The 113,669-nt window shown below is 63.1% G+C and carries 99 protein-coding genes, 4 tRNA genes, 2 pseudogenes and 1 riboswitch (1 of these 106 only partly in view); of the genes and pseudogenes, 44 read left to right on the top strand and 61 right to left on the bottom strand.

Translation table 11 applies throughout. The features are described from left to right. The 3 genes from ASD63_RS16035 to ASD63_RS16025 all read left to right on the top strand — a co-directional run. On the top strand, positions 1-314 hold the 3' portion of the coding sequence (locus tag ASD63_RS16035; protein ID WP_034796972.1) for a YbaK/EbsC family protein. It extends 148 nt beyond the left edge of the window; only the last 314 of its 462 coding nucleotides appear in the window; its start codon lies off the left edge, out of view; the stop codon is at positions 312-314. A gap of 120 nt (positions 315-434) precedes the next feature. Continuing rightward, on the top strand, positions 435-821 hold the full coding sequence (locus ASD63_RS16030; RefSeq protein ID WP_034796975.1) for a DUF930 domain-containing protein: 387 nt from the start codon (positions 435-437) through the stop codon (positions 819-821). Between the two features lie 470 nt (positions 822-1,291). Next, complete coding sequence (locus ASD63_RS16025) at positions 1,292-2,539, top strand: glycosyltransferase family 2 protein (protein ID WP_034797586.1); 1,248 nt, start codon at positions 1,292-1,294, stop codon at positions 2,537-2,539. 104 nt (positions 2,540-2,643) lie between these two features. Here the strand turns inward: ASD63_RS16025 and ASD63_RS16020 are convergent, their stop codons facing one another. The 8 genes and pseudogenes from ASD63_RS16020 to ASD63_RS15990 all read right to left on the bottom strand — a co-directional run bounded on the left by ASD63_RS16020 (position 2,644) and on the right by ASD63_RS15990 (position 10,440). Then, the gene (locus tag ASD63_RS16020) at positions 2,644-2,865 is read right to left on the bottom strand and encodes a hypothetical protein (RefSeq protein ID WP_034796981.1); all 222 of its coding nucleotides are present in this window, start codon (positions 2,863-2,865) and stop codon (positions 2,644-2,646) included. 255 nt (positions 2,866-3,120) lie between these two features. Further along, positions 3,121-3,375 (bottom strand): annotated as a pseudogene (locus tag ASD63_RS36790) (flagellin); the annotation flags it as partial. Positions 3,376-4,488: 1,113 nt separating this feature from the next. Then, a pseudogene (locus ASD63_RS36785) lies at positions 4,489-4,884 on the bottom strand (flagellin); the annotation flags it as partial. Between the two features lie 177 nt (positions 4,885-5,061). Further along, positions 5,062-6,108: an acyltransferase gene (locus ASD63_RS16010; RefSeq protein ID WP_034796993.1), complete on the bottom strand. Its 1,047-nt coding sequence runs from the start codon at positions 6,106-6,108 to the stop codon at positions 5,062-5,064. Positions 6,109-6,304: 196 nt separating this feature from the next. After that, positions 6,305-7,810 carry a tripartite tricarboxylate transporter permease gene (locus ASD63_RS16005; RefSeq protein ID WP_034796995.1) on the bottom strand — a complete coding sequence of 502 codons (1,506 nt, stop codon included), beginning with the start codon at positions 7,808-7,810 and terminating at the stop codon, positions 6,305-6,307. Between the two features lies 1 nt (position 7,811). Then, positions 7,812-8,333, bottom strand: coding sequence for a tripartite tricarboxylate transporter TctB family protein (locus ASD63_RS16000; RefSeq protein WP_082566601.1), 522 nt, complete (start codon positions 8,331-8,333; stop codon positions 7,812-7,814). A 1-nt stretch (position 8,334) separates the two neighbouring features. Continuing rightward, positions 8,335-9,315, bottom strand: coding sequence for a tripartite tricarboxylate transporter substrate binding protein (locus ASD63_RS15995; RefSeq protein WP_234798726.1), 981 nt, complete (start codon positions 9,313-9,315; stop codon positions 8,335-8,337). Positions 9,316-9,369: 54 nt separating this feature from the next. After that, entirely contained in the window at positions 9,370-10,440 is a 1,071-nt protein-coding gene (locus ASD63_RS15990) for a 4-oxalomesaconate tautomerase (protein WP_034796997.1), read from the bottom strand. Positions 10,441-10,538: 98 nt separating this feature from the next. On the opposite strand from ASD63_RS15990, the gene ASD63_RS15985 reads away from it, so the two are divergent. Then, positions 10,539-11,438, top strand: a complete 900-nt coding sequence (locus ASD63_RS15985; RefSeq protein WP_034796999.1) for a LysR family transcriptional regulator — start codon at positions 10,539-10,541, stop codon at positions 11,436-11,438. 77 nt (positions 11,439-11,515) lie between these two features. Here ASD63_RS15985 and ASD63_RS15980 read toward each other — a convergent pair. The 10 genes from ASD63_RS15980 to ASD63_RS15935 form a co-directional block, all read right to left on the bottom strand. Next, positions 11,516-11,591: transfer RNA gene (locus ASD63_RS15980), tRNA-Phe, on the bottom strand. 341 nt (positions 11,592-11,932) lie between these two features. Continuing rightward, complete coding sequence (gene yacG / locus ASD63_RS15975; RefSeq protein ID WP_051659366.1) at positions 11,933-12,181, bottom strand: DNA gyrase inhibitor YacG; 249 nt, start codon at positions 12,179-12,181, stop codon at positions 11,933-11,935. After that, positions 12,150-12,770, bottom strand: coding sequence for a Maf-like protein (locus tag ASD63_RS15970; protein ID WP_034797002.1), 621 nt, complete (start codon positions 12,768-12,770; stop codon positions 12,150-12,152). The genes yacG and ASD63_RS15970 overlap by 32 nt, the downstream gene beginning before the upstream one ends. 147 nt (positions 12,771-12,917) lie before the next feature. After that, entirely contained in the window at positions 12,918-13,136 is a 219-nt protein-coding gene (infA, locus tag ASD63_RS15965) for a translation initiation factor IF-1 (RefSeq protein ID WP_004435948.1), read from the bottom strand. A 271-nt stretch (positions 13,137-13,407) separates the two neighbouring features. Further along, the gene (locus ASD63_RS15960) at positions 13,408-13,875 is read right to left on the bottom strand and encodes a low molecular weight phosphatase family protein (RefSeq protein WP_034797006.1); all 468 of its coding nucleotides are present in this window, start codon (positions 13,873-13,875) and stop codon (positions 13,408-13,410) included. 14 nt (positions 13,876-13,889) lie between these two features. Continuing rightward, positions 13,890-14,366, bottom strand: coding sequence for a UPF0262 family protein (locus tag ASD63_RS15955; protein WP_034797007.1), 477 nt, complete (start codon positions 14,364-14,366; stop codon positions 13,890-13,892). After that, complete coding sequence (gene hisD / locus ASD63_RS15950; protein ID WP_034797008.1) at positions 14,363-15,667, bottom strand: histidinol dehydrogenase; 1,305 nt, start codon at positions 15,665-15,667, stop codon at positions 14,363-14,365. The genes ASD63_RS15955 and hisD overlap by 4 nt, the downstream gene beginning before the upstream one ends. Positions 15,668-15,710: 43 nt before the next feature. Then, the gene (locus ASD63_RS15945; RefSeq protein WP_034797590.1) at positions 15,711-16,151 is read right to left on the bottom strand and encodes a DUF2948 family protein; all 441 of its coding nucleotides are present in this window, start codon (positions 16,149-16,151) and stop codon (positions 15,711-15,713) included. 106 nt (positions 16,152-16,257) lie between these two features. After that, on the bottom strand, positions 16,258-17,550 hold the full coding sequence (gene murA / locus ASD63_RS15940; RefSeq protein WP_034797010.1) for a UDP-N-acetylglucosamine 1-carboxyvinyltransferase: 1,293 nt from the start codon (positions 17,548-17,550) through the stop codon (positions 16,258-16,260). 259 nt (positions 17,551-17,809) lie between these two features. Beyond that, positions 17,810-18,055, bottom strand: coding sequence for a hypothetical protein (locus tag ASD63_RS15935; RefSeq protein WP_210333152.1), 246 nt, complete (start codon positions 18,053-18,055; stop codon positions 17,810-17,812). A 157-nt stretch (positions 18,056-18,212) separates the two neighbouring features. Between ASD63_RS15935 and ASD63_RS15930 the strand changes: the two genes are divergently transcribed. Then, a tRNA-Thr gene (locus ASD63_RS15930) sits at positions 18,213-18,287 on the top strand. A gap of 324 nt (positions 18,288-18,611) precedes the next feature. After that, a complete protein-coding gene (locus tag ASD63_RS15925; RefSeq protein WP_034797013.1) occupies positions 18,612-19,325 on the top strand; it encodes a DNA helicase in 714 nt (237 codons plus the stop codon). A gap of 346 nt (positions 19,326-19,671) precedes the next feature. Here the strand turns inward: ASD63_RS15925 and pncB are convergent, their stop codons facing one another. From pncB to ASD63_RS15910, 3 genes are all read right to left on the bottom strand, one after another. Continuing rightward, on the bottom strand, positions 19,672-20,976 hold the full coding sequence (gene pncB, locus ASD63_RS15920; protein ID WP_034797014.1) for a nicotinate phosphoribosyltransferase: 1,305 nt from the start codon (positions 20,974-20,976) through the stop codon (positions 19,672-19,674). A gap of 45 nt (positions 20,977-21,021) precedes the next feature. After that, a complete protein-coding gene (gene pncA, locus ASD63_RS15915; protein WP_034797595.1) occupies positions 21,022-21,621 on the bottom strand; it encodes a bifunctional nicotinamidase/pyrazinamidase in 600 nt (199 codons plus the stop codon). A 179-nt stretch (positions 21,622-21,800) separates the two neighbouring features. Further along, the gene (locus ASD63_RS15910; protein WP_034797015.1) at positions 21,801-22,988 is read right to left on the bottom strand and encodes a polysaccharide biosynthesis/export family protein; all 1,188 of its coding nucleotides are present in this window, start codon (positions 22,986-22,988) and stop codon (positions 21,801-21,803) included. A gap of 408 nt (positions 22,989-23,396) precedes the next feature. Here ASD63_RS15910 and ASD63_RS15905 point away from each other — a divergent pair, with 408 nt between their 5' ends. From ASD63_RS15905 to ASD63_RS15885, 5 genes are all read left to right on the top strand, one after another. Continuing rightward, entirely contained in the window at positions 23,397-30,908 is a 7,512-nt protein-coding gene (locus ASD63_RS15905) for a type I polyketide synthase (RefSeq protein ID WP_060529515.1), read from the top strand. Beyond that, a complete protein-coding gene (locus ASD63_RS15900) occupies positions 30,905-32,320 on the top strand; it encodes an aminotransferase class I/II-fold pyridoxal phosphate-dependent enzyme (protein ID WP_034797019.1) in 1,416 nt (471 codons plus the stop codon). Before ASD63_RS15905 ends, ASD63_RS15900 begins: the two co-directional genes overlap by 4 nt. 84 nt (positions 32,321-32,404) lie before the next feature. After that, positions 32,405-33,244: an SDR family oxidoreductase gene (locus ASD63_RS15895; RefSeq protein ID WP_051659368.1), complete on the top strand. Its 840-nt coding sequence runs from the start codon at positions 32,405-32,407 to the stop codon at positions 33,242-33,244. Between the two features lie 97 nt (positions 33,245-33,341). Continuing rightward, complete coding sequence (locus ASD63_RS15890) at positions 33,342-34,934, top strand: LTA synthase family protein (RefSeq protein WP_034797021.1); 1,593 nt, start codon at positions 33,342-33,344, stop codon at positions 34,932-34,934. A gap of 13 nt (positions 34,935-34,947) precedes the next feature. After that, positions 34,948-36,276, top strand: a complete 1,329-nt coding sequence (locus ASD63_RS15885) for a capsule biosynthesis protein (RefSeq protein WP_034797028.1) — start codon at positions 34,948-34,950, stop codon at positions 36,274-36,276. Positions 36,277-36,297: 21 nt separating this feature from the next. Here ASD63_RS15885 and ASD63_RS15880 read toward each other — a convergent pair whose 3' ends face one another. After that, a complete protein-coding gene (locus tag ASD63_RS15880) occupies positions 36,298-37,485 on the bottom strand; it encodes an MFS transporter (RefSeq protein WP_034797030.1) in 1,188 nt (395 codons plus the stop codon). A gap of 48 nt (positions 37,486-37,533) precedes the next feature. On the opposite strand from ASD63_RS15880, the gene ASD63_RS15875 reads away from it, so the two are divergent. Beyond that, a complete protein-coding gene (locus tag ASD63_RS15875) occupies positions 37,534-38,058 on the top strand; it encodes an Lrp/AsnC family transcriptional regulator (protein ID WP_034797032.1) in 525 nt (174 codons plus the stop codon). Positions 38,059-38,094: 36 nt separating this feature from the next. On the opposite strand, the gene ASD63_RS15870 is transcribed toward ASD63_RS15875, so the two are convergent. From ASD63_RS15870 to ASD63_RS15835, 8 genes are all read right to left on the bottom strand, one after another. Beyond that, positions 38,095-39,105 (bottom strand): KpsF/GutQ family sugar-phosphate isomerase, encoded by a 1,011-nt coding sequence (locus ASD63_RS15870; protein ID WP_034797034.1) that lies wholly within the window; start codon positions 39,103-39,105, stop codon positions 38,095-38,097. Between the two features lie 144 nt (positions 39,106-39,249). Further along, on the bottom strand, positions 39,250-39,702 hold the full coding sequence (locus ASD63_RS15865) for an Rrf2 family transcriptional regulator (protein ID WP_034797035.1): 453 nt from the start codon (positions 39,700-39,702) through the stop codon (positions 39,250-39,252). A gap of 233 nt (positions 39,703-39,935) precedes the next feature. Further along, positions 39,936-40,148 carry a hypothetical protein gene (locus tag ASD63_RS15860; RefSeq protein WP_034797039.1) on the bottom strand — a complete coding sequence of 71 codons (213 nt, stop codon included), beginning with the start codon at positions 40,146-40,148 and terminating at the stop codon, positions 39,936-39,938. A 513-nt stretch (positions 40,149-40,661) separates the two neighbouring features. Beyond that, a complete protein-coding gene (gene secD, locus ASD63_RS15855; RefSeq protein WP_034797042.1) occupies positions 40,662-43,202 on the bottom strand; it encodes a protein translocase subunit SecD in 2,541 nt (846 codons plus the stop codon). Positions 43,203-43,313: 111 nt separating this feature from the next. Continuing rightward, positions 43,314-43,721, bottom strand: coding sequence for a hypothetical protein (locus ASD63_RS36160; protein ID WP_034797046.1), 408 nt, complete (start codon positions 43,719-43,721; stop codon positions 43,314-43,316). Between the two features lie 165 nt (positions 43,722-43,886). After that, positions 43,887-45,494, bottom strand: a complete 1,608-nt coding sequence (locus ASD63_RS15845; protein WP_034797049.1) for a 5-guanidino-2-oxopentanoate decarboxylase — start codon at positions 45,492-45,494, stop codon at positions 43,887-43,889. Next, the gene (locus ASD63_RS15840) at positions 45,491-46,681 is read right to left on the bottom strand and encodes a pyridoxal phosphate-dependent aminotransferase (protein ID WP_034797053.1); all 1,191 of its coding nucleotides are present in this window, start codon (positions 46,679-46,681) and stop codon (positions 45,491-45,493) included. The genes ASD63_RS15845 and ASD63_RS15840 overlap by 4 nt, the downstream gene beginning before the upstream one ends. Positions 46,682-46,698: 17 nt before the next feature. Beyond that, the gene (locus ASD63_RS15835) at positions 46,699-47,322 is read right to left on the bottom strand and encodes a TetR family transcriptional regulator C-terminal domain-containing protein (protein WP_034797056.1); all 624 of its coding nucleotides are present in this window, start codon (positions 47,320-47,322) and stop codon (positions 46,699-46,701) included. Between the two features lie 285 nt (positions 47,323-47,607). Here ASD63_RS15835 and ASD63_RS15830 point away from each other — a divergent pair, with 285 nt between their 5' ends. The 8 genes from ASD63_RS15830 (at position 47,608) to ASD63_RS15795 (ending at position 55,475) form a co-directional block, all read left to right on the top strand. Beyond that, positions 47,608-48,381, top strand: coding sequence for an ABC transporter ATP-binding protein (locus tag ASD63_RS15830; RefSeq protein WP_034797059.1), 774 nt, complete (start codon positions 47,608-47,610; stop codon positions 48,379-48,381). A 36-nt stretch (positions 48,382-48,417) separates the two neighbouring features. Further along, a complete protein-coding gene (locus tag ASD63_RS15825) occupies positions 48,418-49,200 on the top strand; it encodes a transporter substrate-binding domain-containing protein (RefSeq protein ID WP_034797062.1) in 783 nt (260 codons plus the stop codon). Between the two features lie 104 nt (positions 49,201-49,304). Continuing rightward, on the top strand, positions 49,305-50,030 hold the full coding sequence (locus ASD63_RS15820; protein WP_034797065.1) for an ABC transporter permease: 726 nt from the start codon (positions 49,305-49,307) through the stop codon (positions 50,028-50,030). Continuing rightward, positions 50,027-50,851, top strand: a complete 825-nt coding sequence (locus ASD63_RS15815) for an ABC transporter permease (protein ID WP_034797068.1) — start codon at positions 50,027-50,029, stop codon at positions 50,849-50,851. The genes ASD63_RS15820 and ASD63_RS15815 overlap by 4 nt, the downstream gene beginning before the upstream one ends. 1 nt (position 50,852) lies before the next feature. Continuing rightward, positions 50,853-52,022 (top strand): M20 aminoacylase family protein, encoded by a 1,170-nt coding sequence (locus ASD63_RS15810; protein WP_060529514.1) that lies wholly within the window; start codon positions 50,853-50,855, stop codon positions 52,020-52,022. Between the two features lie 271 nt (positions 52,023-52,293). After that, positions 52,294-53,721: a cytochrome ubiquinol oxidase subunit I gene (locus ASD63_RS15805; protein WP_051659369.1), complete on the top strand. Its 1,428-nt coding sequence runs from the start codon at positions 52,294-52,296 to the stop codon at positions 53,719-53,721. After that, positions 53,711-54,715, top strand: a complete 1,005-nt coding sequence (gene cydB / locus ASD63_RS15800) for a cytochrome d ubiquinol oxidase subunit II (protein ID WP_034797073.1) — start codon at positions 53,711-53,713, stop codon at positions 54,713-54,715. The genes ASD63_RS15805 and cydB overlap by 11 nt, the downstream gene beginning before the upstream one ends. 451 nt (positions 54,716-55,166) lie before the next feature. Beyond that, on the top strand, positions 55,167-55,475 hold the full coding sequence (locus ASD63_RS15795; RefSeq protein WP_034797078.1) for a chorismate mutase family protein: 309 nt from the start codon (positions 55,167-55,169) through the stop codon (positions 55,473-55,475). A gap of 32 nt (positions 55,476-55,507) precedes the next feature. Here ASD63_RS15795 and ASD63_RS15790 read toward each other — a convergent pair whose 3' ends face one another. Then, positions 55,508-56,674: a pyridoxal phosphate-dependent aminotransferase gene (locus ASD63_RS15790; protein WP_034797080.1), complete on the bottom strand. Its 1,167-nt coding sequence runs from the start codon at positions 56,672-56,674 to the stop codon at positions 55,508-55,510. A 205-nt stretch (positions 56,675-56,879) separates the two neighbouring features. Beyond that, entirely contained in the window at positions 56,880-57,308 is a 429-nt protein-coding gene (mscL, locus tag ASD63_RS15785; RefSeq protein ID WP_034797082.1) for a large conductance mechanosensitive channel protein MscL, read from the bottom strand. A gap of 261 nt (positions 57,309-57,569) precedes the next feature. Between mscL and ASD63_RS15780 the strand changes: the two genes are divergently transcribed. Further along, a complete protein-coding gene (locus tag ASD63_RS15780; RefSeq protein ID WP_034797084.1) occupies positions 57,570-61,073 on the top strand; it encodes a PAS domain-containing hybrid sensor histidine kinase/response regulator in 3,504 nt (1,167 codons plus the stop codon). Positions 61,074-61,135: 62 nt separating this feature from the next. Here the strand turns inward: ASD63_RS15780 and ASD63_RS15775 are convergent, their stop codons facing one another. Further along, a complete protein-coding gene (locus tag ASD63_RS15775) occupies positions 61,136-61,786 on the bottom strand; it encodes a response regulator transcription factor (RefSeq protein ID WP_034797087.1) in 651 nt (216 codons plus the stop codon). Positions 61,787-61,867: 81 nt separating this feature from the next. Beyond that, on the bottom strand, positions 61,868-62,287 hold the full coding sequence (locus tag ASD63_RS15770; protein ID WP_034797089.1) for a hypothetical protein: 420 nt from the start codon (positions 62,285-62,287) through the stop codon (positions 61,868-61,870). 169 nt (positions 62,288-62,456) lie between these two features. Between ASD63_RS15770 and ASD63_RS15765 the strand changes: the two genes are divergently transcribed. Both ASD63_RS15765 and ASD63_RS15760 read left to right on the top strand, forming a co-directional pair. Continuing rightward, entirely contained in the window at positions 62,457-62,804 is a 348-nt protein-coding gene (locus tag ASD63_RS15765) for a DUF952 domain-containing protein (protein WP_034797103.1), read from the top strand. Next, complete coding sequence (locus ASD63_RS15760; RefSeq protein WP_034797105.1) at positions 62,801-63,886, top strand: quinone-dependent dihydroorotate dehydrogenase; 1,086 nt, start codon at positions 62,801-62,803, stop codon at positions 63,884-63,886. The genes ASD63_RS15765 and ASD63_RS15760 overlap by 4 nt, the downstream gene beginning before the upstream one ends. On the opposite strand, the gene ASD63_RS15755 is transcribed toward ASD63_RS15760, so the two are convergent. The 3 genes from ASD63_RS15755 to ASD63_RS15745 form a co-directional block, all read right to left on the bottom strand. After that, complete coding sequence (locus ASD63_RS15755; RefSeq protein ID WP_034797107.1) at positions 63,862-65,217, bottom strand: MATE family efflux transporter; 1,356 nt, start codon at positions 65,215-65,217, stop codon at positions 63,862-63,864. The genes ASD63_RS15760 and ASD63_RS15755 overlap by 25 nt on opposite strands. Before the next feature lie 309 nt (positions 65,218-65,526). Then, a complete protein-coding gene (locus ASD63_RS15750) occupies positions 65,527-66,030 on the bottom strand; it encodes a CAP domain-containing protein (RefSeq protein WP_034797109.1) in 504 nt (167 codons plus the stop codon). Positions 66,031-66,032: 2 nt separating this feature from the next. Next, positions 66,033-66,299 carry a DUF6460 domain-containing protein gene (locus ASD63_RS15745; protein ID WP_034797119.1) on the bottom strand — a complete coding sequence of 89 codons (267 nt, stop codon included), beginning with the start codon at positions 66,297-66,299 and terminating at the stop codon, positions 66,033-66,035. Between the two features lie 162 nt (positions 66,300-66,461). Here ASD63_RS15745 and ASD63_RS15740 point away from each other — a divergent pair, with 162 nt between their 5' ends. Further along, entirely contained in the window at positions 66,462-67,415 is a 954-nt protein-coding gene (locus tag ASD63_RS15740; RefSeq protein WP_060529513.1) for a methyltransferase, read from the top strand. Positions 67,416-67,521: 106 nt separating this feature from the next. After that, a complete protein-coding gene (locus tag ASD63_RS15735) occupies positions 67,522-68,157 on the top strand; it encodes a YitT family protein (RefSeq protein WP_034797123.1) in 636 nt (211 codons plus the stop codon). A 96-nt stretch (positions 68,158-68,253) separates the two neighbouring features. Here ASD63_RS15735 and ASD63_RS15730 read toward each other — a convergent pair whose 3' ends face one another. Both ASD63_RS15730 and ASD63_RS15725 read right to left on the bottom strand, forming a co-directional pair. Next, positions 68,254-68,718 carry a carboxymuconolactone decarboxylase family protein gene (locus tag ASD63_RS15730; protein WP_034797125.1) on the bottom strand — a complete coding sequence of 155 codons (465 nt, stop codon included), beginning with the start codon at positions 68,716-68,718 and terminating at the stop codon, positions 68,254-68,256. Between the two features lie 34 nt (positions 68,719-68,752). After that, positions 68,753-69,256 carry an Rrf2 family transcriptional regulator gene (locus ASD63_RS15725; RefSeq protein WP_034797127.1) on the bottom strand — a complete coding sequence of 168 codons (504 nt, stop codon included), beginning with the start codon at positions 69,254-69,256 and terminating at the stop codon, positions 68,753-68,755. Between the two features lie 108 nt (positions 69,257-69,364). Between ASD63_RS15725 and ASD63_RS15720 the strand changes: the two genes are divergently transcribed. Together ASD63_RS15720 and pdeM are read left to right on the top strand one after the other, a co-directional pair. Further along, the gene (locus ASD63_RS15720; RefSeq protein ID WP_034797128.1) at positions 69,365-71,911 is read left to right on the top strand and encodes a ligase-associated DNA damage response DEXH box helicase; all 2,547 of its coding nucleotides are present in this window, start codon (positions 69,365-69,367) and stop codon (positions 71,909-71,911) included. A gap of 114 nt (positions 71,912-72,025) precedes the next feature. Then, positions 72,026-72,751, top strand: a complete 726-nt coding sequence (pdeM, locus tag ASD63_RS15715; RefSeq protein WP_034797601.1) for a ligase-associated DNA damage response endonuclease PdeM — start codon at positions 72,026-72,028, stop codon at positions 72,749-72,751. Between the two features lie 51 nt (positions 72,752-72,802). Here pdeM and ASD63_RS15710 read toward each other — a convergent pair whose 3' ends face one another. The 4 genes from ASD63_RS15710 to ASD63_RS15695 form a co-directional block, all read right to left on the bottom strand. Beyond that, a complete protein-coding gene (locus tag ASD63_RS15710) occupies positions 72,803-73,039 on the bottom strand; it encodes an Lrp/AsnC ligand binding domain-containing protein (RefSeq protein ID WP_034797129.1) in 237 nt (78 codons plus the stop codon). Positions 73,040-73,152: 113 nt separating this feature from the next. Continuing rightward, the gene (locus ASD63_RS15705; RefSeq protein ID WP_060522335.1) at positions 73,153-73,953 is read right to left on the bottom strand and encodes a TIGR02186 family protein; all 801 of its coding nucleotides are present in this window, start codon (positions 73,951-73,953) and stop codon (positions 73,153-73,155) included. Continuing rightward, entirely contained in the window at positions 73,953-74,879 is a 927-nt protein-coding gene (locus ASD63_RS15700) for a sulfite exporter TauE/SafE family protein (protein WP_034797131.1), read from the bottom strand. The genes ASD63_RS15705 and ASD63_RS15700 overlap by 1 nt, the downstream gene beginning before the upstream one ends. Before the next feature lie 340 nt (positions 74,880-75,219). Continuing rightward, a complete protein-coding gene (locus ASD63_RS15695; protein WP_034797132.1) occupies positions 75,220-79,035 on the bottom strand; it encodes a peptidoglycan-binding protein in 3,816 nt (1,271 codons plus the stop codon). A gap of 481 nt (positions 79,036-79,516) precedes the next feature. Between ASD63_RS15695 and ASD63_RS15690 the strand changes: the two genes are divergently transcribed. From ASD63_RS15690 to ASD63_RS15665, 6 genes are all read left to right on the top strand, one after another. After that, entirely contained in the window at positions 79,517-81,313 is a 1,797-nt protein-coding gene (locus ASD63_RS15690) for an acyl-CoA dehydrogenase C-terminal domain-containing protein (protein ID WP_034797133.1), read from the top strand. Positions 81,314-81,385: 72 nt separating this feature from the next. Next, positions 81,386-82,594 (top strand): acetyl-CoA C-acetyltransferase, encoded by a 1,209-nt coding sequence (locus tag ASD63_RS15685; RefSeq protein WP_034797134.1) that lies wholly within the window; start codon positions 81,386-81,388, stop codon positions 82,592-82,594. Between the two features lie 2 nt (positions 82,595-82,596). After that, positions 82,597-83,010 carry a YbaY family lipoprotein gene (locus ASD63_RS15680; RefSeq protein WP_034797135.1) on the top strand — a complete coding sequence of 138 codons (414 nt, stop codon included), beginning with the start codon at positions 82,597-82,599 and terminating at the stop codon, positions 83,008-83,010. 11 nt (positions 83,011-83,021) lie between these two features. Continuing rightward, entirely contained in the window at positions 83,022-85,238 is a 2,217-nt protein-coding gene (locus ASD63_RS15675) for an FAD-dependent oxidoreductase (RefSeq protein WP_060529512.1), read from the top strand. A 165-nt stretch (positions 85,239-85,403) separates the two neighbouring features. Further along, complete coding sequence (locus ASD63_RS15670) at positions 85,404-85,832, top strand: GNAT family N-acetyltransferase (protein WP_034797137.1); 429 nt, start codon at positions 85,404-85,406, stop codon at positions 85,830-85,832. A gap of 73 nt (positions 85,833-85,905) precedes the next feature. Further along, positions 85,906-86,739, top strand: a complete 834-nt coding sequence (locus ASD63_RS15665; protein ID WP_034797138.1) for a methyltransferase domain-containing protein — start codon at positions 85,906-85,908, stop codon at positions 86,737-86,739. A gap of 26 nt (positions 86,740-86,765) precedes the next feature. Here ASD63_RS15665 and ASD63_RS15660 read toward each other — a convergent pair whose 3' ends face one another. After that, the gene (locus ASD63_RS15660) at positions 86,766-87,650 is read right to left on the bottom strand and encodes a DMT family transporter (protein WP_034797139.1); all 885 of its coding nucleotides are present in this window, start codon (positions 87,648-87,650) and stop codon (positions 86,766-86,768) included. Positions 87,651-87,870: 220 nt separating this feature from the next. On the opposite strand from ASD63_RS15660, the gene ASD63_RS15655 reads away from it, so the two are divergent. Next, entirely contained in the window at positions 87,871-88,452 is a 582-nt protein-coding gene (locus ASD63_RS15655; protein WP_034797140.1) for a threonine transporter RhtB, read from the top strand. A 70-nt stretch (positions 88,453-88,522) separates the two neighbouring features. On the opposite strand, the gene ASD63_RS15650 is transcribed toward ASD63_RS15655, so the two are convergent. Next, a complete protein-coding gene (locus ASD63_RS15650) occupies positions 88,523-88,987 on the bottom strand; it encodes an SRPBCC family protein (RefSeq protein ID WP_034797141.1) in 465 nt (154 codons plus the stop codon). A 133-nt stretch (positions 88,988-89,120) separates the two neighbouring features. On the opposite strand from ASD63_RS15650, the gene ASD63_RS15645 reads away from it, so the two are divergent. Continuing rightward, complete coding sequence (locus ASD63_RS15645) at positions 89,121-89,630, top strand: helix-turn-helix domain-containing protein (protein ID WP_034797143.1); 510 nt, start codon at positions 89,121-89,123, stop codon at positions 89,628-89,630. Between the two features lie 19 nt (positions 89,631-89,649). Here ASD63_RS15645 and ASD63_RS15640 read toward each other — a convergent pair whose 3' ends face one another. Further along, on the bottom strand, positions 89,650-90,732 hold the full coding sequence (locus ASD63_RS15640; RefSeq protein ID WP_034797145.1) for a calcium:proton antiporter: 1,083 nt from the start codon (positions 90,730-90,732) through the stop codon (positions 89,650-89,652). A gap of 187 nt (positions 90,733-90,919) precedes the next feature. Between ASD63_RS15640 and ASD63_RS15635 the strand changes: the two genes are divergently transcribed. The 3 genes from ASD63_RS15635 to ASD63_RS15625 all read left to right on the top strand — a co-directional run bounded on the left by ASD63_RS15635 (position 90,920) and on the right by ASD63_RS15625 (position 92,937). Further along, positions 90,920-91,573 carry a helix-turn-helix transcriptional regulator gene (locus tag ASD63_RS15635; RefSeq protein WP_034797146.1) on the top strand — a complete coding sequence of 218 codons (654 nt, stop codon included), beginning with the start codon at positions 90,920-90,922 and terminating at the stop codon, positions 91,571-91,573. Between the two features lie 13 nt (positions 91,574-91,586). Further along, complete coding sequence (locus ASD63_RS15630) at positions 91,587-92,399, top strand: thermonuclease family protein (RefSeq protein WP_034797148.1); 813 nt, start codon at positions 91,587-91,589, stop codon at positions 92,397-92,399. Between the two features lie 127 nt (positions 92,400-92,526). Then, entirely contained in the window at positions 92,527-92,937 is a 411-nt protein-coding gene (locus ASD63_RS15625; protein WP_034797150.1) for a tellurite resistance TerB family protein, read from the top strand. Between the two features lie 34 nt (positions 92,938-92,971). Here the strand turns inward: ASD63_RS15625 and ASD63_RS15620 are convergent, their stop codons facing one another. The 3 genes from ASD63_RS15620 to ASD63_RS15610 form a co-directional block, all read right to left on the bottom strand. Then, positions 92,972-93,805, bottom strand: a complete 834-nt coding sequence (locus tag ASD63_RS15620) for a transporter substrate-binding domain-containing protein (RefSeq protein WP_034797152.1) — start codon at positions 93,803-93,805, stop codon at positions 92,972-92,974. 144 nt (positions 93,806-93,949) lie between these two features. Beyond that, positions 93,950-94,024 (bottom strand) — tRNA-Gly (locus tag ASD63_RS15615). An 81-nt stretch (positions 94,025-94,105) separates the two neighbouring features. Beyond that, positions 94,106-95,203: a 2'-deoxycytidine 5'-triphosphate deaminase gene (locus ASD63_RS15610; protein WP_034797155.1), complete on the bottom strand. Its 1,098-nt coding sequence runs from the start codon at positions 95,201-95,203 to the stop codon at positions 94,106-94,108. Between the two features lie 74 nt (positions 95,204-95,277). Next, a riboswitch (SAM riboswitch) is annotated at positions 95,278-95,356 on the top strand. A gap of 44 nt (positions 95,357-95,400) precedes the next feature. Between ASD63_RS15610 and ASD63_RS15605 the strand changes: the two genes are divergently transcribed. Continuing rightward, positions 95,401-96,585, top strand: a complete 1,185-nt coding sequence (locus tag ASD63_RS15605) for an O-succinylhomoserine sulfhydrylase (protein WP_034797156.1) — start codon at positions 95,401-95,403, stop codon at positions 96,583-96,585. A gap of 55 nt (positions 96,586-96,640) precedes the next feature. Here the strand turns inward: ASD63_RS15605 and ASD63_RS35100 are convergent, their stop codons facing one another. After that, positions 96,641-96,814, bottom strand: coding sequence for a hypothetical protein (locus ASD63_RS35100; protein WP_156552925.1), 174 nt, complete (start codon positions 96,812-96,814; stop codon positions 96,641-96,643). Between ASD63_RS35100 and apaG the strand changes: the two genes are divergently transcribed. Next, on the top strand, positions 96,813-97,205 hold the full coding sequence (gene apaG / locus ASD63_RS15600; RefSeq protein ID WP_034797159.1) for a Co2+/Mg2+ efflux protein ApaG: 393 nt from the start codon (positions 96,813-96,815) through the stop codon (positions 97,203-97,205). The two genes, ASD63_RS35100 and apaG, sit on opposite strands and share 2 nt — an antisense overlap. Positions 97,206-97,263: 58 nt before the next feature. Here apaG and ASD63_RS15595 read toward each other — a convergent pair whose 3' ends face one another. The 3 genes from ASD63_RS15595 to ASD63_RS15585 all read right to left on the bottom strand — a co-directional run bounded on the left by ASD63_RS15595 (position 97,264) and on the right by ASD63_RS15585 (position 100,775). Continuing rightward, positions 97,264-98,253 carry an Hsp33 family molecular chaperone gene (locus ASD63_RS15595; protein ID WP_034797161.1) on the bottom strand — a complete coding sequence of 330 codons (990 nt, stop codon included), beginning with the start codon at positions 98,251-98,253 and terminating at the stop codon, positions 97,264-97,266. 300 nt (positions 98,254-98,553) lie between these two features. Then, positions 98,554-99,471: an ornithine carbamoyltransferase gene (gene argF / locus ASD63_RS15590; RefSeq protein WP_034797163.1), complete on the bottom strand. Its 918-nt coding sequence runs from the start codon at positions 99,469-99,471 to the stop codon at positions 98,554-98,556. A 104-nt stretch (positions 99,472-99,575) separates the two neighbouring features. Continuing rightward, positions 99,576-100,775 (bottom strand): aspartate aminotransferase family protein, encoded by a 1,200-nt coding sequence (locus tag ASD63_RS15585; RefSeq protein WP_034797165.1) that lies wholly within the window; start codon positions 100,773-100,775, stop codon positions 99,576-99,578. Positions 100,776-101,196: 421 nt separating this feature from the next. Here ASD63_RS15585 and ASD63_RS15580 point away from each other — a divergent pair, with 421 nt between their 5' ends. After that, complete coding sequence (locus tag ASD63_RS15580; RefSeq protein ID WP_034797167.1) at positions 101,197-101,718, top strand: GcrA family cell cycle regulator; 522 nt, start codon at positions 101,197-101,199, stop codon at positions 101,716-101,718. A 69-nt stretch (positions 101,719-101,787) separates the two neighbouring features. On the opposite strand, the gene phoB is transcribed toward ASD63_RS15580, so the two are convergent. The 7 genes from phoB to phoR form a co-directional block, all read right to left on the bottom strand. Further along, positions 101,788-102,471, bottom strand: a complete 684-nt coding sequence (phoB, locus tag ASD63_RS15575; protein ID WP_034797168.1) for a phosphate regulon transcriptional regulator PhoB — start codon at positions 102,469-102,471, stop codon at positions 101,788-101,790. A gap of 202 nt (positions 102,472-102,673) precedes the next feature. Further along, positions 102,674-103,387 carry a phosphate signaling complex protein PhoU gene (gene phoU, locus ASD63_RS15570; protein ID WP_089043230.1) on the bottom strand — a complete coding sequence of 238 codons (714 nt, stop codon included), beginning with the start codon at positions 103,385-103,387 and terminating at the stop codon, positions 102,674-102,676. A gap of 50 nt (positions 103,388-103,437) precedes the next feature. Beyond that, on the bottom strand, positions 103,438-104,253 hold the full coding sequence (pstB, locus tag ASD63_RS15565) for a phosphate ABC transporter ATP-binding protein PstB (protein WP_034797173.1): 816 nt from the start codon (positions 104,251-104,253) through the stop codon (positions 103,438-103,440). A gap of 13 nt (positions 104,254-104,266) precedes the next feature. After that, positions 104,267-105,589, bottom strand: a complete 1,323-nt coding sequence (gene pstA / locus ASD63_RS15560; RefSeq protein WP_034797174.1) for a phosphate ABC transporter permease PstA — start codon at positions 105,587-105,589, stop codon at positions 104,267-104,269. Beyond that, positions 105,586-107,070, bottom strand: a complete 1,485-nt coding sequence (gene pstC / locus ASD63_RS15555; RefSeq protein WP_034797175.1) for a phosphate ABC transporter permease subunit PstC — start codon at positions 107,068-107,070, stop codon at positions 105,586-105,588. The genes pstA and pstC overlap by 4 nt, the downstream gene beginning before the upstream one ends. Positions 107,071-107,164: 94 nt before the next feature. Beyond that, positions 107,165-108,199 carry a substrate-binding domain-containing protein gene (locus ASD63_RS15550; RefSeq protein ID WP_034797176.1) on the bottom strand — a complete coding sequence of 345 codons (1,035 nt, stop codon included), beginning with the start codon at positions 108,197-108,199 and terminating at the stop codon, positions 107,165-107,167. A 195-nt stretch (positions 108,200-108,394) separates the two neighbouring features. Continuing rightward, complete coding sequence (gene phoR / locus ASD63_RS15545) at positions 108,395-109,660, bottom strand: phosphate regulon sensor histidine kinase PhoR (RefSeq protein ID WP_034797603.1); 1,266 nt, start codon at positions 109,658-109,660, stop codon at positions 108,395-108,397. A 232-nt stretch (positions 109,661-109,892) separates the two neighbouring features. Here phoR and ppk2 point away from each other — a divergent pair, with 232 nt between their 5' ends. Further along, complete coding sequence (ppk2, locus tag ASD63_RS15540; protein ID WP_034797604.1) at positions 109,893-110,789, top strand: polyphosphate kinase 2; 897 nt, start codon at positions 109,893-109,895, stop codon at positions 110,787-110,789. A gap of 85 nt (positions 110,790-110,874) precedes the next feature. Here ppk2 and ASD63_RS15535 read toward each other — a convergent pair whose 3' ends face one another. Beyond that, positions 110,875-112,101, bottom strand: coding sequence for a hypothetical protein (locus ASD63_RS15535; RefSeq protein ID WP_034797177.1), 1,227 nt, complete (start codon positions 112,099-112,101; stop codon positions 110,875-110,877). Between the two features lie 342 nt (positions 112,102-112,443). Here ASD63_RS15535 and ASD63_RS15530 point away from each other — a divergent pair, with 342 nt between their 5' ends. Beyond that, positions 112,444-113,454, top strand: a complete 1,011-nt coding sequence (locus ASD63_RS15530; RefSeq protein ID WP_034797180.1) for a nitronate monooxygenase family protein — start codon at positions 112,444-112,446, stop codon at positions 113,452-113,454. A 76-nt stretch (positions 113,455-113,530) separates the two neighbouring features. Continuing rightward, positions 113,531-113,606, top strand: a tRNA-Thr gene (locus ASD63_RS15525). Positions 113,607-113,669 lie beyond the last annotated feature (63 nt).

Here is a 113,669-nt window from a genome sequence, read left to right as displayed (position 1 = left end):
GCGTCGGCGACGACGTGATCCTGATCGTCACGCGTGGCGACGCCCGCCTCGACAACAAGAAGTACAAGGCCCGCTTCGGCACAAAGGCCCGCATGCTTGGGTTCGACGAGGTGGAAGCCGAGACCGGCCACCCGGTCGGCGGCGTCTGCCCCTTCGGTCTCGCCAAGCCGCACAGCATCTATTGCGACCTGTCGCTCAAGGCCTACGACATCGTCGTGCCGGCCGCCGGTGCCACCAATGCGGCTGTGCACATCAGCCCGACCCGCATCGCCGAGCTGACCGGCGCCGAGTGGATCGACGTATCGGAAGCGTAGTTTGCCGTTGCGGATACGGGGCCTGCCTTGGAATGGCCACAAAGCTTAACTGAAACCGCAGGCGCGCCCCGGCAGTGATTTGCCGGGTTGGTCCTTTCCGTTCCTAGGAGTCCGTCAAGCATGAAGCTACTCGCGTACCCGCTCGTCTTCACCGCCACATTCTCCCCGGCGCTGGCGATGGATCAGTCCCTGGTACGTCAGTTCGAGAAGCTCGACCCGCAGACCCGCCTGGAGCAGCGCTGCGACACCGAAGCGATGGAGCGCATCAACGCCGACAAGTCGAGCTTCAAACCGGACAAGGTGATTGCCTATACTTTCGCCGAACCGGTCGTGAAGGAAGACAAGATGAAGGCGCCGGGCGCCGTGTTCCGCAGCAAGGGCGAATGGTACAAGCTGAAGTTCAAGTGCCGCACCGACGCCGAGCACCTGGATGTCCTGTCCTTCGAATACAAGATCGGCGAGCTTGTGCCGCACGAGAGCTGGGACGAATTCTACCTTTATCCCTGACAGGCGTCGAAGGACGCGGTGGCCTTGAGGGCAGAGAGCCCTAGAGGATGGCCACGAGAAAGAGCAGGGAGCCGAACGAGAGCGCGGCCATGATGCTCATCAGCATTTTCATCATGTGCTCTGCCATATCGTACACCCTTACCTCGGCTCCATCGGAACGAACGCGACGGCGTATCCCGTCCGGCAGCTCCGGTCCGTCGCACAAGGGGCGGCGTGAGCCTGATCCGAGAGTGCGCCAGCATGGTTAACAAAGCGTTAACTGCGCTCGACCGGCGCCGAGAGGGGGCCGACATCGCCTATCCAAGACAAGGCTCACACAAGATCGAAGCGGAATAAGGAATGTGCAGGGGGCGTTCCCTGTATGCGCGGAACACCTGCGCCGTGCGGGCAGCGCCAAGGCTGGCGATGCGGGCAACGGCAACGTCCGAAGAGACTGGAAACCGCGCGAGAAAAGCACCATGGAGAGGCGCGTGAGCCAGGTTAAGCTGAGCATTTGCATTCCAACCTACAATCGCGCAGCCTTTCTCGAGAAGTCGCTCGCCTACTTCGTCGACCTTTACCAATTCTCCTATAAGTACGAGATCATCATCTCCGACAACGCGTCTACGGACGACACGCGCGACGTGGCCGAGCGTTTCATCGCCAAGGGCCTGCCGATCCGCTACCTCAGGCAGGCGGAGAACTACGGTTCCGGCGCCAACGTCGTCAGCGCCTTCAGCCGCGCGACCGGCGAATATGTGCTCTATCTCGCCGACGACGACATCCTGATCAACGAAGGCATGCGCGAGGCGATCCGCTACCTGGATCTCAATCCGGAAGTCACCGCTTGCTACGCGCCCTGGTACACGCATGACGAAGTCGAGGAGCGCGACGATCCGCCGTTCTACATCGTCGACAAGGACACGAAGTTCAAGAAGCGCGCTTCCGAGGAAGTGTTCGACTTCCTCTGCGAGCGACACGTGTTTCCGGAAATCGGCATCTACCGGGCGTCGGCGCTACGGTCGGCCTGGGTGCCCAGGAACTTCGCCTACTGGGCCTTCGCCTATCTCGCCCATTTTCTGGAGCAGGGCGCCGTCGCCTTCCTGAGAAAGCCGTTCTACCGACAGGTCACCCGTTCGAAGATCGCCCGCGACCGACCGCAAGCCGGCCATGCCGACGTGCTCACCGCCTGGGACAGCTACCGCGGCGGCCTTGAATATTTTCTCTATTCCGGTGCCAAGCGCGGCGCCGTGCGGCTAACACCGGAGCGCCGGGCCTATCTCGATGCGCAGGTGAGGGATTTCACCATGCTGCGCATGACGGTCGCCCTGCGCATGTGGCTCGCGAAGAAGGACTACATCCGCGCCTATGAGCTTTATACTCGCCTGATGCTCGGCGGCTTCGAACACCATCCCGAACTGCAGCGATCAAAGGGCGTTCTGCCGCTCATGGTCGCCCTGCAGACGGTGATGTGGCACACGAACGCGGTCGCCGAGATCGATCGTCTGGTGCTGCACGGCGTCGAAGACCATGGTGCGATCGAAGAGCTGTTGCGTGACCTTGGCCTGCGCTCCCATATCGCCGTCGTTCCCGGTACAACGGAACTCACGCCGGACGAAATTGGCCGCACCGCCGTCTTCGTCACGGCCGACAGCGATCGCAAGCACTATCTTCGCAAGGGGCACCTGCCGAACCTAGTGGTCAGCGAAAGCGACATCCTCAACCACGTTCTGCTTTAAAATATAAAGGGCGCCGCTGGCGCCCTCGTTTGTTTCGCAGGTTATACCGGGTAGCGCGACGGGCAAAAAGGCCGCTTGACCACGCACGCCCCACGGATACCGCATTACTTGCGCATGATGCCCTTGTAATAGGCGCCGTTGCGCGGCGGCGGGCGGTTCACGACCTTGGCCTCAGGGTTGTACTTCTCGCTCTTGTGGCCTTCGTTGATGGGCGTTGTCGATACGCCCTTGTAGTAGCTTCCGCCGGCAAATGCCGGAGCAACGCCGCCCACGGCGACCGTCGCAGTCACCAAAGCTGCCAGAGAGAGTGTCGCAAGTTTACGCATGTCTAATCCTCGTTGACCCGGCCGCGCCCCCGTTTTTTCCGGACGTCGCGGCCTAAATTGTGCGGCGACGAACTGCGCCGCTCAGGTCCTCCCGGGCGCCAGAATAGGCAGAAGCTGCGACACGCCTGTAACGCAGGTGACAGCCGAGGAGTCTCGGCTGGGTTAAGTTCCCGGGTCAGTCGAAGCCAGGTCGGCAGAGCCGACGATATTTTCCCCTCTTAATCGCGCCCTCCAAATCCACCTCTGCGGCTTGTCTCAGCGGAAGAGCTGCAGGATGTTCTGAGCGTCGGAGTTGGCGATCTGCAAAGCCTGAATGCCGAGCTGCTCCTGCGACTGCAAGGCCTTCAGCCGCGTCGATGTCTCGTTCATGTCGGCATCCACCAGGCGCCCGACCCCCTTGTCGATCGTCGCCATCAGCGTTTGAGCGAAGGTCGTTTGCATGTCGATGCGCGACAGCAGCGAACCGAGCGCCGCTGCACCGTCGATGGTCCGCTGCAGGACGACTTCGATGTAGTGGAGATAGGAATCGACCGATTGCGGGTTGGCCGCGATATCGACGTCAAGGAAGTTTCTGCGGGCGATCGGTTCGATGTTCACGTCAATGTTGGTGAAGCCGATAAAGGTTCCGGCACCGGATTTCCGATCGACGGCCGGATCGGACTTTATCAGGATGCCGCCTGAGCCGTTGTTCTGAATGATGGTGTTCGGCCGGGTGATGAGCGACTGAAGCACCGTCACCATCTCGTCGACCGTTTCGATCTTGCCGGTATCCTTGCCCAGCAGCGCGTTCACCTGATTGCGGTCGAAGGAATGGGTGCTGGGAGCTTCGCCGTTCACCGAAAAATTGAAGGATACGACGACGTCCTTGTAGACCTCGAATTGCTCGAACGTCAGCGTCATCTCCGATCCGCGCTCGCCGAAATCCGAGTTTTCAACGAGACCAGCTCCGCCGCCGCTCGACGTGCTGACGACCAGATTGGCGACCTCGACATAGGACCCGTCGAGGCCGGAGTTCTGCTGTGTCATGAAGCCGATTTGATTGATAATGGGGGCGTAAGGCTCATAGGGGTGTCTATATGTCTTGACCGTGGCGCCGGCCCCCGCCTGCTTGACCGCGTGGTCGAGCACTGCTGCATATTGCGTGTAGTCCGATATCACGCCGTTGGCAGTGGCGCCGAGCACCGTGTCGACGGTGGTGCGATCGACGGTGACCGAGGTCGTCTTTCCGGCGTGTAGCGGCAGCGAGAGACCTTGAGAGCTGCTGTCCTTGTCGACGATGACGTCAAACGTGATCTTGTCGCCCGCGTTCGAAAAACTGAGCGGCCCCGTGAAATGGAACACGAATTCGCCAGCCTGGCCCGCCCGGTTGTTGTAGTTGCTGTTGGTGGTGTAGCCGTCGACATCGACCGAGGTCACGAAGCGGATCCCGCCGACGGTCCTCAGATCCCGCGTGTCGGCCTGCAGGATGCCGCCGCCGGTGCTGTTGAACAGCGAGGAGTCCCGCAGGAAAAAGTCGGCCGTGTTCAGCGACACGCCGTTTCGGGCGTCTCTCGAAAACGAGGAGGCGACGGACGTGCGATTCAGATCGCTGTCATAGATGTCGGAGACATTGGTTCTCAGCCAGTTCTGTCCGCTGAAGCTCGCCGAATCCACGATGCTCAGGATCTGCTGCTTGAGCTGGTCGAGCTCCTTCTGGAGCTTGCCCTTGTCGACGCCGGGCTCCCTCGCCGTCACCAGCCTGGCCTTGAACTCGCTGAGAATACCGGTAACGGCATCCATCGCCGCATAGGCCGTCTCGACCTTGGCCGCTCCCAGCCCGAGCGCGTCCTGGACCGCAGACACGGCCTTGGCGTCGGAGCGCATGGTTGTCGAGATCGACCAATAGGCGGCGTTGTCGGCCGCCGTCTGAATTCTCAGGCCCGAGTTCAGTTGCCCGCGGACCTGAGCCATGTCGGAGTTAATCGTACGCAGAGTCTGGAGCGCAGAAATCGCTCCAGCGTTCGTGAGAATGCTGACCATATTAGTGACATCTTAAAATTGAAAAATGCCCTTCATGGGCCGCTGTGATTGTGGCGATACAACCAAATACGTGGTTAACACCGACTTAAGAAACCTCGCCTCGGGGCGCAAATATTGCGTCAGCCCTTCCGATGGTTGGCAATAATTGCGCCCTTGCTCCTCGCCCTGCAGGCGGGGTCAGGCACGCTCGGCCGCCAGCGGCACCGGTTGGGTTACGGGGAACAGGGCTTTCAGGGCGTCGAAGTGCTTTTCCACCAGATGCCAGGAAATCGTCGCGACGATGACCGTGATGGTGCTCATGATAAGGAACGTCATCGGCCCCGCCCTGTAGAGCGCCGGCCACTGTTCTGCGACCAGCCACCAGAGCGCCATGTGGTACACATAGGTCGCGTAACTGACGCGGCTGAGGAAGCGCGTGACGGGGTTTGCCAGGAGATAGGCCGACACGCCCTTGTATCCGATGTAGGAACTCAGAACGATCGAGGCCAGCGCGTAGATGCAAAGCAACTTATAGGTTTCCGAATGGCCGAACTTGAAACCGACGAAGAGAGGCGACGCGATGATCGCGACAGATGCGAGGTTGTTGAGCTTGCTCGTCAGAACCGCCCGCACATCGGCATTGTCCTTGACCAGCGCCAGGATCGCCCCTGCCGCCACCGGGTCAAAGGCAAGAACGATGTTTGACCAGGCGAGAAGACCGAGCTCGTCGCTATAGGTTCGGGCGATCACCGACATCGTGAAGATGAGGACATAGGCCACGAATATGTGCCGCCGGCTCAGGAAGATGATGATCAGCGGAGCGGTAAGGTAGAACTGCTCGACGATGTTGAGGCTCCAGAGATGCGCGGCAACCCAGGGCTCCCAGTCCTGAGTGATGGCGAAATACAGGCTCGACATCTGAAACGTGTGCCACGCCAGGCTGTTGCGTATGCCATCCATGTTGAACAGTGCCGCCACGAACAGCATCAGGAACAGCGCCGGAAGCAGGCGTAGCGAGCGGCGAATGTAGAAATTGGTGACGTTGATCGTTGCCTGGGTGTCTTTTGCCGACAGCAGGATCACCCCGATCAAGAAGCCGCTGATGATGAAGAAGAGTGAAACTCGAACAGATTCAAGTGTGGGATGCTCGTTCCAGTAATGAACGTACAATACCCCCGTCATGGCGATCACGCGAAGCCCGTCAATTTGCTCCCGCCTGTCGCCGCGCGCTCCCGTCGCAGCCATTCCTTTGTCCCCGCAGGATCTATTACTTAAATTATTTCTACTTAAGAATATCCTTGGAGATTACGCCGCTTCCGCGCACTTGTGAAGAGAGCGATGTTCTTGACCGATCGGCGACGATACCTCGCGCGCCTGCCCGAAAACAGGAAGGCCACGGGCGCGGCGTGCCCGTGGCCTTCCCAACGTTTAGAAGCAAACCTTAGGCTTCCTTGAAGACCTCGTCGCGGTTTCGCCGCATCGACGGCGAGATGGCGATCACAAGCGCCATGACGGCGATCGCCAGCAGAATTGCCGACAGCGGCGATTGCAGGAAGGTCAGCGGGCTGCCGCCGGAGATGATCAGCGACTGGCGCAGCTTCTCCTCGAGCAAGCGGCCTAGCACGAAGCCGAGCGCCAGCGGCGCAGGCTCGAATTCGAGCTTGTAGAGGGCGTAGCCGATGATCCCGAACAGGGCGGCCATCATTACCTGGGCCGCATCGTTGGCGATCGAGTAGAGGCCGATGCAGCAGAAGCAGACGATGGCCGGAAACAGGAGGCGATAGGGCACGCGCAGCAGCTTCACCCACAGACCGATCAGCGGCAGGTTGATGATGACCAGCATGAGGTTGCCGATCCACATCGAGGCGATGAGCCCCCAGAACAGTTCCGGATTGCGCTCGATCACCTGTGGCCCGGGCACGATGCCCTGGATCATCATCGCGCCCACCATCAGCGCCATCACCGCATTCGGCGGCAGGCCGAGGGTGAGAAGCGGGATGAACGAGGTCTGCGCGCCGGCATTGTTGGCGCTTTCCGGGCCGGCGACGGCCGCCGGTGCGCCATGGCCGAAGTCCTGCGGCCGCTTCGACATACGCTTTTCCACCGCATAGCTGGCAAAGGGGCCGAGGATCGCGCCGTTGCCCGGCAGAACGCCAAGGACAGAGCCGAGGAAGGTGCCGCGCAGGATCGGCGGGAAGTTATCCTTCAGCTCCTTCAGCGTCGGCCACAGGCGGCCGATGCGGCTGCGCACGACATCGCGGGATTCCGGATCGGCAAGGTTCTTGAAGATCTCGCCGAAGCCGAAGATGCCCATGGCCAGCACGACGAATTCGATGCCGTCCTGGAGCATTTCAAGGCCGAAGGTCATGCGCTCGCGACCCGTTTCCATATCGGCGCCGACACAGGAGAGCAGCACGCCGATGAGGATCATCGAAACCGCCTTCAGAAGCGAGCCGTGCGCCAGCACGACGGCAAAAACGAGGCCCATGATCATCAGCGAAAAATACTCGGTCGGGCCGAAGAGAAGGCCCATGCGCGTCATCGGAACGCCGAGAGCGGCAATCACGATGGTGGCAACCGTGCCGGCAAAGAACGAACCGATCGCCGCCAGGCCGAGCGCAAGCCCCGCCTGGCCCTTCTGGGCCATCTTGTGGCCGTCGATGGCGGTGACGACCGCGGTTGCCTCACCGGGAATGTTGACGAGGATCGCCGTGGTCGAGCCGCCGTACTGGGCGCCGTAATAGATGCCGGCGAGCATGATCAACGAGCCGGTCGGATCGAGCGAGAGGGTGACCGGCAGCAGGATCGCGATGGTGGCAACCGGGCCGACGCCCGGCAACACGCCCACCAGCGTGCCGATGAGACAGCCGATGAAGCAGAGCGCGATGTTCTGCAGGGTGAACGCCACGGTCATGCCGAGGCCGAGATTGATAAAGACGTCCAGCATCTCAGTATCCTAGAAGCCAGGGCGCAACGGGAACCGAAAGCCCGAGCGCATAGCGAAAGAGGCCGATGCAGAAGGCTGTTAGCACGGCGGCAAAGACAAGAAGTTCGCCAAGGCGGGCATCGCGCGCGGCCAGGCCGGAAGCGACGACCGCCAGCGGACAGGCGATCGAGAGGCCGAGACCGGGAATGGTAACCGGACCGAGATGATAGCCACGCACCGTAACGGCAAAGAGAACGACGCCGAGGATGACGGGGATCGTCTCGCGGATCGCCCAGCGGCCGGTCGAAGGCCCCGGATCCTTTCGGCTCAGCACCAGTTGCAGGAGCCCGAGCCCCAGGATGACGAGGGAAAGCAGCCGCGGCATCAGCCCCGAGCCGACGCCTTCCGAGGTCATGAAGGGCAGATCGGAGCCGGCCCACAGGCCAAGCCCGCCGAGGCCGACCAGCACGATGCCGGCAAGCCTCTCCCGGCCGAGCCCTCCCGCAGAGGGCTCGGTTTCAGTGTTCGTGGACGTGGCTTCCATCTTACTCGACCTTGATGTCGGCCGCTTTCACCACGTCGCCCCAGCGCGCGCGCTCCTTGGCCATGAAATCGGCAAAGGCCTGGGGGCCCATGGAGGACGGCACGGCGCCGTCGTTCTTCAGCTTGTCGAGCACGTCGGCATCGCTGAGCGTCTCGGTCGTCGCCGCCTCGAGCTTCGACTTTACGTCCGCCGGCATGCCTTTCGGACCGACGAGGCCATACCAGGCCGAGGCCGTGTAGCCCGGAACGCCGGCTTCAATGGCGGTCGGCACATCCGGCAGGCTCGCAAAGCGCTTGTCGCCGGTGACGGCAAGCGCCTTCAGCGTGCCGCTCTCGATCAGCCCGATCGCCGAGGGAATGGTGGTGACCATGAAGTCAATGTGGCCGCCGACGAGATCGTTCACCGCCGGGCCTGCGCCCTTGTAAGGAACGTGCCTGACCTTGATGCCGGCGGTCTGGCCGAGCAGCAGCGCGCCGAGATGGCTGGCCGAGGCGTTGCCGGCCGAACCATAGACCAGCTCGCCGGACTTGGCCGCCTCGACCAGTTCGCCGAGCGTGTTGACCTTGAGCGATGGTCCGACAACGACGACGAGGGACGCATCCGCGATCATCGCGATCGGATCGAGGTCCGTGCCCGGATCGGCCTTCAGCTTGAAGATATGCGGGTTGACGACCATCGGGCCCTGATTGCCGATCAGCAGGGTGTAGCCGTCGGGATCAGCCGCAGCGGCGACTTCGGTTCCAAGGTTGGCGGCGGCACCCGGCCGGTTTTCGACGATGACGCGACCGCCGAGCGCCTTTTCAAGCCGCGCGGCAAAGACGCGGGCGATGGCATCTGTGCCGCCGCCGGCGGCATAGGAAACCACCAGCGTGATCGGCTTGGACGGATACGCATCCTGCGCCATCATAGGGGCTGCGACCGACATGGTCATGGCGGCCCCGCACAGGGCCAGGGCGACGCGACGGGTAAATTTCATGGGCATTTTGTTCTCCTCCCAGTTCGTTAATGCATTCGCGACACGTTGCTCTGCAAGACCCTAAGCGTCTTTGCGAACAAGAGCCGCACCTTCAAACAGCCGACGCGTGGTGCGCATCACAGACACAGTCGGGCTATTGTCTCCTATTGCCTTCTCGACCCTCACCCGCAGTTCACCGGTCGGGTGCTCGAAGGCGAGCGTCGCCGGCAGCGAAAGCTCCGGAAAACGCCGACCCACGAGGCCGGTCGGGATCGTTGCCGCCAAACCGAGGCTCACGGCACCGGTCGTTGCAAGCGCGGTGTGGCAATTGGCGGGCGTGAAATAGCGCACGGCCAGATCGCCGCCGCTCGCGGGCGCCCCGATCAGCACCGGCTTCGGCAGAACCGACTGGCTGACATCCCCCATCCCCATCAGCCTTCCGGCCTCCCGCCGGATTTCCTCGAGCCGGGCCATGAAAGCCGCATCGGCGTCGAAAGCTGCAGCGGGCTCCGAGCCGCTGTAGCCCATATCCTCGGCGGTGATGATCACCACCGGCGTTGCGCCGTCCAGCAGCGTTACTTCAAGACCGAGAATGACATCGGTCGCCTTGCCGCTCGGCAGCAGTCGGCCGGTCTTGGCGCCGATCGCATCGCGAAAGGCCAGATAGACAGGGGCGGCCTTGCCCGGCACGCCGTCGATGGCGGCCTCTCCCTGATAGGCGATCGCGCCGCCGGGGGTCTGAATGCGGGCGTCGATGATCTTGCCGGTGTTGACGTTGTGAACCTTGATGACCGTTTCGTCGCCGGTCGGCAGAACCAGGCCGGCCTCGATGGCGAACGGGCCGACGGCCGAGAGCATGTTGCCGCAGTTCGGCGCCGTATCGACGCTGCGCTCCAGCACCTTCACCTGGGCGAAGAGATAATCGACATCAGCTTCCGGACGGCTCGACGGACCGACGATCGCGACCTTGCTCGTCAGCGAGTTGCCACCGCCGAGACCGTCGATCTGCAGCGGGTGGCCGGAGCCCATGATTTCGATCAGCAGGCGGTCGCGCTCGACGGGATCAGCCGGAAGATCGCGAGACAGAAAAAACGGTCCCTTCGACGTTCCGCCGCGCATCATCACGCAGGGTATCCTGATCAAGTCATCCATTCCGCATGCTCCTTCGAACCGGCCGCAACCGGCTGATCGGAGGGATCTCACGGATCAAATCTGTTGTGAAATGCAAAGAATGGCGTAATTATTCCGATATGCGCAATAATTTCGAATTCCTCGACCTCAAGGCTTTTCTCGCCGTACTCGACCTCGGCTCGTTCAACGAAGCTGCCCGCCAGCTCAATCTTTCACAACCTGCGCTTTCACGGCGGATCAAGGGCTTTGAAGCCTCCGTCGGCGCGCAGTTGATCGAACGCACGACCCGGCACGTGGCGCCGACGCAGGTCGGGCGGGAGCTTCTGCCACTGGTCAGGCGTCTGGTCGACGAATTCGAGGAATCGATCCTCTCGATCAGCGACCTCGGTGGGCGACACCGCGCCCAGGTCACCATCGCCTCGGTCCCGACCGCGGCCTTCTATTTTCTTCCCAGGGTTGTGCAATCCTTCAACGAGAAATTCCCGGGTATCCGCTTCCGAATCCTCGATCTCTCGGCCAATGAGGGGCTTGATGCGGTCGCCAACGGCGAGGTCGAATTCGGCATCAACATCACTGGGGCGGCGCGCCCTGATCTCAGCTTCACGCCGCTCGTCGACGACCCGTTCGTGCTCGCCTGCCGCCGCGATCATCCGCTGGCGACCTCGAAGCAACTGACCTGGGCGGATCTGACCGGCCACCCGCTGATCGGGGTCAGCAAGACCAGCGGCAACCGTGCCGTGCTCGACCGGGCGCTTACAACGGCCCAGGTGCAGCTCAACTGGTTCTACGAGGTCAACCACCTGTCGACCTCGCTCGGCCTCGTCGAGGCGGGCCTCGGCATCTCCGTGATGCCGCGGCTGGCCACACCCCAGGTCGAACACCCAGTGATCGCCACCGTGCCGCTGACCGCCCCCACCGTCAGCCGCACCATCGGCCTCGTCGAACGCCGCGGCGGCAGACTATCACCGGCCGCCATCCGCTTTCGCGAGATGCTGGTGCAGGAGTGGACGACGTATTGAGGGAGCGCAGCCGCATAGTGGACGCAAGGAAACGACACGCCAGCGCTTGAAGGAACCAAGATCTTCGAGAAGAAAGATGGTGCCCGGAGGCGGATTTGAACCACCGACACGCGGATTTTCAATCCGCTGCTCTACCAACTGAGCTATCCGGGCATCCTGCCGTTTCGGGCATCGGCTCCTTTCGGAACCATCGGGGCGCTTGTGTTTGCCCTGGGAACGAGCGGGGTTATAGCATCTTGTTCGGCGGTGTCCAGCGCCAAATGAAAGTTTTTTGACCGAAATCCTGTGGACAATCGAAACGCCGAAAAAGCGAGGAGTTTCAGAGAGATCGCATTCTCTCCCTGGTCCATTTTTCGTGGAAAGTGGCCGTTGGAAGCCGAAAAAGATGATTGCACGCACCCGGTGACGCGCGAGGATCTTCGAGGCGTCGTTCGCGGCAAAGAGGATGTGGGGAAGGAAAAGCCGGACCGGCGGGTCCGGCCGCAGCGGTACGCCTAGCGGTCGTCGCCGTCGTCGGCCTTCGCCTCGTCGTCGGCGACCGGAATAGCGTAGGAGCCGGAGAGCCAGCGATTGAGGTCGACGTTGCGGCAGCGGTCGGAGCAGAAGGGATAGTGTTCCCGATGCGACGGCCGGCCACATTCCGGACACGGGCGCGGTGCGCGCAGGGGCGCAACGTTCGAAGCGCTTTTCTTCGTTTCGTCGGTCACTCGTTCAGCCTTCCAGCCAACGATTGTGCACGTCATAGCCTTCGCCGACAAGCAGGCTGACGGTTTCGTAAAGCGGCAGGCCAACGACGTTGCTGTAGGAGCCGACGAGCTTGACCACGAAGCTGCCGGCGATGCCCTGGATGCCGTAGCCGCCCGCCTTGCCGCGCCATTGGCCCGAGGCGAGATAGCTTTCGATATCGAAACCGGACAGGCGCTTGAAGCGCACCTTGGTGTCGACGACCTTCTGGCGCACGGTCTTGTCCGGGGTGATCAGGCAGACGCCGGTGTAGACGCGATGACTGCGGCCGGAAAGAAGATGCAGCGCGCTCGAGGCTTCGCTGACGAGTTCCGGTTTCGGCAGGATGCGGCGGCCAACGCAAACGACCGTATCGGCTGCCAGAATGTAGCTTCCGTCCCAGCCGGCCTCGCCCTTGACTGCAGCAAGCGCCGCTCGCGCCTTTTCTGCCGACAGGCGCCTTGCGAGCGAACGCGGATGTTCGGCACGCTTCGGCGTCTCATCGAGATCCATCGGCATCAGGCGCGCGGGCTCGATGCCGGCTTGCGCCAGAAGCTCGACGCGACGCGGCGAACCGGACGCAAGTATCAGTTTCTTGGCCACTGTCATCGGAACGAGCCGTCACTCCAGAGCAATTCCAGCAAAATGCGATAGGCGGTTTACGTCTGGAATTGCAATCCAACCAAAGGTTAGAGCGTTTTCGCGATTCGAAGAAGAAGCGGAAATGCTCCAGGAATTGCTAAGAGCCGGAGCGGCTTACTTGAAGCGGTAGGTGATACGGCCCTTGGTAAGGTCGTACGGGGTCATTTCAACGAGAACCTTGTCGCCGGCAAGCACGCGAATGCGGTTCTTGCGCATACGACCAGCAGTGTGAGCGATGATCTCATGCTCGTTTTCGAGCTTCACGCGGAAGGTCGCATTCGGAAGCAATTCGGTGACCACGCCCGGAAATTCAAGGACTTCTTCTTTCGCCATGTAGGACTGTTCTTTCTATCTTTGTTTAGGGAACCGTCAGGTATCCCGAAAAATTCGCCGGAAACTACACAATCGACGAGGATTTGTGAACCATCTAAGACCGGCTTTTGCGCTTTTGTGACGGGCTACTGTGCCGCGCGTCGGATCAGAAGCGCGAAGCCGCTATAGCACTTCGTACCGCTCCATGTCTCTAGTCTTAAATCGATCGAGATTTACGCCGGCATGGAAGCGACGGAGACTGCAGACCGCGCCGGGATTTTTCGCAACACTCTCAAGCGTCTTCCGACTTCCTGGAGCCGATCAACCGATGATTGATCAGCGTCGATAGGTGATCGCGCACGGCGCGGTAGGCATCGACGATCTGCTCGCGCGTGCCGGCAGCCACCGTCGGATCCGGCGTCGGCCAGTAGACCACGTCGACGGCCATGGAGCGCGTCAATTCGAGCGCCTTGTGATGCGCCTCCGGCGCCAGCGTGACGATAAGGTCGAAATAGTCATCCTCGAGTTCATCGAGCGTATGCGGCTGGTGGCGACCGAGGCTCAGGCCCACTTCGGCCATGACCACGTCGACGAAGGGGTCGCGTTCGCCATGCCGCACGCCGGCGGAGGCGACATAGGTTCCGGCCGGCAGCGCCGCCTTGGCGAGCGCTTCGGCCATCGGCGAGCGAATAGCGTTCATGCCGCACATGAAGAGGACCGAGCGGGGCATTTTCAAGCGCTGAGCCTCGGTTCCCGCCATGCCGGTCGCCGCCCTCACCCGCGCCAGTAGAGCACGCAGACGAGCGTGAACAGGCGGCGGGCGGTATCGAAGTCCAGCCGGATCTTGCCGGAGAGGCGATCCATCAGCGTCTGCGAACCCTCGTTGTGAATGCCGCGGCGCCCCATGTCGATCGCCTCGATCTGGCTCGGCGTCGCCGAGCGGATCGCTTCGTAGTAACTTTCGCAGATCATGAAGTAGTCCTTCACGATCCGGCGGAACGGCGTCAGCGACAGAATATGGGTGGCGACGTCGCTGCCCTTGTCGGTCGAGATCGCAAAGACGAGCTTGGCGTCGACGAGCGAGAGATTGAGCTTATAGGGGCCGCCTGGATGGCCGACCGGCTCGAACAGGTTTTCTTCGAGCAGGTCGAAGATCGCAACCGCGCGCTCATGCTCCACGTCAGGGGTCGAGCGGCCGATGGTCTCGTCCAGAACGACATCGCAGAGACGCTGGTTGCGGTCCGCCTTCATCCAGCGTCCCCGAGATTGAGGCGAATGGCGACGGAGCGCGCATGGGCCTCAAGGCCTTCGGATTTTGCCAGCACGATGGCCGCCGGTCCGAGGATCCGCAATTGTTCGGCATCAAGCCGCAGGATCGACGTGCGCTTCATGTAATCCAGCACCCCAAGGCCGGAGGAGAAGCGCGCGGAACGAGCGGTCGGCAGCACGTGGTTGGAGCCGCCGACATAGTCGCCGATGACCTCGGGCGTGTGGCGACCGACGAAGATCGCGCCGGCATTGCGGATCTTGGCCACCATCGGCTCGGGGTCGGCAAGCGCCAGCTCCAAGTGTTCGGCAGCGATGCGGTTCGCGAGCGGCACGGCCTTCTCAAGATCGGGCACGAGGATGACGGCGCCGAAATCGCGCCAGCTTGCCGACGCCGTTTCGGCGCGTGGCAGAGTTTTCAGCTGCCGCTCGACTGCGCTCTCGACCGCCTGGCCGAAATCCGCATCGTCGGTGATCAGGATCGACTGGGCGCCGACATCGTGCTCGGCCTGGGCGAGAAGATCGGCAGCGATCCAGTCCGGATCGTTGTGCTTGTCGGCAATAACAAGCACTTCGGAGGGGCCGGCGATCATGTCGATGCCGACCGTGCCGAAGACCTGGCGCTTGGCCGCAGCCACATAGGCATTGCCCGGGCCGACGATCTTGGCAACCGGTGCAATCGTCTCGGTGCCATAGGCAAGGGCGGCCACAGCCTGCGCGCCGCCGATGCGGTAGATTTCCTCGACGCCGGCAAGGCGTGCAGCAGCCAGCACCGCCGGGTTGACCTTGCCGCCGGTTGCCGGCACTACCATGACGATGCGGGACACGCCGGCAACCTTTGCCGGCAGCGCGTTCATCAGCACCGAGCTCGGATAGCTCGCGGTGCCGCCGGGCACATAGAGGCCGACGGCATCGACCGCCGTCCAGCGCGAGCCGAGGCCGACGCCCATGGCGTCCTGGTAGATATCGTCCTTCGGGCGCTGGCGGGCATGGTGCGCCTCGATGCGGGTGGCGGCGACCTTTAGCGCGCCGAGAACTTCCGGCTCGACCGCCTGGATCGCTGCATCGATCTCGACGGCGCTGACCGCCATCGGCGTCGTCTGGAAATCGACGCCATCAAAACGCTTGGAGTATTCGGCGAGCGCCGCGTCACCGTGTGCCCGCACGTCGTCGATGATCGCCTTGACCACCGCATTGACGTCCTCGGACACCTCTCGCTTGGTCGTCAGGAATGCCGCGAACTTTTGTTCGAAGTCACCGTCGAGAAAATTGAGCCTGATTGCCAAAGGGGACGTCCTTGTATGCCAGTGTCGGTCGGGTCGATCAGCGTCAAGCGCCTTCGGGATGCTTGGGCTTGAAAGCGGTTTCCCACGCCCCGCCGGTATCCGCAAGCTGCGTTTCGATGCATTCGACGTCAAGCGCGATCGAGGCGTCGCCAGCCAGAACCAACTCCAGCGTGCCTTCCGGCCCCTCGCCCTGCAGCGCGAACTTCAGCGTCAGCAGATCGAGCACCGCCTCGCCGTCACGCCGGTCGAAGCCGACGGAGCGCACTGCATTCACACGTTTGAAGAGGAGAGCCGCACGCCGGCGCTCAAAGGAGCGGCGCTTGCCATCGGCCGTCTCCCAGACGAAGCGGTTGACGATGAGAGAAAACTGCTTGCGACGCGCGTCGTATTCCAGGCCCGAAACCTTGAACACGGCATCCTGGACGTGGGCGGAGACGACAGCGAGATCCTCCTCGTCGAGCGCCAGCAGCTTCAATCCGGTCATGCCATCCATTCCTTTCGTTTCGCCGCACATCTTGCCGTGCCACAATTGAAATGGACATAGGATGTTGCGCCTGAAACCGCAACGGTATCAGGCGCAACCGTTCAAATCAGTCGCTGACGCGCTCGACGTGCGCGCCGCACCGGGTAAGCTTCTCTTCGAGCCGCTCGAAGCCGCGGTCGAGATGATAGACGCGCGAGACCATGGTCTCGCCTTCGGCGGCTAGGCCGGCGATGACGAGCGAGACCGAGGCGCGAAGGTCGGTCGCCATGACAGGCGCGCCCTTCAGGCGGCCGACGCCCTCGATTTTCGCCGTCTGGCCGGAAAGCGAGATCTTGGCGCCGAGACGGGCGAGTTCCTGCACGTGCATGAAGCGGTTCTCGAAGATCGTCTCGGTGATGTGCGAGGTGCCCTTCGCCATGGTCATCAGACCCATGAACTGCGCCTGCAGGTCGGTCGGGAAGCCCGGGAAGGGATCAGTGACGATATCGACCGGCTTAATGCCGGCGCCGTTGCGCACGACGCGGATGCCGCTGTTGGTCTCGGTGATCTCGGCGCCGGCGCGGCGGATCGCTTCCAGCGCCGTGTCGAGCAGCGCCATGTCGGTGTCTTCGAGAATGACGTCGCCGCCGGTCATGGCAACGGCCATGGCGTAGGTGCCGGTCTCGATGCGATCAGGAAGAACGCGGTGACGGGCGCCGGAGAGCGAGCGAACGCCCTCGATGGTGATCGTCGAGGTGCCCTGGCCGGTAATCTTGGCGCCCATGGCGTTCAGGCAGTTGGCGAGGTCGACGACTTCAGGCTCGCGCGCGGCGTTGCCGAGCACCGTGGTGCCGTTGGCAAGCGTCGCTGCCATCATCAGCACATGGGTGGCGCCGACCGACACCTTCGGGAAGGTGTAGCGCGCGCCGATCAGGCCGCCAGCCGGCGCCGTCGCGTTGACGTAACCGCTGTCGATCTCGATGTTGGCGGAAAGCGCCTGCAGGCCTTCGATGAAGAGATCGACCGGACGCGTGCCGATGGCGCAACCGCCCGGCAGCGATACCCGCGCCTTGCCTTCACGGGCAAGCAACGGGCCGATAACCCAGAAGCTCGCGCGCATCTTCGAGACCAACTCGTAAGGGGCGGTCGTGTCGACGATGTTGCGGCAGGTGAAATGGATGGTGCGGGCGTAGCTCTCGCCCTGGCGCTCGCGGCGACCGTTGACGGAGATATCCGCGCCATGGTTGCCGAGGATACGGATCAGTTGCTCGACGTCGGCCAGATGCGGCACGTTTTCGAGCGTCAGCGTGTCGTCGGTCAGAAGCGACGCAATCATCAGCGGCAGGGCCGCATTCTTGGCGCCCGAAATCGGGATGACGCCGTTGAGCTTGTTGCCGCCTACAATCCTGATGCGATCCATGAGGCCTCTCGAACGGGCTTGGCCCGCCTTTCCAAAATAATCCGATGTTGTCTGAAGGCGCCTCTTTAGTGGAGACGCCGCGAAATTAGAAGTGCCTTGAACGCCGCGCATCCCTTCGGACGCCTGGCGCTGTAACATTTAGGTCGCTGCACGGCTTCCCCCGCGATCGGTCCCGATTTACGAACCTGTGCAATCGAACGCCGATGGAGATGCCACCGGCAAATTGAGAACGAAGCGGCGATGCCGCTTCCTGCCCGTACTAATCTTGGGATTCGTCCGTTTTTGCGGCAGGAAGACCGCTGACGTCATCGGCAGCGCCAGATCGGCGCGCCCGCATCTGCTGCTTGCGGCGCATGAGGTTGTCGCGCAAGTTCCTGGCAAGACGCGCCTTTTTCAGGTCCGCCTCGGTCGTATCCTTTATCTTTTTCTGGCGCACCTTGCCATCCGCCTGCCGTTCGTCAGGCGGAGGCACCGCTTTGCCGCCTTCTTCGTCGTCTGTTTGCATGCCCATGCCATAGCGCAAAACCAGGGTCTTCGGAAGCGCCGGTGACTTTTCTCACAGCTCTTCGCGAAAAACTTCGAATTGCGGCTTGCACTCGCCGCTGAGCTATGGCAATAGCCCCCTCGCTTGATGCGGCTGACACACGAACCGGCCGCGAGATGCTGCTATAGCTCAGGGGTAGAGCACTCCCTTGGTAAGGGAGAGGCCGAGAGTTCAAATCTCTCTAGCAGCACCAGTTTTCTCTTAAAGAAATCAAATTGATACTCGCTCGTAGCACCGCGTGCTTTTGCGGTCTGCGAATGTTTTCGCCTGTCCTATCGCCCCAAACGAGCAGGATCTAGGGCGCCGCGAAAGACGCGCGCCAGGCCGCAGAATTTCTCATCGGATGCAATTTTCGCCTGCTGCCATCTGCGTTATGCTGCGATTCGGGCGCGCCCACGCCTCCCCCCTCCGATCGGGAAAGTAGATTCCATACCGGGCACTCTCATCATCGAACCGACTGTTGGGGCAATGCGCACAAGGAGGGACTGCGACGATCGCTCGTACCAGGAGGTTGCCGATGAAACTGACTGCACCGATCTACCATTTGAAACGCAGGGCGAAACGCCTGTGCCGTGAAGAAGCCATCCCGCTCCATGAAGCACTTGATCGCATTGCCGTTCAGGAGGGCTACTCCACTTGGAGCCTGCTTGCGGCACGACAAACGACTGCCGGCACCGCGGCGAGTATGCTTGCCCAGCTCGCTCCCGGAGATCTCGTGGTCCTCGGCGCACGCCCCGGCCAGGGCAAGACGCTGAAGAGCCTCGAGCTTGCCGTAGAGGCGATGAGGGCCGGCCATCGCGCCTACTTCTTCACACTGGAATATACCGTGACGGACGTCATCGAGCGTTTTGCGGCCATCGGGGCCGACCATGGCCGGTTTGCCCCGCTGTTCGAGATCGATTGCTCCGACACGATCAGCGCCGACCATATCGTCGGCAAGCTGTCCAAGGCCGATCCCGGCACGCTGGTGGTCGTCGATTACCTCCAGCTTCTCGATCAGCGACGTGACAATCCCGCTCTTGGCGATCAGGTGCGCAAATTGAGGGCATTCGCGCGGCAACGCGGGCTGATCATCATCTTCATCTCGCAGATCGATCGATCCTTCGAAGCCGCCGTGAAACCACTTCCGGACCTGGACGATATCCGGATGCCGAACCCCGTCGATCTCCGGCTTTTCGACAAGGCCTACTTCTTGAACAAGGGCGAAGCGAGGCTACTGGCGATAAACTGAAACAAGAGCCTGCCTCGCTGACACCCGGAACGTATTTCCCGATGCTGCGTTATCGTTTCAAAGGCAGCAACGCGGAGGCTTCTCAATGAAAGGTATCGTTCTCTGGCTTATGGGCGTGCCGCTCATCGTCATCATCCTTCTCTACATGTTCGTATTCTAGAGAAGCAAAATGCAACGGCAGGTTGGCAGATTAACGCAACCTTAAGATTCCACTGCCAGATTTGATATTGCGATGATGGACAATCGCAACATCTTTGATCCCCTTTTGAAACCGGCTCCTGCCGGTTTCTTTTTTTGCAAGATCGCTGAGCACGCGGCGTCGTTTGACTTAGGCGTTACTTGGCGGTCAGACCTTAACCGCCTGCTCAACGAAATCCTGCGAGCCAAAGAACTTGAGGTAGCGCTCGACCTCGGCCGGGTCACCGGTCGCCTTGCGCGGATTGTCGGAGAGTTTTACAGCCGGCCGGCCATCCGCCTCGCTGACCTTGCAGACGATCGAGATCGGACTGAGGCCGCTGATTTCCGTCGGCGCGCAACCGGCAAAATCATTGGTGAGGTTGGTGCCCCAGCCGAAGCTCATGCGCACGCGCCCCTCGAAGTGGCGGTACGTCTCGATGATCGTGTCGACGTCGAGACCATCGGAGAAGATCAGCAGCTTTTCCCGGGGATCCCGTCCCATCTTCTTCCACCAGGCGACGATTTTTTCGCCACCTTCGATCGGCGGCGCGCTGTCCGGCCGAAAGCCCGTCCAGTCCGCCACCCATTTCGGCGCGTCGCGCAGGAACGCCGCTGTGCCGAAGGCATCGGGCAGCACGATCAGGAGATTGCCGCCATAGAGTTGGTTCCAGTCCTGCAGCACCTTGTAGGGGGCGGCGGCCAGTTCCTTGTCGTTGCGGGCAAGGGCCGCGGCCACCATCGGCAATTCGTGTGCGTTGGTACCAAGCGCCTCCAGATCGTTGTCCATCGCGAGCAAGACATTGCTGGTCCCGGAGAACGAACTGCCAATCCCTTCCTTCAACGCCTCGACGCACCAGCGCTGCCAAAGGAAGCTGTGGCGGCGGCGCGTGCCGAAATCGGAGATCCTGAGGTTAGGGTACTGCCGCAGCCGCTCGACTTTGGACCACATCTTGGCCTTGGCGCGGGCATAGAGCACATCGAGGGTAAAGGGACCGAGGCCCTTCATCGCCGAGCGCGAGCGCAGCTCGTTGATGATCGCCAGCGCCGGGATCTCCCACATGGTGGTCTCCGCCCAGCGGCCGCGGAAGGTCAGCTCGAACTGGCCATCGCTGCGTTTCAGCTCATAATCCGGCAGGCGGAACTTGGCGAGCCAGGCGAGAAACTCCGGCGAGAAGATCTGCTTGCGGCCATAGAAGGTATTACCCGCAAGCCAGATCATTTCCTTCTTGGAGAAACGCAGTTCGCGTGCGTGATCGAGCTGCTCGCGCAGTTCCTGCTCGTCGATCTCGTCGGCGAGCCGCACCGTCTTCGTGCGGTTGATCAGCGAGAAGGTCGCATCGACATCCGGATAGAGCTGCCAGATCATCTGCAGCATCAGGAGCTTGTAGAAATCCGTGTCCAGCAGGCTGCGTACGATCGGGTCGAGTTTCCAGGCATGATTGTAGACGCGCCTGGCGATATCGGTCTTCGTCATCGGTGAAATTGCTCCTTCCTCTTGGGCGAGGCTAGATCATCTCGGCTAGTTCAGCTCGACGCCGGCATCACGCATACGCGTCACCATGGCATGAAGCGAGCCGTTGAGGTCGATGCCCCGACAGGCATCGAGAACGACCGTGGTCGAGAATCCCTGCGCCACCGCGTCGAGCGCGGAGAAGGCGACGCAGAAATCGGTCGCGAGCCCGCAGAGCGTCACCTTTTTGATACCGCGGTCCCTGAGATAGCCGGAAAGGCCGGTCGGCGTCCGGCGGTCGTTTTCAAAGAAGGCGGAATAGCTGTCGATTTGCGCGCGGAAACCCTTGCGGATCAAAAGTTCGGCGCGGGTCCATTCGAGCGCCGGATGGAAATCGGCGCCGGCGCTGCCCTGCACGCAATGATCCGGCCAGAGCGTCTGCGCGCCATAGGGCATGGCGATCATTTCGAAGGGATTTTTGCCGGGATGGCTGGAGGCAAAGCTGGAGTGGCCGGCCGGATGCCAATCCTGGGTCAGAACCACATGCTCGAAGCGGCCGATCAGCCCGTTAATCATCGGCACGATCTCGTCGCCGCCCGCAACACCAAGCGCTCCGCCCGGGCAGAAATCGTTCTGCACATCCACGACGATCAACGCTTTATCCGCCATCATTCACCTCTGGACGATCAACTGCTTATCGATCACCAAAATCGATTTAAGTCCAAGATCAATCACAGAATTTGAGCGACGACAAGCCAGTTCCGCAGGCTTCCGAGATCGGAAGGGCAGATAAGCAAAAAGGGCGTCGGCCATGGCCGACGCCCTCGAACAAATGCGATCGAAAACGATCAGTTTCCGAGATTGTTGATGTTATCTGCGATCGAGAAGCCGGAATTGGCGATGCCGACCGGCTGGGCGACGAAGTTCAGGAACTTCGAGAAATCGACCGACGGGTGACGCGAGGCATAGATGACGTCGCGGTTCTTGACCGGGAAGGTCTGGCCGACAATCAGGCTGTCCGGCTTGCTCATGTCAAAGCGGTAGACGATCGGGTAGCGCCCCACGCTGTCGGTCTTCATGCCCTTACGCAGCATTTCGTTGAAACGCTGCTGACCGAGCAGGCTCATGACCACATCAGGCTCTTCGTAACGGAAGATGAAATAGCCCTTCATGTCGAGCGTGTAGTCCGAGCCACCGCCCGCAAGGCCCATCGCCTCGAGCAGATTGAGATCGTTGGCGCCGAATTCGACGCGCTGGTTGGCCTTGACCGCACCGAGGATCGTGAAGCGGCGCGGATCGCGCGTCACGAAGATCTGGTCGCCCGGCTTGACGTGGATATTTTCCGACGGGTTCTCGATGATCGACTTCAGGAGAACCGTTCCGGTCTTCTTGCCGCGCACCAATGTGACGAAGGTCTCGTAGGGCTGCGCGACCGGGCCGCCGGCCTTGGCGATCACCTCGTTGATCGTTTCGTCGACGAGGCTCAGCGGCACCACCGACGATTTGCCGACGGCACCCGAAACCGTAACGTTACGCGAGGCGGTGCTCATGCTCGTGACGATGACGTCGGGCTCAACCGCCTTCTGCTTCAGCGCTTCCAGAATTTCCTGGCGCGCCTGCTCCAGTGTCAGGCCGGCAAACTTGACCGGGCCGACATAGGGGATGGCAGCCTTGCCATCCGGCTGAACGACGAGATCGATGCTCGTCTGCTTGGAGTCCTGCGTCGAGAACAAGCCGTCGCTGCCGGCTTCGAAGATCGAGACCTTAAGCTGGTCGCCAACGCCGATGACGACGCGGCCAACACCGCCGCCAATGCCGAAACGGCGATTAAGCGTCGAGGAGACATAATCGGAAACGAGACGCGCGGAGCGTCCGTCCACATCGACGATGTCGAAAACCGTTGCATTCTGGCGGCCGATCTCGGCGCCTGACTGGCCGGCGTCCTTGACGATCGCTCCGGCCAGCGGCCCTTCACCAGGCACAGCCTGGCACCCGACGAGGGCGGAACAAAGCAGAAGGGCACTGACTCGTTTCAACTACGACACTCCACATTCGGCACAGCCATGATTTTGCTCATGGTTCCGCGCCGCATCATCCCCCGGCAGGGAATTTCGCCGGTCTCTGAAAAGCACAATCGCCGTCCCACAACAAGTCACCTCAAGACCAAGACGGGCAATTTATTTGAGCCCGCGTCTTTCTGGTCATACCTTCGATACCTTGAGCGTGGTTTGTCGCCCAATCCGACTTGGACTGGCGTTGACAGCGTGTATATCTTCAGTCTTTGGGGTTGAAAGCTAGGGACTTTAAGTTAAAAGCTGACTAATGAGGCGGAACGAATATAGCTGGGGATAGCCCGCAAGCATGACGATTGGCGATTGCATTTCAACTTCCGCCGCGCAATCGCAGGTGCAACTTTAACGGCATTTTAGAGCGTTCGATCATACATGGCTGTTGAGATTATTGGGCGTGCATGCCTCGCCCCTGGAGCAGAATCGCCCTCGGCGTTGTTCAAACTTCTACGTCAGGGCAAGTGCACCGTCACCAGCATTCCATCGGATCGCTGGGACGTGGCGCGATTCTGGCATCCCGTCATGGGCACGCAGGGGAAGACCTATTCCTTCGCGGCCGGCGTGCTGGATCAACTCTATGATTTCGATCCGGCCGTCTTCGGCATGTCGCAGCGCGAGGCCATGTATATGGACCCGCAGCAGCGCGTGCTGCTCCAGCTCGCCTGGCGGGCGCTTGAAGACGCCAACATCTCGGCGACGTCGCTGCACGGCGAAAACGTCGGTGTCTATATCGGCGCATCGAGCCTCGACCACGCCAACCTGACGGTCGAGGATCCGGCCGCGGCTGGCCCGTACTTCATGACCGGCAACACCCTGTCGATCGTCTCCAACCGCATCTCGCACATCTTCGGCCTCAGCGGCCCGAGCATGACGGTCGACACCGCCTGTTCCTCCTCGCTGGTCGCCCTCGACCAGGCGATGCGGGCGCTCAACGCCGGGGAGATCGACACGGCGATCGTCGGCGGCGTCAACATCCTTGCCCACCCCCTGCCCTTCGTCGGCTTCGCCCAGGCACGCATGCTGTCGCCGGAAGGCCTCTGCCGCGCCTATGACAACGACGGCGCCGGCTACGTGCGCGCCGAAGGCGGCGTGGTCTTCGTGCTGCGCCGTTCCGACCGGGCGCGCCGCGAGAAAGACCGCAGCTATGCGCGCATCGTCGCGACCGGCGTGAATTCGGCCGGCCGCACCAACGGCATTTCGCTGCCGTCGCGCGAAGCCCAGGCCAACCTGCTGAGAGCGATCTACGAAGGAAACGGCATCGACGCCAATCAGGTGGCCTTCGTCGAAGGCCACGGTACCGGCACCAAGGTCGGCGACCCGGCGGAAGTCTGGTCGATCGGAACGGTCATCGGCGCCAAGCGCCGGGCGCCTGTGCCGATCGGCTCGATCAAGTCGAACATCGGCCATACGGAACCCGCCTCCGGCCTCTTCGGCATGCTGAAGGCCATGATGGCGCTTGAGAACAACTACCTGCCGGCTTCGCTGCATTTCGACACGCCAAACGAGCATATCGACTTCGATGGTCTGAACGTCCGCGTCACGGCAAACCCGATCGAGCTTCTGCGCGGCAAGCGCGCGCGCCTTGCCGGCATCAACTCGTTCGGCTTCGGCGGCGCCAATGCGCACGTCGTTATCAGCGACCCGGAACCGGCCGCCGATGAAAAGGCCGCAAACCCGTCGTCTTCGGGACATGTGTTCCTCGCAAGCGCTCATACGCAGTCGAGCCTGGAAGCCCTTCTCAAGGATTACAAGACCGCTTTCGCGCATGCTTCCAAGAGTGAAGCCCGTGCGATGATCGCCGCATCGGGTGCCAACCGCACCCATATGCGCCATCGGTTTGCCGCTCGCAGCGACCAGCCCGAAGATATCGTCCGTGCGATCGCCAGCCACCTGGAAAAGCCCGGCTCGGATATCGGTGAGGTGGGCGAGGCCGTCGTTCGCGACGCCAAGGTCGCGTTCGTGTTCTCCGGCAACGGCTCGCAATGGGCCGGCATGGGTGTGGAAGCCTTCCGCGAAAACCTGCATTTCCGCCAGTGTTTCACCTCGGTCAGCGCGCTGTTCAAGTTCCATTCGGATATCGCGCTCACCGATCTCCTGACCGATCCTGATCTCGACAAGAAGCTTGCCGACACCAAGATCGCCCAGCCGCTGCTGTTTGCGGTGCAGGCCGCCCTGTCGGATTCGCTGGTTGCCATGGGCATCAAGCCGGTCGCCGTCTTCGGTCACTCTGTCGGCGAAATCGCCGCCGCCTACGCGGCCGGCGCGCTGTCGCTCGTCGATGCCGTTTCGATCGTTGCGAAACGTTCGCTGCATCAGGACCTGCTTGCCGGCCACGGCACGATGGCGGCCGTCATGCTCGGTGAAGAGGCTGCTCGCGCCTTTGCCGAGGCTCGCGGTCTTGACGAACTCTGCGTTGCTGCGGTCAACGCGCATAATTCCGTGACGATCTCGGGCCCGGCCGACCAGATCTCGGCCTTCCGCGATGCCGCCCGCAAGGCGAAGATCCCGGTCCAGATCCTCGACATCAACTATCCGTTCCATCATCCGATCATCGATCGGGCGAAGGATGCCTTCCTCTCGGACATCCCCGATATCGCACCGCGCCGCACCGAACTCGCCTACCTTTCGACGGTCACGGGTGCCGCGCTCGAGGGCACGCAGCTCGATCCGGAATACTGGTGGAAGAACGTTCGCGAGCCGGTCCGCTTCCAGGCGGCTGCGGAAGCCGCGATCGAAATGGGCTGCCGCCTGTTCATCGAGATTTCGCCGCGCCCGATCCTGTCGTCCTACGTCAAGGAGACGATCAAGCAGGCAGCAGCCCCCTGCATGGTGGTGCCCACGCTGCTCAGAGACGTCGCCGAAAGCGGCCAGGATCCGATCTCGGCCGCGATGGCACGTGCCGTTGCGCACGGCGCCGTCGTGGATACGACCCGGGTATTCGGCAAGCGCAATGCATCGATCGCCCTGCCAAGCCTGCCCTTCGAGCCCGTCGAACTGCGCCCGGCGGCAACAACTGATGCCACCGACCTGTTCGGCCGGATTGCCAGACCATACCGCCTGACCGGCTGGCGCAGCGATCCGAACAGCGGCAGCTGGAAAAACCATATCGACGCCCATCTCTTCCCGGATCTTGCCGAACACGTGGTGGACGGCAAGGCGATCCTGCCGGGCAGCGGCTTCATCGAGATCGCCGTTGCTGCGGCACAGCAGTTCTATGGCAGCGAAGAAGTCGAGATCACCAATCTCGAAATCGTCCGGCCGCTGGAACTCAGCGACACAAAAATCATGGAGCTGTCGACCGTCCTTTCGCCAGAGACCGGCGACCTCGAAATCCGCTCGCGTGAACGGCTGTCGGAAGACGACTGGGCCGTGCACGCGGTTGCCCGCTGCCGCAAGCCGCTGCCGGCCGGGGACCGCGCCTATCCGTCGCTCGCAGGCCTCGCCAAGACGGCAACGGTGGCACCGGGTCGCGCCTATGAGACGGCGCGGCAATTCGGCCTCGACTACGGTCCTCGCTTCCAGCTGCTCGCAAAAGCGGTTGCCTATGGCGACCGCCTGGTCGATGTCGAGCTGAAGACGGCCGAAGCCACCGGACACCCGCTGGTCAGCTATGCCCTGAACCCGATCTCGGTCGATGCGACCTTCCACGGGCTGGTGGCGCTCTTCGACCGATTCACTGGCGACAAGAGCGGCGCACCCTATATTCCCGTCCGCTTCGGTTCGGTTCGTGTCGTCAATGGCGGCCTGCCGATCGCGCGCGCGATGATCGAAATTGAACGCGTCAGCACCAATTCGATCAAGGCGAAGTTCCACTTCTTCGGCCAGTCGGGCGAGCCGATCGCGCATTTCGAGGATTGCCGTTTCCGCCGCACCTATCTGCGCAAGCACAAGACGCTCGATGCGCTGTCCTTCCACTACGAGGCAGTACAATCGGAAGCCGCCCTGCCAAGCCTTCTGCGCAACAGCCTTGCGCCGGTATCGATCGCAATGCCGGCCGCCGGCGAGGCTGGTGTCGACAATGCGACGCTGCTCTTCAATGCCGCGATCTACCGCGCCTGCCAGGAGATCGCCCTCAAGCTCGGTAAGGGGCGTTCCACGATCCAGGGCGGCAATCTGCCTGGCGATTTCGCCTTCCAGTGTTTTCTGACGAGCTGCCTCTACGTGCTCGAAGATGCCGGGCTCTGTGAGCACAAGGATGGTGTGTGGACCGTCGCGCAGGAATTCAACCTGCCGAGCGTGCCTGAAATTCTGAGCGAACTTTACGGCGAGCGGCCTGACCGCGCCGTCGAGGCCGTGCTGATCAACAACGCCTATGCGGAAGCCCTTGCCCGCATCGATGCCTTGCATGCGGGCGACGAAGCGGCCTCGGGATCGAGCTTCATCAGCGACGCCACGATCGACCATCAGGCGGTTCATTCGGAGGCAAGCCGCCAGCGCATGGCCTTCGTGCTGGAGGCTGTCGAAACGGCGCTGTCGGCACAGTCCGCCGGAGCGCGCCTGCGCATCGTCGAACTCGGCAGCGTATCCGCCGGTTTCACTAAGCGTCTGGCCACTCTTGCCGAAAAGCATGGTGCAAGCCTCACCGTGTTCGAAGCACGCGATAACGCCCAGCGCGGCCTTGAGCTGGCCTTCGAAAACGACGCCCATGTACACATCCTCAAGAAGGGCGAACTCGCGACGCTTGCGGCCTTCGATCTTGCTGTCAGCGCGTCCGACGCGTTCTACGGCCTGATCGAGGACGATGTGGCGGTTCGCACAGCGTTGCGCACGGCACTGCGCCCTACGGGTGGGCTGATTGCCGCGGTCAGCGCGCCATCGCTGTTCAACGACTTCGCGCTTGGCCTGTCCGAGGGCTGGTTCGCGCGCAGCCAGACGGCGGAGTTTCCGATCGGCAACCTCGCGGCGGCGCCGCACTGGCAGAAATGCCTCGACGATCTCGACCTGCGGGACACCGACATTGCCGACCGCGAATGTGCAAGCGGCAACGTCATCCTGCTCGAAGCGCGTGGCGCAGCAACTGCTGCCGCAGACGCGGCGGTGCCGGCATCCGTCCCCCACCTCCTGCTGGAGATCGCGGGGCGCGAGCAGCGCGAGCCCTCTGATTCAGCCATTCGTGTCAGCCTGACCGGCGATGCGGCTGCGGACAAGGCCGCGCTCCTGCCAGCCTTCGAGACGCTGGGGGGCCAACCGCTTCGGGCAGTCTTCCTTGCCTTGCCGGCGGCCGCGTCGCGCACCGACGATTCCGCCTCTCTACAAACACAGATCCTCGCGCTCGGCACGTTTGCCGAAGCATTGCGCCAGCATATCGGCGGTGCGGAGCCAGCGGAGGACAAACGGCCCCGTCTCCTGCTTGTCGCGCCCGGCGGCGCACCGATCGCCAGCCGGACGGTCGGCGAGGCGGTCGCAAGCGACGGCGTCAATGCCGGCCTCTGGGCTTTCGCACGCGTGCTTCAGAACGAATACGAGTTCCTCGACGTCCACTCGCTCGACATCGACGGTTCGCCGACGACGGATGCTCAGATGGCTGCGGCATTGCCGCTGCTTGGCGCGATGGGAGTAAACCGCGAATGGCTGCTCGAAGGCGAAGCTGGCGCTGCGCTTTCGGAGATCCGCGCCGTGCCTGGCCCAGTCGACAATGGGCACGCGGCAACGGCTGACTTCAAGGCTGCAACCATCCGCCAGCGCGTCAGCTCTCAGGTGGGCAGCATCGTCTGGGAAGAAAGCGACATCCCCTCGGCAGGCCCGGGTGAAGTCGTCGTCGCGGTCGCAGCCACCGGCCTCAACTTCCGCGACGTAATGTGGGCGATGGGCCTTCTGCCGGAAGAGGCGCTCGAAGACGGCTTCGCAGGCGCGACGATCGGCATGGAGCTTTCCGGCCACGTGGTCGCGGTCGGCGACGGCGTCGATGACCTCGCCGTGGGCGATGCCGTCATGGCGATTGCATCCTCCGCCTTCTCGACCCACGCGGTCGTTTCGCGCGCCGGCGTCGCCAGGTTGCCGCAATCGGTCAGCCCCGTCGCCGCGGCGACGGTTCCGGTCGCGTTCCTGACTGCCTATTACGCGATGGTCGAGCTTGGACGGATCCAGCCTGACGAAACGATCCTCATCCATGGCGCCGCCGGCGGCGTCGGCCTTGCCGCGCTGCAGGTCGCAAAGCTGAAGGGCGCCAGGATCATCGCCACGGCAGGATCGCGCGAGAAGCGTCGCTTCCTGTCGATGCTGGGTGCCGATCACGTCTTCGATTCCCGTTCGCTCGATTTCGTCAACGACGTTCGCGCCGTGACGGGCGGTGAAGGCGTCGATCTCGTGCTCAACTCGCTGTTCGCCGAGGCCATGGAGCAGAGCCTGGCGCTGGTGAAGCCCTTTGGCCGCTTCCTTGAGCTTGGCAAGCGCGACTATTACGCCGACAGCAAGATCGGCCTTCGGCCGTTCCGCCGCAATGTCAGCTATTTCGGCATCGACGCCGACCAGTTGCTGGTCAATCAGCCGAAGCTGACCAAGCGGATCTTCACCGAGATCGGTGCGCTGTTCGAAGACGGCAAGCTGACGCCGCTTCCCTATCGCGCCTTCGACTTCGACGAGATCGGCAACGCCTTCCGACTGATGCAGAATGCCGGGCATATCGGCAAAATCGTCGTGCTTCCTCCGGTCGCCGGCACGCATCGCGTTGCCAAGCGTCCGCATGGCGGCATGAAGGTCGATCCGAACGGCATGCATCTCGTCGTCGGCGGCATCGGCGGTTTCGGCCTGGCTGCCGCCAACTGGCTCGTCGAAAAGGGTGCGACGAAGGTCGCGCTCTGCTCACGCCGCGGCCTGGCGGACGCCGAAACGACGGCAATGATCGAAGCTTGGACGAAGGCTGGCGTATCCGCCACGGTTCATGCCTGCGACGTCACCGATCCGGCAGCGACGGAGCGCCTGCTCAAGACGTTGCGCGCCGTGGCACCGCTGCGCTCGATCGTCCATGCCGCGATGGTGCTCGACGACGCGCTGATCAGCAACCTCAACCGCGAGCGAAACCGGCCGGTCATCGACACCAAGGCCAAGGGTGCCGCGGTTCTCGATCAACTGACCAGCAACGACAAGATCGACAACTTCATCCTGTTCTCATCGGCGACGACACTCGTCGGCAACCCCGGACAGGCGAATTACGTCGCAGCCAACGGCTATCTCGAAGGTCTCGCCCGCGCCCGTCGCGCACGCGGCCTTGCGGGTCTCGCCGTCGGGTTCGGCGCCATCGCCGACAGGGGCTATCTGGTCCAGAACACGGATGTGAACGACATCCTCGCCAAGCGCATCGGCAAGACCGCGCTGAAGGCGCAGACGGCACTCGACATGGTCGAGAGCCACCTGGCCTTCGATCCGGGCACCGTCGATGCGGCAACCGTGATGATCTCGGAGATCGACTGGTCGGCGGCACGCAATCTGCCTGTCGCCAAGAACGCGCTCTTCGAAGTCATCCTGCGCAGCGCCGACCAGCATGCGACGGGCGGCGAAGGCACCAAGATGGACCTCGTCGTGATGATCGAGGGCAAGTCGCCGCAGGAAGCCGAAGACATTCTCTTCGACCTCGTCGCCGGCGAAATCGCCGCAATCCTGCGCGTATCGAAGGATACGGTCACGCGCAGCAAGGTTCTGAAGGAAATCGGGCTCGACAGCCTCATGGCCGTCGAACTCGGCATGAGCTTCCAGCAGAACACCGGCTTCGACATGCCGCTCAGCGGCGTCGCCGACAACACGACGGTTGGCGATGTCGCCCGCAAGCTCTATGAGAAGGTGAGCAAGCGCGACCAGAGCGACGATGCCGAGCCCGCCGACGACAAGATTGTCAGCGAACTTGCGCAGCGGCACGTCGGAACGGCGAAGGAAAAAGCACAAGGCCAATGAGCACGAACGGAAACGGTCCAGGCGCATCCAAGATGACCAGCAGCCTCAAAGAGAACCTGCTGGACCGGATGAGAAACACGCATCAATCCTCCGAGCGCAACCGCATGGCGCGCTCGGAGCGGGAGATGCCGCCGCCGGCGCGCCGGCAGCAGGCCCGTTTCGAAGACCTGCCGGAATACAAGCAGGTGATGACGCAGAAGTTTGCAAGCGAACAGCTCGGCATCGCCAATCCGTTCTATCGTGCCCATCAGACGGCCGCCGGCGCGACCACCGTCATCGATGGCCGCAAGCTGATCAACTTCGCCTCCTATGACTATCTTGGCCTCAATCGCCATGCGGAGGTGCTTGCGCGGGCACGCGATACCATCGGCACCTTCGGCATTTCCGCCTCGGCGAGCCGCCTCGTCGCCGGCGAGCGTCCGGTGCATGTGGCGCTGGAAGAGAAGATCGCCGACTTCTATGGCGTCGATGCCGCCGTCTGTTTCGTCAGCGGCTATCTCACCAATGTCGCCGCCATCAGCTGCCTGATGGGACCGAAGGACCTCGTCGTCCACGACGAGTTCATCCACAACAGCGCCCTTGCCGGCGTCAAGCTCTCGGGCGCGACACGACGCCTGTTCAAGCACAATGACGTCGCCGACCTCGAACACGTGCTGCGCACGGTCGCCGGCGACTATCGCCGCATCATGGTCATCGTCGAGGGCATCTACTCGATGGACGGCGACGTCGCCGACCTGCCGGCGCTTCTGAAGCTCCGGGCCGAATATGGCTTCTGGCTGATGGTCGACGAAGCGCATTCGCTCGGCGTTCTCGGCAAGACCGGCCGCGGGCTTGCAGAGCATTTCGGCGTCGATCCCCGCGAGATCGACATCTGGATGGGCACGCTCTCCAAGACCACGTCGAGCTGCGGCGGCTACATCGCCGGCAGCGAAGCGCTGGTCGAGGTGCTGAAGGCATCGGCCGGCGGCTTCGTCTACAGCGTCGGCCTTGCGCCGGTTCTGGCGGCCGCGGCAACCACAAGCCTGGAGGTGCTGGAACGGGAGCCGACGCGCACGGCGGCGCTGCGCCGCAACGGCGCGCTCTTCCTCAAGCTTGCCAAGGAAGCGGGGCTCGACACCGGCCTCAGCAGCGGATTTTCCGTGGTTCCGGTTCTGGTTGGCGATTCCCTGCGTGCGGTGCAGCTGTCGAACGACCTGCTTGCCGAAGGGGTCAATGCGCTGCCGATCATCCACCCGGCGGTCCCGGAAGGCCTGGCTCGGCTGCGCTTCTTCATCACCAGCGACCACACGGAAGAGCAGATCCGGCGCACGGTAACACTCACGGCCGAGCGTCTGGCCGACCTTACCGAACGCAACTTCGGCCTTGGCGGCATCGACATCGACCAGATGATGAAAGCGCTCTCGGCGCGCTGACCCGATCGCATTTGCTGCCGGGTCAGGTGGTCGCGGAAGCAGAGCCGCTTCGCACTCTCCCGAACTCTGGAGCGGAATACCAGCATGGCGCATGTGATCATTACCGGTGGCTCGAGCGGTATCGGATTTGCGGTCGCATCGATCTACGCGGCGCGCGGGGCGCGCCTCTCGCTGATTGCCCGCTCCCGTGGCCTCCTGGAAGGCGCGCAGGCAAAACTTATCGCATCCAGTGGGGCGAACGCCGACAGCATCCGGATCGAGGCCGCCGACGTCGCGGTGGAAAGCGACGTCGAAGCGGCCATTCGTCGGTGCGAACAGGCCTTCGGCCCCTGCGACATCCTGGTGGCATCGGCCGGCATCGTCGAACCCGGCCGGTTCGAGGAGCTCGACAGCGCCTCGTTCCGGCAGCAGATGGACACCAACTTCTCCGGCACGGTGCATGCGGTCCGGGCGGTCTATGACAGCATGAAGCGGCGCCGGCGGGGCCGGATTATGATGATCTCGTCCGGCGCAGGGCTACTCGGCATCTATGGTTATTCGGCCTATTGCGCCTCCAAGTTCGCCGTGCACGGCTTCGCCCAGGCGCTGCGTTCAGAAGCCCGTCCGCACGGCGTCAGTGTCTCCGTCTGTTTTCCGCCGGATACGGAAACGCCGCAGTTTCAGCGCGAGCTGGCGGCGCGACCGCCGGAAGCGGCCACGATCATGGGCACGGTCCGGCCCTGGCCGGCCGAAGCGGTGGCCAAGCGGATCGTCAAGGGAACCGACCGCGGCCGGTTCGAAGTCTATTTCGGCACGACATTGTTTCTACTTGGACGCTTCGCTCCCGCCGTTCGTCCCCTGCTCAACTGGTGGTTCGACCGGGCGATTGTGCGGTGCGGCAACACGGCGACGCATAATCGTGGAGTGTCCGAGCACCGGACCTGACGGTGCTTGTACCTAGCATCGATAAGATCTAAGTGTCGGGCGGACGCTGTGCCGCATAAAGCGGCATCGGCCGGCATGAAGACATGAAGGTTTCCGCTTGGCGTTGCTTCCCTTTCAGCTGCACGACTATCCGATAACACTGACGCTTAGTTGTTATCTGCTGTCCTGCGCGGTGATCTTCTTCACCGACCGTTTCGCCCTGCCGAAGCGGGAGCGGCGCGCCAATCCTTCGCCTTTCGGACGCACGCAGGACGTGATCGACGTGCTTGCCCGCCTACCTGTCATCGCTCTGGTCTTTGCCGGTTTCTTCGCCGGATCCTGGCGTCCGCTCTATGCGGCGGCGGGCACGATGAGCTTCTTCATCATCTTCACCGGCATTTCCCGCGCCAAGTTCAAGTTCATCCGTGAACCGCTGATCTTTTCCGACATCGCGCTGGTCGTCGACGTGTTCAAGTACAAGACGATCTTCTATGCGAGCTCACTGAACGTCGTCTTCTGGACCGTCGCCTTCCTCTACGTCTTTGGCGTTTCCGGCCTCTACATGTACTTCGAGCCGGCGATTCTGCCGGACCGGGGGAAGGCCTTCTGGATCCTCGTGATGCTCGGCATCGCCTATGGTCCCTGGCTCCTGCTCTTCTACGGCCCGGTGAACCGCCCGACGGCCGCGCTGGTACAGCGGCTGCTCAAGGTCCTCGACGTCAAGATGAACACGGTGCGCTTCGGTACCTTCGGCTCGGTCGTCTTCCGTTTCATCATCTGGCTCGGTGTGCGTCGCGAAAAGATCGTCGCGGATCTCTCCAAGATCGTCCGGGCCGCCGTGCAGGATCTGATCGGTGACGACGGCTCGCCGCTGATCGTCGTCTGGCAATCGGAATCCTTCATCGACATGCGGCACTTCGGCGTCGATACGCTGAAACTGCCGACGCTCGACCGGCTGCGGCGCGAGGCGGTTCAGTGGGGCCGGCTCAGCAGCGTGTTCGAAGGCGGCTATACGCTGCGCACCGAATTCGCCGTGATCAGCGGCCTGGTGCCCGACGATATTCATGTCGACGCCAGCTATCCCTATCTGCGCGCATCGCACTATGCCGACGTCGTCTGGCCCGGAAAGTTGAAGCGTGCCGGCTGGAATACCCACTTCATCCATCCTTATGACCGGACCTTCTTCCTCAGGCACAAGGCGATGCCGCAGCTCGGCTTCTCCAAGCTGACGATGCTCGACGGTTTCGACCATCGCCCAGAGCGAGACGGACCCTACGTCTCCGACGAGAAGCTCGCGGCGAAGGTGATCGACGCAAGCGAGAAGCTGCCCGAAGACGAAAGCGGCTTCATCTTCGTCGCATCCATGGCCAATCACGGTCCATGGGAGCCGGGCCGCGTCGGCGACCTCACCAATCCCGTCGACATCTATCTGGCCATCCTCGAGCAGTCCGATGCGGCGCTCAACACATTGAGCGAACACCTCGACAAGCTCGACCGTCCGGTCTGGCTCGTGTTCTACGGCGATCACGCACCGCTGCTCAAATCCTTCGCCGACCCCTTCCCGGATCCGCGCACCGACTATCTGATCGTGCCGCTCGCCAAGGCGAAGCGGTCGTCCCATAAGCCGGCCGAACCGAGCAGCGTCGAGGCCTGGAACCTGATTGAGGCGCTTCTCAACCACGCGAACCTGAGAAAGGATACGCTGCGCTAGCGGCGGTCTGCGGATGGAGAACGCTTCGACGACATCGGCCGGTGGGGCCGCACGGCCGAGACAGCGGGTCTTCCTGTTCCTGCAGGGCCCCTCCTCGCCGATCTTCCGCAAGATCGCCGACCGGCTCGAAGCCCTCGGCCACCGCTGCCTGAGGATCAATCTGAACGTCGGCGACCAGATCTTCTGGCGCCGCAAGGGCGGCTTCAACTATCGCGGTACGGCGGCCGCCTGGCCTGGCTATCTCGAGACATTCATCGCCACCCACGGCGTCACCGACATGCTGCTGCTTGGCGAAGAGCGGCCTTATCACCAGGCAGCGACTGCCGTCGCCCATCGCGCCGGCGTCAGTGTCGCCATTATCGAAATGGGCTATCTGCGGCCGGACTGGCTGACGCTCGAGCGCAACGGCATGTCGTCGAACTCCCATTTTCCGAACGACGCCGGTCAGATCCTTTCGGCAGCGTCAAACCTGCCGGAGCCGGACTGGCGCAAGCGCTACAGCCAGACGTTCCTCGCCGATGCGAGCTACGATCTGCTCTACAATCTGCCGAACGTCTTTTTCTGGTTCCTGTTTCCGCACTACCGCCGTCACGGGATTTTCCATCCGCTCGCCGAATACGCGGGCTGGGTGCGCCGGCTGCTCTCCGAGAAGCGGCGCAACGCGGAAGCGGTGGCGACCGTTGCGCAGCTCCTTTCGGACGATGCCCCCTACTTCGTCTATCCGCTTCAGCTCGAAACCGACTTTCAGCTCAGGGCGCATTCGCCCTTCCACAGCCAGAAGGATGCAATCGCTGACGTCCTGACCTCGTTCGGCGCCTTTGCCGCGCCGAATGCACGCCTGGTCTTCAAGGTGCATCCGCTCGACAACGACCTGGTCCCGTGGCGCAGCTTCATCGAGCAGCGAGCAGCGGCGCTTGGCTTGAGAGGGCGCGTCTTCTACCTGGACGGCGGAAATCTCGATACGCTTGGCGAGGCGAGCGCCGGCATGGTCACGGTGAATTCGACGGCCGGATTGCACGCCCTGAAGCAAGGGCGGCCGGTCAAAGTGCTCGGCACTGCCGTCTTCGATATTGCCGGTCTGACCGACCAGCAGCCACTCGACGGTTTCTGGCAGGCGCCCCAGGCGCCGGAGCCTGAACTTAGTGTCGCAATGTTCCGCCTGCTTGCCGCGTCGATCCAGGTGCGCGGCAACCTTTATTCCCGCGCCGGAACCGATGCCGGCGCGGAAGCGATTGCCCGGCGGCTGAACGAAAGCAGCCTCAACGAACCTGGCGCCTTTATTGACCCCGCGCCGCGCCAAAAGCCTGCGAAACGCGCGCCTTCCGCTTCCCGCCAAGGGTAGCCGTTTTCACATCGCGGGGACCTAGCGCGGCGCGAGCGCTGCGGCGATGGCGGCGACCAGCATCAGGCCGGTCGCGGCCAAGGGCAGCGCGGAAAAACCTGCCCCGCCATAAACCACGCCGAAACCAAGCGTTCCCAAAAAGAGCGACAGATAGGTGACGCCGCTGTTCAGCCCCATGATCGCGCCACGCCTTGTGGGATCGAGCCCCGTCAGCCGCATGATCAGCACGTTGAGACCGAAATGGTTGGCAAGGCCCCAGAAAAAGACGACGACCAGCATGGCCGTGTAGGAGCTACTCACGGCGGCCATCGCCGCATAGACGCCGGCGACGACGAGAAAAATCAGAGGCAGCAACCTGCCAGCGCCGAAGCGGTCGATCAGCCGGTCGAGTAGTGCCGCCGCACCGAAGCCGAAGCCGTAGGAAACGGCCACGAGGCCATTGGCGCTGAGGGGCAACCCGAGCGCTGCGTGCAGGTGTTCGCCGATATAGGCATAAACGCCGTAGAAGGCGGCCATGAAGGCGGCACAGGCGATCAACAGCGGTCCGGCGCCACGCACGCCAAGCGCTGCGAGCGGCGACGTCGTCTTGCCGGCCAGTCCTTCCCGCACCGGCGCGAGCCTGACGGCAGCGCAAGCAACCAGTGTGGCTACGGCAACGACGAAGTAAACGGCGCGCCATCCTCCGAAGTCAGCAATCGCTGCCGATAGCGGCACGCCGGCCACCATGCTGAGCGTCCAGCCGGTCAGCACCAGGCCGATCGTCTCGCTCTCCCGTCCGGCCGGCGCGATCACTGAGGCCAGCGTGTAGATCGACGGAAGCGCAATGCCGGTGGCGACGCCGACAACGAGTTGGGCGGCGACCAGGAACGCCAGCATGGGCGCAAGCGCGCTACCGGTGAGCCCGGCGGCCAGAAGCAACAGCGCGGCAGCCAGAATGCGATGGGGGCCGTACCGGTCGATGAAGCGGCCAAGGAAGATGGCGCTGACGGCCGTGCCCAGTCCGAAGGCGGCCGAAGCGACCATTACCGATGGAACATCCGTGCCGAGGCTCCGCGCCACCTCCGGCGCGATTGGTCCGAGCGCCAGCGAGTTGGAGCCGATGACGCCGATGCAGACGGTCAGGACATAGGCGAAGGGCGGGATGCGCGCCCTGTCGATCGAGGTCCTGTCGATCGAATCTGGCGAAATTTGTTGATTGATGTTCGTCATTCCTCCATTTTTGCAGAATGAAATTCAGCAACAAGAGGAATTCTCGGTATGGATCAAAATACAGATGACGTTCGGCGGAAGCGTCCGCCGGAGCGCGACCTCGACGCGATGGACCGAAAACTATTAGGCGTCCTCGTCGAGGACGCGACCACGAGCTATGCCGAGCTTGGCGAACGCGTCGGACTTTCGCCGCCGGCGGCCCATGAACGGGTGAAGCGGCTCCGGCGTTCGGGCGCGATCCGCCGCGTGTCGGCGCTCATCGATCCGGACGCGGTCGGAAAGACGCTGCTTGCCTTCGTCCATGTCGACACGACCGGCTGGGGCAAGACGCAGGCGCTGCTTGCGATCGAGGAATGCCCTGAAGTGGAAGAGATCCACTCGGTCGCCGGCGACACCTGCATGCTGCTCAAGGTGCGCACAGAAAGCACGCATGCGCTCGAAGGGCTTCTGGCGCGGCTCTACGACACGCCCGGCGTCAAGGCGACGCGCAGCTATGTGGTGCTTTCCACCTATCTGGAACGGCCGGTGCAGCCGGGCACGACGAGCGACTGGCCCGCCGTGGTGAAGGGGTAGGCTGCTTTCGCCAGGCGGAGGGCCGCCTTGGCAGTCTCAGACGACGCCAGCGCGCAGCAGATCATGAATATGCAGGATGCTGACCGGCGCCCCGCCGTCGTCGACGACGAAGAGCACGGTCACCTTATGCTGCTGCATGAATTCCATGGCGCCGCTTGCAAGCACGTCGCCGCGGATCACGCGCGGATTGCGCGACATCACCGCCTCGACCGGTTGCAGCAGCAGGTCGCCGGACATGTGACGACGCAGGTCGCCGTCGGTGATCACGCCGGCCAGCTTGCCGCCATCGTCGATGATGCCGACGACACCGAAACCCTTGGACGACATCTCGATCAGCGCCTCGCTCATCGGGCGTCCGACGCTGAGAAGCGGCATCTGGGCGCCGTCATGCGCCAGCTCGCGAACAAGCCGCAACTGCGCGCCGAGCTTGCCGCCCGGATGAAAAGTCTTGAAATCCTCGGCCGAAAAGCCGCGCCGCTCCAAAAGCGCGATGGCGAGCGCGTCGCCGATGGCGAGTTGCAGCATGGCCGAGGTCGTCGGCGCGAGGCCGTGCGGACAGGCTTCCTGAACCTTCGGCAAGACGATCGGCACTTCCGAGTTGCGGGCAAGCACGCTGTCGCGGTTGGCGCAGATCGAGACGATCGGCACGTTGAAGCGCTTGGCATAGGTGAGCATGTTGGCAAGCTCGGCCGTCTCGCCCGACCAGGAGAGCAGGATCAGCACGTCCTGCGAGGTGACCATGCCGAGGTCGCCATGGCTCGCTTCGGTCGGGTGCACGAAGTAGGCGGATGTTCCGGTCGATGCCAGCGTGGCTGCAATCTTGCGGCCGATATGGCCGCTCTTGCCGACGCCGGAGACGACGACGCGCCCCTGGCTTTCGCCGATCAGTTCGACGGCTTCGACGACGCTGCGCGCAAAAACTTCGTCAGCGCCAAATTGGTCCGCCAGCGCCTTGATGCCGGCCATCGCGGTCGTCAGCGTCCGGCCGATCGACTCCAAAGCCGCAAGTGCAGTGCGATCATCCGCCGATGCATGTCTCAAACCCATGATGACCCCAATTCTGCGAAGACTTAAGCAACAGGCACGAATTTGCCCGCCAGACCATTGACGGCAGATAAGCGCTTTTTCTTGGCAAACCAAGTCTTGGAAGCAGAGTTCGGGGGAAAACTGGCGTGAACCGCGGCGTTTTCGTCAGCCGGCGCGCTTTTCTTCCATTTCCAGCGGCATCGACTTGTCGGCCGCGAATTCTTCGAGCGTCATCGAATCAAGAATGGCGGCAACGGCATCACGGACCGTCGTCATCGACACCCGCACCTGACAGGTCTCGGGATCGTTACAATCTTCGCAGACCTCGTAGGCCGTGCGGCTCGCACAGCGGATCGGCGCAAGCGGCCCGTCCAGCGTGCGGATCACGTGACCGATACGGATTTCCGAAGCGGGCCGCGAGAGCGAGTAGCCGCCGCCAGGCCCCTTTTTCGAGCGCAGCATGCCGGCGTTGCGCAGCTCAAGCAGGATCGTGTCCAGGAACTTCTTCGGGATATTGTTGCGCTGCGCGATCTCGGTAATGAAGGCAGTTTCCCCCGGCTCCAGCCGAGCAAGATCGACCAAGGCCTTCAGTCCGTACTTTCCCTTCTTCGTCAGCATTCCGGCACGCTTTCCCTGCGGCGGCACCCCAGAAAACGGGAATCATCCGCGCAAATGCAAATATATATTGGCATAGCACAAGAAACGTACTGCCAACATATAATTATAGTGGGGAATTGACCGATGTCGCGGGCAATTGCGTGCGGCCGATGCGGCAAGATTTGCGGATGTCTTCGCGGTGGATGCGGGAGAAAAGCCGAAACCGGCTTTTCTCATCCGCTTCAAGTGCGGCTTCAGGCAGCGGCGCTGTGGTTCTGCCGCTTGGCCTGGACGGCCTGGTGGGCCAACAGCTGCCGGATTGCGGCGCGCGCTTCATCGGCCGAGCCGAAGCGCTTCGCGTCCAGGTCCCAGACGTGATACTTCACCGCCAGGAACTTGAAGCGATCTTCATCCGGGACAACAACGCCGACGGCTTCGCCGCCAAATTCGATAACCTGCTTGCTCATACAAATAACGCTCCATCCACGCTGTCGGCGCGGAAACTTTCAATTTCGGCAAAAGATAAAGTTCGAGGGGTTCGAAGGTCACATTCGGCAAAGATTGCGAATGAGCCATTTTTTCTCTGTTGCGCGACAAAGGAGACGCGTGCCGAAGAAGGCGGCGGTCGAGACGGTTTCGGACATGTCACACTCCTTTGGCTGGCCCGGCATCAGCAATGCCGGAGCGTTCGATGAACAACCGTGAGGCGGACTCCCCGCGTTCACGTAGTGGCAAACTAGAATAATCTACCAATTCCGTCAATTAAAAAGATGAAGACGCAGAAAAAATTTCTTCACCCTTTAAATTCAAGGGGCGATGTACGCAAAATCCATCCACCCGTTCCGGAGCCGGAGACCTACGCTATTTAGGAAGCGAAGAATCAGTCTGCAAGGCACGGGTGGATAAAGACAGCACATTCGGACAAAAAAGGGGCGGCCCGTCGGGCCGCCCCTTCACGTTTTGTGTTCCAGTGCCGGATGTCAGGCAGCAGGCGTGCCCGCCTGCGGCGTGGTTGTGCCACCGCGGGATGCTTCGCGATCCTTCCACCAGCGATTGAGGAACAGCAGGATCGGGCCGCCGATATAGATCGACGAGGTCGTTGCCACGATCACGCCGAAGATCATCGGCCAGGCGAAGCTCTTGACGGCATCGCCGCCCCAGATCGCCATCGGCACCAGCGAGAAGGCCGTCGCCATCGAGGTGAAGATGCATCGCGCGATCACCTGGTTGATGCTCATGTCGATGAGATCCGAGAACGGCATCGACTTGTACTTCCTGAGGTTCTCGCGCATGCGGTCATAAACCACGACCTTGTCGTTGACCGAGTAGCCGATCATCGTCAGGAGCGCGGCGATGGCCGTCAGGTTGAAGTCGATGCCTGTCAACGCAAAGAAGCCGATCGTCTTGGTGATGTCGAGCAAGAGGACCGCGATCGCGCCGACGGCGAAGTGCCATTCGAAGCGGAACCAGATGTAAAGCAGGATCGCCACCATCGCGAGACCGACAGCGAGGAAGCCCGAACGGGCAAGCTCGGTGCTGACGGTCGGGCCGACGACTTCGGTGCGCTCGAAGCTCGCATCCGGGATCGTCTGGACGACGGCATCCTTGATGCGGTTGAGCGCTGCCGTCTGTTCCTGCTCGCCGCCCGGCTGGCGCTGGACGCGGATCAGGACCGATTTGTCCTGGCCGAATTCCTGCAGCGCCACTTCGCCGATGTTGAGCGCTTCGAGATTGTGGCGAAGCGTCGGAAGGTCGAGCGTGTTCTTCGAGGTGGTTTCGACCTGGATACCGCCGACGAAGTCGATGCCGTAGTTGAGGCCGGGCGTGAAGAACAGCACCACCGAGCTGACCGACAGGAAGGCGGACATGCCGATGGCGACGAAGCGGCCCTTCATGAAGGAGAAGGACGGAAGCTTCGGAACCTTGCCGAACAGCGACGGGATCTCGAGCTTCTTCATCTTCCGGCGGACGACGACCTCACGCATCATCAGGCGAACGACGGTGATCGAGGTGAACATCGAGATGATGATGCCGAGCATCATGGTGACGGCAAATCCCTTGACCGGGCCGGAGCCGAAGGCGAACAAGAGCACGGTGCCCGAAAGCGTCGTGACGTTACTATCGATGATGGTCGCGTAGGCCTTGTTGAAGCCGATATCGAGCGCCTTCATCGCGCCGGCACCCGCTTCCGTTTCTTCACGGATACGCGCGTTGATCAGGATGTTGGCGTCCACCGCCATGCCGATGCCGAGAATGATACCGGCTATACCCGGCAAGGTCAGCGTCGAGCCGAGCATGGCGAGAAGCGCGATGGTCAGGATCGTGTGCAGCACCAGGCCGACATTGGCGATCATGCCCCAGGCGCCGTAGAGCACGACCATGAGGGTGACGACGAGCGCGAAGCCGGCAAGACCGGTGTAGATGCCCATGCGGATCGAGTCGGAACCGAGGTTCGGGCCGACGGAGCGTTCCTCGATAACGGTGAGCGGTGCCGGAAGCGCGCCGGAGCGCAGCAGCGCCGACAGAACGGTCGCTTCCTGTGCGGTGAAGTTGCCGCTGATCTGGCCGTTGCCGCCGATGATCGGCTCGCGGATAACAGGAGCCGTCAGGACCTTGCCGTCAAGAACGATCGCGAAGGGCCGGCCGACGGCAGCCTGGGTGATTTCCGCGAACTGGCGGGCACCGAGCGTGTCGAAGGTGAAGGACACGATCGGTTCGTTGGTGCGCTGGTCGAAGCCGGCCTTGGCATCGGCCAGGCGCTCGCCCGAAATCGCGACGCGGCTTTCGACCGCATATTTGTTGTTGTCGTGGGCGCCCGGCAGAATGTCGACGCCGCGCGGCGCCGGCTGGTTGGGATCCACGGTCTGGTCCACCATGTGGAAGCTCATCTGCGCGGTCGAGCCCAAGAGCTGGCGCAGTGCCGTCGGATCCTCGAGGCCCGGAAGCTGGACGAGAATGCGGTCGGAACCGACACGCTGGATCAGCGGCTCGGCAACGCCGACGGTGTCGACGCGCTGGCGGATGATCTCGAGGCTCTGTTCGACGGCCTTGGTGGTGCGGTCGGCAAGGCCGGCCTCTGTCATCGCGATGTTGATGCTGTCGCCGTTCTCGGTCACCTCGATATCGGAAGCCGCGCCGCCGAAACCAAGCGTGCCGACAGGGGCCGCCAGCTCTTTCAGCTTCGGCAGAACCTTTTCGCGGTCGGCCGGATCTTCGATCTTCACGGTAACGGTATCGCCGGCGATGCGGGCCGAGGAGGCCGAGATGCGCTCGGCGCGGAGCGCCCGGCGCGTATCGTCAAGCAGGGTTTCGAGCCGAGCTTTGCGAAGGCCGGCAGCATCGACTTCGAGCACGAGGTGCGAGCCGCCCTTGAGGTCGAGGCCGAGGGTTACCGGCTTGACCGGCAGCCAGCCTGCAAATTGTTCACGTTGTGCCGGCGTCAGCACGTTCGGAAGCGCCGCGATACATCCGAAGATGATCACGACGACATAGACGAGAATCGCCCATTTCGATGTACGCATGTTGTGGTTCCAGAAGAGCCTGCGCGGGCACGGGGCGCGTCGTCAGGGCTTGTTTCATAAAGGGCAGAGCTGCAGCCGAAGCCGCCAGCCAGCCAAAATCCGCGTTGTGGATCAGGCGCCGGGAGGCGCGCGAATATGGGGGCCAGGGTTCGAGGCCCCGCCAAGATACGCAGCGAACTCGCGGAAAATCCGCCCGTCCGACGAACGGGGAAGTTCGAGTTCGAGCGATGCCGGCAAGAGCGCCGGCAAGCCATCATCGGCCGCGGACTTGGCGTCCTTGCGCTCGGCCGTAAACCGAAGGTCTGAAAGCGGTGTCGCCCGCGAGAGTTGCCGGGCGGCGGGACGGTCAGTCGAACCGGTGTCGGTGACGTTGCCGGCCTGGGCACCGGAGGCCGAACGGGACGGGATGCTCTGTCCGACCGAGATGACCTGCATTGCGAAGGAGGCGCAGAACAGCCACAGCACAGCGAGAAGCCGGCCGGCCTGTATGTTCTTGCTGCCACCACCCATGCGGTCCATCGAGGACGCGGTCCCTTTCCCTGGCGATTGCACGCCAGCGAGACGAAAATTGAGCCCGAATGCCCGACCTTACCTAGAGAACGTGGCCGGAATCGAGCATGGGCGCCTTTAACACCATTCCGGGCCGGAAAAGTCAAATCCGGCCCGTTTCGTGGTTGTCGTTGCTCAGGCCGTGATGCCGCTCGTTCGCCGCTCGTGGATCTCGATAAGCGACGGTCCCTTGCGCTTCGCCGCCTCGGCGAGCGCCTGTGAGAGATCGGCGACGGAAGCAAGCCGCCGTCCCTCGACGCCATAGGCCTTCGCCGCCATCAGGAAGTCCGGCGCCGAAGGCTTGACGCCCTCCGGCGTAACGCCGGCATCGACCATGTAGCTTTCGATTTCCTGGTAGCCGTCATTGTTCCAGACGAGGAAGATGACCTGCGCCTGCGCATCGACGGCAGACCCGATTTCAGCGAGCGAAAACTGGAAGCCACCGTCGCCGACGAGACAGACGACCGGCCGAGACGGATCGGCGACGGCTGCACCGACGGCTGCTGGCGGCGCATAGCCCAGAGAACCGTAACCGGTCGCCGAATTGAACCAGCTACGCTGCCGCGGTGCATCACAGTAGAGGTTGCCGGCATAGACGGCCTGGGTCGAGTCGCCGACGACGGTGCAATCCGGCAGAGACTTGTAGATGGTGTCGATGATGCCGATCTCGGCCCGCATCTTCGGCGTCAGTTCCTTCAGCGCCGCCCTCCGCGCCGTTTCGGCCCGTCCCGCTCCATCCTTCGCAGCATGACCGGGGAGAAAGGCGAGGATGCCCGCCGTCGCCGCCTTGGCGCCGGAGAGGATGGAGAGCGCCGCATGCGGCCCGCGCGCGAGCTGCGCCGCATCGATGTCGGTGCGGATCAGGTTGCGCAGGGCCGGAAAGCCGCCATCGGCATACATGTCGTAGTCGGTCTGGCCCATTTCGGTGCCGAGCGCCAGCACCAGGTCGGCCTCCTTCAGCAGCGACCGCACCGCCTTCAGGCTGGGGCTCGCAGGAACCCTCAAGGGACTGCCCGAGAACATGCCGCGAGCATTGACAGTGGTGACGACGGGCGCACCGATCTTTTCGGCAAGCTCCGCAACTTCCGCCTCCGCCGTCAGGGCGCCGCCGCCGCAGATGATGACCGGGCGCGAGGCGTCGGCGCAGAGGATCGCCGCGCGCTGCAGCGTCTCGCTGTCGGAGCGCGGTCGGGTGGCCGTTGCCGGCCGCAGCGCCTGCGGCGTGATCTTCGCCGACATCACGTCGGTCGGGATCTCGATATGCACCGGTCCCGGCCGACCGGAGACGAGCACCGAGAAGGCGCGGTCGACGACGAAAGGCAGGTCTTCCGGATTGAGGAGCGTGTGCGAATAGAGCGCCAGCGTCTTCATCATGCCGTGCTGGTCGGGCAGCTCGTGCAGCAGGCCGCGCCCATGGCCGAGCGAATCGCGGCGATTGACGCCTGAAATCACCAGCATCGGGATCGAATCCTGGCGCGCCTGCGCCATCGCCGTGATGGTGTTCGTGAGGCCGGGCCCGGTGATGACGAGGGCAACGCCCGGCTTGCCGCTGACGCGGGCATAGCCGTCGGCCATGAAGCCGGCGCCCTGTTCATGCCGTGGCGTCACGTGGCGGATCTTCGATGCAGCGAGGCCCCGGTAGAGCTCGACCGTGTGCACGCCGGGAATGCCGAAAACCACCTCGACGCCATTGGCCTCGAGCAGGTCGACCAGGACTTCTCCAACCGTTCTTTCCATGGTCATGCGCAGCGCTCCTTGCGCAGGCTGGCCCGCTCGGCAAGTGCGGAGATGCGGCGGCAGGCCTCGTCGATGGCACCATCGGGCACGGTCAGGCTGACGCGCAGATAGTTCTGTGCTTCATCGCCAAAGGACGATCCGGGCATGACGGCAACCCCCTCTTCTTCAAGCAGCGCCCAAGCAAACGCATCGCCGTCGAGACCGGTTCCGGAAACATCAATCAAGATGAACATGCCGGCTTCCGGCGCGAACACCTCGATGCCGGGCGCCGCGGCAAGGCCGGCGACGATCTGCGCGGCGCGCGACTTATAGGACAAGCGCATCCGGCGCGCCGTATCGATGTCATGCGTCAGGGCATAGGCGGTCATGTCCGCGATGAAGGGCTGCGTGCCGAAAAGCATCGTTTCGGAGACCGGCAGCAGCCGCTCGGTGAACTCGACCGGGCCGACCGCCCAGCCGCTGCGGAAGCCGGGCGCGGCGTGCGATTTGGAGATCGACGAGACGACGATCGTGCGTTCGGCGAAATCCGGATTGTCGAAGGGCGAGGCAAAGACGGCGTCGAACACCAGCTCCTCATAGACCTCGTCGCAGACGATCCAGAGATCGTGACGGCGCGCGACCTCGCCGATCGCGGCAATTTCTTCCGCCGTCAGCACGGCACCGGTCGGATTGTGTGGCGTATTCAGCAGCAGCACGCGGCTCTCCGGCGTGATCGCTTTTTCCAGATCTTCGGCCTGCATGTGGAAGCCGAATTCCGGCTTCAGCGGCACCAGCACCGGATGCGCGCCGGTCGAGCGGATCACGCCTTCATAGGTCGCATAGAGCGGATCGCCGACGAGAACGGCATCGCCGGCCTCCGCCAACCCGAGAATCACGGCGAAGAGCGCCGTCTGCGTGCCGGGGAAGCAGAGCACGTTCTCGTTCGTCACATCGGCACGGCGACGACGGTATTTCTCCGCGACGGCCGCCACGACCGTCGGTTCACCGCGGCCGTTGGAGTAGCGATAGCGCCCCGCATTCATCGCGCGCTGGCATTCATCGAGCAGGGCGCGGTCCGGCGGAAGATCCGGTTCGCCGATCGTCAGTTCGATGATGTCGGCACCACTCGCCTTCAATTGGCGGGCACGGATATGCAGCGACCATTTGCCCGAACCAAGATCGGCAAGACGTTCGGTGATGGACGCGTAGCGCATGGTGCTTTCTCCCGTTTTCATTGTTTTGCAGTTCCGATCTTCGTGCCGAGCAGCGCTTCGACCGAAGACATGGCGATGGCGACGAGCTCGCCTTCGCGAAAGAGATCGCCGGCAAGGCAGCCCTCGACCCAGAGGCCGTCGACCAACCCGTTGATGGCGATGGCGAAGGCCCGGCAAGTTTCGGCGTCGGCCGGCTTGCCTTTGGTCGCAAGGAAATCGGCAAGCAGTTCCTGCAGCGAATTGCGAAAGGCGAGATAGCCTTCGCGGTGGATCTCCGACAGCACCGAATCGACCCGGACCTGGCTGATGAAGGCGGCCCAGAGCGAGATGCTGCGGCTGTCTGCCACCGGCTCGGTGAGGTTGATCGCGATGAAATCCCGGAGCCGGGTTTCCGGATCGCCCTCGACCTTGCTCGCCTTTTCGGTGAGCGAGGCGATGACGGCGCGATAGGCCTCGGCAACCATCTGGTCCTTCGATTCGAAGTAGTGGCGCACCAGCCCGGCGGTCACGCCGGCGCGGATTGCGATCTGCCGAACGGTTGCGCCCTTCAGCCCGAATTCCGAGATGCAGTCGAGCGTCGCTTCGATCAATTCCTGGCGGCGCTCGCCTTCCGGCGCGCGGTGAAAACTGCGTCTGTTCATGCGGCACTCTGCTCTCGAACCGGCCCAAAATGCTGTTCAGGCGCGGTCGGCAAAGGCTTCGGCCAGAACGGCGGCATGGGCGGCTCCTTCGGGAAATCGAACGATCGGCGGGCGTCAAAAAATCGACGACGTCTATTATTATACGCTTGAACAATAGCGGCACAAGTGCAACCATGCCGGCCAACAAAAACCCGTGACAGGCCAAAGATGCCGCACGGAAGACGACAGGGGAACTGTTTCGATGCTGACAGAAAAAGCTCGCAGAGCCATGGGAGCGGCGCGCCGATGACGGATGCGGCCCAGGCAATCGCGGTCACTGACCTGCACAAGCGTTTCGGGCCATTGGAAGTGCTGAAGGGAGTTTCGCTCACAGCGAAGCAGGGCGACGTGATCGCCATCATCGGCGGCAGCGGTTCCGGCAAATCCACTTTCCTTCGCTGCATCAACCTCCTCGAACTCCCCTCCGCCGGTAGCGTCAGCGTGCATGGCGAAAAGATCCGGATGAAATCCGACGGTCGCGGCGGCCTGGTGCCGGAGGACCGCAAACAGGTCCAGCGCATCCGCAGCCAGCTCGGCATGGTGTTCCAGAGCTTCAATCTCTGGCAGCACATGACCATCCTTGAAAACGTCATCGAAGCGCCGATCCATGTGCTCGGCAAGCCGAAGGCGGAAGCGGTCGCCACCGCCGAAACCCTGCTGAAACGCGTCGGCCTCTACGAGAAACGCGACGCCTACCCGGCCTTCCTTTCCGGCGGCCAGCAGCAACGCGCCGCGATCGCCCGGGCGCTTGCCATCCAGCCGCTCGTCATGCTCTTCGACGAGCCGACCTCGGCACTCGATCCCGAACTCGTCGGCGAAGTTCTCACTGTCATCGGGGACCTCGCGCGCGAAAAGCGCACGATGATCCTCGTCACCCACGAGATGAAGTTTGCGCGCGACGTCGCCAACCACATCGTCTTCCTCCACAACGGCGTGATCGAAGAACAGGGCCCGCCTGAGGCCATCTTCGGCGCACCGAAATCGGAAAGGCTCAAGAAGTTCATCAGTTCCATTCACTGAATTCCTGAATGCTAAACAACCAAAAAGGGGAACAGCATGAAGAAGGCATTGAAAGTCCTGGCCGTTGCGGCGGCGATCGCCGTGAGCGGCGGCGTCGCGGCGTCGGCGGAAGCGCTGAAGGTCGGCGTCGCAGCGGAGCCCTATCCGCCGTTCACAGCGCCTGACGCCAGCGGCAAATGGGAAGGCTGGGAAGTCGAGTTCATGAACGCAATGTGCGCCGAGGCCAAGCTCGAATGCGTGCTGACGCCGGTTGCCTGGGACGGCATCATTCCGGCACTGACGTCGAAGAAGATCGACATGATCATCAGTTCGATGTCGATCACCGACGAGCGCCTGAAGACCATCGATTTCTCCGACAAGTACTACAACACCCCGACCGGCATCATCGGCACCAAGGGCGTCGAGATGAACTCCTCGCCGGAAGGGCTGAAGGGCAAGACGCTCGGCGTCCAGGTCTCGACGGTCCACCAGGCCTATGCCGCAAAGCACTTCGCGCCGGCGGGCGTCGAGGTCAAGGAATACCAGACGCAGGACGAGGCCAACAACGACCTCGCCGCCGGCCGCCTCGATGCGGTGCAGGCGGATGCCATCGCGCTCAAGGCGTTTCTGGCGACCGACCAGGGCAAGGAATGCTGTGAATACAAGGGCGACGTTGCCGAAGACGTCGCCGTGATCGGCCCGGGTGTCGGCGTCGGCCTGCGCAAGGGCGAAACCGAGCTCAAGGACAAGATCAACGCCGCCATCAAGGCGATCCGCGACAACGGCACCTACGATACGTTCTCGAAGAAGTACTTCGACTTCGACATCTACGGCGGATAAGGCGCGATCGGCCGGCGATCGAACCGTCGCAGCGCTTGTCGCGTCTGACAAAGACCGCAGCGCTGCAGCGATCGCCGGCCGGCGCCATCGGAGCTCGACGACGCATGGCTGCGGATTCCCTCATCAATTGGGGCCTGCTCTCGCTTTCAGCACCCGGCTGGGGTGGCGTATTGCTGCAAGGCTTTTTCAATTCCATCCAGATCGCCGTCGGCGGCTTCACGCTCGGCCTGGCGCTCGGCATCGGCGGTGCATTCGGCAAGCTCTATGGCGGCCCAGTCCTGCGCGATCTGCTCGAATGCTACACCACGGTCGTGCGTGCAGTGCCCGAGTTGGTGCTGATCCTCTTGCTCTATTATGCCGGCACCGACCTGCTCAATCAGGTTCTGGCGTTGTTTTCGGTTGGCCCGGTCGACATCAGCGGCCTGATGGCCGGCATCTTCGTCATCGGCGTCGTCCAGGGTGCCTATTCGACCGAAGTGTTGCGCGGCGCGATCAAGGCGGTGCCCGCCGGGCAGATCGAGGCGGCGCGCGCCTATGGCATGTCGCCGGCCATGGTTCTGCGCCGCATCACCCTGCCGGCGATGTTGCCCTATGCCATTCCCGGCCTCTCCAATCTCTGGCTGATCGCCACCAAGGACACGGCCCTTCTCGCGGTCGTCGGCTTCAGCGAGTTGACGCTGGTCACCCGCCAGGCGGCCGGCACGACCAAGGCCTATCTCCTGTTCTTCCTGGCGGCTGGCGCGCTCTACCTGGCGCTGACGCTCATCTCCAACGTCTTCATCGGCATGCTCGAACGCCATGCCCGACGCGGTTTTGCGGAGAGCCGATGACCGACGAAACCACCCACGCCGTTGCGTTTACGCCCGAAGACCTGCCGACGGCGAAGAGCTTCTTCCTGCCGCACCGCATCCTCATGATGCTGGTCTTTGCCGCCTTCGTCGTCGCCGTCGCCGTCTTCATGCGCTGGGACTGGCTGCCGCGCTACCTGCCACGGCTTGGCTGGGGCATCCTCGTCAGCCTGATGATGCTGTTCAGCACCGCCATCCTCGGCTTCCTGCTGGCGGTGCCGATCGGCCTCGTGCAGGTCACCGGCCCCTGGTTCCTGAAACTGCCGGCCAAGGTGTTTTGTACCGTGATCCGCGGCACGCCGCTGCTGTTGCAGCTCTGGCTGCTCTATTACGGTCTCGGCTCGCTGTTCCCGCAGTTTCCGGCGATCCGCCAGTCCTTCCTCTGGCCTTACCTGCGCGAAGCGTGGCCCTATGGCGTGGCGGCGTTGACCATTTCGTTTGCGGCCTATGAGGGCGAAGTCATGCGCGGCGCTTTTGCCGGCGTTCCGAACGGCGAGCTTGAGGCGGCGAAGGCCTATGGCATGGGCCGCTGGACGATGTTCCGCCGCATCTGGCTGCCGCGCGCCATCCATCGGGCTCTGCCGACGCTCAATGGCGAAACGGTGCTGCAGCTGAAATCGACGCCACTTGTCGCGACCGTGACTGTCGTCGACGTCTATGCGGTCATCTCCAAGGTGCGGCAGGAAACCTTCCTCACCTACGAGCCGCTGCTTTTGCTCGCGCTCATCTACATGTGCCTCACCGGTATTCTGGTGGTGGCTTTCCGCACCTTCGAAAATCGCATACCAACCCGCGGTGCCTGACATGAAGCTTTCCCCCTCGATCACCAACGCCATGCCGGAACTCGTCGCCATTCGCCACGACCTGCATGCGCATCCGGAACTCGGACTGGAGGAGACGCGTACTTCCGCCTTCATCGCCAAGCACCTCGAAAGTCTCGGCTATGAGGTGACGACGGGGCTTGCGAAAACCGGTGTCGTCGGCACGCTCAGGAACGGCAACGGCAAGCGCTCGATCGGCATCCGCGCCGACATCGATGCGCTGCCGATCCTGGAAGAAACCGGGCTGGACTATGCCAGCAAGACCTCGGGCCTCATGCATGCCTGCGGCCACGATGGCCACACGACGATGCTGCTGGGTGCTGCCCGCGCGCTTGCCGAGCGGCGCAATTTCGACGGCACGATCCACCTGATCTTCCAGCCGGCCGAGGAGAATTTCGGCGGCGCCAAGATCATGATGGACGAGGGCCTGTTCGATCAGTTTCCCTGCGACGCCGTCTTCGCGCTTCACAACGAGCCGGGTCTGCCTTTCGGCCAGTTCGCCCTTAGAGAAGGCCCGATCATGGCCGCCGTCGACGAGGCGCGCATCACCGTGCATGGACGCGGCGGGCATGGCCCGGAGCCGCAGGAAACAGCAGATCCCATCGTCTGCGGCGCCTCGATCGTCATGGCGCTGCAATCGATCGTCTCGCGCAACATCCATCCGATGGATCCGACTGTGGTCACCGTCGGCGCCTTCCATGCGGGCTCGGCCAGCAACATCATTCCCGAACGCGCCGAGATCGTCGTCGGTATCCGCTCATTCGAGCCCGATGTGCGCGACGAACTCGAACGCCGCATCCGCATGATCGCCGAGGCGCAGGCGACGAGCTTCGGCATGCGCGCGACCGTCGACTACCAGCGCAGCTACGATGCGACGATCAACCACAAGGCCGAGACGGACTTCGTCCGCGATCTCGCGGTCCGCTTCGCCGGCGCCGACAAGGTGGTCGATCTCGCCCGCCCCTTCATGGGCAGCGAGGATTTCGCCTATATGCTGAAGGAGCGGCCGGGGACCTACTTCTTCCTCGGCTCGAAGGTCAGCGACGACGACAGGCCGCTGCATCACCCCGGCTACAACTTCAACGACGACCTGCTGCCGATCGGCGCGGCTTTCTGGACGGAGTTGGCCGAGGCCTATCTCGCGCGCCGCTGATATCCCGCTCACCTTTCGCCAATATGCCGCAGCGCAACATTGCCGCAGTGTGACAACGTGGCGGACGCGCTGTCATTGACGTTTGGCAAATTTGGCGCAGATTCAAGTGCATGCTGAAAAGCCGGTGCAACCCCAGGATTTGCCTCGGCCAGAGGCCAAGACAGGTTCCCTGATCGACGATCGGTCACCGGACAAATGATGCAGCAGCCAGAGCATTGCGGCCTACGCTTCCGTGAGGCGTCGCATCCGCGTGTCTGAAAGGATTGCGCCCGTGTTTGAGAGTTTCGATGCGACCCTGCTCGCTCGCTTCCAGTTCGCCTTTACCGTTTCCTTCCACATCATCTTCCCCGCCTTTTCCATCGGGCTTGCGAGTTACCTCGCGGTGCTCGAAGGGTTGTGGCTGTGGAAGAAGGACGGGGTCTATCTCGAACTCTTCAATTTCTGGAAGACGATCTTTGCCGTCGCCTTCGGCATGGGCGTCGTTTCCGGCATCGTCATGTCCTATCAGTTCGGCACCAACTGGAGCGTCTTTTCCGACAAGGCCGGGCCGATCATCGGGCCGCTGATGGGCTACGAGGTGCTGACCGCCTTCTTCCTCGAAGCGGGCTTCCTCGGTGTCATGCTGTTCGGCCTCAACCGCGTCGGGCCGAAGCTGCATTTCTTGGCAACCGTCATGGTCGCCGTCGGCACGCTGATCTCGGCCACTTGGATCCTTTCGGCGAACTCGTGGATGCAGACGCCGGCCGGTTTCGCAATGAACGAGGCGGGCCAGTTCGTCCCGGTCGACTGGTGGGCGATCGTCTTCAACCCCTCCTTCCCCTATCGCCTCACCCACATGGTGCTGGCGGCCTATCTCACGACCGCCTTCGTCGTCGGCGCCTGCGGCGCCTGGCACCTCATCCGCAAGACGGCGCCGCGGCGGGCGCAAAAGATGTTTTCGATGGCTATGTGGATGGCGGCGATTGTCGCGCCGATCCAGATCTTCGCCGGCGACATGCATGGTCTCAACACGCTGGAGCACCAGCCGGCCAAGGTGATGGCGATGGAGGGGCACTACCAGAGCCATCCGGACGGCGCGCCGCTCATCCTCTTCGGCATTCCGAACTCGCCTGAAAAGCGCGTCGATTACGCGATCGAGATCCCGAAGCTTTCGAGCCTCATCCTGAAGCATGATCTGAACGCGCCGCTTGCCGGTCTCGATACGATCCCGGAAGAACTTCACCCGCCTGTTGGTATCGTGTTCTGGTCATTCCGGGTGATGGTCGGCCTCGGCTTCGCCATGCTCGGCATCGGGCTCTGGTCGCTCTGGTGTCGCTATCGCGGCACGCTCGACAGCAATGTCTGGCTGCACCGTGCCGCGATCGCCATGGGGCCCGCCGGCTTCGTCGCCGTGCTCGCGGGCTGGGTCACGACCGAAGTCGGCCGTCAGCCCTATACCGTCTACGGCCATCTGCTGACGGCAAACTCAGTGGCGCCGATCGCGGCACCCGCGGTCGCCGCCTCGCTGATCGCCTTCATCATCGTCTATTTCTTCGTCTTCGGCGCCGGCACCTTCTACATCCTCCGGCTGATGGCGCGATTGCCGCGGGATCCGATGCCGGAGCTCGGCGAAGGACCATTGCGCAGTTCCGGCATCATGCCGGGCCCCGCCATCCATAGCAGCCATGCAAACACCAAGGGAGGCCATCATGGAGTTTGATCTGCCGTTCATCTGGGCTGGCATCATCGCCTTTGCGGTGCTCGCCTATGTCATTCTCGACGGCTTCGACCTCGGTGTCGGCATCCTCTTCCCGTTCTTCCCGGAGAAGCACGACCGTGACGTGATGATGAATTCCGTCGCCCCGGTCTGGGACGGCAACGAGACCTGGCTGGTTCTTGGCGGCGGCGGCCTGATGGCGGTGTTTCCGCTGGCCTACGCGACCATCCTGCCCGCACTTTACGCGCCCATCATCGCCATGGTGATCGGCCTCATCTTCCGCGGCGTCGCCTTCGAATATCGCTGGCGCACGCGGCGGGCCGAATATCTCTGGAACTGGGCCTTCTCCGGCGGCTCGATGCTGGCCGCCTTCGCGCAAGGGATCACGCTCGGCGCGCTCGTCCAGGGCATTCCGGTCGAGAACCGTGCCTATGTCGGCGGCTGGTGGGATTGGTTGACGCCGTTCTCGATCATGACCGGCATCGCCGTCGTCGTCGGCTATGCGCTGCTCGGCGCCACCTGGCTTGTGATGAAGACCCATGGCGACCTTGCCGACCGGGCCCGCGACCTCGCGCTCAAATGCTCCTTCGCCACCGTCGCCGCCATGGGCATCGTCAGCCTGTGGACGCCGTTCCTGGAGCCGCAGTATCTGGACCGCTGGTTCGGCTATCCGACGGCGATCTTCAGCGTCGTCGTGCCGGCGCTCGTTCTCGGCTGCCTTTATGCGCTGATCACGGGTATCCGCAAGCGCCACGACAGCCGGCCGTTCATCGCCGCACTGGGCCTCTTCGTGCTCGGCTATGCCGGCATCGGCATCAGTTTCTACCCCTATATGGTGCCGCCTTCGCTGACGATCTGGGACGCGGCCGCGCCTGAGGAAAGCCTCTCCTTCCTGCTTGCCGGCGCTTTGGTGCTGGTGCCGATCATTCTCGCCTACACCGCCTATTCCTACTGGGTCTTCCGCGGCAAGGTCGATCCGGAGGAGGGCTACCATTGACCAGCGAAACAGGAACCGGCCGCAAGCTTCTCTGGTTCGTTGGCCTCTGGTGCGCGGGGGTGGCGGCCGTCACCCTCGTCGGCCTTGCGATCAAGCTGATGATCGGAACGTAGTCGATCCATTGGAGCGGGATGCGGGCGGAAAACCGCAGACACTTTTCCTCATCCCGTTCTAAAAAGCCTCGCTCAAGCTTGGCCAGCTAACTTCCCTTAACACGTCAGCAGGCGATCGCCGCAGACGGAGACAGGACCGCACCCTCCTCCCCTGCAAAGCGATCGCCTGCTGAGGTGACCACCTCAAGGGTCGCCGGCTGCGACCCTGTTGCCCCTTCCAAGATAGCTCGCCGTTTGTTAGCAGTGCGCCGCAGAAGCGCCCCGCTTGCTGAGAGCCGAGGGACGCTCGAACATCCTGGGCCCGCGCTTGGCCGCATCCAGGCAATTGGACGAGACAGATGCAGAAAACCCCCGCGCAATGCGAAACCATGGCCGACGTGCGTGCCGAGATCGACCGTCTCGACCAGGCGCTGATGGCGCTGTTTGCCGAGCGCTGGGGCTATATTGACCGCGCGGCCGAGATCAAGGCGCCGCTGAAACTGAAGGCCGACATTCCGGCGCGGGTGATGGAAGTGCGCGAGAATGCCCGCAAGAACGCTGCGCGCGTCAACCTCGATCCTGATTTTTACGAAGACATCTGGGCGCGGCTGATCGGCCACGCGATCGCTCATGAGCAGAAGCTGCTTGGCGAAACCGGCGACGAATAACGTCGCCGCCTCGCTCTTTCAATCTACGGCCGTCAGCGCCCGAGAATGTAACCCTGGAGACGGTCCGCCGCTTCCTTCACGTGGCCCGGATCACGCAGGAAGCAGGCGCGCATGAACAGCGAGCCGCCGTCGCCGAACGCCGTTCCCGGCGCCAGGCCAACGCCGGTCTTGTCGACGATGTCGATCGCTGCCGCGCGCGAATCCGTGACGCCGTCGATCTTCAGGAACGCATAGAGCGCGCCGTCGGGTTTGAGCGTTTCCACCCGGTTGGTGGCGATCAACGCGTCGCAGAAGACGTCCCGGTTCTCCGCCGCCTTGGCGACATTGGCATCAACAAAGGCGTCGCCCTCGTCGAGCGCCACGACGGCACCGCGCTGCATGAACTGGGCGACACCCGAGGTCGAGTACTGCACCAGGTTTTCGAGAACCTGGCCGATCGCGGGTGGAGCCACGATCCAGCCGACACGCCACCCGGTCATCGACCAGTTCTTCGAGAACGAATTGACGAAGAGGATGCGGTCGCCTTCCTCCATCACGTCGAGGAAGGACGGCGCGCGGGCGCCGCCATAATAATAGAGCGCGTAGATCTCATCGGCGATGATCCAGAGCCCCTGCCTGCGCGCCAGCGTCAGGATCGCGGCCAACTCCTCGCGGGTCGCGGTCCAGCCGGTCGGGTTCGACGGCGTGTTGATGAACAGCGCCTTGGTCTTCGGACCGATCACCGCCTGCAGCCGATCGAGATCGAGTTGCCATTTGCCGTGTTCGAAACGAAGCTCCACCGAGACCGGGCGAACGCCGGAGAGATCGGCGGCGGCGGCAAAGTTCGGCCACGCCGGCGTCAGAAGCACCATCTCGTCGCCGGGCGAGGCGATCGCCTCGATCGAGAGCTTGATCGCCTGCATGCCGGAGCCGACGACGTAGAAATTCTCGGGCGAAAGCGACTTCTGAAAGCGCCTTTGATAGTAGCGCGACAGTGCCTCGCGCAGCGGCGGGATACCGCGCTGCCAGGTGTAGAAGGTCTCGCCGCCGGCAAGCGCATCGCGCGCAACGTCGCTGATGAAGGCAGGCGTCGGCAGGTCGCCTTCTCCGACCCACAGCGGGATCAGGCCATCGCGCCCGCGTGCATAGTTCACCACCTCGACGATGCCGCTTTCAGGTGCCGAAAGCGCACGGGGACTGATGGTGCTGAGGATGGTCATCGGCGGGCTCCGGATGCACGACGTTAAAGGCCGCGGCCTTTAGATCATCGTGAAAGATTCCAATGGACTAGAGCGACATGGACCGCTCCAGCTTGCCCGTTGCTTCTAGCCGCTTTCGCCAAGGCGATCACGCGACTTTATCTGACCGGTTTATCGATTTTTGTGATGTTTCGCGGCCCCGGCGAAGCCAGGGCCGCGAGGAAAATCACGCGCGCTGCTTCAGCAGGTCGCGGATTTCACCGAGAAGCAGAATGTCTTCCGGCGGGGGTGCGGCCGGTGCTTCGTCCTTCTTCTTCTCCATCGAAGCGCGCATGCGATTCACCGCCTTGATCATCAGGAAGATGATCCAGGCAAGGATCAGGAAGTTGATGAGCACGGTGATGAAGTTGCCATAGGCAAAGACGGCACCCTGTTGACGGGCGGCGGCGAGAGACGTCGCCGTCACGTTCGCCGAGAGCGGCAGGAAATAATTGGAGAAATCGAAACCGCCGCCGGTCAGCGCACCGACGATTGGCATCACCAGATCCTCGACGACCGACGTTACGATCTTGTTGAAGGCGGCGCCGATGATGACACCGACCGCGAGATCCATCACGTTCCCGCGGGCAATAAACTCCTTGAACTCATTCAGCATAAATCTCTCCGTATTATCCCCGTTTGAAAACGGCCGGCGGCGCTGTCCCGCGCTGCAAGCGTTTACGGAAACTAAACCAAAGCGGGCAGCGAGAAAACCTTTCTTTGCCTTTGGTCAATTGGCAGCGGATGGAGCAGGAACGGGAAGGCAGCCTGTGCTGTACACCGATTTCTCGTGTCGAGCCTTGAACTTAAGACTCATGCGGCAGGCAATTCTCAACCCGGCGGACTTGTCCTATGCTCCGCCCTGGAGGAATGAGGCATGCTTTCGGGTTCGGTCATCTTTGCCTCGGCCTTCGCCTATCTGCTGCTGCTGTTTGCAGTGGCTAGCTATGGCGACCGGCGGGCCAGGAGGAACAGCGCTGCGCTGAAGGGCAGACCGCTCGTCTATGCGCTGAGCCTTGCCATCTATTGCACGTCCTGGACCTATTTCGGCGGCATCGGCCTTGCTGCCGAACGCGGACTCGAGTTCACCGGCATCTATATCGGCCCGATCCTGATGTTCACGCTCGGCATGCCGCTGATCCGCAAGATCATCCGCCTTGCCAAAACCGAGAAGCTGACCTCCGTCGCCGACTTCATCGCCGCCCGCTACGGCAAGAACCCGGCGGTGGCCGCCATCGTCGCGCTGATCTCGCTGGTCGGCGCCATTCCCTATATCGCGCTGCAGCTGAAGGCGATTTCGAGCTCGGTCGCAGCGATGATCAACACCAGCGACTACGGCATCGGCGCCGGGCAGAGCTACGTCGATCTTCCCCTGCTCGTCACATTGTTTCTCGCCTGCTTCGCCATCGTCTTCGGCACGCGCCATACGGACGCAACGGAGCACCAGGACGGGCTGATCCTTGCGATCGCGATGGAATCGCTGGTCAAGCTGGTGGCGCTCGTCACCGCCGGCTTCTACATCGTCTTCGTCATCTTCAACGGACCGGCTCACCTGTGGTCGCTGGCTGCAGAGAGCCCCGCCGTGCAGTCGGCGCTCTCCTACGAGACCCCTATCGCCCGTTGGGTGCTGTTGATCGTCACGTCGGCTTTCGCGATCATCATGCTGCCCAGGCAGTTCCACGTGACGGTCGTCGAAAACCGCACCGAAGGCGAGCTTCGCACCGCCGGCATCCTCTTTCCGCTCTACCTGATCGGCATCAATCTCTTCGTGCTGCCGATCGCGATAGCCGGCATCCTCACCTTTTCCGGTTCCGGCGACGCGGATCTCTACCTGCTGACCTTGCCGCTCGCCAACGGCCTGCCGGTGCTGACGCTGATCACCTTCATCGGCGGTTTTTCGGCAGCGACCGCGATGGTGATCGTCGCATCCGTGGCGCTGTCGATCATGATCTCCAACGATATCGTCATGCCGGTGTTCCTGCGCCGCAACCTCAGCCAGCGCGGCGGCTTGCAGGAAAACCTCGCGGGAACGCTGCTCAACATCCGCCGTTCAGCGATCTTCGTGGTGTTGTTGCTCGGCTATGGCTACTACCGCTCCGCCGATATCAGCGCCGGCCTCGCCTCGCTCGGCCTTCTGTCTTTCGTCGCCATCTCGCAGATGGCGCCGGCGCTGCTCGGCGGCCTCATCTGGCGACAGGCCAATGCCCGCGGCGCGATCACCGGCATGGTCTCGGGCTTCCTCGTCTGGGCCTATCTGCTCTTCCTGCCGAGCCTCGGCGGACCCGACAATTCCCATGTGGCGACGACGGTCTTAAGCTTCCTGTTGCCGTTCACCGACCTCTTCTCCGGCCCCAACGCCGATCCGCTGGTGAACGCGACGGCACTCAGCCTGCTCGTCAACTGCGCCACCTATATCCTCGGATCGCTGACCCGCACACCGAAGCCGATCGAACGCTTCCAGGCCGGCGTGTTCATCACCCGGCGGTCGCGAACCGAAGGCGCCTTTCGCGGCCGCAAGACCAAGGTCACGGTGCGCGACCTCAAGGCGACGATCGCCCGTTACATGGGTGCTGAGCGCATGCAGCGCTCGTTCCATACGTACGAGCGCCAGACCGGCCGCTGGCTGGACGACAATGCGCCAGCCGACATGGCCGTGGTGCATTTCTCCGAGCAACTGCTCGGCAGCGCCATCGGCTCGTCCTCCGCCCGGCTGGTGCTTTCCCTGGCGCTGCAGCGCGGCGACGACACATCGTCCGAAACGGCCTGGCTGCTCGACCAGGCGAGTGAGGCGCTGCAATACAATCAGGATATGCTGCAGACTGCGCTCTCGCAGATGGACCAGGGCATCGCCGTCTTCGACAATGCCAACAACCTGATCATCTGGAACCGGCGCTTCCGCCAGCTTCTCGACCTGCCGGAGGCAGCCGGCCAGGTCGGCTTCCCGCTGGCCGATATCGTCTCGATCCTCACCAAGCGCGGCGATATTCGCAAGGATCAGGAAAAGGGGCTGATCGCCAACTTCCTGACGCTCGACAAACCCTTCCTGCTCGAACTGGGCAACGGCGAGCGCATCATCGAAGTGCGCACCAACGCCATGCCCGACAAAGGCATCGTCACCACCTATACCGACATCACCCAGCGCGTCGCCGCCGACATGGCGCTGAAGCAGGCGAACGAGACACTGGAACTGCGCGTGGCCGAGCGCACCGGCGAATTGACCCGGGTGAACCGGGAGCTCGCCGAGGCGCGCGCGGCCGCGGAAGAGGCCAATATCGGCAAGACCCGGTTCTTCGCCGCCGCCGGCCACGATATCCTGCAGCCGCTGAACGCCGCCCGCCTCTATTCCTCGTCGCTCGTCGAGCGGCTCGGCGAGTCCGACAACAGCACGCTGGTCGAAAACATCGATTCCTCGCTGGAATCGGTCGAGGCCATCCTCGGTGCCGTGCTCGACATATCGCGCCTCGACACCGGCGCCATGAAGGCGCGGATACAGTCCGTTCCGCTCAACGAGCTGCTCAGAAGGATCGAGACCGATTTCGCCCCGATGGCGCGGGCCAAGGATCTCGAACTCATTATCATGCCGACATCGCTCGTCGTGCGCAGCGATCCGAACCTGCTGCGCCGCGTCGTCCAGAACCTGGTCTCCAACGCGATCAAATACACCCTGGCCGGCAAGGTGCTCGTCGGGGTGCGCAGACATGGCGCCATGGCGACGATCGAAGTGCTCGATTCCGGCATCGGCATTCCCCAGTCGAAGTTCCGCACCGTCTTCAAGGAATTCGCCCGGCTCGACGAAGGCGCCCGCACGGCGTCCGGTCTTGGGCTCGGCCTTTCGATCGTCGACCGCATCTCGCGCGTGCTCAACCATCCCGTCAGCCTGCAATCGACTCCCGGCAAGGGCACGGGCTTCAAGGTGACCCTGCCGCTTGATGCCAGCGCCGGCGAACGGGTCGCTGTCCGTCCGGTGCCGCAGAGCAAGGCAAGCGAGGCGCTGAACGGCCTGCGGGTGCTCTGCATCGACAACGAACCGCGGATCCTCGAGGGTATGCGGGTGCTGCTGTCAGGTTGGGGCTGTATCGTCAGTACGGCGGAATCGCTTTCTGCCTGTTCCGAATTCGGCGTGGAGCCCGGCGAGAAGCCACACGCCGTCATCGCCGATTATCACCTCGACGACGGGACCGGCATCGAGGCGGTCGCCCGCATTCGGGCATCGACCGGCGAAGCGACGCCGGCGCTGCTCGTGACGGCTGACCGCTCGCCGGAAGTGCGCGCCGCGGCCGAACGCGACGGCATCGCGATCCAGAACAAGCCGGTGCGCCCGGCGGCGATGCGCGCCTGGCTGACGCAACTTTCGACGGCGGCACGAACGGCTGCGGAATGAACGGCTCCCACGTTGTGGGGCCGCCTGGGACGAGAGAAATCACAAAGCCAAGGCCGGCCGCATCAGGCGGCGGCGACGGTGCCGATCTTCGAAAGCTGGATGACCGCCTGGGTGCGGCTGTCGACATTGAGCTTTAGCAGGATCGCCGAGACATGCGCCTTGATCGTCGCCTCGGAGACGCCGAGTTCGTAGGCGATCTGCTTGTTGAGCAGGCCCTCGCCGAGCATACTGAGCACGCGGGACTGTTGCGGCGTCAAGGTCTGCAGGCGCTGGAGCAGATCGGCGACCTCGGGTTCGTATTCCTGGGCCTGATCGTAGCCCGCGGGAACGAAGACCTCGCCGGCCATCACCTTCTCGATCCCCTCGCGGATTTCCTCGATGCCGGCCGATTTCGAAAGAAAGCCGGACGCGCCGAGATCGAGCGCGCGATGGATCGTCGCCGGGTCGTCATGGGCGGAAACCACCATGACCGGCAGGCTCGGAAATTCGGCGCGAAGTGCAATCAGGCCGGAAAGCCCGCTGACGCCGGGCATGGTCAGGTCGAGCAGCATGAGATCGGCGTCAGGGTTGTCGGCCGCCGCCTTGCGCGCGGCTGCGAAATCGCCGGCTTCGACGATGGCGGGCGCGCCGTCCACGCCGCTCAGTGCCTGGCGCATTGCGCCCCGAAACAGCGGATGGTCGTCCGCGATGATGATGGTCATGTCCGGTGTCATGCTGCTCCCTCCCAAGAGCCCGGGCTGAAATCTGCACGCCCCCACGCGCCGATCCGCATCCCGCATGGCCGATCCGGAAACTCAGGTCTTCTGCGGCTCCTGAGCGGGGTCGCTGCCTTCGAGATCCTTCACGATATCCATGAACCTACGCATCATTCTTTCCATGATGCCCATTGCCCGGTCAATCTCTTCCTCAGCCGGAAGGTCCTGTTTTGCGACACTTTCACCGGCTTTGGCCGCCTTTTCCAAGGCATCGACCCGCTTCGTCAGGAGGTCCAACTCCTGTTCAAAAGCGGCCCGCTCGTCGGCGGCCATGCGGCACACCAACTGGCCGTCCTTCTCCTGGCAGAGCGATACCTCGCCGGTCTGGGTATCGAGCCGGGCGATACCGGTGTCGGACTTCTGCATGCTGTAGCGTCCGGGAGACGGATCCTGCGCGCTGGCGCCGCCGGCCAGAGCCAATCCGGTACCGAACAGAAGTATGGCAGCAGCGTTTTTCATGACATCTTCTCCGTTACGATCCTTGTCGGAACATCACATGTGCGCGAACGAGAAGAGCGAAATCGGTCTTCACCGCCGATTATGCGCGAATCGTCGTCCTTCTGCGATGGACAATCGCCGATATTTACGGCAAGGCCACGACAGAAGATTACGGGGACAGACGGGCACCATGAGTTCCATCATCTACAAAATCGTTCCGGCATTGCTGTGGCAGGAAGCCAAGCGCAGCGGGCGCTTCGACGGCGCGCCGGTCGATCTCGCCGACGGTTACGTCCATTTTTCGACCGGTGAACAGGTGGTCGAGACGGCAGCGCGCTACTTCGAGGGACAGGAAGGCCTGCTTCTGGTCGCCGTCGACGGCGACGCACTTGGCGAAGAGCTGGTCTATGAACCCTCGCGCGGCGGCGCCCTCTTCCCACATCTCTATGCCCCCCTCTTCCTGTCGGCCGTTCTCTGGGAAAAGCCCCTGCCGCTCGGCGCCGACGGCGCGCATATCTTCCCGGAACTTGATGCATGAACCCGCTGACCAGCCTTGCCCGCCGCGGCCTTTTCCTCTTCGATCCGGAGGCCGCGCACGGCCTTTCGATCAAGGCGCTGAAGACCGGGCTCGTGCCGAACTGTCCCGCCAAGGCCGACAAGCGGCTTGCGCAGACAGTCGCTGGCATCGTTTTTCCGAACCCGATCGGCATGGCGGCCGGCTACGACAAGAATGCAGAGGTGCCGGAAGCACTGCTGAAGATCGGCTTCGGTTTCACCGAGATCGGCACCGTCACGCCGAAGCCGCAGGCAGGCAACGACAAGCCGCGCATTTTCCGCCTGGTCGAGGACGAAGCGGTGATCAATCGCCTCGGCTTCAACAATGAAGGCCATGGCGCAGCGCTGGCGCGGCTGAAGGCCTGTTCGCGCGATGCGCTGATCGGCGTCAATATCGGCGCCAACAAGGACAGCGCCGACCGCATCGCCGACTATGTCAGCGGCATCCATACGTTCTACTCGGTCGCCCGCTATTTCACCGCCAACATCTCCTCGCCGAACACGCCGGGTCTGCGCGACCTGCAGGCGCGCGAAAGTCTCGCCGCCCTGTTGTCGGCGGTGCTTGCCGCGCGCGACGAAGAGGCGCTGCGCAGCAATCGCCGTGTTCCCGTCTTCCTGAAGATCGCGCCCGATCTCACCGAAGAAGGCATGGACGATATCGCTGCCGAAGTGCTGGCACACAATCTCGACGGCCTGATCGTCTCCAACACGACGCTTTCGCGCGACGGCCTCAAGGATCAGGCCCAAGCGAAGGAGTCCGGTGGCCTCTCGGGCAAGCCACTGTTTGAAAAGTCGACGGCGGTGCTTGCCCGCATGCGCAAGCGTGTCGGCCCGAAGCTGCCGATCATCGGCGTTGGCGGTGTCAGCTCGGCCGAAACCGCGGCCGAAAAGATCCGCGCCGGCGCCGATCTGGTTCAGCTCTATTCCTGCATGGTCTATGAGGGCCCTGCCCTGCCGGACCGCATCGTACGTGGCCTCTCGGATCTCTGTGAGCGCGAGCGTCTCACCTCGATCCGCGATATCCGCGACAGCCGTCTCGACTACTGGGCCGGCAGGAACGTCTGACGCGCCTTCATCGGGATCCGCGACAAGAGGAACAGCCCGCGCATTAACAGGAACAGGTTGAGCCCCGCCCACAGGCCATGATTGCCGAAGGCGGGGACCAGCACGGCGAGCGCTGCGGCATAACCGACAAAGGCCGCCAGCATCATGTTGCGCATCTCGCGCGACCATGTGGCGCCGATGAAGACGCCGTCCATCAGGAAGGCGAGCGCGCCGGTCATCGCCGTCACTGCGGCCCAGGGCAGATATTCGTAAGCCGCCGCGCGAACATCCGGGGCCGTCGTCAGAAGATCGATGAGCCTGCCGCCGAACAGCAGGAAGGCAACGGTCGTCACCAGTGCAAGCCCCAGCGACCAGGCCGCCGTCAGCCGCAGCGCACGGTCGAAGGCCGGGCGGTAACCGGCGCCGATCGAGCGGCCGATGAGCTGTTCCGCCGCATTGGCAAGGCCGTCGAGATAGTAGCCGGCAACGAGGAAGATCGTCATTAGCACCGCATTGGCGGCAAGCGTCACAGGCCCGAAGGCGGTGCCGATGCGGGTCATCAGCGTGAAGGCGGCCAGAAGCAGGAACGAGCGGATCATGATGTCGCGGTTGAGGCCGAAAAGCGGCTTCAGCCGCTCGCGATCGAAGATCTCGGCCCAGCTTGGCGCATCCTTTCTGTCGAAACGGCCATAGACGATGGCAAATCCGGCGAGAGACCCGATCACCTCGCCGGTAACGGTCGCCAGCGCCACCCCCATAACACCCCAGCCGAACACCAGGCCGAGCAGGATCGACAGCACGATGTTGATGCCGTTGATCAGCGTCTGCAGCATCAACCCGATGGTGCCTTCGCCGCGGCCGAGCACGAAGCCAAGGATGGCGTAGTTGGCAAGCGCCGCCGGTGCCGAAAGGATGCGACAGAGAAAGTAGGTGCTGGTGACATCAGCCACTTCAGGCTCCGGTCCCATCAGCCAGAGGCCGCCGGACAAAAGCACCGGCGAAACGAGCAGGCTGATCGTGCCGCAAACGAGCGCGATGATCAGCGAGCGCCAGAACACCGCCTGCTGCTCGCGCCGGTCGCCGCGGCCATAGGCCTGGGCAACCAGGCCCGTGGTCGCTGCCCGCAGGAAGTTGAAGCTGGTGAAGATCAGGTCGAACAGGATGGCGCCGACGGCAAGGCCCGCCAGCAAGGTTGCCTGCCCCATGCGGCCGACAACGGCAGTATCGACGAGGCCAAGCAAAGGCGTCGTCAGAAAGCCGAGCGTCATCGGCAGCGCGATCGCCAGGATCAGCCGATGGGTGACATGGAACGGGCCGGCAGCGTCGCTCGGCGAGGCGGAAGAGGCGGTCATCGAACGGTCCGGGCGTGGTAGGTGAGAGATGACCGTTTTAGGGAATGAGCATGGGGGGATGCAAGCGCGTCGTGCAGCTCGGCGAAAACGTCCCAATGCGGCAAGAGCCGTTCACCCTAGCCCTCTCCCCCGCAAGCGGGGAGAGGGGACGTGGCGAACGCAACGTCACCCCCGGCATCGACCGAAGGAAAGTCCGGATATCAGTCACAGTGAATTGGAAGGGCGCGGCAAGCCTCCGTCTCCCCGCCTGCGGGGAGATTGTCCGGGCAGGGGGATGAGGGGCGCAGTTCCATACGAATGTGGACGCTATCAGCCCGAAAGTACCATCGCCCAGAACGGACGGTTGCCGGAGGCTGCGTTCTGCGCGACGGCAACGCCCAGGCCACGGTAATTGCCGAGCATGTTTTCGAGATGCTTGGGCGACCTGTACCAGGCGTCATAGGCGCGTTCGGCATCGTCCTGGCCCACGGCGATGTTTTCGGCGGCCGGAAGCGTCACGCCCTGGCCCTTCATGCGGTCGTAGAAACTGTCGTTCCAGCCGATCAGGTGCTGCATCTTGCCGGCCTTGGCCATGCGCGCCGCCTGGTTCATCGCAGCGACGGACGCCGCATGGTCGGCGACGAGCTCGGTCAGGCCCTTGCCCTTGCGCAGCTTGTTGACATAACCGAGGCTCGCTGCGGTCTGGTCGCTGCCGGTGCCGCTTTCGGGCATCAGCACCTTGGACGTCGTGCAGCCGGCAAGTGCGCCGAGCGAGAGGATGGCGGTCGCACGCAGCAGCCCGCGGCGTTCGATCAGAAGAAGGCGGTCCTGCATCGTCAACGCCGAAAGTTCAGGACGCGCAGGATGACGAAGGCCGGCACAACGATCACGGCGCCGAGCAGCAGATAGTCGCCGACCCGACCAAGCGCTGCAAAGCCGGTGTACCAGAGGTCGAGCAGGAAGTTGCGGACGGCGAAGTAGATATCGGTCGGATACCAGCCGAACATCCTCATCACGAAGCCGACGAGGATCGACACCACGATGAGCTTGACCAGCACACGCAGCGGCGAGTCACCCAAGAATCTGTTCATTCCGTCCGACATCAGCGAACTTCTCCTGTTTGTCTTCACATAAGCCGCGATCGGCAACGTCGCAAGTCACCGGCCCCGGCGGGCACGGCCCGCGCTTCCGATCGCGCCAGATTCCGCTTGTATTTTGCGGCATCCGGCGTCAGAAGCGCTAATCGCAACCAACATCTCACATTGATGACGCTCAACCAGCTCTCCTCCGGCGACCTGATCGCCGACCGCCGCGCCGACTACGCAAAAATGCTTGCCGAGGGCGGCGAGCCCGCAAGTGCGGCCGAACTCATGGCGCAAGCGCTGGAACAGGCACCCAACTGGGCAGCCGGCTGGTTTCGGCTCGCGGACTATGAAGAAAAATCTGGCCGGAAAGAGGCGGCGATCGAAGCGCTGAGGAAAACGCTGGCGCTCAGCCCCCAGGATATCTTCGGCGCCGGCCTCAAACTGGCTCTGCTTGGCGCTGCGGCCATGCCCGAACAGCCCCCGAGCCTCTATGTCGAGCGCCTCTTCGACGACTATGCCGATCGCTTCGACAAGGCCCTGGTGGAGAAACTCGGTTATACCGTGCCGCAGAAGCTCGCGGCGCTCATTCAAAGCCATATCGGGCAAAGCCACACGGGAGGCCTCATCTTCGAGCATGTGACGGATCTCGGGTGCGGCACCGGCCTCTTCGGCGAGCGCATCCGGGATCAGGCACAGTTCCTCGAAGGTTTCGACATCTCCATCAACATGCTCGCCAAGGCCGAGGCGAAATCCACCTACGATCGGCTGGCCCGCGCCGATCTCTCTCTTTCGCCGGAGGTTTCCGGCATCTTCGGCAACTTCGCCACCGCCCGAGCCGATCTCGTCAGCGCCGCCGACGTGCTCATGTATCTCGGCAATCTCGACAGTGTCTTCGACATCACCACGCGCCTGCTCACCCCTCAGGGCCATTTTGCGTTCTCGGTAGAAGACGCCGGCGATGGGGAGGAGTTCCTGCTGCGGCCGTCGCTGCGCTACGCTCACAGCGAGACCTATGTCCGCGGCCTCTGCGCAACGCATGGACTGGAGCTTGTGGCCATGGAGCACACGGTCATCCGCATGGATGCGGGAGAGCCAGTCTTCGGCATCCTGTTCCTGGCGCGCAAGCCTGCATAAAACGCAAGGCAGAGTCGCAAAAATAGGTCAGCATAACTGACATATTTTTCTTGATTGTTGTTGTGCATTGCAGCATTGCTCAAGCCATCGCAATCGAGGATTTGCCATGGCCCAGATCAGCAGCGTTTTCGGTCTCTGGAACACCAGTCCCACCCGGCACTCCGCCGTCGAGGACCTGCAGGGCATCTTTACCGGCAGCCTGATTGCGGCGCTCGGCCTCTATTTCCTCGCAAGCGCCGGCCTTTTGACCGGCAGCACGGCGGGCGTCGCCTTCCTCTTGCACTATGCCTTCGGCATCAATTTCGGCCTCGCCTTCTTCCTGCTCAACCTGCCGTTCTTCTATCTTTCGCTGAAGCGACTTGGCCCGGCCTTCACGGTCAAAACCTTCATCGCCATCGGCGTGACCTCGTTCCTGACAGACATCCAGTCGCGCCTCTTCCAGATCGGCACGATCCAGCCGGCCTGGGCGGCCCTGCTCGGCGGACTTCTGCTCGGCTACGGCCTGCTTGCGCTCTACCGCCACCGCGCCAGCCTCGGCGGCGTCGGTATTCTCGGCATCTATCTGCAGGAGCGCTTCGGCATTCGCGCCGGCCTCGTGCAGCTTGCGATCGACATGGTCGTGCTTGTCTTCGCCTTCGGCGTGACTTCGCCCACCGTCGTTGCCTGGTCGGTGCTCGGTGCTGTCGTCTTGAACCTGTTCGTGGCCATCAACCACCGCGCAGATCGTTACATCGCGCTCTAGAGCGCCGTGCGTTCATCTGAACGCGGATGCTCTAGGATGCAGAGCAGCTAGCCCCGAAGCGGACCTCGGGGCTAGCTGGAAGCTCCTCACGCGATATCAGGCGGCCTTGACCGGCTGATCGACCGGATGCTGCGAGCGCAGGCCGACAGCGACACGGTTCCAGACATTGATGACGCCGATCGCCATGGTGATCTTGGTGATTTCAGCCTCGCTGAAGTGCGCGCGCAGCGGCTCGAAATCCGCGTCGGGTGCGCCGGTCTGGGCAAGGTTGGTCAGCGATTCCGTCCACGCGAGCACGGCGCGCTCACGCGCGTCATAGATCGGCGATTCCCGCCAGGCGCAGATCAGGTGAATCCACTGCTCGCTCATACCGGTGTGGCGCGCCTCTTTCACATGCATGTCGATGCAATAGGCGCAGCCGTTGATCTGCGAGGCGCGCAGCTTGATCAGGTGGATCAGGCGCGGCTCCAGGCCGGATTCCTTGACGATGTAGCTGTCGAAGGCGGCCGCGGCCTTGTAGGCATCGGGAGCGGCTTGAACGAAGTTGAAACGCGGCTGCATGGTCTTCTCCTTGGGCTTAACGGGTTGATGGGGGTCAGGCGCTGGCGGACGATTTGCGCTCGTTGATCGCCAGAAAGGCTTCGGTTCGCGCCCATACGCTGCCGTCATCCTTGGCGTTGAGGTCATCCAGGATGCTGGCGATGGTCACGCGCCTGAGTTCGGTGCGGTAGGCCTGCTCGGCCTTCAGCATCGCGACATTGATGGTGCAGGGCGCGGTCGGCTTGCAGGCATAGGGATTGGGACCGCGCAGCCGGATCTCGTTGCACCGGAACGCCGGCTCCGGGCCTTCGACCGCAAGTACGATATCGAGCAAGGTAATCTTCTCCGGCGTCTTCGCGAGCCGGTAACCGCCCTTAGGACCCGGAACTGCCTCCAGCAGTCCGGCACCGGACATCGCCTGCAGGTGCTTCAAGAGATAGCTCGTAGAGACGCCATGGAACTCGGCAAGAGCGGCCGCCGACAGGGTGCTGCCGGGCTGAAGACAGCTCAGCATCGTCACGCTGTGAATGGCCTGCTCGACCCCGTCACCGAGTTTCATGGGCGGCTCCTTAATCGTGGATAATTTTTATCTATGATTAGACGGAGAGTCAATGCCTGTGATTGCACCCATCGGACAGGCTTCTCTTTTGGCGGATTTGATCTACCTTTGTTCTCCGTGAACAGGATCGATTCCAGAGAGCCGCAGGGCGATGCCCTGACCCTGCCCGCTCCCTTTCTGCGCTGGTTCGGCGAGAAGGGCTGGCGGCCGCGTGCGCACCAGCTGGAGCTGCTCGCCCGCGCCGAGGCCGGGGAAAGCACGCTGCTGATCGCTCCGACCGGCGCCGGCAAGACGCTCGCCGGCTTCCTGCCTTCGCTGGTCGATCTCACCCGGCGCGGCAAGATCCCGCCGGGCGCAGCCTTCGTCGGCATCCACACGCTCTACATCTCGCCTCTGAAGGCGCTCGCCGTCGATATCGAGCGCAACCTGATGAAACCGGTCGGCGAAATGGGACTGCCTGTGCGCGTCGAAAACCGTACCGGCGATACGCCGACCGCCAAGCGTCAGCGACAAAAACTCAATCCGCCCGACATTCTGCTGACGACGCCGGAGCAACTCGCGCTGCTGCTCGCCAACGGCGAGGCGCAACGCTTCTTCAAGGACCTGCGCTACGTCGTCTTTGACGAGCTGCATTCGCTCGTCACCTCCAAACGCGGCCATCTTCTCTCCCTCGGTCTGGCGCGGCTGCGCCGGCTGGCGCCCGGCCTGCAGACGATCGGCCTCTCGGCAACGGTCGCCGACCCGATGGATCTGCAGCGTTGGCTGGCGCCGCAAGAGCCGGACGCGCACAACCATGCCGGTCTCGTCCAGGTCCAGGGCGGGGCCAAGCCGCAGATCTCCATTCTGAAGACCGAGGAGCATGTGCCCTGGGCCGGGCACTCGGCACGCTACGCCATCGCCGATGTCTACGAAGCGATCAAGGAGCACGGCACAACCCTGCTCTTCGTCAACACCCGCAGCCAGGCGGAGCTGCTCTTCCAGGAGCTCTGGACGATCAACGACGACAACCTGCCGATCGCGCTGCATCACGGTTCGCTCGACGTCGCCCAGCGCCGCAAAGTCGAGGCGGCGATGGCGGAGAACCGCCTTCGGGCGGTCGTTGCGACCTCGACGCTCGACCTCGGCATCGACTGGGGCGATGTCGATCTCGTCGTGCATGTGGGCGCACCGAAGGGCGCGAGTCGCCTTGCCCAGCGCATCGGCCGCGCCAACCACCGCATGGACGAACCGTCGAAGGCGATCCTGGTGCCGGCCAACCGCTTCGAGGTGATGGAATGCCAGGCCGCACTCGACGCCAACTATATCGGCGCGCAGGACACGCCACCCGTCGGCAAGGGCGCTCTCGACGTGCTCGCCCAGCACGTGCTCGGCATGGCTTGCGCCGCGCCTTTCGATCCGCTCGCATTGTTCGATGAAATCACCACCGCCTCGCCTTATGCGACGCTCGCCTGGGAGACCTTCGAGCGCGTCATCGATTTCGTTGCGACCGGCGGCTATGCGCTGAAGACCTACGAGCGCTATGCCCGCATCCGCAAGACCAAGGACGGGCTCTATCGCGTCTCCAATCCGCTGGTGGCGCAACAGTACCGGCTGAACGTCGGAACCATCGTCGAATCGCCGATGCTGAACGTGCGTTTGGTCAAGCGCAACGCCCGCGGCTCGCTTGGCCGCGGCGGCATGCCGCTCGGCAAGGTCGAAGAGTACTTTCTCGAAATGCTCTCGCAGGGCGACACCTTCATGTTCTCCGGCAAGGTGCTGCGTTTCGAGGGCATCCGCGAAAACGAGTGCCTGGTCAGCCAGGCCTTTACCTTCGATCCCAAGGTGCCGAGCTATGCTGGCGGCAAGTTTCCGCTGTCGACCTATCTCGCCGAGCAGGTCCGCAGGATGCTTGCCGATCCGGCGCGCCGGGCAGCGCTGCCGGAACAGGTGCGCGACTGGCTGTCCTTGCAGAAGGACGTCTCGATGCTGCCGCGCGAGGACGAGCTTCTGATCGAGACCTTTCCGCGCGGCAGCCGCCATTACATGGTCATCTATGCCTTCGAAGGGCGGTTGGCGCACCAGACGCTCGGCATGCTGCTTACCCGCCGGCTCGATCGCGCCGGGCTGAAACCGCTCGGTTTCGTCGCCACCGATTACTCGCTGGCGGTCTGGGCGCTCGACGACCTCGGGGCCACCTTCGAGCTCAGGCGCGGCGCGCTTGCCGATCTCTTCGACGAGGACATGCTCGGCGACGACCTCGAAGCCTGGCTCAACGAATCCTTCCTGCTCAAACGGACCTTCCGCAACTGCGCCGTCATCGCCGGCCTCATCGACCAGCGCCATCCCGGCAAGGAAAAGACCGGCCGGCAGGTGACGGTCTCGGCAGACCTCATTTACGACGTATTGCACGCGCACGAGCCGGATCACCTGCTGCTCGAAGCGACCCGCAACGATGCGGCGACGGGGCTTTTGGACATCGCCCGCCTCGGGGATATGCTGAAGCGAATCAAGGGCCACATCACGCATCGACGGCTCGACCGGATCTCGCCGCTGGCGGTGCCCGTCATGCTGGAGATCGGCAAGGAAATGGTCCAGGGCGAAGCGCAGGACTTCCTGCTGTCGGAAGCCGCCGACGACCTGATCCACGAGGCGATGGGCGGTCTGGATGTGGATTGATAGGAAAATGGTTTCGAGAATGAGCAGTCTGTCGATATCGGCGGGTTACCCCCCTCTGGCCTGCCGGCCAGAGGGGGGTACTATCCTCGCAACACAATGTGCGAGACCGTGACCATGCACCGCCTCGCCCACGCCCTCTCGGCTCAGACGACTGCCCCCCTCCTCCATGCGCAGACAATCGTCAACGGCGTCATCGCGATCTGCGATCCGCTCGGTAGCCTCTACCTGCCGGAGACGGGCACGCTGGTCGTCTCCGACCTGCATCTGGAGAAAGGCTCCGCCTTTGCCCGCCGTGGCATGCTTTTGCCGCCTTACGATACGCTGGCGACGCTGCGTGTGCTTGAAGCGGCGATCGCGCGGCACGACCCGAAGTTCGTCATCAGCCTCGGCGACAACTTCGATGACCGCGTCGGTTCGGCGGCAATGCCCGATGATTTCCGGCACATGGTTGCCGCCATGGCGCATGGGCGCGAATGGGTCTGGATCAACGGCAACCACGACCCGGACGGCGCTTTCGGCCTGCCGGGCGCCTCGATGGACGAACTCGGCCATGCGGGCCTGACCTTCCGGCACGAGCCGAAGCGCGGCGATGCCGTCGGCGAGATCGCCGGGCACCTGCATCCGGCTGCAACGGTGGTAAGACGGGAAAGAGCGGTGCGCCGCGCTTGCTTTGCGACCGATGGCACGCGCATGCTGATGCCGGCTTTCGGGGTCACCACTGGCGGGCTCGATCTCAGGCACCGGGCGATGACCGGCCTCTTCGACCGCAGCAAGCTTGTCGCCCATATGCTCGGGCGCGACCGGATCTATTCGGTTCGCTTTGCCAATCTCATCGCCTGAAGAGGGCGGGGAAAACGGCGCGGCTCTCCCGCGCCGGGGATCCGCCGGTAATCAGAAGGCGTTGAAGGTCAGCGTCGTCAGCGAGCGCGAGATGCCCGGCACCGTGGCAATGTTGTCGTTGATGAACTTGCCGATGTCCTGGCCTTCTTCGATATAGACCTTGATGATCAGGTCGTAATCGCCGCTCGTCGAATACATCTCCGAAACGATCTCCTTGCGGTAGATCTCGTCGGCAACCTCGTAGGTCTTGCCGGGAGCGCACTGCAACTGGACAAAAATCGGTTTCATCGAGCTTCCTCTGTTTTTTATTTGCCATGGCATGCGCTGATGAAACGCATTCGGCATGCCTTTCCATAGCGCTCCGGCGCGCAAAAGGAAACGTCGGCGAAGATCGCCCGTCACTATTCCTTGCGGAAGATCACGCTGGCGCCCCAGCCGGTGATGACGGCGAGCAGCACGGCCATGAGGCCATAGAGCAGCGGCTGCTGGTGTGCCGCCTGGGTGATGAACTGTTCCAGGCCGGTCTTGACGACACGCAGCGGCAGCGCCTTGGCGGCGACGAAGACGCCGTCACGGAAGAGATAGGCGCGAACCACATGCACGCCGTTCGGCACGTTGGCCGGCAAGCGCACCGAGGCCTTGAAGAGGCTGGAGCTGATGAACTGCACGCCGCCGGGATCGCGCTCGTAGACGCCGCTGGTCTCGCGGATGCGGCGGAAGGCGTTGCGGAATTCGCCGAGATTGCTGCCGTCACCCACGAAGCCGAGCGGCACCAGCCGCATGTGGTCGACGCCGATGCCCATGTTGCCCATCTCGCCGGGCGGCGCGATCGTCTCGATATCGCGCGTCGACGACAGCGAATAGGATTCAGGCACTAGCTCGAAGGTCATGGAGCTGGTGTTCACCCAGATGCCGAAGACGCGCTCCTTCTTACGCACCGTCGCGTTGTCCTTGGGCCCTTCGAGGCTGACGACGATGTTGTAGCGCCCCTGGGCCAGCAGGCCCTGATCGAAGCCGTCGACGGCGCCGAAGATCGTCAGGTCGGCGCCGCGGAAATCGGAAGTGATGGCGATCTCGTCGGTGGAGATGCCGATCTCCAGCTTCTCGGTGAAGTCGGCATTCTCGTCCTGGATGGCTGCCTGCGCCGGGGCGGCGAAAGCCAGAACAAGGAGAGCGAGAGCTGTGCGGGCGAGGCGGATCATCAGAAACCGAACCCCGCGGATACGACCGAATAGACGTCCTTCGGCGGAATGATGAGCTCGATTGCCAGACGGATGCCGACGGCAAGAACAAGCAAGGCCAGCAATGCGCGCAGCTGTTCGCCGCGCAGCTTCTGGCCGACGCGTACGCCGTATTGGGCACCGATGACACCGGCGATCATCAGTACGAAGGCGAGCACGATATCGACGGTGTAGTTGGTCGAAGCCTGGACGATGACCGTGTAGGCCGAAACGAAGATGATCTGGAACAGCGACGTGCCGACGACGACGTTAGTCGGGATGCGCAGGAGATAGATCATCGCCGGCACCATGATGAAGCCGCCGCCGACACCCATGACCGAGGTCAGGATGCCGATGCAGAAGCCGAGGGCGACAACCGGGATGACGCTCAGGTAGATCTTCGATTTCTTGAAGCGCATCTTCAAGGGCAGGCCATGCACCCAGTTGTGCTGGCCAGGGCGACGCAAGGTCGTCTGCTGGTTCTTGGCCGCCTTGCGCATGGCGACGACGCTCTCCCAAAGCATCAGGCCGCCAACGGTGCCGAGCAGCACGACGTAAAGCAGCGAGATCACCAGGTCGAGCTGGCCGAGGCGACGCAGCAGCGAGAACAGCCAGACGCCGACGGTCGCGCCGGCAAGACCACCGCATAAGAGCACCGTGCCGAGCTTGATGTCTATCGTGCCACGCCGGAAATGCGTGATCGCCCCCGAAATCGACGAGGCCACCACCTGGTTGGCACCGGTCGCTACCGCTACGACGGGAGGAATATTGTAGAAGATCAGGAGCGGGGTGATCAGGAACCCGCCACCGACGCCGAACATGCCGGACAGAAAGCCGACTGCGGCGCCCATACCGAGAATGATGAGTATGTTCACCGACAACTCTGCGATGGGCAGATAAATCGACACGCCGGGACCTCGATATGCCAACGGCCCGCGATGCGGGCGAACCAGTCAGTGTGGCAATCAAATCACCACGATTGAGGGAATATTCGAAGGGCCGGCACCTCTCCCGAGGGCGAGGCGGCCTCCGTCATGCACTCCTGCAGCGTTGCGCTTCCGCCAGGACGTGCCAAGGCCACGAATCGGACCTTGATTGCTGCATCGGTTCTTCCTTAGCCCGATTCCGATTAAGGAATTATGCAGCAGCCCGAGATTTCAACCTTTTCAGCCACATGGCGGATGGCTGCGCCACCCGCAACCCGTGTCGCTCGGCTCTGCGGCTTTATTACGGCGCAAGACCCAAGGGTCAGGAATTGCGTTTCAGCAATTCCTTGACCAGCTGCTCGGTGATTTCGCCCGTCGGCTCCTGGCCGACCGACTTCTGGAAGGCCTTGATGGCGGCGACGGTCTTCTTGCCCATCTGCCCATCCGCCTTGCCAGCGTCAAAGCCGTTGTTGTTGAGGATCGCCTGAATGTTGCGGACCGCCTTGCTCATGTCGACGCTGGCGGTCTTGTTGGCCGGGCCAACCCAGGCATCCGGAACGTCGACGCTGTTTGCCTTGGCGTCGACCGGTTCAACCTTCCAGGCTTCCGCCTTGGCCTTGGCGCTTTCGAGCTGCTCCGGCTTCATCGCCTTGGCAACTTCGTCGCGCTTGGCGCCGGCATCGAGATCGCCTTCGCGGGCAGCCGCCGAGAACCACTTGTAGGATTCCGTCAGGTCCTGCGGCACGCCGTTGCCACGGGCATAGAGAACCGCAAGGTTGAACTGGCTGTCGCGGATGCCGAGCTCGGCCGCCTTCGCAAACCACTTCGTTGCCTCGTTGAAGTCAGGCGCGCCATCGCGGCCGCTTGCCAGCATCACCGCGAGGTTGTGCATGGCGCTGGCGTTGCCCTGGCCAGCGGAAGCGATATAAAGCGCCTTCGCCTTCGCCGCGTCGCGCGTCACGCCGGTGCCCTTCTCGTAAAGGGTCGCGAGGCGGTACTGTGCCGGCACGACACCGGCATCGGCGGCGCGCTGATACCATTTGGCGGCTTCAGCCATGTTTTCCTGAACACCACGGCCCTCGGTGAAGCGCACGGCGATTTCGTAGAAGGCGAGCGGGTCGCCGCCCTTGGCCGCGGTCACCAGCGCGACCGGACCGAAACCTTCCGGCAACACGACGTCGGTGGGCACAGCGGCAGCAGCTGTCGTCGCCGGGGTCATCGCGGCGCCATCGACCGGCGCGCTGGCGAGCGAAGCGTTCGCCACCGGCGTCGCTACGGCCGGAGCCGGCTGGAACTCGGTGACCGGCGTCTTCGTTTCGGCGACCGGCGCAAGCATCGGCGCCTTGTCTTCGGGCGTTGCAAAGGTGGTCGTCGGCATGGTCGTTGCCGTCACCGCGATCGAGGCCTCGGGAGGCTTCACGGGCGTTTCGACGGAATCGAGCGGTGTCGCAACGGCCGTCTCAGACGCGGTAACCGGTGCTTCCTGCGCCGCGACGGTCGTGCCCTGCACCAGGTGGTCGTCGGCGGCCTTGAACTCGGCTGCCTGCGGAGTGACCGTCTGCTCGATGACCGCGACCGGTTCGACCGGCATCTCGTCCTTGTTTAGCATCGAGCTGACCAGCGGGTAAGACATGATCGCCAAAAGAACGGCGCCGACGGCCATGAGGATCGGCCGGCGATGGCGGGCGAAGGCGCCGCCGATGCCGGACGTCGCGGCCTTGTCGCCGGTCTTGTTGAGGGTGTCGGTCTCTTCGACGGCAAGCTGGGCGGCGCGGCGGGCGGCGGCGATGAAGTCCGATTTGTCGCCATCGGCCGGTTGGATGCCTGCCTTGTTCATCTGCCCGGCGCGCACGCGTTCCAGGATCTTCTTCACGTCGGGAACGCCGGAGCCCGGCTCGAGCAGCTGGTTCGCTTCTTCCGGCGCGAGCATTTCGGAGGGATCGATCGACGGGGTCGGCTCTACGAGCTTGCGTGCCTGTTCCGGCGCCGGTTCCGAGCGCTTGCCGGAAAAGCGCCGGGTGAGGCCGGCGAGCAGGCCGGTGCGGGCGGCGGCAGCCGGCTCGCGCTCTTCTTCGAGCTCGACGGTCGAAATCTGCGCATCGTCGGCAAGGGCTGTTGCCGGTTCGGCGGGTTGAACCGCGACGGCCTGGTCCTCTGCCTGGAGGGCACGGACATTGCGCTGCAGGTCGTCGTAGCGATCATCAAGATCGCCGCCACCGAAGGGGTCGTGGAACTCCGGCTGTGCGGCGCGCGGCATCTGAGCCGCTTCGCGCACCACCGCCATGGCAGGCTGCGCCGCCATTGCCGGCTCGCGGTTTTCGATGCGCTCCAGCTTGTCGGCAATGTGGACGAGCGTTTCGTGCAGCGCCTCGAAGGTGCGCGCAGTCCGCTCTTCGCTGGAGCGGCTCAAGTCCTCAAGCGTCCTCAAGTCTTCGGCAAGCGCCGAGATCGCTGCCAGATCGCCACCGGCGGAGGCCTGCGAAGGGCCGTTCTTGGAATAGGCTTCCATCACAGCTTCGGCGGCCTGGCGCGCGGCTTCCACGATGTACTCGTCGCTGGTCGAGAAATAGTCCTCGAGCGCGGTCATGCGGCTTTCGTAGTCGACGGGCATGGCGCTTTGGGCGACGTCCGCCCGCGGCTGGCTGACCAGCGTCGACAGGTTGGCAATCTGGGCTTCAAGGTTCTGAAGTGCCGCGCGGTCGTCGAACGGCGCGGCGTAGGTCTCTTCCAGACGCTGCGCGATACCGACCAGGCGATCTTCCAGCCGGTCGAAACGCGGATCGGAAGCGGGCTGGGCGCCATGGGTGTCAAGCTCGTCGATCCGGCGGGCGAGATAGTCCAGCCGTTCGGCGAGCGCGTCGTTGACGCTGCCCTGGTCGAGAGCTTCGATCTTGCGGGAAATGTCCGACAGGTAATCGTTGAGGTCTGACTGCGCGGTCCTGCTGCTGCGCTCCATCATCAGCGACAGCTGGTCCAGCCGCTCTTCCAAGCGGGCAGCCGCCTTTTCACCGGCGAGATCCTCGACCCGGACGGTCAAGGCTTCGAGGCGCGCACCGAGCCCACCGTCGTTCGGGCGCGACAGGCTGTCGATCTGGCGGGAGAGATCGCCAAGCCGGCTTTCCAGGCGATTGACAAAGCTGGAATCCAGCCCGGACGTCGTGCGAGTGTTGGCCGCGATGGCGCGGCTGATTTCGTCGAGACGGCTGTCGAGATCGGCAAACTGCGAGACGAGGCGGCGATCGTCCGGCTGGATCTGGCGACCGAGCATTTCGATCGCCTGGGCGACGGCGATCAGCTTGTCTTCCAGCGCGTCGACGGCGGAGCTTCCCTGGAGCGAGCCGATCTGCAACTTGATTTCGTCCAGGCGATAGGCGAGCGCGACCAGTTCGTCGTCGCGGTTCTGATCAAAGGCGATCAACCGGTCTTCGACACCGCTCCAGCGGTTTTCCATCCGGCGCATGCTGTCTTCGCGCGCGAGACCGTCGATCATCGCGCGCAGGTCGTCAAAATCGCCGCGCAGCGCATCGGCCTGGGCGGGCGATGCCTGGCGGCCGAGATGCTGGATGCTATCGGCAAGGCGCTGCATGTCGCCGCGCACGTCTTCGGCAAAGCTGTGATCCTGCGCCTGCGCCTTGATGCCGCGAATTTCGGTGCGCAGCGAATTCATCTCGCGCGTCAGGCCGTCAGTGATGTCGCGCTTCAGGTCCTGGCGCAAACCGACAAGCGCTTCGGCGATATCGTTGACCGCGGAGGCGGGCCGCGGAGGTTGGCTGTGAAGCGGTTGCTGGCGCGGCTCTTCGACGTAACGATCGGAGACGGGGCGTTCGGGGGCATAACGTTCCGGCTCGCGCTGCGGCATCCGGTCGCGAAGCGTCGGGCGCTCGCGCGAGGTGCTGAGGCTGCGCTGGCGCTGCATGATTTCGGCGACGGCATCGCGGGGCGAGGCCGTTTCCCGCACGGGTTCGCGGGCGGGCTGGCGCTCGGGCGGCCTTGGCGCCGGGTCGCGGGCCGTGCCGCTCATCAGGCCTTCGATCCGCGCCTCCAATCCTTCGATGGTGCGGTTCAAGGCGTCGAGCGACGGCCGCTCGCTATAGGACTGGCTGCCTGCGCGCTGAGGATTTGATCGCAATCCGCTCATGTTGTTCTTCGCCCCTGTCGTCGGCCATCTCGAAAGTCGTCACGGAAGAAAACTGCTTTCTTCACCCCTGTGGCGCTTCCGACGCGGGCAAAACTACAACGATGCGACGCCAGGACAGGTTGCAGCTTTGACCATCTCAACACGCACCTTTCACGAAACGTGGTAAACAAGCGGTTAACCTGCGGATGATTTTTTAACGATTTGGCAGGATCGTGCGAAGTTGAGGCGCCGCGGTGCCGCCGACCTCCCCCACACACCACCAAACTGCACGACACGCAATTTTTGACGTTTACGCAAACGTCAAAATTTTGTAGCATCCGGCCAACGATGCGAGACCGCCCTGGAGCATCCCGCTGTCCCGTGGAAGCACGGGAGGGAGACGATGCCCTGGAATCAATGAGGATGGCGGCGCATCCGGCATCCTGCAACCGGGCGTCGACGACGAGAGACGGCAGCCCGAAGCACCAAAGGCGAGGAAAGAATGCCCATCTACAAGGCTCCGGTCGACGATACCCTCTTCATCCTGAACGACGTGCTCGGCATCGAGCGCTACAACAACCTGCCCGGATTTGCCGATGCGACGCCCGACATGATCGAAGCGATCGTCGGCGAAGCTGCCAAGCTTGCCGAAGAAGCCCTGTTTCCGGTCAACCTTTCCGGCGACCAGGAAGGCTGCAAGCGTCGCGACGACGGTTCGGTCAGCGTGCCGAAGGGCTTCAAGGAAGCCTTCGACCTCTACCGCGAAGGCGGCTGGCTTGGCCTTGCCGTGCCCGAAGAATTCGGTGGCCAGGGCCTGCCCTATACGCTGCACACCGCCGTCGGCGAATACATGTCGTCGGCCAACATGGCACTGACCATGTATCCGGGCCTCACCCAGGGCGCGATCGCCGCGATCCTCGTGCATGGCACGGACGAGCAGAAGCAGGCCTACCTGCCGAAGATGGTTGCCGGCACCTGGACCGGAACGATGAATCTCACCGAGCCGCATTGCGGGACGGACCTCGGCCTCCTGCGCACGAAGGCAGTGCCCACCGGCAACGGCGCCTACAAGATCTCCGGCCAGAAGATCTTCATCTCTGCCGGCGAACACGACATGTCGGACAACATCATCCATCTGGTGCTCGCCCGCATTGAGGGCGCGCCCGAGGGTGTGAAGGGCATTTCACTGTTCATCGTACCGAAGTTCAAGCTTGATGCCGCCGGCGAGCCGGGCGAACGCAACGGTGTTTCTTGCGGCGCGATCGAACACAAGATGGGCATCCACGGCAACTCGACCTGCGTCATGAACTATGACGAGGCCGAGGGCTATCTCATCGGCACGGAGAACAAGGGCCTCAACGCCATGTTCGTGATGATGAACGAGGCGCGCCTCGGCGTCGGCCTGCAGGGTCTCTCGATTGCTGAAATCGCCTACCAGAATGCCGCCAACTATGCGCGCGACCGCATCCAGGGCCGTTCGCTCTCCGGCCCGAAGGCGCCGGACAAGAAGGCCGACCCGATCATCGTGCATCCGGACGTGCGCCGCACCCTGATGACGATCAAGGCCTTCAACGAAGCCGGCCGCGCCTTCACGCTCTGGACCGCGCTCAAGTCCGACATCGCCCACCGCTCCGACAATGATGCCGACCGCCAGACGGCCGACGACGTCCTCGGCCTGATGACGCCGATCCTGAAGGGCGTACTTACCGACAAGGGCTTCGACCATGCCGTCATGGCGCAGCAGATGTTCGGCGGTCACGGCTACATCGAAGAACACGGCATGAGCCAGTATGTCCGCGATGCCCGCATAGCGATGATCTATGAAGGCGCCAACGGCATCCAGGCGCTCGACCTCGTCGGCCGCAAGCTAGGCCTCAACGGCGGCCGCGCCGTCATGGCGCTGTTCAAGGAGATCGGCGATTTCTGCGAGGAAAACCGCAGCAACGAAAAGCTCGCCGCCTATACCAAGGCGCTGAAGAAAGGCCTCAACGACCTGCAGGCGGCCACCATGTGGTTCATGCAGAACGCGATGGCCAAGCCCGACAATGCCGGCGCCGGCTCGACCGACTACATGCACCTCTTCGGTCTCGTCGTCCTTGGTTACATGTGGGCGAAGATCGCCAAGACCGCCGAGGAAAAGCTTGCCTCTGGCGAAACGGCGCGCGCAGACTATCTGAAGAACAAGCTGATCACCGCGACCTTCTTCATGGAAAGGATCCTGCCGGAAACGGCCCTGCGCAAGGCCCGCATCGAAACCGGCGCCGACACGCTGATGGCGCTCGATGCGGCCGCTTTCTAATCCCGCCGCGGGTTCGATCTAAAATGTTTTGACGGGCAGCACCTGACGGTGCTGCCGAAAGGGAGATGAGACATGACGAAAGTCTTCGTTTACGACCACGTGCGCACACCGCGCGGCCGTGGCAAGAAGGACGGATCGCTGCACGAAGTGCCGTCTGTTCGCCTGGCAGCCAAGATGCTGGAAGCGGTGCGTGACCGCAACGACCTCGACACCTCGACCGTGGACGACATCATCATGGGTTGCGTCGATCCTGTGATGGACGCAGGCGCGGTGATCCCGAAAGCTGCCGCCTTCGAAGCCGGTTATTCGACCCGTGCGCCTGGCATGCAGATTTCACGCTTCTGCGCCTCCGGCCTCGACGCCGTCAACTTTGGCGCAGCCAAGATCGCCCAAGGCGCCGACGACATCGTGATTGCCGGCGGCGTTGAATCGATGTCGCGCGTCGGCCTCGGCATGTCGGGCGGCGCCTGGTTCATGGACCCCTCGGTCAACTTGCCGGCCTTCTTCATGCCGCAGGGCGTTTCGGCCGACCTGATCGCCACCAAGTACGGTTTTAGCCGCGACGACGTCGACGCCTATGCGGTCGAAAGCCAGAAGCGTGCGGCGCACGCCTGGGAACAGGGCTACTTCAAGAAGTCCGTCGTGCCCTTCAAGGACCAGAACGGCCTGACCATCCTCGACCGCGACGAGCACATGCGTCCGGGCACCGACATGCAGGCGCTCGCTTCGCTCAACCCGTCCTTCCAGATGCCGGGCGAAATGGGCGGCTTCGAAGCCGTCGGCATCCAGGCGCATCCTGAAATTGAGAAGATCAACTACGTGCACCACGCCGGCAACTCTTCGGGCATCGTCGATGGCGCTGCTGCCGTGTTGCTCGGCTCCAAGGCCGGCGGCGAAAGCATGGGCCTGAAGCCCCGCGCCCGCATCCGCGCCTTCGCCAACATCGGCTCCGACCCGGCACTGATGCTGACCGGCCCGGTCGACGTCACCGAAAAGCTTCTGAAGCGCGCCGACATGAAGCTGTCGGACATCGACCTCTTCGAGCTCAACGAAGCCTTCGCGGCCGTCGTGCTGCGCTACATGCAGGCCTTCGACATCCCGCACGACAAGATCAACGTCAACGGCGGCGCGATCGCCATGGGCCATCCGCTCGGCGCAACCGGCGCGATGATCCTCGGCACCGTGCTCGACGAACTGGAGCGCCGCGATCTCAACACCGCGCTCGTCACGCTCTGCATCGGCGCCGGCATGGGCACGGCCACGATCATCGAAAGGGTCTGACCATGGACGTGATGCGCCGCACCCTTGTCGGAGTGATGGGCCTGGGGCTGCTTGCAGCCGCGGGCTGCGTCTCCGACGAGGAGGAAGGCGGCGACAGCTTCACGCTCACCGGTGCGATCTCCAATGTCGCGAGCGGCCCGGTTCCGGCCGGCACCGTCACGATCCGGCTCGAAGAGCAGGGCGTGATGGACGTGGCCGCCAAACTGATCGCCGAGACTTCGGTCGTCAGCGACGGCAAGGCCACCCGCGTGCCCTTCGTGCTGCAGGTGCCGAAGCCCGAACTCGACAAGGCTGTCGACGCGGGCTTCACCATTCGCGTCGAGCGCGACGGCCGGCTGATCGCCACCAACACCAGCAAGCAACGTTACAGCGGCGGATCGAACGTCTCGCTGCAGATCGAACCCATTCTCTACTGAGGGGGAGAACCATGACGAATTACACCAATTTCAAGATCGAGACCGACGCTGACGGCATCGCGCTCGTCACCTGGGACATGCCTGAGAAGTCGATGAACGTCTTCACTCAGGAGGTGATGGAAGAGCTCAACGCCATCGTCGACCAGACCACGGCCGACGCAGCGGTCAAGGGCGTCGTCTTTACGTCCGGCAAGTCGAGCTTCTCCGGCGGCGCCGACCTTTCCATGATCAAGTCGATGTTCACCTTCCAGCAGGAAGAAAAGAAGAAGGATCCGGATAACGCCGCCCAGAAGCTCTTCGACCTCGTTGGCCGCATGACCGGGCTCTTCCGCAAGCTCGAAACCTCGGGCAAGCCATGGGTATCGGCGATCAACGGCACCTGCATGGGCGGCGCCTTCGAGCTTTCGCTCGCCTGCCACGGCCGTGTCGCGTCGAATTCCAAGTCGGTCATGATCGCGCTGCCGGAAGTCAAGGTCGGCATTTTCCCGGGCGCCGGCGGCACCCAGCGCGTGCCGCGCCTGACCAATGCGCAGGATGCGCTGCAGATGATGACGACAGGCTCGTCGCTGACGGCAGCCCGCGCCAAGGCGCTTGGCCTGGTGCATGAAGTCGTCGATGCCGACAAGCTGGTCGACGCGGCCAAGGCGATGATCAAGAACGGCCTGAAGCCGGTCCAGCCGTGGGACGAAAAGGGCTACAAGGTTCCAGGCGGCGGCATCTGGACGCCGGCTTCGGCCCAGCTCTGGCCGGCCGCTTCCGGCATCCTGCGCCGCGAGACCTACGGCAACTATCCGGGCGCCGTCGCGATCCTGAAGTGCGTCTATGAAGGCCTGCAGGTACCGTTCGACACGGCGCTCAAGATCGAGCAGCGCTACTTCACCGAGATCCTTCAAACGACCGAAGCCTTCTCGATGATCCGCTCGCTGTTCGTCTCGATGCAGGAACTCGGCAAGGGCGCCCGTCGTCCGGCCGGCGTGCCGAAGTCCGAATTCAAGCATGTCGGCGTCGTCGGCGCCGGCTTCATGGGCGCCTCGATCGCCTATGTGACGGCTGCTGCCGGCATTGCGGTGACGCTGATCGACCGCGACATGGAAGCGGCCGAAAAGGGCAAGGCGCATTCGGAAGGCCTGGTCAAGGATTCGATCGGCAAGGGCCGCCTGACCAAGGAAGAGGGCGAGGCGCTGCTTGCCCGTATCACCCCTTCGGCCGACTACAATGACCTGAAGACCGCCGGCCTCGTCGTCGAAGCGGTGTTCGAGGATCGCCAGGTCAAGAAGGACGTGATCGAGAAGGTGGAAGCGGTGATTGCCGAAGACGCGATCTTTGCCTCCAACACCTCGACGCTGCCGATCACCGGTCTTGCCAAGAACTCCAAGCGCCCGGGCCAGTTCATCGGCGTCCACTTCTTCTCACCAGTCGAGAAGATGATGCTGACGGAAGTGATCCTCGGTAAGGAGAGCGGCGACAGGGCGCTCGCCGTGGCACTCGACTATGTCGCGGCGATCAAGAAGACGCCGATCGTCGTCAACGACACCCGCGGCTTCTACGTCAACCGTTGCGTCTTCCGCTACATCCACGAAGCCTATGACATGCTGATCGAAGGCGTACCGCCGGCGATGATCGAAAATGCCGCCAAGATGGCCGGCATGCCGGTCGGCCCGCTGTCGCTCAACGACGAAGTGGCGATCGACCTCAGCCAGAAGATCCTCAAGGCCACCGTCGCCGACCTCGGCGAAAAGGCCGTCGATCCCAAGCACCTGGCGCTGATCAACAAGATGGTCGACGATCTCGACCGTCGCGGTCGCAAGAACGGCAAGGGCTTCTACGAGTATCCGGCCAAGCCCGCCAAGAAGTATCTGTGGCCGGAGCTGAAAACCCTCTATCCGCAGAAGAACGCCGACAAGATCGATGTTGAGGTGCTGAAGCAGCGGTTCCTGGCGACGATCGCGCTCGAAGCGGCCCGCACCATGGAAGAAGGCATCGTCACCGATCCGCGCGAAGCAGACGTCGGCTCGATCCTCGGTTTCGGCTTTGCTCCCTACACCGGCGGCACGCTCTCCTACATCGACGGCATGGGCGTGAAGGCCTTCGTCACGATGTGCGAGACGCTCGCCAAGGATTATGGCAACCACTTCAAGCCGACGGCACTCCTCAAGGAAATGGCCGAACGCGGCGAGACCTTCTACGGCCGCTTCGACCCCTACGGCGAGAAGAAACAGGCGGCGTAAGGTTCGCTGAATAGCATTGGAAGCAGGCCCCCTCGAGGGCCTGTTTTCGTTTGAGCCCGGCCTGCTCGAGGCCCTTGCCGGCTTAGCGCCCACCCGGCCGCCATCACTCTGTTACGGTTGTGGTGCTAGGCCTGCGCGGATTGAACCACACTCCATGACGAAGCCATGACCAAAGCCGCCCTCCGCCCCGCCGTCCCCGACGACGAACCCTATCTGCGCTGGCTGGAAGAAGCCTGTATGCGCAACTATGCGATCGCGCTTTGGGGCAGCTGGCGGCCTCGGCTGGCGGATGCACTCATCCTCGGCGAGTATCGCATCATCGCCGTGGGGCACGAGGATGTCGGCTGCGTATCGGTCACGCGGCGCGAGGACCATTTCTGGGTGAACAAGCTTTACGTCGCGCCCGGTCACCAGAAGTGCGGCTACGGTGCGATCGCGCTTCGCCAAGTGCTCGGTGAAGCAAGGGCGATCGGCCTGCCCGTGCAGCTCAGCGTGCTGACGACCAATCCGGCGGTGGCGTTCTACCGCCGCGAAGGTCTTGTGATCTATGAAGAAACTCCCGAGCGACGTTTCATGACGTCCGGCGTGCGTTAAGCTTATCAGCATCTTCTGATTGACGCTCTTCGCGCGCAGGCGCATCCTCCGCGAGGTCAGAGGGGGACACGCCATGAGCGAGCCTGATCTCTATCTTCTTGGGCGCGCCGGGCCCGAAGAAGAACGCCTGAAACGACAGATTGCCAATCTCGCCCCTGATTCCGACCAGCAGCTCGAACGGGTCGGAATCCGGCCGGGCGAACGCGTCGTCGATCTTGGCTGCGGCCCCGGTGGGGTTCTGCACCTACTTGGCAAACGCGTCGGGCCAAACGGATCGGTGCTCGGCATCGAACGCGATCCGAATTTTGTCGAACTCGCCCGCCGTTTCGTTGCCGGCCATGCGCTCCCCCAGGTGGATGTGCGCGAGGGCGATGCCTATGCGACAGGCCTGCCGCGCCGTTCCTTCGACGGCGCTCATATGCGGCTGGTGCTCGTCAACGTGCCGCGGCCAGAGCTGATCGTGCTCGAAATGGTGTCATTGGTACGGCCGGGTGGCTGGATCGCGAGCTTCGAGGCCGATTTCCTCGGACATATCTGCGATCCGCCGCTTGCCGCCTGGGACCGGCTGCTTGCCGCCTATGTCGCCTATTCCGCCGCCAGAGGCATCGACCTCAATATCGGTCGCCGGCTGCATCGTCTGTTCCGGAACGCCGGTATCGAGGCGATATCCGTCGACGCGGTCGAGCATGTCTATCCGCCGGGTCACGACCGCCGGCCGATCCTTCGGGATTTCATCGACAATGTCCGCGGCGGGCTTGTCGCCGAAGGCTTCATCGGCCAGGCCGAACTCGATGCCGATCTGGAAGCACTCGACCAGCATCTTGCCGACCCAAACGTGCTCGTGACCTCACACATGTTCTTCAGGCTGACCGGCCGTGTTCCCGAGGCGCTCGTCATCAAAGCATGACGACGATTTCCGTCCGTCCCGTATCTCTAAGCGGCGGCACCGGCGCGCCGATGCGCCAGTCGTTCGCCGACGATGATCAGCAGGCCGGCCGCAAAGATCAGCCCGGCGCCGGCAAAGACGTTCATGGCCGGAACGTCGCCCCAGATCAGGAAGCCGAGTCCGAAGGCCCAGACGAGCGAGGTATATTCGAACGGCGCGATCACCGAGATCGGTGCCCGGCGCATACCCTCGAACAACGCGTACTGGGCGATGCCGGCGATGACGCCGGTTCCGGCCATCAGCGCGACGTCGAAGAGCGCAGGCGGCGTCCAGAAAAAGCCGACGGCAAGCCCGGTCATGCCGATGAAAAAGACGTTGGAGATCGTCATCTGCACCAGGGTCGTTTCCTGAAGTGCCGTCTTGCGCAGCATGACAGTGCCGATCGCCCAGAAGACGGCGGCGATAAGCGCCAGGAAAACCGGCAGCGACAGTTTCATGCCGGTGCCGAGCGGATCGCAGGCGATGAGCACGCCAACGAAGCCGATGAACACAGCGAACCAGCGGATCGGCGGCACGTCCTCCTTCAGGATCGGTACAGCAAGCAGCGTCACGATGATTGGCGCGGCGTAGTAAAGGGTGGTCATCTCCGCCAGGCCGAGGTCGCGCGCCGCGTTGAAATAGGAAAGCCAGGCAGCGAGCAGCAAAAGATTGCGCACGAAGAGCGGTTTGATCACCGGCGACGAGATGGCGCTGCGCACCAGCTTGCCGCGACCGATCACAAGGCAGAGCAAGAGAATGGTGATGCTGCGGGTAAACAGGATCTGCCAGACCGAGTAGCCGACGACCAGCCATTTGACCGACGCATCCTGCAGCGAAAACAGGAAATAGGAAAACGTCGTCATGACGATGCCTGACAGGACGGTCTTGTTCATGGGAGCCTCGATCACGCCGGCGGGAGGAGAAGCGGCGGAGCCCGTCTGATAGCGCGGCCGCGACGGGCGCGGAAGGGGCATGTCGGGGCGGCGCTGTGGCGATTTCTTGGGGTGGCTTGCACCACAGATCGGACAGCAAGCTTGATGGAGATCAAGAACCGGCGCTTGCGCCGCTGCTAGAAGGCAGCGATAACGACCATGAAACTCGGGTCCCAACGACATGCAGCCGCTCGCCTTTGCCCTTGCCGCCCTCGTCCTGCTCGCGACGCCCGGTCCGACGAATACGCTGCTTTGGCTCTCCGGCGCATCGGCCGGGTTTCGCCGGTCGCTGCCGCTTTTGACCGGCGAACTCGGCGGCTATCTCGCGGTGATCATTCCCGCCGTCGCGTTGCTCGCACCGTTCCTTGCCGCCCATCCGAACCTCGGCCTGGCGCTGAGGCTCATTGCCGCCTGCTGGGTTCTCTACCTCGCCTATGCGCTCTGGACGACCGATGCCGAGCGCAGCGAAGGTGTCGTCATCTCCATCCGACAAGTCTTCGTCACGACGCTGCTCAATCCGAAAGCCCTGATCGTCGCCCTGGTGCTGTTGCCGCAGACAGGACTGGCAGCCGTCTGGCCCTGGATCGCCGGCTTCTCCCTGCTGGTCATCGCCGCCGGGTCGACCTGGATCGGGGCCGGCGCCCTGCTGGTGCAGATGTCCAAGGGTCTTTCGGCTTCGCACCTGCCGCGCCGGATCGCCGCCGTCTGCCTCACGCTCTTCTCCGTCGGCATCGCCGGCAGCGCGATCGCCGCCATGCACTAGCAAAAAAATCCCGGAGGACCAGCACGTGTCCTCCGGGATATCGATCGCTATGCGCGGCCAAACGTTGTGCTCAGGCAGCAACCGCCTCGCCGAGTTCCTTGGCCAACGCCCCCATCAACTCTTCCCAGCCTCCGCGGCGGTACTCGAGCTTGTCGAGCCCGTCGAGGAAGGCCACCTGTTCGGTAAAGACGAGGCGCGTGCCGGTGCCCGCAGGCTGGATATCGACCGTGGCGACGGAGGCAGAAATCCGCCTGTCGTTCTGCGTCATCGTATAGGCAAAGATGATCCGGCGGTTCTCGACGATATCGAGATAGACGGTATCGTCGTAATAGGTCGTCCCGTCGTCCACGCTGAAGCGACCGCTTTCGCGGCCGCCGACGCGGAAGTCGTGGGTGATCTGCGCCCCGGCTTCGACGTTGACGAACCAGCGCTCCTTTGCGGCTGGCTCCGAGAACGCCCTGAACACCTCAACCGGTGTCGCCTTGAAGCTGCGTTCAATGGTGAAGCTCGAATGTTCCACGGATCTGTCAGTCATGTCCTGCCTCCTCTGGGTCGGAAACCGGTGGCTTATACGCAACTGGTTTCGATTGTGAACTGCTATAATTTTGAAATCAGTTGAACGTTAGCGTCAGTGATGCGATAATGCAAGCGGTTTTAAAGAGGTGCCAATGAAGGACGACATGCGCTCGGGTTGCCCGATCAATCTTTCGCTCGAAGTGTTCGGCGACAAATGGAGCCTGCTGATCATTCGCGACATGATCTTCGGCGGCAAACGGCACTTCCGGGAGCTGCTGCGATCGCAGGAGGGTATCTCATCGAATATCCTTGCGGATCGGCTGAAGATGCTGGTCGAACAGGGAATGCTGACGAAGCGCGACGACCCCACGCACAAGCAGAAGGCGATCTACAGCCTGACGGAAATGACGATTGCACTCGTGCCGATCATGGCCCAGCTCGGTACCTGGGGACGGCGCTACCTGCCGGTCAGCGAAGAGCTCAGCATTCGCGCCGAACTCATGGAGAACGGCGGCCCTGCGCTCTGGGATCGCTTCATGGACGAGCTGCGGCACGACCATCTGGGGATGCCGCTCGATGGCCCGCCGCGGGTGCGCGCCACGCTCCAGGCCGCCTATGAAGAGGTGGTCGCCAGGAAGGCGCAGGAAAAGGCGACGGCCTGACGCTCGCCCGGCGGCCGGTTCAGAGCCCGATCGCCGAGAGCATGACGAAGGTGGCAAACAGCACGAAATGCGTCATGCCCTCGATGGCGTTGGTCTGGCCGTCATTGAGGTTGATCGCGGCAACGATCAGCGTGATCGTCACCATCACCGTCTGCACCGGCGACATCGCCATCAGGAACGGCTGGCCGGTATAGAGCGCGATCGCCTCCATCACCGGCACCGTCAGGATGACGGTCGAAAGCGAAGCGCCGAGCGCGATATTGACGACCGCCTGCATGCGATTTGCGAGAGCGGCGCGCATGGCGGTCATGATCTCCGGAGAGGCGGAAATCGCCGCGACGACGATGGCCGTGACAGCCGGCGGTGCACCGCTCCCTTTCAAGCCCGATGTCAGCAGCGACGACATCACTTCCGCCAGCACACCGATCAGCACGATGCCGAGGATCAGGATCACGATCGACGGCAACACCGGCTGGTCGGGGCCGCCCTCTCTCGCGCTCCCCTCGCCCTTCGCCTTCGGATAGCTGTAGCTGAAGAAGTAGCTGTGCACGCCCACCTGCATGCGCAGGAACAGGGCGTAGAGCGTGATCATCGCGCCGATGGTGAAGGCCGAGTAGAGATGCCATTTCGCCGCCGGCACGAATTCCGGCACGATCATAGAAATCCCCATCGCCGTCAGGATCATCACGCTGTAGGTGCGGGCGGAATCGTCATTATAGGGCTGTTCGCCGTGCTTCAGACCTCCGAGAAGGGCTGCAAGGCCCAGGATGCCGTTGATGTCGAGCATGACGGCCGCATAGATCGTGTCGCGCACCAGCGTCGGCGAGGTCTCGCTGGTCATCATGATCGCCAGAACGACGACTTCGACGAGCACCGCCGAGAGCGTGAGGATCATCGTGCCATAGGGATCGCCGACCTTGGATGCCAGAACCTCGGCGTGATGCGACACCCGCAGCGATGCAAGCACGATCGCAACCACCAGACCGGCGGCACCGAGAAGCGTTGCGAGGCGCCCCATCTCAAGCAGGCGATCTTCGAGCGCAAGCCCGGCGACCGCGGCAAGCATGGCGACGATCAGCAGGCGTTCCGCTTTCATGCGCATCAACAAAACGCCCTCCACCGAAAGCCTGTCCTGCCCATCACCGGAACTATAGGGGCCGCGTCCCGCAAATCAAATGACGGAAAGAGGACTATTTTCCTCCCGATTCTTTACCGCCCTGCAGCGTTTCGGTAGTGTGGCCGGGAACCAAAGCAGCAAGTGGCCGCCTGCCCGGCCTGGATCTCTCGTCATGTTGTCTCACGGCACGATCTGGCACGCTATCGACACCCTGGCCGAGCGCCACCAGCTCTCGCCGTCCGGCCTCGCGCGCCGTGCCGGCCTCGACCCGACCTCCTTCAACAAATCCAAACGTCGCTCCGCCGACGGGCGCGAGCGCTGGCCCTCGACAGAATCGATCGCCAAGGTGCTGGGGGCGACGGGCGCCACCATGGACCAGTTCACCAGCCTACTGCAGCCGGAGGGGGTCCCAGCGCCTTCCGAGCCGGTGGCCGCTGCCACGATCCCGCTGATCGGCTTTGCCCAGGCGGGTGCCGGCGGCTACTTCGACGATGGCGGCTTTCCCGCCGGTCAGGGCTGGGACGTCATCGACTTTCCGACGGATGCGGAAAAGCGCAGCGGCACCTATGCGCTCGGGGTCCAGGGAGACAGCATGCTGCCGCTCTACCGCGACGGCGACATCCTGATCGTCGACCCCAGCGCGCCGATCCGGCGTGGCGATCGGGTTGTGGTGAAGACGCAGGAGGGCGAGGTCATGGCAAAGGTGCTCACGCGCCAGACGCCGCGTGTGATCGAACTTCTATCGCTCAATCCCGAGCATCCGAACCGGAGCTTCGAGACCAGCCAGATCGAATGGATCGCCCGAATTATCTGGGCCAGCCAATAGGACGTCCTTCCTGATGCGGCAGCATTTCTACACCCTTGCCGGCGGCATCGCCGCAATCGCCCTTTTCACCGGCATCCTCTATGCGGGCGCTGTTGCCATCCGCGACCGTGAGACCGCCGCCACACCGGAACTCGTTCTCGAAACGCCCGACATGACAGATTTCGAGGCGACGCCGGATCAGGCCGACGACGAGGTCCCGCTCGACCCCGGCGGCGCGGCGACGACCAGCGAACAATCGCCCACGACGGAAAATGCGGCGCGCGCCATCGAGCCACAGCAGTTCGGCCTGCCCGATACGGTCACCAGTGCGCCGCTCGAACGGGTGGAACCGCGCGCGCCGTTGTCGGAACCGAAGAAGGAAGCGAAGGCCGCCGGGCCGACCGTACTCTATCGCCCGGTCGCGGTCGCCGCCGGTGTGATCCAGTTCGACAAGCTGACGCTGCAGATCGACGGCATCGAGCCGGAACAAGCGGAGCGGACCTGCGAAAGCGCCGGCAAGAGCTGGCCCTGCGGCATCGTCGCGCGAACCGCCTTCAGAAACTTCCTGCGCGCACGTGCGGTCAGCTGCGATCTGCCCGAAGGAGATTCCGGCCCTTCGGCCACCGCCTCCTGCACGCTTGGCGGACAGGATCTTGCCACCTGGCTCGTCGACAATGGCTGGGCAACGCCGGTTCCCGGCTCGACCCTCGAAAAACGCGCCGACGCAGCACGCCAGGCGAAGCTCGGTTTTTACGGTGACGATCCGCGCGACCTCAGCCACACGCCGATGACATTCGACGATCCGACCCTCGGCATCGGAGTGGACGCTTCGCAGCCGGACTTGTAAATAGCCGCGACAATTCCCAGCTCTCGACCGTCTGCCGAAAGCGGCAGACGGCTCAACTCTTTGAAACGACGCAATTCCGGATCAGGAACCGTCCCATCCCTGGAATCGCTCTACCGCCGGAAAGCCCATGCAACCAAGCCTCAGCCACCACGAAGCTCTCATCTATGTCATGGTGATGATGTCGGCGGTCGACCGCGAGATGAGCGACGACGAGTTTGCCCGCATCGGCCGGCTGGTTCAGTTCCTGCCCGTGTTCGACGGCTTCGACGAGGACAGCCTCGTCCATATCGGCCATGAATGCTCGGCGCAGCTGGCGGCGCCCGAGGGGCTCGACATCATGCTCGAGATCGTGCGCGAAGCGCTGCCGGAGAAGTTCCACGAGACGGCCTATGCGCTCGCCGTCGAGATCGCGGCCGCCGACCAGCGCATCCGCAACGAAGAAATCCGCCTGCTGCAGTTGCTGCGCGACCGGCTTGGCCTCGACAAGCTGACCTGCGCCGCTATCGAGCGCGGCGCGCTCGCCCGCTTCCGCCGATAGGCCGGCCGGTGATCACGCCGAAAAGTTCTGGCGCCTAGTAGATTCCGTTCGGGAAGTAGCGCAGGTAGATTTCCTCCAAGCGGCCGCTGCGCGACAGCGCCAGCAGCGCGTGATCGATCGCCTGGGTCAGGGCAGGCTCGGACTTGCGGTTCATGATCGTCAGGCCTTCACCGAGGAAGCGCTGCGAGAAGTAGGCGCCATCGACAAGCGTGCAGCAGCCGCCAGCAGCGCTACCCGAGATCCAGAAGGACAGCTGCATGCCGTCGGAAAACACCGCCGGCACATCGCCCTTCTGCAGAGCCGTCAGCATGGCCTCGCGGTCGGGATAGACCTTGGCCTCGATCTTCGGGAAAAACGCCTTGAACATCGCCTCATGCGTGGTTCCGGCGACGACACCGACCGGCTTCCCCTTGAGATCGCTCGGTGCCGAGACTGCGCCGGCCGCCTTCGTATTGACGGCGAAGCGCGCTGGAAGCCGCATGAAGGCGCGGGAAAAGCCGAAGCGTTGGCGCAGTTCCGGACCGACGGCGATACCGGCGGCCACCGCCTCGCCCTGCCCCTCTTCCAGTGCCGGCAGCAGCTCCGCATAGGTCACGGCCTGGATCTGGCATTTGGCCTCGATGTCGAGCTCGCGGCAGATCTCGCGCACGAGATCGACATGAAATCCCGAAAGCTTGCCGGACTGGTCGATGAAGTTGAACGGCGGAAAATCCACCGTCGTCAAGAAACGCAGGCGCGCCAGGCCCGTGAGATCGGGCTTGGCGATGCGTTCGCGCGCGTCGAACAGCAGCGGCAGATCCTTAGCCTCGGCCGCAAGCGGCGTCGCGATCAAGGATGCGCAAAGGGCGAAAAGGGAAAGAACTTTCATGGGCAGCGGCCGGCACGTCTCATGTGGCAGGGGCGGCCCTTGGAACCGCGGTGATTCATCGAGCGGTAAAGTAACCGGCCGCAGCGCAGCTGACCATAGGCCACCACGAGAACGCGGTTACACAAGGAACGGGACGAGGAAGAATGGAGCGGGTGATCGGGATCGAACCGACGACATCCAGCTTGGGAAGCTGGCGTTCTACCGCTGAACTACACCCGCGGTGCCTGCGAAATTTCCCGAACCGGGGCGATCTGTCAAGCACCCTTGCGCGGGATTGCGTAAGGGGCGCTTCGAAATCCCCTACTCGGCGCGGAAATGCTTCGAGAGCTTCAGGCCCTGCGCCTGGTAGTTGGAGCCGACGCCGAGGCCATAGAGACCATCCGGCCGTTCCAGCATGTGTTCGTAGATCAGGCGGCCGACGATCTGGCCGTGTTCGAGGATGAACGGCACCTCGTGGCTGCGCACTTCGAGCACGGCCCGGCTGCCCGTGCCGCCGGCCGAGGCATGGCCGAAGCCCGGATCGAAGAAGCCGGCATAATGCACGCGAAACTCGCCGACCAGCGGATCGAACGGCGTCATCTCGGCCGCATAAAGCGGTGGAACATGCACCGCCTCCCGCGAGACGAGAATGTAGAACTCATCCGGATCGAGGATCAGTTCATCGCGGCCGCGGCTGTAGAGTGGCTCCCAGAAATCAAAGATCGCGTGCTGCGCTTTCTTGTCGACGTCGATGACGGCGGTGTGATGCTTGCCGCGATAGCCGATCAGGCCTTCGGGCCCGGTGCCCTTCAGATCGATCGACAGCGCGATGCCGCCGCCGCTGACGTTCGGCTTGTCGCTCGCCACCAGCACGTCGCTCTCGTGCAGCGCCTGCAGTTCCTGCTCCGACAGGATAGACTGGCCCATGCGGAAGCGGATCTGCGACAGGCGCGAGCCGCGGCGCACGACGATCGGGAAGGTGCGCGGGCTGATTTCGAGATAGAGCGGACCGCTGTAGCCGGTCGGGATCTTGTCGAATTCCTGGGCGCGATCGGTGATGACGCGGGTGAAGATGTCGAGGCGACCGGTCGAGCTTTTCGGGTTGGCCGAGGCCGACATGCCCTCAGGCAGTTCCAGGCTTTCCATCAGCGGCACGATGTAGACGCAGCCCGTTTCCAGCACCGCGCCATCGGTCAGATCGACGACGTGCAGCTTCAGCCGGTCGAGCTTGTCGGCAACGAGGTGAGACGGGCCTGGCATGAAGCTTGCGCGGACGCGGAAAGCCTTCGAGCCTAGGCGCAGGTCGAGGCTTGCCGGCTGGATCTGATCGTCATCCAGCGGCTTCTCGCTTTTGAGGCGTCCCGATTCTAACAGCGCGGCGATCGCGCGATCGGCCAAAATCCCAGTGTCGCGGCCCATTGCAGTCCTCTTTTCAGTTGCGAGACAAAACCAAACTCCGGGAATTGACGCAAGCGTACCCTGGCAGTATTGAAGCTTTATCCCGTGGTGATTTGGCCGGTCGGCTTGCAGCCACGTTAAACAAGTAGCTAAAAAGGCCGGGTGTCAAACCGGCCCTTCACGCGGCCGGTTTTTTTGTTTTTGAAAGTGACCGTCACATGAGCAAAAACTGGCGCCCCGCAACGCAACTGGTCCATGGCGGGACCACCCGTTCCCAGCACGGAGAGACCTCCGAGGCGATCTTCCTTACCCAGGGCTTTGTCTACGAGACGTCGGAAGCTGCGGAAGCTCGTTTCAAGGGCGAGACCGAAGGCTTCATCTACGCCCGCTACGGTAGCCCGACCAACGACATGTTTGAAAAGCGCATGTGCATGCTGGAAGGCGCCGAGGATGCGCGCGCCACGGCATCGGGCATGGCTGCCGTCACCGCCGCCATTCTCTGCCAGCTGAAGGCCGGCGACCACATCGTCGCCGCCCGCGCCCTCTTCGGCTCCTGCCGCTGGGTGGTCGAGACGCTGGCGCCGAAATACGGCATCGAGTGCACGCTGGTCGACGGACGCGACCTCGCCAACTGGGAAAAGGCGATCCAGAAGAACACCAAGGTCTTCTTCCTCGAAAGCCCGACCAACCCGACGCTCGAAGTCATCGACATTGCCGGCGTTGCCAAGCTCGCCAACCAGATCGGCGCCAAGGTCGTCGTCGACAACGTCTTTGCGACGCCGCTCTTCCAGAAGCCGCTGGAACTCGGCGCCCATATCGTCGTCTATTCCGCCACCAAGCATATCGACGGTCAGGGCCGTTGCCTCGGCGGTGTCGTGCTTTCCGACAAGGAATGGATCAACGAGCACCTGCACGACTACTTCCGCCACACCGGCCCGGCGATGTCGCCGTTCAACGCCTGGACGCTGCTGAAGGGCATCGAGACGCTGCCGCTACGCGTGCGTCAGCAGACGGAAACGGCCCGCCGCGTGGCCGACTTCCTGGCAGAACAGCCGCAGGTCGCCAAGGTCATCTATCCTGGCCGCAAGGATCATCCGCAGGCCGACATCATCGCCAAGCAGATGACCGGCGGATCGACGCTCGTCGCCTTCGAACTGAAGGGCGGCAAGGATGCAGCCTTCGCGCTGCAGAATGCGCTGGAGATCGTGCGCATCTCCAACAACCTCGGCGACAGCAAGAGCCTGATCACCCATCCGGGAACGACCACGCACAAGAACCTGACCGACGAGGCCCGCGAAGAGCTCGGCATTTCCGCCGGAACCGTGCGCTTCTCGGCCGGCATCGAGGACAGCGACGATGTGGTGGAAGATTTCGCCCGCGCGCTGAAGGCCGTGAAGGCCTGATTTTACGAAGACACGGCCGCCGTGATCAACGGCGGCCGACGCCCCTTGCCGGCCGTCACGAGATGGTTTCCGGCGGCGCGGCGCCAAGGTGCCAGGCACGTTTCACCCGCTCGATCGCGTCAGCACGGCCATCCGTCCCATCATGGGATCGCACAATCTTGCCGTTATTCTTGACGAAACCATCTTGCTGTAGAATACCCTGAAAGACCTGAAGCAAGGTGATGCCCATGTATCGCGCTTTGACCCGCGACATAGAAGTTACGGTGGAGCCGTACTATCTCGAAGAGCAGTCGGATCCCGATGACGGCCGCTATGTCTGGGGCTATCGCATCGTCATCTCAAACCACTCGGACGCATCCGTGCGGTTGATGACGCGCTACTGGCACATTACCGATGAGAACGGGCAAGTCGACGAGGTCAGCGGTCCGGGCGTCATCGGCGAGCAGCCGCTGCTCAATCCCGGCGATACCTATGAGTATTCGTCCGGATGCCCTCTGGATACGCCCTCAGGCGTCATGTTCGGCCACTACAGCATGGAATCGGAAGGCGGAGAGACCTTCAACGTTGCCATCCCCGCCTTCTCGCTCGATTCACCCGGGCTCGTGCGCACCCTGAACTGAAGCGCGTCCTTCGGACTAGCGTCGCTCTTAATCGCGGCCAGTCGACCGGAAGCGCCCGCTACTGCGGGCGCACCTCGCTTGCTTCGAAGCGATAGGTCGTCGAGCAGAACTCGCAGGTCACCTTGACTTCGCCATCGTCGATGGTGCTTTCGAGGTCGTCCGTGCTCAGATTGGACAACACCGACTGCAGCTTCTCGCGCGAGCAGCTGCAACGGTCGTAGACCGCCTGCGGTTCGTAGACGCGGACGCCGCGCTCGTGGAACAGGCGATAGAGCAACCGCTCGGTTCCGACCATCGGATCGGTCAACTCGTCCATGTCGATCGTTTCGACCATCACCTTGGCTTCGGCCCAGAGATCGTCGTCCCCGAACGCGCTTTCACCATCATCGCCATCACCGCCGGAAAGGTCGGGCTGGCGCATGCGTTCCGGCGCTTCCGGCAGGAACTGGGCGACCATGCCGCCGGCGCGCCAGCGATGGCGCGGCTTGCCGTTTTCGTCGCGATCGAGAAGCTCGGCCACGCCAAGGCGCACCTTGGTCGGGATCTGCTCCGACTGTCGGAAATAGACGCCGGCGATTTCTTCCAGCGTCGCTCCGTCGAGCGCAACGATCCCCTGGTAACGCTGGGTATGGGCGCCCTGGTCGATGGTGAAGGCGAGCACGCCCTTTCCGAGCAGCTCGTGCGAAAGGGTCCGGCCGTCCTTTTCGGCAGCGGCAAGCGCTTCCTGATCGTAGCGGGCATAGGCGCGCACGCGATCCGGCGTCGAGAAATCAGCGACCACCAGATCGACAGGGCCATCGCCCTGGGTCTGGACGATCAGCTTGCCTTCAAACTTCAGCGAGGTCCCGAGCAACACGGTGAGTACGACGGTTTCAGCAACCAGGCGCGCGACCGGAAGCGGATAGTTGTGGCGCTCGAGGATTGCGTCCAGCATGGGGCCGAGCTGCACGGCGCGGCCGCGCACGTCGAGGCCTTCCACCTGGAAAGGCACGACGTGATCGTCACCGGCAAAGTCGAACTCACCAAGCCCTGGCGTCATGTCAGTCATGTCTTGCTCCTTGCCTTCAGCCACCAAGCTGCACCAGAGATATTGCTATCCCCGCGCAACGTGCTCGCTGTCTCAGTTGATCCCGCGATAAACGGATTGTCCACCAGGTATGTGCCGCCGCCATAGCAACGCACCACCTCGACGGTTGCGCGCTCACTACTTTCAGGAGCGCCCGTATGCCGCCTAAATCGTGTCGCACGTGGACAATGTCAAGTGCGGTGAACACGCCCTATATGGCGCACGCTCGGCGGAGCGCACGGAAGCCTCTTCGCCGCCGTCGCGCGCGACCGGGCAGCCGGCTCAGACGAGCCCCATGCACCAGGCAATGACCGACTTCTGTGCGTGCAGCCGGTTTTCCGCCTCGTCGAAGACCACCGACTGCGGGCCGTCGATGACCTCGTCGGTGACCTCTTCGCCGCGGTGCGCCGGCAGGCAGTGCATGAACAGCGCATCGGAGGCCGCACGCTTCATCAGCGCTTCATTGACCTGGTAGGGCTGGAAGACGTTGTGCCCGCGGGCGCGATGTTCCTGGTTCATCGAGATCCAGGTGTCGGTCACGACGCAATTGGCGTCGGCGACGGCCTGTTCGGCGTCATGACACAAAAGGACCTCGCCGCCATTGTTGCGCGCCCAGTTCAGGAACTTGTCCTGCGGCTCGGACCCGAGCGGCACGGCCATGTTCATGCGGTATCCGAAGCGGGCAGAACCTTCGATCAGCGAATGCAGCACGTTATTGCCGTCGCCGGTCCAGGCAATCGTCTTGCCCTTTACCGGACCGCGATGCTCCTCGAAGGTCAGGATATCGGCCATGATCTGGCAGGGGTGCGTATCGTCGGTCAGGCCGTTGATGACCGGGACCGTCGCATGCTCGGCCAGTTCCAGAAGGCGGCGATGGTCGGTGGTGCGGATCATGATGGCGTCGACGTAACGCGAGAGCACCTTGGCCGTGTCGCCGATCGTCTCGGCGCGGCCGAGCTGCATTTCGGTGCCTGACAGAAACAGGGTTTCGCCGCCGAGCTGGCGCATGCCGACATCGAAGGAAACGCGGGTGCGGGTGGAGGGCTTTTCGAAGATCATCGCCAGCATCTTGCCGGCGAGCGGCTTCTCGGCAGTTCCGGCCTTGGTCGCCGCCTTTCGGACGCGCGCATCGTCGATGATCGTCCGGAGGTCGGCGGCCGTCATGGCCGAAAGATCGAGAAAATGTCTGGTGCCTGCCATCGTACTCGGTTCCTGTCTGAAAAATCGGTCCCTGGTGCGGCACGCTATCGACGTGCCCGCACGAAGGTCATTCTAACGCCTTAGTCGTCCCTGGGTCGCTACCTTCAGGCCGCGGCGTTGCCGCTTGCCTTGCGAACCGCCTCGGCGGCGCGTTCGATACGTGCGAGCCCCTCGCGCGCCTCTTCCGCCGTCACGGTCAGCGGCGGCAGCAGACGCAGCACATTTTCGCCCGCCGGCACGGCCAGGAGCTTTTCGGCGCGGATTTCCTTCAGCAGATCGGCCGAAGGGCCCTTCACCTTGATGCCCAGCATCAAACCGTCACCGCGGATGTCCTCGATGACATCAGGGAAGCGGTCCTTGAGCGACGCAAGGCCCTGGCGGAAGACCAGCGCGACATCGCGCACATGCGTCAGGAATCCGTCGGCCAGAACGACGTCGAGCACGGCGTTGCCGACGGCCATGGCCAGCGGGTTGCCGCCATATGTGGAGCCATGCGTGCCCGCCACCATACCAGATGCGGCTTCCTCAGTCGCGAGGCAGGCGCCGAACGGGAAGCCACCGCCGATACCCTTGGCGACCGCCATGATATCCGGACGGATATCCGCCCATTCATGGGCAAACAGCTTGCCGGTACGGCCGACGCCGGTCTGGACCTCGTCGAGGATCAAAAGCAGGCCGAACTCGTCGCAGAGCGCGCGCAGTTCCTGCATGAATTCCTTGGTCGCCGGACGGATGCCGCCCTCGCCCTGGATCGGCTCGATCAGGATCGCTGCGGTTTCCTCGGTGATCGCATTCTTGACCGCGGCGATGTCGCCGAACGGAACCTGGTAGAAGCCCGGCGCCTTCGGCCCGAAACCTTCGATGTATTTCTGCTGACCACCGGCGGCGATCGTCGCGATCGTGCGGCCGTGGAAGGCGCCTTCGAAGGTGATGACGTGGAACTTCTCCGGGTGGCCCTTGGAGAAGTGGTAACGCCGTGCCGTCTTGATGGCGCATTCCAGCGCTTCCGCGCCCGAATTGGTGAAGAAGACCTTGTCGGCAAAGGTCACCGCCGTCAGCCGGCGGCCGAGGCTTTCCTGGCCCGCAATTTCATAAAGGTTGGACAGGTGCCAGACCTTGTCGGCCTGCGCCTTCAGCGCTTCGACCAGGTGCGGGTGCGCGTGGCCGAGCGAGTTCACGGCAACGCCGGCACCGAAATCGAGATAACGCGTGCCGTCTTCGGCGATCAGCCAGGCGCCCTCTCCTCGCTCGAAACGCAACGGCGCGCGCATGTAGGTATCATAAAGCGGCGTGGTTGCAGTCATGCGAGGCTCTCCTTCACTCCAGATCGACATCGATCCCGCGCCTCACGCGGGCCGATAAAAATCAAAAATGCCGCCTTTCGGCGGCGCAGGCACTATTCCCATTTCGCGCTGCAATGTCAACAAAACCAAGCCTTGCAGCGCAACATCAAGGGTCGATTCCTGGCAGCAGAAAAATCGTCCGGGAGGGCTTGCAAAAATGCAACGCTGGCCGAGCAAGTTGGGGAAAACTACGAAATCGATTCGGCCTGATTCCCGGGACTCTTGCCACAGAGTCCAGCGGTCAGTACGTTAACATTCAATTACTAGACGCATGCGGCGGACCTAGTCACCAAAAGAGTTATCGCGTTTGCAACCCCGGGGTTTAGCCGGGGTGCGGTGAGGGATTCTGCCATCCCCAACGCTGAGAACGGAGAGTGCAGAAATGAACTGGACTGACGAGCGGGTGGAGAAACTGAAGAAGCTTTGGTCCGAGGGCCTGAGCGCAAGCCAGATCGCGGCACAGCTCGGCGGCGTCAGCCGTAACGCTGTCATCGGCAAGGTTCACCGCCTGAGCCTGCCAGGTCGCGCCAAGGCCGGCGGCAGCACCACGACGGCAGCCCGTCCGAAGCGCCCGACTTCGGCACCGCGCGCACCGAACTACGCTTCGCGCGTTTCGACCCGCCCGGTTGCACGCGCGGCCGGCGCTGTCGTTCTCAAGGAAGAAATCGAAGTCGATCTCGTTGCCGAGCAGGATTTCAGCACCCGCACCGACGTTGTCGTGCCGATGTCGCGCCGCCTCGAGCTGACCCAGCTCACCGAGCGCACCTGCAAGTGGCCGATCGGCGACCCGCTGAAGGAAGAGTTTCACTTCTGCGGCAACGATTCCCCGGAAGCCTCGCCTTACTGCACCTTCCATGCTCGGCTGGCCTACCAGCCGTCGGGGGAGCGCCGCAGGGCTCGCTAAGAAGCTGGACCGCATTGATAAAGGAAGGGGCCGATCGGCCCCTTTTTTTGTTGGCGACTTTCAGACCGCTCAGCTTTCGAGCGAATAGCCGGCGCCGCGAACGGTGCGGATGACGTCGGGCATGTTCGAGAAGTTCAGAGCCTTGCGCAGACGACCGACATGCACGTCGACGGTGCGCTCGTCGACATAGATGTCATGCCCCCAGACGCCATCCAGAAGCTGCGAGCGAGAGAAGACGCGGCCCGGCGAGGACATGAGGAACTCCAGAAGACGGAACTCGGTCGGGCCGAGGCGCACTTCGCGGCTGCGGCGATGAACGCGGTGGGTCTCGCGGTCGAGTTCGATGTCGCCGCAGCGAAGCAGCGTCGAGAGCACCTCGGGCTTTGCCCGGCGCAGCATCGCCTTGACGCGCGCCATCAGCTCCGGCGTCGAGAAGGGCTTGACCACGTAGTCGTCGGCACCCGTCGCCAGACCCCGGACGCGCTCGCTTTCCTCGCCTCGCGCCGTCAGCATGATGATCGGCAGACGTTCGGTCTCCGGACGCTGGCGCAGCCGACGGCAAAGTTCAATGCCGGAAACACCGGGCAGCATCCAGTCGAGGATAAGCAGGTCGGGCAGCCGCTCCTGAAGCCGGATCTCCGCCTCGTCGCCCCGCAGGATCGTATCGACGTCGAAGCCCTCGGCTTCCAGATTGTAACGCAGCAGAACGCTCAGCGCCTCTTCGTCTTCGACTACGGCGATTTTTGGCAACATCAGGTAACGTCTCCTTACCGCGGGCGGCCTTTGGGCTCATCGGCCCGGCCGGCGCTCAGACACTCTAAATCTGGAGCACATCCGCCGTTTTCAAAGGCGGGGCGAAAACCGCATGCTTCAGATACAGGAATTCGGGGCCGCGACCGAAGCCGCGACCGGATCAGATTTCAAAGGGCATGCATGCTTACGGCGCGCTTGGCGCTCAGTCGTTGACCGAGCCCAGCGTCGACGTGGTGTCATCCTTCGGACGCTCGCCTTCCGGCTGAGCACCCGTCGCCATGTAATAGATCGTCTCAGCGATATTGGTCGCGTGGTCGCCGATGCGCTCGATGTTCTTGGCGCAGAACAGAAGATGCGTGCAGGGCGTGATGTTGCGCGGATCTTCCATCATGTAGGTCAAGAGCTCACGGAACAGCGAGGTGTAGATCGCGTCGATCTCTTCGTCACGCTCGCGGATGCTGTTGGCCTTTTCCGGCGAGCGCGAGGCGTAGACGTCGAGCACTTCCTTGAGCTGGACGAGAGCGAGCTCTGCCAGATGCTCGAGGCCACGGGCGAGCTTGCGCGGAATGCCGGAGCCGGCGACCGCGATCACGCGCTTGGCGGTGTTCTTGCCGAGGTCGCCGACGCGTTCCAGATCGGAGGCGATGCGGATCGACCCCATGATCTCACGCAGGTCGGCGGCGACCGGCTGACGCTTGGCGATCGTGACGATCGCCTTCTCACCGATCTGGCGCTCGGCGTCGTCGAGGACGGTGTCGTCCGAGATCACCTTCTGTGCGAGAGCCAGATCGGAGTTGACCAGCGCGCGAACGGACTCGGCGACCATCTGTTCGGCGAGGCCGCCCATCTCCGAGATGCGGCGCGTCAGGTACTTCAGTTCTTCGTCATAGGCGGACATGATATGCATGGACATGATCGTCGATCCTTACGGGCGCTTTGCAGTTACTGTTGCAGCCTTATGCGGCCTCAGCCGAAGCGGCCCATGATGTAATCCTGGGTGCGCTGGTCATCCGGATTGGTGAACATCTTGTCGGTGTCGTTCTCCTCGACGAGATTGCCGAGGTGGAACATGGCGGTGCGCTGCGAAACGCGGGCGGCCTGCTGCATCGAGTGGGTCACGATGACGATCGTGAAGTTCGTGCGCAGCTCGTGGATCAGTTCCTCGACCTTGGCCGTCGCGATCGGATCGAGAGCCGAGCACGGCTCGTCCATGAGGATGACTTCCGGGCTCACGGCGACGGCACGCGCGATGCAGAGACGCTGCTGCTGACCACCGGAAAGGCCGGTGCCGGGCTCCTGCAGACGATCCTTTACCTCGTTCCACAGACCGGCCTTCTGCAGGCTGGTCTCGACCACCTCGTCAAAGTCGGCCTTGGTGCGGGCAAGTCCGTGAATCCGCGGGCCGTAGGCGACGTTGTCGTAGATCGACTTCGGGAACGGGTTCGGCTTCTGGAAGACCATGCCGACGCGGGCGCGCAGTTCGACGACGTCGATCGTCGGGTCGTAGATGTCGTCCTCGTCGAGCGTGATCTTGCCGGTGACGCGGCAGTTCTCGATCGTGTCGTTCATGCGGTTCAGCGTGCGCAGGAAGGTCGACTTGCCGCAACCCGAAGGACCGATCAGCGCCGTGACCGTGTTCTCGCGGATGTTGAGGTTGACGTCGAAAAGCGCACGCTTCTCGCCGTAATAGACCGACACATCCTTGCCGATCATCTTGTAGGGCACGGTGTTCATTTTCTGATCCAGAGCCTTCTCGACTGCTGCTTCTGACATGATGTTCATAGTAATTACCTCACTACCAGCGGCGCTCAAAGCGACGTCGCAACAGAATGGCTCCAAGGTTCATGACGACCAGGAAGATGAGAAGAATGATGATTGCGCCGGAGGTGCGCTCGACGAAGGCGCGTTCCGCCTCGTTGGCCCACATGTAGATCTGCACCGGCAGTGCCGTCGACGGTTCCATAGGCGAACCGGGAAAATCGACGACGAAGGCGACCATGCCGATCAGGAGCAGCGGCGCGGTTTCACCAAGCGCGTGGGCAAGACCGATGATGGTGCCGGTCAGGATGCCCGGCATCGCCAGCGGCAGCACGTGGTGGAAGATGGTCTGCATCTTCGACGCACCGAGACCGAGGGCCGCCGAGCGGATCGACGGCGGGACCGCCTTCAACGCCGCACGGGTGGCGATGATGATCGTCGGCAGGGTCATCAACGTCAGCACGAAGCCACCGACGACGGCTGCCGAGCGCGGCATGCCGGCGAAGTTGATGAAGACGGCGAGACCCAGGAGGCCGTAGACGATCGACGGAACGGCCGCGAGGTTGTTGATGTTGACCTCGATCAGGTCGGTCAGCCGGTTCTTCGGCGCAAACTCCTCGAGGTAGATCGAGGCGGCGACGCCGATCGGAAGCGACAGCACCAGCACGATCAGCATCATGTAGAGCGAACCGAGGGCCGCGACGCCGACGCCTGCCGCTTCGGGACGGCTGGAGGCGCCAAAGGTGAAGATGCCGGTGTTGAAGCTCTTCTTCAGGATGCCGGCGCTCGCCAGCTCGTTCATCCAGGTGACCTGCTGGTCCTTGACCTTGCGCTTGCCCTCATCGACCGAGAGATCGATCTGGCCCTTGAAGGCGGAGTCGATGTTGGCCTCGGCCAGCAGCGTGACGGGAACCGTCTTGCCGATGATCGACGGGTCCGCGGCGACCATGTCGCGCAGGAGCGTGCGGGAGCTCGCGGAAACCATGTCGGTCGCCTGCTTGACCTGCGGCCGCTTGGTGGCGTCGATGCCGAGCTGCTTGACGAGCGCGTCGCGCACCAACAGCGGATAGTTGGCGGTCATCAGCACCTTGCCGTCGGTCGCGCGTTCGCCTTTGGGGTCGATGACCTTTTCGGTGAATTCGATCGGCAGCGTAATCGTCGTCTGCTGGAATGCGGTGTAGCCGTTGGAAAAGACGGTCCACAACAGCAATGCCAGGAAGAAGAGACCGGTGCTGATCGCGGCCATGCCGTAGAAGCGGAACCGGCGTTCGGCAGCATAGCGACGCTTGATGCCGATATCGCGCTTGGCGGATGCGGGACGGGCGGAGATCCGGACGGTCGGGGAAGCGATGTCGGTCATTCGTACTGTTCCCGGTATTTGCGCACGATGTAGAGCGCGTAAATGTTGAGGCCGAGCGTGATGACGAAGAGCGTGATGCCCAGTGCGAAGGCCACCAGCGTCTGCGGCGAGGTGAACTCGAGGTCACCTGTCAGCTGGTTGACGATCTTAACGGTCACCGTCGTCATCGGCTCGAAGGGATTGATCTGCATGCGGGCCGCCACACCGGCTGCCAGCACCACGATCATGGTCTCGCCGACGGCGCGCGAGGCGGTGAGCAGCAGCGCGCCGACGATGCCCGGGAGGGCTGCCGGGAGGATGACCTTCTTGACCGTCTCCGAGCGGGTGGCGCCAAGGCCGAGCGAGCCGTCACGCAGTGCCCGCGGCACCTGGGTGATGATGTCGTCCGACAGCGACGACACGAATGGGATCAGCATGATGCCCATGACGATGCCCGCCGTCAGAACGCTCTGTGCCTGGATGAAGTTCTGGTAGTTGCCGGTCATGAGACCGTTCATCTGGGCGGAGATGTCACGCAGGAACGGGCCAACGGTCACCAGCGCAAAGAAACCGTAGACGATGGTCGGGATGCCGGCGAGCACTTCGAGCAGCGGCTTTGCGGTCGAACGCAGGCGCGGGCTTGCATATTCCGCCATGTAGATCGCCGCGAAGAGGCCGATCGGCACCGCAAACAGCATGGCGACGAAGGCGATGTAGAGCGTGCCGGCAAGAAGCGGGATGAGGCCGAACTGGCCCGAAGCGCCGCCGCTGCCGGCAGCGGCAAACCGCGGATCCCAGACCGTGCCGAAGAAGAACTCGAACGGCGAGACCATGGTGAAGAAGCGTCCGGCTTCCGACAGCATCGAGGCGACGATGCCGACCGTCGTCAGGATGGCGATGGAGGACGCGACGATCAGTGAGCCGAGAATGACCCGCTCGACCTGGTTGCGGGCGCGGAAGCGGGTCGCGACGTTGCGGATGGCGTAGACGCCGCCGGCAATCGCGATCAGCAGAACGGCGACCGTCATCAGCCAGCGGTTGGTCGCGGTCATCGCGTTGAAGTGCTTGGCGACGGTGACCATGTAGGGATCGCCTTCGCCAGCAAGGGCAACGCCCTTGGACGCGAGCGTCGCGCGAAGATTGGCGGAGCCGCTCTCAAGGGCTGCGAGTTCCTCGCCGCTCAGGCGCAGAAGGCCACCGGCAACGGATTTGACCTGACCGAGCGCGAGCTGCACGGCGGCAGGGCCCTGGCTCTGGACGGTATCCGGCAGGGCCGCGCGCGTGCTTCCGTCGATATAGACGGGAGCGGCGAACAGCCAGGTGCCGAGAACGAGTGCGGCCGGAAGCATCGCCCAGATGGCGACGTAGCTACCGTGATAGCCCGGCAGTGAATGCAGGTTGGAGAGCTTGCCGCCGGACTGCGCCAGCGAACGGGCGCGGCCTGCAAAATAAGCAATGAAACCAATAACAATAATGAGCAAAAGAAGGAGCGAAGTACTCATCCGCACGTCTCCCCGGCATCGCCCGTCATGGGTGCCGGCAAATCGAATGAAGGCATGCCCCGGCGCGAAGACATCGCGCCGGGGCTTGTCATTATCAGAGCATGTTGCCGGCAGAGAAAGCCTTGCGGATTTCTTCGCGCTCAGCGTCCGGAGCGGCAACGAGGCCGTATTCGGCGAGCGGGCTTTCCGGGCCGATCATCTGGTCGTCGAGGAAGAACTCAACATATTCCTTGAGGCCCGGGATAACGCCGAGATGTGCCTTCTTGACGTAGAAGTACAGCGGGCGGGAAACCGGGTACTCGCCGGAAGCGATCGTTTCGGTCGACGGTACGATGCCGTTGACGGTCGCGACCTTCAGCTTGTCGGCGTTGTTTTCGTAGAATGACAGGCCGAACACGCCGATGCCGTTCTTGTTGGCAGCGATACGGGCGAGCGTTTCGGTGTAGTCGCCGTCGATGTCGACAGCCAGGCCGTCCTTGCGGACTGCGACGCACTTGCTGTGCTGCTGCTTTTCATCGGCAACGGCAGCCTTGATCACGTCAACGGCGCCAGCGTTCTTGCAGCCTGCAGCGAGGATCTTCTCTTCGAAGACTTCGCGGGTGCCGTGCTTTTCGCCCGGGATGTAAGCGGCGATTTCGACGGCCGGCAGGGCGGCGTTGACTTCGGACCACTTCTTGTAGGGGTTGGCGACGATCTTGCCGTCGACGACGACTTCAGCAGCGAGCGCCTTGTAGAGGTCTTCCGGCTTCAGGGCGAGGTCGGCATTGCCGGCGTCGGTCGCAAAGACGATGCCGTCATAACCGATCTTCACTTCCTGGATTTCGGTGACGCCAGCGGCCTTGCAGGCCTCGACTTCGCTGTCCTTGATCTTGCGCGAGGAGTTGGCGATGTCGATGGTATCAGGGCCGACGCCCTTGCAGAATTCCTTCAGGCCAGCGGAGGAGCCGCCGGATTCGACCACCGGGGTCTTGAAGTCGGGGAACGTCTCGCCGAACGTCTCGGCGACGATTTTGGCGTAGGGAAGAACGGTCGAGGAGCCAGCGACCTGAACCTGATCGCGAGCGGCGGCTGCGCCGGCAAATGCGGCCGAAGCGACCAGCGCCGCGACAGTGAGTTTAAGAGCTTTCATAAAAGTTCTCCCGGAATGGGCTTGTGTTGGTGTGCGCCAAGCGTTGCAGCGCTCTTCGCCGTCTTATCGGCTGCCCCTAACTAGCTGCCGATGGCCACACCTTTTATGTCAGTTCGACGAAACATTTATGACAGCTCATGTCATTGAAAATGCTAATGAAAAATGAACACCCCCGGGTTTTCCCGCGCCAATATGTCAGAAGCGGACCGTAAAGGTCGTGCCTTTGCCGACCTCTGAATGGATGAGGAGCCGGGCACGATGCCGCGTGAGAATGTGCTTGGCGATGGCAAGGCCCAGGCCGGTGCCCTTCTTCGAGCGGCTGGCCTCGACATTGACCCGGTAAAACCGCTCGGTGATGCGCGGCACATGCTCGGCCGGAATGCCCGGGCCATAGTCCTTCACGACGACTTCGGCCTCGCCTCCCTCGCCGCCATGCAGGATTACGTCCACCTTCTTGCCTTCCTGGCCGTACTTGCACGCATTCTCGATCAGGTTCTCGAAGACCTCGATGAGTTCGTCGCGTTCGCCGCGGACGACCACGGGCTTGTCCGGCACCACGAGCGAGACGGTGACATCCAGATCCTTCGCCAGCGGCAGCAGGCTGTCGCGGACATGCCCGAGCAGCGGCGCCAGATCGACGGGGTCATCGGGGGCGATATGCGAGCGCAACTCCAGCCGCGACAGCGACAGCAGATCGTCGACAAGCCGGCTCATGCGCGTCGCCTGCTCGTGCATGATGCCGAAGAACTTTTCCTGCGCCTTCAGATCGTTGCGCGCCGGACCCTGGAGCGTCTCGATGAAGCCGCGCAAGGAGGCTAGCGGCGTGCGCAGCTCGTGGCTGGCATTGGCGACGAAGTCCGAGCGCATGCGGTCGATGCGGCGCGCCTGAGAGATGTCGCGATAGGTCAACAGGAAGATCCGCTTGACCGGCCCGTCGCCCGGAATTTCAGCCGGAGCGACCCGCACCACATAAACGGCGTCGGACGGCAACTGCTCGTTATGCTCGATCTGGTTCGCCTTGCCGGTCGCCATCGTCTCGCGGACCATGTCGAGGATGCCGGGCGAACGCACCCTTGCTGCAAGATAGGTGTTTGGCGGGATGGTGCCAAAGGCCTTCTCGGCAGCGATGTTCTGGAACACCACCGTCTCGTCGGCGGCAATCACCAGAACCGGCATGTCGAGCGCGTTCAGCGCGGGCACCAGCGGGTCGCTCGCCGGGCCGGCAGCGACCACCGCCTTGGCCGGGCTCAGAATAACCGAGGTTGGCGCGCTACGGTTGAGCAACGCGGCGACGAGAACGATCCAGAAGGGCAGGACAATGAGGAAATGAATACCCGCGACGGTCGCAAGGATCGCCAGGAGCACGGTGAGCCCCAGCAGCCAGCGCTCTGCTTTCAGCCGCGGAACCAGGTTCCGCCAGAACGCCTTCGAACCGTCCACCTCGACATCCTCATGAATCACTTTCTTTTCCTCCCGGACCAAAATGGTCGAGGAATAGCGATCCTTCATGACATGATTTTCACGACCGGCTTGAATCCGCAACGCAATTATGGCCTCCTCCAACGAAATCGGGTCGCGAGCGCCTTGTTTATCCGATGACAGGCGCAGGCCCGAAAGTTTGAAAACGCGCATGATCCTTCCGATGATCGAAGCCGGTTTTCGGGCCCGTGCGCCAAGCCGAAAGGGCGAACCGATGGCAGCGACGGATACGGCGGACAAGGCGGAGAACCGCGCGGTGGAACTCGAAATCGGCGGCAAGAGTCGCGTTTTCGACATCGACAATCCCGAGTTGCCGAAGTGGATCGACGACGCGGCATTTTCCTCCGACGACTACCCCTACAAGAAGAAGCTCGACGACGACGAATATCTGGAAACGCTGGAAAAGCTGCAGGTCGAACTGGTCAAGGTTCAGCTCTGGCAGCAGAAGACAGGCAAGCGCATGATGGCGTTGTTCGAGGGCCGGGACGCCGCCGGCAAGGGCGGTGCGATCCATGCGACTATGGACAACCTCAACCCTCGCTGGGCGCGTGTCGTCGCTCTGACCAAACCGACCGAAACCGAACGCGGGCAATGGTATTTCCAGCGCTACGTCGCGACCATGCCGACGGCCGGCGAATTCGTGCTGTTCGACCGCTCCTGGTACAACCGCGCCGGCGTCGAACCGGTCATGGGCTTCTGCACGCCCGAAGAGCATAAGCAGTTCCTGAAGCAGGCTCCCCGCTTCGAGAAGATGATCGTGCATGAGGGCATCCAGTTCTTCAAATTCTGGATCAACATCGGCCGCGAGATGCAGCTGAAACGCTTCCACGATCGCCGCCACGACCCACTGAAGATCTGGAAGCTGTCGCCGATGGACATCGCGGCGCTCAACAAATGGGACGATTATACCGCCAAGCGCGACGAGATGCTGAAGGAGACCCACACGGACCATGCACCCTGGACGGTGGTACGCGGCAACGACAAGCGGCGAGCCCGGCTCAACCTGATCCGCCACATCCTTTCCTCGCTCGATTACGAGGGCAAGGACAAGGGCGCGATCGGCGAGGTCGATGACAAGATCATCGGATCCGGCCCCGGTTTCCTGAAATAGACGCCTGCCCTGTCAAAACCGATGACGCCGATGGGGCCGGCAGGTTTTCCCGCCGCCCCACCTCGGAAAGCCTTGGCGACCAGCCTTATTGCCCCGGCAGGACGCGGATGGCGTAGAGGCTGAGGCTCTTGCCCTCACCGCTGATATCGCTGTTGATCACGATCTGGCCCGGCGAGCTCGGCGCCAGGCTACGGTCGAAGGTGATCTTGAAAAGCATGTCGAGCCGCTCGTCATGCACGGTAAAGCGATGGCGCCCACATTCGCCGAGCGAGGAGAAATTGCACTCGACCGCGAACTCCGTGGTCTTGCCGGGCTCGGCCTGCACGGTCAACGCCAGCGTCGACGTCTTGCCGGAGAGTTCCGCCAGGACCGAGGCCGGGATTTCGATGGTAATATCCCCTTCCGCGTCGGCGACCGCCGATGTCAGCTGCACGCGTCGCCCACCTTCGTCGTCCACCGGCTCGACCTTTGCCTGCGCTCCGGGTGCGATCGCGCCGGTTTCCTTGGGCGTGAAGACCTCGACCCAATCGCCGGTAAAGCCCTGCTGCGCGCCGAGTGTCCGCAATCCCGCCGCGCCATCGAAGTCTTCCGACGCAACCGATGCCGGGGGATTGGCAACATTCGTGTCGCGCTCGGCGGCAGATTTCAGCAGGTCATTGGTCTGCACCCACCAGGCCGCGGCCCCTGCTGCGGCGGCAAGCGTGACGACGACCATGGTGAAGGACAGAAAGCGGCTGCGCTTGCGCCGGCGTTTGCGCGTATCTCCGCGGACCGTGGGCGCGATGCTCGCAGTTTCGCCACCATCTGCCGTGCTCTCGGCGGCTGCACGCGTCGATACCACCGGACCGTCGCGATCGGCACGCAGACCACCGAGACCGCCATCGCTCGCCGCCTGGCGCGGCGCGTCGCCGGCAAAACCGGGTTCCCGACGACCGGCCGCCGGGGCCTGTGGCTGGCTCTGAGGTGGAGCCTGGGTCTGAGGTTGGGGTTGGGCCTGCGTCGGTGACCGGACTTGCGGCTCGACCCGTGGCTGTGCCGGCCCGCGCGCCCGCGCGGCATCGTCGAGGCTGACCACCGGAGGTGCCGGTTGTCGCGTCCTCAGTGCCGCTCTCTCTTCCGTTTCGATCGCATGAATGACGGCTTCGAGCCGATGGCGCTGCTGGGCGATGACGTTGCCGTCCTCGATCCCCTGTTTCTGCAACCCGGTTTCGAGCGCCTGACGGGCAGATTGATAAATGCGCGCCCGCGTTTCCGCATTGGCGCGATCGGAGCGCTCAAGGGCATTTCTGATTGCAGTCTCAAGTCCGCTCACATCAAGTCCTTCTGTGTAGGCAGGGCTTTGGACCTGCCGGCGCGCCGCGGTTGACCACCGCTCTCGATCCAACCGCAAGGGCATAAGGGTTAAATCTGGAGGCACGCCGTTGGTTTTGTTAACAATTGCGTAACCGCTGCTGCCAGAATCCGCAAGTCCGGCGACGGGCGCGACCGGCCAAGGCCGGGGAAAACGCTTTCCTTCACGGCGCCGGTGCGAAAAAAGAGGCGGCGACATCGCGGCCAAACCGCCCTTTGCAAGCGGCAAACTTGCTGCTATCTATTTTGACGTTTACGCAAACGTCAAAAATTTGGCGCGCCTTACCGAGGGATGGAGAAACCGATGCCGCTTCCGCCAATTCTTTCCGGAACGACGAGACTGCCAGTTGTCGGCGCCCCCCTGTTCATCATTTCCAATCCGAAGCTGACGATCGCGCAGTGCAAGGCTGGCGTGATCGGCGCCTTCCCGGCGCTGAACGCTCGCCCGCAATCGCAGCTCGACGAATGGCTGGCCGAGATCACCGAGACGCTTGCCGACCACGACGCCAAGAATCCCGGCCGGCGGGCCGCCCCCTTTGCCGTCAACCAGATCGTGCACAAATCCAATGCGCGGCTTGAGCAGGACCTGATGCTCTGCATCAAATATAAGGTGCCGGTCGTCATCTCCTCGCTCGGCGCCGTGCCCGAGGTTAATGCGGCCATCCATTCCTATGGCGGCATCGTGCTTCACGACGTCATCAACAACCGTCACGCCAATTCGGCGATCCGCAAGGGCGCCGACGGCCTGATCGCGGTGGCCGCCGGCGCCGGCGGCCATGCTGGCACGCTTTCCCCGTTTGCGCTTGTCCAGGAAATCCGCTCCTGGTTCGACGGGCCGCTGCTTCTCTCGGGCGCGATCGCTACCGGCGGCGCCATTCTGGCGGCCCAGGCGATGGGCGCTGACATGGCCTATATCGGCTCGCCCTTCATCGCAACGGAGGAAGCGCGCGCCAGCGACGCCTACAAGCAGATGATCGTCGACAGCAACGCCGCAGACATCGTCTACTCCAATTACTTCACCGGCATCCACGGCAACTACCTGAAGCCCTCGATCTCGGCCGCCGGCATGGATCCGGACAATCTGCCCGAAGCCGACCCGTCGAAAATGGATTTCGGCGCTGCGACCGACGGCGCCAAGGCCTGGAAGGACATCTGGGGATGCGGCCAGGGCATCGGCGCGGTCAAGGAAGTGACATCCGTCGCCCGCATGGTCGACCGGCTCGAGCGCGAATACGATGCAGCGCGCACCCGCCTCGGCCTGCACTCCGCACCCGCAGCGACAGCCAACAAGGAATTTTCAAGTTCTCGCAACTGATGGCTTGAAATCTCGGCGCTTTGCGTTTATCAGCGCCTCACATTCGTTCCGCGGGCTTCCGCGGAACTGCCTCCGGGCCGCTTTAGCTCAGTCGGTAGAGCACATCATTCGTAATGATGGGGTCACGTGTTCGAGTCACGTAAGCGGCACCATTCCTCCTTGAAAAGAAAAGCACGATCGCCAACGGCGAAAGTACCACTCTGTCGTCGGACAAA

The organism is Ensifer sp. Root558, from assembly GCF_001427045.1.
In the GTDB taxonomy this organism is placed as follows: Bacteria; Pseudomonadota; Alphaproteobacteria; order Rhizobiales; family Rhizobiaceae; genus Ensifer; species Ensifer adhaerens.
This window is presented reverse-complemented; position numbering and strand designations above follow the sequence as displayed.

Coding starts and splice junctions, on each gene's coding strand:
- ASD63_RS15760 (WP_034797105.1), top strand. CDS start 62,801: ATGAACCCGCTGACCAGCCTTGCCCGCCGCGGCCTTTTCCTCTTCGAT.
- ASD63_RS15625 (WP_034797150.1), top strand. CDS start 92,527: ATGCAACCAAGCCTCAGCCACCACGAAGCTCTCATCTATGTCATGGTG.
- ASD63_RS15640 (WP_034797145.1), bottom strand. CDS start 90,732: ATGCGCATGAAAGCGGAACGCCTGCTGATCGTCGCCATGCTTGCCGCG.
- ASD63_RS15530 (WP_034797180.1), top strand. CDS start 112,444: ATGCCGCTTCCGCCAATTCTTTCCGGAACGACGAGACTGCCAGTTGTC.
- ASD63_RS15870 (WP_034797034.1), bottom strand. CDS start 39,105: ATGGGTTTGAGACATGCATCGGCGGATGATCGCACTGCACTTGCGGCT.
- ASD63_RS15605 (WP_034797156.1), top strand. CDS start 95,401: ATGAGCAAAAACTGGCGCCCCGCAACGCAACTGGTCCATGGCGGGACC.
- ASD63_RS15860 (WP_034797039.1), bottom strand. CDS start 40,148: ATGAGCAAGCAGGTTATCGAATTTGGCGGCGAAGCCGTCGGCGTTGTT.
- ASD63_RS15645 (WP_034797143.1), top strand. CDS start 89,121: ATGAAGGACGACATGCGCTCGGGTTGCCCGATCAATCTTTCGCTCGAA.
- ASD63_RS15880 (WP_034797030.1), bottom strand. CDS start 37,485: ATGACGAACATCAATCAACAAATTTCGCCAGATTCGATCGACAGGACC.
- apaG (WP_034797159.1), top strand. CDS start 96,813: ATGTATCGCGCTTTGACCCGCGACATAGAAGTTACGGTGGAGCCGTAC.
- ASD63_RS35100 (WP_156552925.1), bottom strand. CDS start 96,814: ATGGGCATCACCTTGCTTCAGGTCTTTCAGGGTATTCTACAGCAAGAT.
- ASD63_RS15765 (WP_034797103.1), top strand. CDS start 62,457: ATGAGTTCCATCATCTACAAAATCGTTCCGGCATTGCTGTGGCAGGAA.
- ASD63_RS15795 (WP_034797078.1), top strand. CDS start 55,167: ATGCAGAAAACCCCCGCGCAATGCGAAACCATGGCCGACGTGCGTGCC.
- ASD63_RS15655 (WP_034797140.1), top strand. CDS start 87,871: ATGCAGCCGCTCGCCTTTGCCCTTGCCGCCCTCGTCCTGCTCGCGACG.
- ASD63_RS15685 (WP_034797134.1), top strand. CDS start 81,386: ATGACGAAAGTCTTCGTTTACGACCACGTGCGCACACCGCGCGGCCGT.
- ASD63_RS15780 (WP_034797084.1), top strand. CDS start 57,570: ATGCTTTCGGGTTCGGTCATCTTTGCCTCGGCCTTCGCCTATCTGCTG.
- ASD63_RS15550 (WP_034797176.1), bottom strand. CDS start 108,199: ATGAAAGCTCTTAAACTCACTGTCGCGGCGCTGGTCGCTTCGGCCGCA.
- cydB (WP_034797073.1), top strand. CDS start 53,711: ATGGAGTTTGATCTGCCGTTCATCTGGGCTGGCATCATCGCCTTTGCG.
- ASD63_RS15895 (WP_051659368.1), top strand. CDS start 32,405: ATGGCGCATGTGATCATTACCGGTGGCTCGAGCGGTATCGGATTTGCG.
- ASD63_RS15790 (WP_034797080.1), bottom strand. CDS start 56,674: ATGACCATCCTCAGCACCATCAGTCCCCGTGCGCTTTCGGCACCTGAA.
- ASD63_RS16000 (WP_082566601.1), bottom strand. CDS start 8,333: ATGGAAGCCACGTCCACGAACACTGAAACCGAGCCCTCTGCGGGAGGG.
- ASD63_RS15695 (WP_034797132.1), bottom strand. CDS start 79,035: ATGAGCGGATTGCGATCAAATCCTCAGCGCGCAGGCAGCCAGTCCTAT.
- ppk2 (WP_034797604.1), top strand. CDS start 109,893: ATGGCAGCGACGGATACGGCGGACAAGGCGGAGAACCGCGCGGTGGAA.
- ASD63_RS15810 (WP_060529514.1), top strand. CDS start 50,853: ATGAAGCTTTCCCCCTCGATCACCAACGCCATGCCGGAACTCGTCGCC.
- ASD63_RS15825 (WP_034797062.1), top strand. CDS start 48,418: ATGAAGAAGGCATTGAAAGTCCTGGCCGTTGCGGCGGCGATCGCCGTG.
- secD (WP_034797042.1), bottom strand. CDS start 43,202: ATGCGTACATCGAAATGGGCGATTCTCGTCTATGTCGTCGTGATCATC.
- ASD63_RS15820 (WP_034797065.1), top strand. CDS start 49,305: ATGGCTGCGGATTCCCTCATCAATTGGGGCCTGCTCTCGCTTTCAGCA.
- ASD63_RS15610 (WP_034797155.1), bottom strand. CDS start 95,203: ATGGGCCGCGACACTGGGATTTTGGCCGATCGCGCGATCGCCGCGCTG.
- phoB (WP_034797168.1), bottom strand. CDS start 102,471: ATGTTGCCAAAAATCGCCGTAGTCGAAGACGAAGAGGCGCTGAGCGTT.
- ASD63_RS15815 (WP_034797068.1), top strand. CDS start 50,027: ATGACCGACGAAACCACCCACGCCGTTGCGTTTACGCCCGAAGACCTG.
- ASD63_RS16030 (WP_034796975.1), top strand. CDS start 435: ATGAAGCTACTCGCGTACCCGCTCGTCTTCACCGCCACATTCTCCCCG.
- ASD63_RS15725 (WP_034797127.1), bottom strand. CDS start 69,256: ATGAAACTCGGTGACGGGGTCGAGCAGGCCATTCACAGCGTGACGATG.
- ASD63_RS15985 (WP_034796999.1), top strand. CDS start 10,539: ATGCGCAATAATTTCGAATTCCTCGACCTCAAGGCTTTTCTCGCCGTA.
- ASD63_RS15710 (WP_034797129.1), bottom strand. CDS start 73,039: ATGAAACCGATTTTTGTCCAGTTGCAGTGCGCTCCCGGCAAGACCTAC.
- ASD63_RS15885 (WP_034797028.1), top strand. CDS start 34,948: ATGGAGAACGCTTCGACGACATCGGCCGGTGGGGCCGCACGGCCGAGA.
- ASD63_RS15900 (WP_034797019.1), top strand. CDS start 30,905: ATGAGCACGAACGGAAACGGTCCAGGCGCATCCAAGATGACCAGCAGC.
- ASD63_RS15650 (WP_034797141.1), bottom strand. CDS start 88,987: ATGACTGACAGATCCGTGGAACATTCGAGCTTCACCATTGAACGCAGC.
- ASD63_RS15770 (WP_034797089.1), bottom strand. CDS start 62,287: ATGAAAAACGCTGCTGCCATACTTCTGTTCGGTACCGGATTGGCTCTG.
- ASD63_RS15635 (WP_034797146.1), top strand. CDS start 90,920: ATGTTGTCTCACGGCACGATCTGGCACGCTATCGACACCCTGGCCGAG.
- ASD63_RS15840 (WP_034797053.1), bottom strand. CDS start 46,681: ATGCGCTACGCGTCCATCACCGAACGTCTTGCCGATCTTGGTTCGGGC.
- ASD63_RS36160 (WP_034797046.1), bottom strand. CDS start 43,721: ATGGACCGCATGGGTGGTGGCAGCAAGAACATACAGGCCGGCCGGCTT.
- pncA (WP_034797595.1), bottom strand. CDS start 21,621: ATGGCGGATAAAGCGTTGATCGTCGTGGATGTGCAGAACGATTTCTGC.
- ASD63_RS15705 (WP_060522335.1), bottom strand. CDS start 73,953: ATGATCCGCCTCGCCCGCACAGCTCTCGCTCTCCTTGTTCTGGCTTTC.
- ASD63_RS15670 (WP_034797137.1), top strand. CDS start 85,404: ATGACCAAAGCCGCCCTCCGCCCCGCCGTCCCCGACGACGAACCCTAT.
- ASD63_RS15630 (WP_034797148.1), top strand. CDS start 91,587: ATGCGGCAGCATTTCTACACCCTTGCCGGCGGCATCGCCGCAATCGCC.
- ASD63_RS15905 (WP_060529515.1), top strand. CDS start 23,397: ATGGCTGTTGAGATTATTGGGCGTGCATGCCTCGCCCCTGGAGCAGAA.
- ASD63_RS15845 (WP_034797049.1), bottom strand. CDS start 45,494: ATGACCATGGAAAGAACGGTTGGAGAAGTCCTGGTCGACCTGCTCGAG.
- ASD63_RS16005 (WP_034796995.1), bottom strand. CDS start 7,810: ATGCTGGACGTCTTTATCAATCTCGGCCTCGGCATGACCGTGGCGTTC.
- argF (WP_034797163.1), bottom strand. CDS start 99,471: ATGGCAGGCACCAGACATTTTCTCGATCTTTCGGCCATGACGGCCGCC.
- ASD63_RS15660 (WP_034797139.1), bottom strand. CDS start 87,650: ATGAACAAGACCGTCCTGTCAGGCATCGTCATGACGACGTTTTCCTAT.
- ASD63_RS15690 (WP_034797133.1), top strand. CDS start 79,517: ATGCCCATCTACAAGGCTCCGGTCGACGATACCCTCTTCATCCTGAAC.
- pstB (WP_034797173.1), bottom strand. CDS start 104,253: ATGAACATCATGTCAGAAGCAGCAGTCGAGAAGGCTCTGGATCAGAAA.
- ASD63_RS15830 (WP_034797059.1), top strand. CDS start 47,608: ATGACGGATGCGGCCCAGGCAATCGCGGTCACTGACCTGCACAAGCGT.
- ASD63_RS15740 (WP_060529513.1), top strand. CDS start 66,462: ATGACGCTCAACCAGCTCTCCTCCGGCGACCTGATCGCCGACCGCCGC.
- ASD63_RS15970 (WP_034797002.1), bottom strand. CDS start 12,770: ATGACAGTGGCCAAGAAACTGATACTTGCGTCCGGTTCGCCGCGTCGC.
- ASD63_RS15945 (WP_034797590.1), bottom strand. CDS start 16,151: ATGACCGGATTGAAGCTGCTGGCGCTCGACGAGGAGGATCTCGCTGTC.
- ASD63_RS15595 (WP_034797161.1), bottom strand. CDS start 98,253: ATGACTGACATGACGCCAGGGCTTGGTGAGTTCGACTTTGCCGGTGAC.
- pstA (WP_034797174.1), bottom strand. CDS start 105,589: ATGACCGACATCGCTTCCCCGACCGTCCGGATCTCCGCCCGTCCCGCA.
- murA (WP_034797010.1), bottom strand. CDS start 17,550: ATGGATCGCATCAGGATTGTAGGCGGCAACAAGCTCAACGGCGTCATC.
- ASD63_RS15955 (WP_034797007.1), bottom strand. CDS start 14,366: ATGAAGGCGGACCGCAACCAGCGTCTCTGCGATGTCGTTCTGGACGAG.
- ASD63_RS15580 (WP_034797167.1), top strand. CDS start 101,197: ATGAACTGGACTGACGAGCGGGTGGAGAAACTGAAGAAGCTTTGGTCC.
- mscL (WP_034797082.1), bottom strand. CDS start 57,308: ATGCTGAATGAGTTCAAGGAGTTTATTGCCCGCGGGAACGTGATGGAT.
- ASD63_RS15960 (WP_034797006.1), bottom strand. CDS start 13,875: ATGGCGGGAACCGAGGCTCAGCGCTTGAAAATGCCCCGCTCGGTCCTC.
- infA (WP_004435948.1), bottom strand. CDS start 13,136: ATGGCGAAAGAAGAAGTCCTTGAATTTCCGGGCGTGGTCACCGAATTG.
- ASD63_RS15935 (WP_210333152.1), bottom strand. CDS start 18,055: ATGCAAACAGACGACGAAGAAGGCGGCAAAGCGGTGCCTCCGCCTGAC.
- ASD63_RS15775 (WP_034797087.1), bottom strand. CDS start 61,786: ATGACACCGGACATGACCATCATCATCGCGGACGACCATCCGCTGTTT.
- ASD63_RS15750 (WP_034797109.1), bottom strand. CDS start 66,030: ATGCAGGACCGCCTTCTTCTGATCGAACGCCGCGGGCTGCTGCGTGCG.
- ASD63_RS15990 (WP_034796997.1), bottom strand. CDS start 10,440: ATGGATGACTTGATCAGGATACCCTGCGTGATGATGCGCGGCGGAACG.
- ASD63_RS15585 (WP_034797165.1), bottom strand. CDS start 100,775: ATGACTGCAACCACGCCGCTTTATGATACCTACATGCGCGCGCCGTTG.
- ASD63_RS15675 (WP_060529512.1), top strand. CDS start 83,022: ATGACGAATTACACCAATTTCAAGATCGAGACCGACGCTGACGGCATC.
- pdeM (WP_034797601.1), top strand. CDS start 72,026: ATGCACCGCCTCGCCCACGCCCTCTCGGCTCAGACGACTGCCCCCCTC.
- ASD63_RS15835 (WP_034797056.1), bottom strand. CDS start 47,322: ATGAACAGACGCAGTTTTCACCGCGCGCCGGAAGGCGAGCGCCGCCAG.
- ASD63_RS15665 (WP_034797138.1), top strand. CDS start 85,906: ATGAGCGAGCCTGATCTCTATCTTCTTGGGCGCGCCGGGCCCGAAGAA.
- ASD63_RS15745 (WP_034797119.1), bottom strand. CDS start 66,299: ATGTCGGACGGAATGAACAGATTCTTGGGTGACTCGCCGCTGCGTGTG.
- ASD63_RS15865 (WP_034797035.1), bottom strand. CDS start 39,702: ATGCTGACGAAGAAGGGAAAGTACGGACTGAAGGCCTTGGTCGATCTT.
- ASD63_RS15755 (WP_034797107.1), bottom strand. CDS start 65,217: ATGACCGCCTCTTCCGCCTCGCCGAGCGACGCTGCCGGCCCGTTCCAT.
- pstC (WP_034797175.1), bottom strand. CDS start 107,070: ATGAGTACTTCGCTCCTTCTTTTGCTCATTATTGTTATTGGTTTCATT.
- ASD63_RS16010 (WP_034796993.1), bottom strand. CDS start 6,108: ATGGCTGCGACGGGAGCGCGCGGCGACAGGCGGGAGCAAATTGACGGG.
- ASD63_RS16020 (WP_034796981.1), bottom strand. CDS start 2,865: ATGCGTAAACTTGCGACACTCTCTCTGGCAGCTTTGGTGACTGCGACG.
- ASD63_RS15730 (WP_034797125.1), bottom strand. CDS start 68,718: ATGCAGCCGCGTTTCAACTTCGTTCAAGCCGCTCCCGATGCCTACAAG.
- ASD63_RS15925 (WP_034797013.1), top strand. CDS start 18,612: ATGAAACTGACTGCACCGATCTACCATTTGAAACGCAGGGCGAAACGC.
- yacG (WP_051659366.1), bottom strand. CDS start 12,181: ATGACGTGCACAATCGTTGGCTGGAAGGCTGAACGAGTGACCGACGAA.
- ASD63_RS15680 (WP_034797135.1), top strand. CDS start 82,597: ATGGACGTGATGCGCCGCACCCTTGTCGGAGTGATGGGCCTGGGGCTG.
- ASD63_RS15735 (WP_034797123.1), top strand. CDS start 67,522: ATGGCCCAGATCAGCAGCGTTTTCGGTCTCTGGAACACCAGTCCCACC.
- ASD63_RS15875 (WP_034797032.1), top strand. CDS start 37,534: ATGGATCAAAATACAGATGACGTTCGGCGGAAGCGTCCGCCGGAGCGC.
- ASD63_RS15620 (WP_034797152.1), bottom strand. CDS start 93,805: ATGAAAGTTCTTTCCCTTTTCGCCCTTTGCGCATCCTTGATCGCGACG.
- ASD63_RS15995 (WP_234798726.1), bottom strand. CDS start 9,315: ATGCCCATGAAATTTACCCGTCGCGTCGCCCTGGCCCTGTGCGGGGCC.
- pncB (WP_034797014.1), bottom strand. CDS start 20,976: ATGACGAAGACCGATATCGCCAGGCGCGTCTACAATCATGCCTGGAAA.